The sequence below is a fragment of the Ramlibacter henchirensis genome (assembly GCF_004682015.1).
Taxonomy (GTDB): Bacteria; Pseudomonadota; Gammaproteobacteria; order Burkholderiales; family Burkholderiaceae_C; genus Ramlibacter; species Ramlibacter henchirensis.
Genome location: NZ_SMLM01000001.1, coordinates 1,000,868 through 1,109,801, shown reverse-complemented (window position 1 = coordinate 1,109,801; position 108,934 = coordinate 1,000,868). Strand labels below are relative to the sequence as shown.

The following is a 108,934-nucleotide window of genomic DNA, read 5'->3' as shown; positions in this document are numbered from 1 at the left end:
CGGTGACGTCGATCTCCTCGACGTAGCTGAAGTGCGGGATGCGGCGCTTGGCCTCCTGCATCTTCTGCGCGATCTTGCGGCGCAGCCCGATGATCGGCAGCTGTTGTTCGCCGTGCTTCTGGCGCAGGCGTGTGCCGGCCGCAGTCTGCGGTTGACCGCGCGAGGCGAGGTAGACATCGAGGTCGGAGTGCTCGATGCGGCCCGCGGGACCGCTGCCGTGGACGAACTGGAGTTCGATGCCGAGTTCCCACGCGCGGCGGCGCACGGCGGGGGAGGCGATCGGGCGTTCGCCGGGTTGCCTCCTCGGCGCAGGCGTCACCTGCGGCGGCCTTGCTCCCTCTCCCGCTTGCGGGAGAGGGTTGGGGTGAGGGTGTTCGGGATGCGACGGGAGCTTGGGCGTTTGTTCGGCGGGCGCAGCCCTCACCCCTGCCCTCTCCCGCGAGCGGGAGAGGGAGTTGTCCGACTCAGAACCCGCCGTGATGTCGTCCTTCCGATCCGGCGGGATCGCCGCCGTGGTCGCGGCGGCCGCCTTCGAAGGAGTTCCCGGCTTCACATTCCCCTCCCCCGCCACCTCGATCCGCACCAGCTCCGCCCCGACAGCCATCAGCTGCCCCGGCTGGCCCCCAAGCTCCATCACCTTCCCCGCCACGGGCGACGGGATCTCCACCGTCGCCTTGTCCGTCATCACGTCCGCGACGATCTGGTCTTCCTTCACCTCGTCGCCCGGCTTCACGCGCCACTCGACGAGTTCCACTTCCGCGATGCCTTCGCCGATGTCGGGCATCTTGATCGCATAGATCCCCATGCTTCAGCCCTCCAGCACGCGTTTGTAGGCCGCGGCGACGCGGTCGGGTCCCGGGAAGTACGCCCACTCCTGCGCATGCGGGTACGGCGTGTCCCAGCCCGCCACGCGCTCGATCGGCGCTTCCAGGTGGTAGAAGCAGTGCTCCTGCACCAGCGCCGACAGCTCGGCGCCGAAGCCGCTGGTGCGCGTGGCTTCATGCACGATCACGCAGCGGCCGGTCTTCTTGACGGACGCGACCACCGTCTCGATGTCCATCGGCCAGATCGAGCGCAGGTCGATGATCTCGGCATCGACTCCGCTCTCGCGCGCGGCGCACTCCGACACCCAGACCATCGTGCCGTAGGTGATCACCGTCAGCTGCGAGCCGGGCCGGAAGATCGCGGCCGAATCGAGCGGAACGCGGTAGTAGCCCTCGGGCACGTTGCCCAGTTCATGCTTGCTCCAGGGCACGACGGGCCGGTCGTGGTGGCCGTCGAACGGCCCGTTGTACAGGCGCTTGGGCTCCAGGAAGATCACCGGGTCGTCGTTCTCGATCGCCGAGATCAGCAGGCCCTTGGCGTCGTACGGGTTGCTCGGCATCACGGTGCGCAGGCCACACACGTGCGTGAACAGCGCCTCCGGGCTCTGGCTGTGGGTCTGGCCGCCGTAGATGCCGCCGCCGCAGGGCATGCGGATGGTGATCGGGCAGGTGAAGTCGCCCGCGGAGCGGAAGCGCAGCCGCGCCGCCTCCGAGACGATCTGGTCGCTGGCCGGATAGAAGTAGTCGGCGAACTGGATCTCCGCGACGGGGCGCAATCCATATGCGCCCATGCCGACGGCCGCACCGACGATGCCGCCTTCGTTGATCGGCGCGTCGAAGCAGCGGTGCTTGCCGTACTTCGCCTGCAGGCCTTCCGTAACTCGGAAGACGCCGCCGAAATAGCCCACGTCCTGGCCGAACACGACCACGTTGTCGTCGCGTTCCATCATCACGTCCATGGCCGAGCGCAACGCCTGGATCATGGTCATCTGCTTCATCGCGCCCGCATCGGCGGTGAGCAGCTCTTGCCGCGTCTTGGTCAGCATGCTCAGACCCCCAGTTGCTGGCGTTGCGCGCGCAGGTGGGCGGGCATCTCGGCGTAGACGTCCTCGAACATCGTGGCCGCGCTCGGGATGTGGCCGTCCAGCAGCGTGCCGTAGCTCTCGGCTTCCTTCTGCGCGGCGGCGACCTCGGCCTCGAGTTCGAGGCGGACCTGCTCGTGCTCCTGCTCGCTCCATGCCCCCAGCCCGATGAGGTGCTGCTTGAGGCGCTGGATCGGATCGCCCAGCGGGAAGCGTTCCCAGTCGTCGGCGGGGCGGTACTTGGACGGGTCGTCCGAGGTCGAGTGCGCGCCGGCCCGGTACGTGACCCACTCGATCAGCGTCGGGCCCAGGTTGAACCGCGCACGCTCGGCGGCCCACTGCGACGCCGCATACACCGCGAGGAAATCGTTGCCGTCGACGCGCAGCGACGCGATGCCGCAGCCCACGCCGCGCGCCGCGAAGGTGGTGGACTCGCCGCCCGCGATCGCCTGGAAGGTGGAGATCGCCCACTGGTTGTTGACCACGTTCAGGATCACCGGCGCGCGGTACACGTGCGCGAACGTGAGTGCCGTGTGGAAGTCGGCTTCCGCCGTGGCGCCGTCGCCGATCCACGCCGACGCGATGCGCGTGTCGCCCTTGATCGCCGACGCCATCGCCCAGCCCACCGCCTGGATGAACTGGGTGGCCAGGTTGCCCGAGATGGAGAAGAAGCCCGCACGCTTGTACGAATACATCACGGGAAGCTGGCGGCCCTTGACCGGGTCCCGCTCGTTGCTCATGAGCTGGCACATGAGCTCCACCATGGAGATGTCGTCGCGGCTGAGCAGCAGGCCCTGCTGCCGGTATGTGGGGAAGCACATGTCGCCCGGCTCGATGGCGGCAGCGTGGGCGCAGGCGATCGCCTCCTCGCCCAGGCTCTGCATGTAGAACGAGATCTTGCGCTGGCGCTGCACGATCAGCATGCGGGCATCGAAGATGCGCGTCTTCATCATCGAGCGCAGGCCCTTGCGCAACTGCGCCGTGGAGATCTCCGGCGCCCACGGTCCCACCGCGCGACCTTCGCGGTCGAGCACGCGCACCAGCTGGTAGGCGAGGTCCTGCGTGTCGTAGTGGGTGGTGTCCACCGGCGGCCTGCGGACGGCGCCGGCCTCCGAGACATGGAGGTAGGAAAAGTCGGTCGCACAGCCGGGCCGCCCCGAGGGCTCCGGCACGTGCAGCCGCAGGGGCTGACGCTCGCTCATGCAATCACTCCGCGCGCGGGTGGCGCGCCAACAGGGTTTGCAAACGGGGAACACGGCGGCGGGTCGGCCGTCGTCCTCCTCCTTCGACCCTTGCGCGGGTTGCGCGCGAGGGCGGTTCAGTTTAGGGCGGAAATGCGCGGCGGTGGGGTGGTGGCTGGTGGTTCGAACGGATGGGTCCGCCGACCCTGTGCTCTCGCGTCCTACTTGCGCAACAGGCGCACGAGCGCATCGCCCTGCACCACTTCGATCTGCCGCGACTTGGCCAGGCGAGTGGCCTGTGGCGTGAGTTCACCCAGCGCGACATAGACGCCGCGCGAAACGTCCTGCTTGCGCATGGCGTTATCCAGCGCCTGGAGCGATTCCTCGCCGTGGCGCGCGGCTTTCCAGCGACGTGCGGACACCAGCGATGCGGGCTGGCCGTTTCGCTCCAGCACGAGGTCCGCCCCGCCCTGCCCGCTGCGCACCTGCCAGCCCTGGCGCGTGAAGCCCGCGCGCAGCGCCTGTTCGAACTCGGGCCAGCCCATCCTGGAAGCGCCCTCCAGCACCGAACGGGACTCGCTCTCGCTGGGCGCGCCGAGCTGCCGCCAGAACGCGATGCCCGCGATCACCACGAACGGCAGCGCGCCGAGGCTGCCCACGTTGCGGTACTGCGCCGGCAGCAGCGCCTGCACGACCGCCACGAAAGCGGCGGCAACCAGCATGCTGATCCACCACGGCTTGCGCAGCAGCACCGCGAAGAGCGAGTTCTCCGCCATGCGGAACTTCATGCTGGTTCTCCGCGCGATCAGTGGTGGTGCCCGTGCTCACCGTGCACGTGGCGGTGCTCGATCTCCTCCGACGTGGCCGCGCGGACGCTCATCACCTTGAGCAGGAATCTGAGCGCCTTGCCCGCGAGCGGATGGTTGCCGTCGAGGTGGACCGTATCGCCCTTGATCTTCATGACGTGGAACACATGCGGCTGGCCGCTGTCCGTCATGCCTTCGAGCTGGCCGCCCACTTTCACGCCCGGCGGGAACTCCTTCTTCGGCATGGTGCGCACCAGCGCCTCGTCGCGCATGCCGAAGGCGTCTTCGGGTTGCAGCTCCAGCGTGACCTGGTAGCCCGGCTCCTTCCCGTCGAGCGCGGCTTCGATCTTCGGCAGCGTGTTGTCGTAGCCGCCGTGCAGGTAGGCCAGGGGTTCCTTGCTCTGCTCGAGCAGGCGGCCGTTCAGGTCTGCGACCTTGTAGGTGAGGGTGACGACGGTGTCTTTGGCGATTCGCATGGGGAGCGATTCTGCCAAGGCGCCAGGCCCCGCCTGCGCCCTGGACGCTGGAAGCGAACTTCAGCTCGCCTTCAACCCCGCCGCGCGCACCAGATCCCCCAGCCGCTTCTCATCCCGCGCAATCAGCTCATTGAGCTGCTGCACGCTCATGGGCATCGCATCCACGCCCACCTTCTGCAGCGCGGCCCGGCCCTCGGGCGAATCCAGCGCCTTGTTGATCTCGGCATTCAGCCGCTGGACGATCGGCATCGGCGTGGCACGCGGCGCGGCCACCGTCTGCCAGGCCTGAAGGTCGATCTGCGGGAAGGTCTCGGCCACGGTCGGCACGTTCGGCAACGCCTGCGTGCGCCGCGCGGCGGCCACCGCGATGGCGTTGATCTTTCCGGCCTGGATCTGCGGCATGGCCGCGACCGCGTCGAGGAACATGAAGTCGATGCGGCCGGTCATCAGGTCCTGCAACGCGGTCATGCTTCCCTGGTAGGGCACGTGCGTGGCCTGCACCTTTTCCTGTCCCTTGATCATCTCCACGATCAGGTGGTGCATCGTGCCCGTGCCGGGCGAGCCGAAGTTCAGCTTGCCCGGGTTGTTGCGGATCTCCTTCACGAGTTCGGGCAGGCTCGCCACCTTCAGGTCCGGGCGCGTGACGAGGTACAGGCTCACTGCGCCGATCATCGCCACGCCGATGAATTCGGAGGGGGTCGCGGGCGGGTTCGCGTACATCGCCGGCGAGATGGCCAGCGTGGTGCTGGTGGCCACCATCAGCTGGTAGCCGTCGGGCGGCGATTTGGCCACGACACTGGCGCCGAGCAACGTGCCGGCGCCCGGGCGGTTCTCCACCACGATGGGCTGCCCCAGCGCGGGACGGATGCGGTCGGCGACGAGCCGGCCGAGCGTGTCCGTGAGCGCGCCCGCCGGGAAGGGCACCAGCAGCTTGATCGGACGATCCGGATAAGTGCCCTGCGCCAGCGCCGGCAGCGCGAGCGCACCGCCCGCGGCGGCGGCGCTCGCCAGCAGCTGGCGGCGAGTGACAAGCGACGCGTTCATGCACCCTCCTTGGACAGCTTGCGCTCGAACTCGCGGATCGGCCGCTTGCCCGGGGGCGCCACCTTCACGTTGTGCCCATCCGGCAGCGGCGCCACGCCCTCCTCCGGCGTGTAGGGACCGCTGACGCCGACCACTGCATCACCTGAGATCGTCACCCGGTTCATCGTGCGCCGCTGCGGGTAGTAGTCGTGCGGCGCGTAGTGCTGGGTGGAGCGGTTGTCCCACATCACGACTGTGTGCGGCTGCCACTTCACGCGCAACTGGTACTCGGGGATCGCGGCGCGGCTGTACAGGTAGTTCAGGATCATCTGGCTCTCGTCGTCCTTGAGCCCCTTGATGCGGACAGTGAACTGCGCGTTGCAGTTGAGGATGCGCCGGCCCGTCACCGGATGGACGCGCACCAGCGGATGGGAGGGAGTGGGGAACTCCTGCTCCAGTTCGCGCAGCCGGCGCTGGTGCGCCTCCGAGCTGGTGAACAGGTGCCGGAACGGCTTGAAGTCGTGGATCGCCTCCAGGCCATGGATGTACTGCTTCATGCGCTCGGACAAACCCGTGTAGGCCGCCGTCATGCTGGCGAACAGCGTGTCGCCGCCGAACTCTGGCACCACCTTGGCCCGCAGGATGGTGGCCATGGGCGGCGCCATGCGGAAGGTCTCGTCCGAATGCCACTGGTCGGTGAGCGCCGGCGGGTTGTCGGCCGAGTAGTCCAGCACGATCACCTCGCGCTGGTCGTCCAGGTTGGGGCTGAAGGGATGGATCGACAGCTCGCCGAACATGCGGCCGAAGGCCATCTGCTGTTCCAGCGTGATGTCCTGGTCGCGAAACACGAGCACCTCGTGCTTCACGAAGGCCGCGTTCAGCGCCTCGAATTGCGTGCGCGGCATCGGCTTGCGCAGGTCCAGTCCGCGGATCTCGGCGCCGATGTTGCCGCCGAGGCGAACGACTTCGAATCCGTGTTCGTTCAAGGCCATCGCGATCTCCGTTCTCAGAGCGCGTCGCGCGAGATGCCCGCGCGGCGCAGCATGGCGTCGAACATCATCTGCGAGACGCCGTCGGCCTTGGTGCTGTCGTTCATCTTCAGCCGGCTGGCCGGCACCTTCTCCAGCACCGAGACGGGGATCTCCCGGTTCGGGCCCGCGCCCGCGTCGGCGGCCAGCTGGATCTCGCACGCCCGCTGCAGCGTCCACAGCCGCTGGAAGCACTGCGCCACGCTGCCTCCCACGGTAAGGAGTCCGTGGTTGCGCAGGATCAGGTGGTTGCGGTTGCCGAGCGACTGCACCAGCCGCGGGCGTTCGTCCACGTTGGTCGTGACGCCCTCGTACTCGTGGTAGCCGACGTCGCCGTACAGCATGGCGGAATAGAAGTTGTCGTGGCGCAGCCCGCTCTCCTTGCACGACACGGCGCAGCCGGCCGTGGTGTGGATGTGCATGACGCAGTGCGCGTCGGGCCGGGCCTGGTGGATGGCGCCGTGGATCACGAACCCCGCGCGGTTGACCTGGCGGCCGGTGCCGGTGATGTCGTTGCCCTCGATGTCGATCTTCACCAGGTTGGACGCGGAGACCTCGCAGTAGTGCAGGCCGAAGGGATTGATCAGGTAGTGCGCCGAGCCGGGCGGCGACGGCACGCGCAGCGTGATGTGGTTGAAGATCGCCTCGGTCCAGCCGAGCTGGTCGAACAGGCGGTAGCAGGCGGCGAGCTCGCGGCGGGCGGCTGCCTCCTCGGGAAGGTCGGCGAAGGAGTGGTTCATGGTGCGCAATTGTTCAACGCGTCCGCGCGCGTCCAGCCGGATCGCGCCTCGGGATTTCCCTAGCGCCCGCGCAGAGGCAGCCGGTGGCCCGATGGCCGTTCGACAGTCGAAGGCGTCCTACAGGCATGCACCGGCACGTGGCGGAAAGTGCGCCTGAGCAAGGACGTTTCCATGGCCAAAGAAGACCTCGCCTTCGAACACCTCATCCCCGCCCGCAACCTCAACGAAGACGCGCGCACGGCCGAACGGCTGAGCCTGGCGCGCCAGCTCCCCAAACGCACGGTCGCGCTGGTGCTGGCCGGCGGCCGTGGTTCGCGGCTGCGCGAACTGACCGACCGGCGCGCCAAGCCCGCCGTCTATTTCGGCGGCAAGTTCCGCATCGTCGACTTCGCGCTGTCCAACTGCATCAACTCGGGCATCCGCCGCATCGGGGTGCTGACGCAATACAAGTCGCACTCGCTGCTGCGCCACCTGCAGCGCGGCTGGAACTTCCTGCGCGGCGACGCCAACGAGTTCATCGACCTGCTGCCGGCCCAGCAACGCATCAACGAGGCCGACTGGTACCGCGGCACGGCCGACGCGATCTACCAGAACATCGACATCCTGCGCAGCTACGGCCCCGAGTACATCCTCGTCCTCGCCGGGGACCACATCTACAAGCAGGACTATTCGCTGATGCTGCTGGACCACGTCGAGTCGGGCAGCAAGTGCACCGTGGGCTGCATCGAGGTGCCGCGCATGGAGGCCACCGCGCTGGGCGTGATGCACATCGACGAGCGGCGGCGCATTACGAACTTCCTCGAGAAACCGGCCGACCCGCCCGCCATGCCGGGCAAGCCCGACCGTGCGCTGGGCAGCATGGGCATCTACGTCTTCGATGCCGAGTACCTGTACCGCCTGCTGGAGGAGGACTGCAACGACCCGAACTCGCAGCGCGACTTCGGCAAGGACGTGATCCCCAAGCTGGTGGCGCAGGGCCAGGCGCTGGCGCATCCGCTCAACCTGTCGAGCGTGCCCGCGAGCACCCGCCACGACCCTTACTGGCGTGACGTCGGAACCGTCGACGCGTTCTGGGCGGCGAACCTGGACCTCGCCTCCAACATGCCGGAGCTGAACATCTACGACCGCGACTGGCCGATCTGGACGCACCAGGAGCAGCTGCCGCCGGCCAAGTTCGTGCCCGACGAGGGCGGCCGGCACGGCGAGATAGCCAACGTCATGGTCTCGGGCGGCTGCATCGTGTCGGGCTCCGACCTGACGCACTCGGTGCTGTTCTCCAGCGTCCGCGTGCACTCGTGCTGCAAGATCCGCGAGACGGTGATCCTGCCCGGCTGCGACATCGGCCGCGGCGCGCGCCTTTCGCGCGTGGTCATCGACCGCGGCTGCCGCATCCCGGACGGGATGGTGATCGGCGAGGATGCCGAGGCGGACGCGCGGCGCTTCTACCGCACCGACACCGGCGTGGTGCTGGTGACGCCGGAGATGCTCGAACAGCTGTGAAGCGCGCGACGCGAGGCGGGGGCCGGGAGAGGCAGAATCCCTGCTTCATCGCCGCCTTCGCATGAGCACGCCGACCGACTCCTCTGCCTTCCCGCCGTTCCGCGTTTTCAGCGAGCTCGTGCGGGAGCACGCGGCCGCGCGGCCGGGCCACACAGCATTTGTCCAAGGCGAGCGGCGGCTCAGCTGGGGCGAGCTCGATGCCCTCGCGGACCGCATCGCGGCCGCGCTGCAGCGTGATGGCGTGCAGCCGCGCGAGAGCATCGCGATCAGCGGCGCCAACAGCATCGAGTACGCCACCCTGTTCGTGGGCGGGCTGCGTGCCGGCGCGGCCGTGGCGCCGCTGCCGACCGGGGCCACGCGCGAGCAGCTCGCCGGCATGGTGGCCGACAGCGGCGCGCGGCTGCTGTTCGCCGATGCCACCGTGCCCGCGCTGCAACTGCCGGTGCCGCGCATCGCGATGGACGGCAGCTCGGGCCATCGCTCGCTGCAGGACTGGCTGGCGCCCGAAGGTTCGCGGCCGAAGCCGGTCGAGCCGCAGCCGGATTGGCCCTTCAACATCATCTATTCGTCCGGCACCACGGGCACGCCCAAGGGCATCGTGCAGCCGCACGGCATGCGCTGGGCGCACATGGGGCGGGCCGAAGCGGGCGGCTACGGACCGGAGTCGGTGGCGCTGCTGGCGACGTCGCTCTGCTCCAACACCACGCTGGTCTGCATGTTCCCGGCGCTCTCGCGCGGTGGCACCGTGGTACTGACCGAGGGCCGGTTCGATCCGCTGGGCTACCTCAAGCTGGCGGAACGCGAGCGCGCCACCCACACGATGCTCGTGCCGGTGCAGTACCAGCGGCTCATGGCCCATCCGGAGTTCGACCGCTTCGACCTCTCGTCCTTCGTCATGAAGTTCTGCACCAGCGCGCCTTTCTCCGCCGCGCTGAAGGCCGACATCCTCAAGCGCTGGCCCGGCGGGCTGACCGAGTACTACGGCATGACCGAGGGCGGCGGCACCTGCATGCTGGCGGCGCACGAGTTCCCGCAGAAGCTGCACACCGTCGGCAAGCCGGCCGAGGGCCACGACATCCGCCTCATCGACGAGGACGGCCGCGAGGTGCCGCCCGGCGAACTCGGCGAAGTGGTCGGCCGGTCGGCTTCGATGATGACCGGCTACCACGGCCAGCCCGGCAAGACGCGCGAAGCCGAGTGGTACGACGCGCAAGGCAACCGCTACATCCGCACCGGCGATGTCGGCCGCTTCGACGAGGACGGCTTCCTGGTGCTGATGGACCGGCGCAAGGACATGGTGATCAGCGGCGGGTTCAACATCTACCCGAGCGATCTCGAAGCGGTGCTGCGCCAGCACGAAGGCGTGGCGGACGTCGCGGTGGTCGGCGTGCCGTCGGCCGAATGGGGCGAGTCGCCGGTGGCCTGGGTGGTGCCCGCCGCCGGCGCGCCCGCGCCGGAAGCCCTGCGCCAATGGGCCAACGAGCGCCTGGGCAAGACGCAGCGGCTGGCCGGGGTCCGCTACATCGACGAGCTGCCGCGCAGCGACATCGGCAAGGTGCTCAAGCGCCAGCTGCGGGAGAAGTGGGCGTCGCCGGATTGAGGCCGGCACGCGGCCCTCGGGGCCGCAGGCGCATCTTCAATCCCACCGGCGCCATCACGATCGCGATCCGCTCGCGCGGCTCCCCGCCGCCTTCGGGCGCGACCTCCTCGAGTTCGAAGTTGGCCAGCACCATGGCCGCGGCCAGCTTGATCTCCGCCAGCGCGAGATAGCGCCCCGGGCACATGCGCGGGCCCGCGCCGAAGGGCATCGTGTGCCGCTTCGCCGAGGCCATGGCATGCGCGGCCGCGCCTTCCGCACGCCAGCGCAGCGGGTCGAAGCGCTCCGGCTGCGGAAACTCCTGTTCCTGCAGCCCCGGCGGGCGCATCAGGCAGATCACCATCTGGCCCTTGCGCACCGACACGCCTTCGACCACGGTGTCGCCCAAGGCCTGGTTCATGATGAAAGGCGCGACGGGCTTCAGGCGCATGGTCTCGCTCGCGCAGGCCTCCACGACATCGAGTTTCGCCAGCTGCTCCAGCGAATGCACACCGTTGGCACCGCCCAGCACGCGGTCGACTTCCTCGCGGGCGGCCGCCGCAGCCTCCGGGTGGCGATGCAGGTGCCAGAGCATCCACGCCAGCGTGTTGGCCGTGGTGTCCTCGCCTGCCAGCAGCATGGTGAGCACGTTGCCGGCCACGTCCTCGTCGGTCACACCGCTGCCGGGCCGGTCGCGCGCGGCCACGAGCGCCTGGATCAGGTTTTGGGGCTGCTCGCGCAGCTCCGGCCGCGCCTGCAGCGCCGCGCGCGCCTTGGCGATGAAGTCGTGCACGGCCGTGCGCAGCGCGCGCAGGTGCGGCTCCATCTCGCGGTCGCGCATGCGGCGAAGCCACGCGGGCGGGTCCATTGGCGACAGCAGCCGCTTGAACAGGGCCGGCATCACCACGTTCAGGTGCTGCTGGATGGTGGCGTCGCCCGCGCTCTCCAGCGTGTTGAGGTCCTCCCCGAACGCCAGACCGGTGGTGACGTCCACCGTGTAGCGCATCAGGTCCGCCTGCAGGTCGATCACTGCGCCTTCGCGCGCCGCCTTCTCCCACCGGCGCCGCAGCCGGTCGGTCACCTTCACGAGCGCGGGGAAGAACTGCCGGATATGGGCCGGATCGAGCCCCGCCAGCACCATCGGCCGCTGCCGCCGCCAGGTGTCGCCGCTGGCGGTGAACAGCCCGAGGAAGCCCATCTGCGCCGAAACCTTCTCGATTCGCTCCGTGCGCCGGAACAGGTCCGGCCTGCGGCGCAGCACCTGGCCGATGCTGTCCGCCTGCGTGACCACCATGAAGCGCCGCTCGCGGATGCTGAAGGTGAACGGCGAGCCGTACTGCCGCGCCCATTCCTCCAGCTGCAGGTGGAAGCGCTCGCGCTGGATCTGCAGCGCATTGCCCACCAGCGGCCAGGGCCTGGGACCGGGCAGCGCGTCCATCGCCCGCGTGGCCACGGTGTCGGAAGTGGTTGTGCTGTCCATGCGGCGCCTCTTGAAAAGCGGCCAGCGTCGCAGCACGCCGGCGCGGCGCGTCTAGGGTTTTCCCGCGATGACCCGGAAAGTTCCCGGCGTCGCTTCGCGCCAACGGCGGGGTATTCCCGCTCATTCAAATTCGATTTGGGCAAATACACTTTGCCCGGGATCGAGAGGTCCTTTGGGAAGATGAGCAGACTCATCTGTTGCGCCCCCGCTCCGCCGGGGGCGCCTTTTTTCCGGCGTGTTCGTGCAAATATGATCGCGGCATGCCCTCCTCCCGCCGGCCGCCCAGGGCGGTCCCGCCGCCGCAGCAGCCGCCCCAGCTCACCGAGTCCGCCACCCGCGTGCTGCGCCGCTTCCGGATCGTCGTCAACAGCGTGAAATCGCACTTCCGCTCGGTGGAGAAGAAGGCCGGCATCTCGGGCGCGCAGGCTTGGGCAATGAGCGTGATCCGCGACGCGCCCGGCATCGGCGTGGGCAGCCTGGCCAAGGCCATGGACATCCATCAGTCCACCGCGAGCAACCTCCTGCGGCCGCTGCTCGAACAAGGCCTCGTCGTGGCCGACCGCGCGAATGCGGACAAGCGGGCCGTGCACCTGCAGCTCACGGCGGCCGGTGTCCGGGTGCTCAAGAAGACTCCGGGCCCGTTCACCGGCGTGCTCCCCCAGGCGCTGATGGAGCTGGACGAGCGCACCCTGGCCCGGCTCGACCGGGACCTCGGCCGCCTGATCGAGGTGCTGGGTGCCGATCGCGAAGCCGGAAGCATCCCGCTCTGGGAATCGACTCGCTGAGCAGGGCCTTGCTCGGCTCCGGCGGGCCCTGCCGTGGCCGCCGGTGCATCATGTCGGCCTTGGCATCTCAAAACATTGCAGATTCATGGAAACTCCCCACGAGCACGACGAACCCGCCGCGGCGCCTTCGACCGCGGAGCCGCGCAACGCCTTCCTCGAGGAAAAGGCCTTCAAGTCCCGGACGGTGCTGCTGTTCGGTGAGGTCAGCGACCGCTCGGCGGCCGACATCGCCCGGCGCCTGATCGCGCTGGACGCCGAATCCGACAAGCCGATCGACATGCTGGTGAGCTCGCCCGGCGGCCACCTGGAATCGGGCGACGCGATCCACGACATCATCCGATTCATCGGCGCGCCGGTGAACATGATCGGAACCGGCTGGGTCGGCAGCGCCGCGACGCACCTGTACCTGGCCGTGCCCCGCGACCGGCGCTTCTGCCTGCCCAACACGCGCTTCCTGATCCACCAGCCCAGCGGTGGCGCGGGCGGGCCCGCGAGCGACATCGCGATCCACGCGCGCGAAATCATCAAGGCGCGCGAGCGCATCGCCCAGACGATCGCCCGCGAAACCGGCAAGCCGCTGGACAGCGTGCTGGCCGACATCGAGCGCGACCGCTGGCTGTCCGCCGAGGAAGCGATCGATTACGGCCTGGTGGGCCGCATCATCCAGAACAAGTCGGAACTGCGCCGCTGACAGTGCGGGGCGCGGCCCTCAGCGGCCGCCGCCCGAACCGGACAGCTGCTGGCGCAGCTGCTCTTCCTGCTCGCGCAGCTCCGGCGTGAACTCCTGGCCGAAGTCCTCGGGTTCGAAGATCCGCCGGATCTCGATCTCCGAGTCGCCCGGCATCGGGTTCGGGCAACGCTTGACCCAGTCGATCGCCTCCTCGAGCGAAGCGCACTTCCAGATCCAGAAGCCCGCCACCAGGTCGCCTGGGTTGCCTCCGAACGGCCCCTGGATCACTTCGCGCTGCGGGCCCGAAAAGCGCACCCGCGCGCCCCTGGCGGTGGGGTGCAGGCCCTCGCCGCTTTGCATGACGCCGGCGCGGACCAGCTCCTCGTTGAACCGGCCCATGGCGGCCAGCAATTCCGTGCTCGGCATCTCGCCCGCTTCGCTCTCGCGGGTGGCCTTGACCAGGACCATGAATCGCATGTCGATCTCCTTGGTTGAGGGTTGCGTGATGTTCCACCTGTACGACGATCCTGGCGGAGCGGTCTCGACAACGGCCAAGAAAAAAGCCGGGCGCGGCCCGGCTTTTTGAAGTCGCGCCCTGTGCAGGCGCGAAGTGAAGGCCTCAGGAAGAGGACTTCTTGGTGGACTTGGAATCGGACTGCTTGCTGGCCTTGGCGTCCGCCTGCGCGCGCTTGATGTCGGCGTCGGCCTTGGACTTGGCCGCCTTGGCGTCCTTCTCGCAGGCCTTCTTCTCGTCTGCCTTCATGGGCTTGCACTTCTCGCGCGCGGCCTTGTAGTCGGCGTCGGCCTGCTTCTTCATTGCCTTGGTGTCGGTGCCTGCCGAGGCGGTGGCGCCCGACGAACCGCCGGTGGACCCCGAAGCCATGCTGCCGCTGCTGCCGGAACCGCTGCTGCCGGAGCTGCCCGAAGCGCCCGCGCTGGTGCCGCCGCTCGCACCGGTGCTGCTGCTGCCGCCGGCGCCGCTGGACTTGCTGGTGCCGCCGCTCGCGCCGGCGCCGCTGGTGGCGCTGCCGCCGGAGCCCCCGGACGCACCGGTGCTGCCGCTGCTGCCCGAAGACTGGGCGATGGCCAGGCCCATGCTCAGGGCCGCGGCCAGGGCGATGAGGGTCTTGTTCATGTGAGGTCTCTCCTGTGGTTGGATGGATGGCCGAAACGTTCGGCCTATCAGTCAACGCGTTCGACCGCGGCGAGTTTGTAGGACGACGGCGAAAGTTTGGGTCGTGGCCTGACGAGCCATCGTCCGGTGCCGCCAAAAAGCATTAGCAAACGGCGTCTTGTGCAGGCGGGCATCGCATGCGGCCGTCGGAATCGGCCTACCGACTGCCCGCCACTGCTGAGCCCCGTTCGACTACCGAAGCGCCTCCACGATCGTTACGTTCGCCATGCCCCCTCCTTCGCACATGGTCTGAAGGCCCCAGCGGCCCTTGCGCTGCTGCAGCACGTTGAGCAGCGTCGTCATCAGCTTGGCGCCCGAAGCACCTAGCGGGTGCCCGAGGGCGATGGCGCCGCCGTTGACGTTCAGGCGCTCGGGATCCGCGCCGGTCACCTGCAGCCACGCGAGAGGCACGGGCGCGAAGGCTTCGTTCACCTCGAAGGCATCGATGTCGCCGATCTTCAGCCCGGCCTTGCGCAGGGCGGCTTGGGTGGCAGGGATCGGCGCTTCCAGCATCACGACGGGGTCGTGCCCCATCACCGAGAGATGGTGGATGCGCGCGAGCGGCTTGAGGTTGAAGGTCTTCACCGCCTTCTCGCTGGCCACCATGACGCCGGCCGCGCCGTCGCAGAGCTGGCTGGCGCTGGCGGCGGTGATCACGCCGTCGGCCTGCAGCAGCTTGACGCCCGCGATGGCTTCCAGGGAAGCGTCGAAGCGGATGCCCTCGTCGACCGTGTGCATCTCCTCGCTCGCGGCTTCGCCCTGCTTCCAGGCACGCACGGGCAGGATCTCGGGCCCGAACTTGCCGGCCTCGGTGGCGGCCTTGGCGCGCCGGTGGCTCTCCAGCGCGTAGGCGTCGAGCTGGTCCTTCTTCAGCCCGTACTTGCGCGCGATCATCTCGGCACCGGTGAACTGGCTGAACTCCACGCCGGGATAGCGCTGCTGCACGCGGGGGCTCATGTAGAAGCCCAGACCGTTCTTCCGCGGCAGCTCGCTGGAGGTGAACATCGGCACACGGGTCATGCTTTCGACGCCGGCGGCGATCACCAGGTCCTGCGTGCCGGACATCACCGCTTGCGCGGCGAACTGCAGGGCCTGCTGCGAGGAGCCGCACTGCCGGTCGATCGACGTGCCCGGCACCGATTCGGGCAGTTTCGAAGCGAGCACCGCGTTGCGCGCCACGTTGGTCGATTGCTCGCCGACCTGGCTCACGCAGCCCATCAGCACGTCTTCCACCGCGGCGGGGTCGACGCTGGTGCGGTCCACGAGCGCATTGAGCACCTCCGCCGCAAGGTCGGCGGGATGCCAGCCGGACAGGCGGCCGTTGCGGCGGCCGCCGGCGGTGCGGGTAGCGGCGACGATGAAGGCTTCGGGCATGGCGCTCTCCTGTTGTTCGATGGCGCGATTTTGCCGGGGGTCGTGCGGCTATGCTCGCCGCGGAGGCCCAGCCCATGATCACCCTGCACCACTGCGTCAGCGCCCGCTCCTTCCGGCCCTTGTGGACGCTGGAGGAACTCGCTGCGCCGTACGAGCTGCGGATGCTTCCCTTCCCGCCGCGCGTGCACGCGAAGGGCTACCTGCAAGAGAACCCGCTCGGCACGATCCCGCTGATGGTCGACGGCGACACGCGCATGACCGAATCGGCCGCGATCTGCCAGTACCTGTGCGTTCGGCATGCGCCCACGCCGCTGCAGGTCGACCCCGCCGAACCGGACTTCGGGGCGTGGCTCAACTACCTGCATTTCGGCGAGGCCACGCTCACCTTTCCGCAGACGCTGGTGCTGCGCTATGCGCGCTTCGAGCCCGAGGAGCGCCGCCAGCCGCAGGTGGCGCAGGACTATGCCAAGTGGTTCCTGGCTCGTCTGCGCGGTCCGGAGGCGCGGCTGGAGGGGCGCGAGTACCTGGCGGCCGGGCGCTTCACGGTGGCGGATGTTTCGGTCGGCTATGCGTTGCTGCTGGCCGGCCTGATCGGGCTTTCCGAGCAGTTTCCTGCCAACGTGCGCGCCTACTGGGAACGGCTGCAGCAACGCGACGGCTTCCGGCGCGCGATGCGGGCGCAGGAGAAGGCCGCCGGCGAGCAGGGCGTATCGCTGCTGCCCCCCACAGGCACGCCGGCCTGACGGCAAGGATGCGGGCCGGGCGCTACTCCGGCGAACGATCGTTAGGCCGTCCTTATCCGGCGCGACGCCCGCAGGCCCTTTGTCTCGCCCTGCGCTTGTCGGGGAGGCTGCGCCGCCGCCGGCTTCGGTGCGTGTCTGCTTTCCACGCCGCCGCATCCGCTTCGATTGTGGCAAGCGCGCACCGCTGGGCTGCCTCCAGCCTCATCGAGCCGGCGGGCTGGGGGAAAATCAACCCAGATGCAGTTGGACGATTCCCTGCGGGAGACGGTGCGAACCCGTCTGCGCACTTTCGAAGCGCGGCGCGCGCCGCCGTCATCGCACCACGCGGCGGCGGTGGTGGTGGCCCTGGTCGAGGAAGGCCTGGGCGCGGTGATCGACGGCCTTTCCGCCCCGACGCGGTGGAGCCGCGAAGCCGCCCTGCTGCTCACGCGGCGCGCCGCGAACATGAACCGCCACTCGGGCCAGTGGGCGCTGCCCGGCGGTCGCATCGATGACGGCGAATCACCCGAGGACGCGGCCTTGCGCGAACTGCACGAGGAGGTCGGCCTTCGGCTGGAGCCCGCCGAGGTGCTGGGCCGGCTCGACGACTACGTCACGCGCTCGGGGTTCGTCATCACACCGGTGGTGGTGTGGGCGGGCACGGCCGCGGAACTGACGCCGAATCCGGCCGAGGTCGCGAGCATCCATCGCATCCGCGTGCGCGAGTTCATGCGCGAGGACGCGCCGCTGCTCGAACCTTCAGAGGAAGCGGGCCGGCAGATCCTGCGCATGCCGGTCGGCCGCCAGTGGATCGCCGCTCCGACGGCCGCGGTGATCTACCAGTTTCGCGAGGTGTGCATCGCGGGGCGCGCGACGCGGGTGGCGCATTTCGACCAGCCGGTGTTCGCGCGGCGCTGAGGCGGCGCGCTACTTCCAGCAGCTGTCGCGCAGGGCCACTGTGCCGGCGACCCCCGCCACCTCCACGCCCCGCACACCGCGCGCGTTGATGATGAATGCGCCGCACTTGTCGTTCGCCATCGGGCCGCCGGACACCGGCACCATGCGGACTTCATAGGTGCGTGCCGACAACGCGCCAGGTGGGATTTCGAGCGTATAGATGGGTGCGCCGTCCGGAGGCGACTGGCGCAAGGCGGCGGGTACCTGGCCGTAGACCGCGCTGCCCGCCCGGTCCTGCTGGTAAGTGTCATTGGCGGAGTGGAACCGCTGCATGAACTGCGCGACTTGCAACAGCTGGGTGCGTGCCTCGGCCCGCCGCGAGCGCGCCACGTGCTCGGTGTAGTTGGGCAGCGCGATCACGGCCAGAAGCGCGATCACCGCAAGCACGACGAGCGCTTCGATCAGGGTGAAGCCGCGACGGCGGCCCGGAAGGCGGAAGGCGACCTTGTGTGTCATGACGGTCACCGCATGTGGAGTTGCCGCCAGCTGCGCGACTTGATGCCGGTGGCCGGGGGAACCGGACACGAGGATGCGCCCAGCTGGCCGCACTGCAGCCGGATCTGCGTGCAGACGGATTGCGCGGTTTCGATGCACAACCGGGTGCCGCTCGCCGTCGCCTGCAGCGTGATCGGCGTGGGCCGGCCGTCCACCACGTCGCGGTAGCCGCCCACCACCACGTCGGCGTCGTTGATCAGGCCGTCGTTGTTCGTGTCCAGCGTGGCGATCGTCGGGCCCGAGCCGGTGACACCGTCGATGATGTAGACCCAGCCGGAACCGCTGCCGGTGGCGACACAGACGTCCGGCGGCGCCGCGCTTTCAGGCGAGATCGTGCTGGCCAGCAGGAAGGTGCCCGCCAGCGGCTCCAGTGGATGGATCACCCGTTGGCCGGCGTTGGGCAGGTCCAGGTACCAGCCGCGAAGGCCGATCCCCGCGCCGTCGCCCCACGCCACGGCGCCGGAGGAGACGGTGAAGTACTGCGCCTGCCCGATGTTCGTCGTAGCGATCGTGCGCAAGACGAGGCGGCCGGTTCCGCTGAGCGCCGCACCCGGCGGCGTGCTGGCCGCGCCGAACGGCTGGGCGTCCCAGATGCCGTACAGGCGCTGCGGGTTGTAAGGCGGCGCAGCGTCGCCGGTTTCGAAGAACTTGCCGGTCCCGAAGACAACCACGTGACCCCGATCAGGGTGCGGCACCACCGTCGGCGGGGCGGTGATCGGCTGTCCGCTGCCCGCGGTGTAGAGCGGAACGCCACCGAGCCCGACCCGCCAGTCGGCGGGATCGCCGGTCAGGTCCAGTTTCCACAGGTTGCCCAGGAGATCGCCCGCATAGCCGCCCACGACGCGGCGGTTGCCGTCGAAAACCAGCCGCACCCCACCCATGCCGTTTCCCGGGCCGGTGTGCGGAGTGAGCTCCCTCAGCAGCTGTCCGGTGTGAAGGTCGACGACGAAGAACCCTGCGTTGCCGCTTGCGCTGCCGAATCCGTTGCCGAAGACCGCGATCCAGCGTCCGTTGACGGTGACGCCCGTCTGAACGTCGCTCAGGACATGCCCGAGGTTGGAGAAGCCGGGCGTTGCATCGCTGACCTCCCACAGGACGTTGCCGGGTTGCATGTTGTTGGAGTCGGTCACGTCCAACGCATAGACCGCCCTGGCGCCGGCGCCTGTGGAGCCCAGGAGCAGGTTGCGCCAGTAGCCTCCCAGGTAAGCGTCGGTCTCGGTCTGCGGGCCATCGACGAAGTAGCGATGCCGGAACGCAGGACGGGGCTCCGCCAGCCTGTGCAGATTCGGCCACACCGCCTTCGGCACGTAGGCGAACGTCTCCACGCCATCACTGTCCCGGAAGGCGTGCAGCATCCCGTCGTTCGCGCCGACGAACAGCACGCCCGGCCGGGCCATTTTGGTGGCGATGAAATCCCGGTAGTTGCCCAGCCCCAGGGTGTCGTAGCGCAGGTCCACGTTGTCACGCACGTACACCGGGTTCGCATTGACGATGTCGCCCAGCCGCGCGGTCCTGTCGCGCATCGTTCCGCCCTTGCGGATTTCAAGGCTCGAGTCGCCGCGGATGTAGTCGACCAGACTCGCTGTCAAACCAGTGGCAGCCGCATTGAAGTAGATGCCGGAGCTGCCGCTCCAGGTGGCGATGTTGCGAGCGTCGTGTGCGGGGATGGTGCTGATCGGGTCCCCGTTGACGTCGGTGCCGCGTTCGACTTCCCAATGAACCAGGCGCGGATTCCGCTCGTTGCCGGTCGAGGCGTCCAGTTCTACCGCGGACAATCTGCCGGTCCAGAGGCCCGGAACGTACTCCGGTTTGTACTTGCGAGTTCCATTGCGCAGGAAGATCGCCGACACCGCCACGCCGGACTGCGTCTGGGGCGTGCCGGCCACGCTCGTAAGGATGCGCGTGATCGCATCAGTCAGTTCCTGGGCGTTCCTTGCGTTGATCAGCTCCCCTCGGCCGTTGATGGTCGCGTGCCAGGTGTCGTCGATGGTGGTGGGTGTATTCGAGACCGGGTTTGGCCAGCTCCGGGCGCCGGAATACAGTTCCGAGGTCACGGTCGCCGTTCTTGGCAGCGTGCCCAGCAGCCCGAGCGTCACGGCATAGAACGACGAGTTCTGCCAGGTCGAGGGATTCAGCCCGGCGGCCGTCTGCACCGTCGGCACCCGGTTCGGCAGGTCCGGCCGCAGGTCGGTTCCCCAGTAGTACATCGCGATGTCGGCGAGCGTGTTGGAGTGCGAATCCCTGTAAGGAGCAACCGGGGCCTGCGTGTACGGCGGTCCGACCTCCGCAGGGATGCTGATCGCGGTGTCGTCGAAGTTCTGGAAATTGGTCGGCCCGCCGATGTTCCAGTACCCATCGGTGACCAGCAAGGTGAAGGAGCGGCGGCAGCTGGCGTGGCTCGCCGGCGGCTCCAGCGCGCCCGGGCCGGTCGCACCGCCTGGCGGGCTTGCGACGGTGAGTGAAGCGGGATTCGGCGTCGTCGCCCAAGGGCCGTCGCTGTCCGCGCGGCGGTAGTAGTTCCCGGCTCTCGCAACCGCCCACTTGTTCGGCGTCCCGTCCGAGTAGGTTCGGCTGTACAGCCAGTTCAGAAAGCGATCCTTGCCGCCGCCCGACCCGTTGCCGAAGCTGGAGACGCCGGCGGAAAGCGTGCCGTCGTTGTAAAGCTGCCAGATCGTGGCCCAGCCCAACCGGATGGAGTCCCCCACCACCGGCTGCAAGGCAAGACCGAGCGCCGTTTCGGCCATCTTCGCGCGGTCCTGGTACCACTTCCTCCACCTCATGTAGTTGGCGCGTTCCTCGTGCGGGGTGCACGCATCCGCATGCGTGACGCAATCGGTCCGGTTCACGAATTTCGGCAGGCGCACCGTCGACGGCATGATGCGAATGTCGATGTTGGGAGGATAGGCCGCGGTGCTGCCCGGCACCACGCTGGCGGGCGCCACCAGATGCGGCTGATAGGGGTTGTAGTAGTTGGCGAGGGTGTCGCCGCCGGCGCTGTACGGCTGTCCGGGATTGATGCGGAAATAGACGTCCCACCTGTTGTGCGTCGAGCCCGTGCCCGGGATGTCCTCCGCCAATGGCGTGCCGTCGTACGCGACGCGCGGGTAGTAGCGCACCCGCGGGTCGTAGTACAGCTTGTTGACGTCCGGAGAAGTTGCGCCGTAGGTACTTCCGGGTCCTGTCGGCCCCGTGCTGCTTGGATTGCCGTATTCGTAGATCGAAGCGATATCCATCGAGCCCGAGGTGTCCAGGACGAGCATCAGGTTTGGAGCCACCGAATTGAGCCGGTTGAGCAGCGGCTCCTGCGCGATCTGGGAGACGGCCCAAGGCGTCGCGCCGGCCAGCACGCCAGCCAGGAGCACGCGCACTCTCCACTTCCAGTCCATGGTTCGTCCTCCTACTGAAGTTCGATATGCGATTGCAGCCAAACCTCGCTCCCGTCGGGCCGGCTGCGGTCGACGTCGGCGGCGGGAACGTCGGGGCCGAACCCACGGGCCGTGACGACAAATACCTTCGTCGAAGACATTGCACCGCTGGGAAGCCGCGTCGGAAGGGGCACGACCATGCATTCCGGGGGGCGCCGGTAGGTGGCGGCCAGGCCCGCCTGGTTCACGCGATCGAGCGGCACGACGAACGCGAGCGAATCCGGCTTGTCCCACTCCGTCGGCGTCTGCCAGATGGGGCTGTCGTCGGGAAGGATGCTGTCTACGGTCAAGGTGGTTGGGTAGTTCGTGGTCGACCCCGCCAACTGGGCCATGACCTCGGCCAGCGAGGCTTCGCAGTGACGCAATGCCAGGTCCGCGGCTTGGGTGGCGAGTTCGGTCAGGCGGACGTTATTGGAAACGGCTTCTGCGGAAGCGGCGTTCCTCGTGCTGTAGGCCGCGAGGATGGAGACGATCGCCAGCATGACGATGGCAACGATCAGCACCACGCCGCGCTGGGGGGCGCGATGGAGGGCTGTTCCAGCCGGGGGCCGGCGGCCTGTCGCGGGTTGGCGCTCTGCTCTGGTTTGCATGGGAATGGCTGGCGACGATCAGCGCCGGTTGCGGAGGACCACGGTGGTGGAGTAGGTGCGCCGCAGGCGGGCATCCGGCGGACTGTTCTCCACGCTGCCGTCGCACTTGAGAAAACGGGCGGAGCCCTCGCCGCCAACCACCGGCCTGTCGCTGCGGACCACGACACAGACGCGTACCGCGGCCACCCTGCCCCAGCGCGCGGCTTCGTCCAATGGGTCAAGGGCGGTGTGATTGACGACGCCCGACGCGTTGAGATAGCCCGCGATGTTGGCGGTATCCATCGGCGCCGCCGCCGGGACGGTGCCGAACGTCAGGTGAAGGTCTTCCACATTCTCGACCAGCGGACCGGGCGTGCTCGATGCGCCGTTGCCCTTGCAGTAGAGGCTTGGGGCGGCATCCGGGCCGGGAGAGTCGATGTAGAAGCGGTTTTCCGCCACGTGGAAGGTGACGGTTTGCGTCGTGGCGTTCGGCCCCGGTGGTACCACCACGGGCAGGTCCGCGTTGATCACATCCAGAGGTTTTCCCAGGCAATCCGTCGGTGCCCCGCCGGGCGGCAGCGCCACCGTGTTGAAGCGGTCGGCCTCGTAGGTCACGGCGATCGAGTCCGGCGCAGCCACGCCGCCCGCGTCGCAGACCAGGTCCTGCGCCGTGGCGGCAGTGCCGACGTTGTCGAACTTGCGGTCGCATCCCCGGACGGCGTAGGACGAGGGGCCATACACCGGGTTGCGTTTTGACGGCTGAACACGCCAGGGCCGATCCGGGTTGTTGCCGGCCATGCGCAGGTTGGCACTGATGACCGCGAGCGCGGCGCGGCCGTCTTCGTCCATCCGCGCCTGCGCCTCGGTCATTCGCGCTGCCTCCGACATGCCCAGGTAGGCGGCGATGGTGGCTGCCACGATGAGCACGCCCAGGGACAAGGCCACCAGCAGTTCCAGCAAGGTCAGCCCCAGCGAAGCACGGCGGGCGGAGGACCGCACGTGCGAGATCACGGCGTGAACCTCAGATAGATGCAGCGCGGCCTAGGGTTGGTGTAGTTCGAGATCACCGACCCCGGGCAGTTGTCGCTGGATGCCGGATCGAGGAGCGAACGCGTGTCCGGCTCCTGCCACATGATCCACAGGCTGCCCATCGAATTCCCGTTGCAGGGCATGGGATCGCAGACCGTCATCACGCCGCCCGCGGGCAAGGCCTGCCGCACCGCCCGCTTGGTCGCGGCATCGTCCATCAGCGCCAGCGAGTCCACCGTGCAATTCGGGAACTCGCACGGCACCGCGCTGATTTCGTTGAAGCTGCCGTCGTAGCTGGAAGTGGTGGCGTAGTGACCACCGGCGAAGCCCTGCCGGTTGGCGCGGATCTTCTCGACGTGGCCGGACGCCAGGATGGCGGCCGTGGCGCGGTAGCCGGACAGCTTGGGCATCTGGACGGCGAAGGCCATCAGGCTACTCAGGCTGAGCATGCCGAACGCCAGCACCAGCAGCGAGACCAGCACTTCGATCAGCGTCGCACCGGTCTGCTGGCGCTTGCTCGGGTCGCGACTGTCCATCAGTCCCCCGGTCCGCAGGACGCGCCGCCATCGCCGGCGATCCGCGCGCGTCCGCCGGGCGCCACGCACACGATCCGCCGGATGTCAGCGGGAAGGTTGGCGCTGCCGAAGCGCAGGCTGGAGAACGAACCCGGGACGAGCAGGCGCCCGGTCGCGGCGAAGCGGAAGACCGTCGGCGTGCCGTCGGCAGCGATGCTGTCGATACCGGCCGGTCGGGCCTGCACGCGCAGTACCTGTTCGTCCGCGTCGCGCGCGCCGTCTCCATCGAGGTCGTGGAACACGATCCATCCAGTGACCCAATCCGCCGGCGCGCCCCCGGCACAGGCCGTAGCGGGAGATTCGGGGTCGTCGCTGCGGCACAGGACCACGCCGCCGCCCCGGCGGATGCCTTCGCTGCGCGCGAACCGCATGTCCGCCATGAACTGGTTGACGCCGCTTGAGATCGCCGCGGCGCTGCTCAGGCGGGCGAATGATGGTGCGGCCAGGCTGATGATGATCGCCAGCAGGACCAGCACCACGAGCAGTTCCACCATCGTGAATCCGCGGGCCGGCTGGCGAAGCGGGCGCGCATACCTGCTGTCCGGCGCATTGGCAAGCGCCGAAAGGAGTCCGCCCGTTCGAGTGCTGCGCTTCCTCATCAATTGCAGTGTCTTTTGCTCCGTTCTTCGCGTAGAACGACCAAAGTCACTGCGTTCTGAGGGCCGTCTCTCAGCCCACTTCAGTGGCAGGTTGGATAGGCGCAATCAGCGGTGAGCGCCCGGGCCAGCGCGGACTCGACCCGCGCGGGCAATGGGTCAGACGACCATGCCGGTCAGCCGCTTCGTCACGATCGCCCGCGCCTCGCTCATGATCCGCTCGATCAGTTCCGCGCAGGTCGGCACGTCGCGCACCAGCCCCGCCACCATGCCGCACGACCAGACGCCGGCGTCCATGTCTCCCTGCAGCATGATCTTCGGATAGACGCCCGCCACCTCCTCGATGATGTCGTTGAAGGTGACCGCGGAGCCGAGGTTCTTCTCTTTTTCCAGCAAGCGGTCGGTGGCCGCGTTCTTCAGCACCCGCTCGGTATTTCGCAGCGGCCGCATCACCAGACGCGTATCCAGCTCCGTCGCGGCCACGATGGCGTCCTTCACGTTCTGGTGCACCGGCGCTTCCCGGGTCGCGATGAAGCGCGTGCCCATGTTCATGCCGTCGGCACCCAGGGCCAGCGCCGCGACCAGAGATCGGCCATCCGCCATTCCGCCGGAAGCGACGAAGGGAACCTTCAGCTCCTCGGCCGCGCGCGGCAGCAGGATGAAGTTGGGCACGTCGTCCTCGCCCGGGTGGCCCCCGCATTCGAAGCCATCGACGCTCACCGCGTCGCAGCCGATCGATTCGGCCTTGAGCGCGTGGCGCACCGAGGTGCACTTGTGGATGACCTTGATGCCGGCTTCCTTGAGCTGCGGCAGCCACTTCTGCGGGTTGTTGCCGGCCGTCTCCACGATCTTGACGCCGCCGTCGACGATGGCTTTGACGTAGCCGGGATAGTCCGGTGCCTTCAGCGCCGGCAGGAAGGTGAGGTTCACGCCGAAGGGCTTGTCCGTCATGGCCTTGCAACGCGCGATCTCGCGCGCCAGGTCCTCGGGCGTGCGCTGCGTCAGGCCGGTGATGATGCCCAGTCCGCCCGCGTTCGACACGGCCGCCGCCAGTTCGGCGAAGCCCACGTAATGCATGCCGCCCTGGATGATCGGGTAGCGGATGCCGAACAGCTCGGTGATCCTCGTCTTCATCTGCACTCCTTCGGCGGCGATCACAGGCGATGCCGCGGCCCAATGTAGCAAAGCGCCGCCGCGCAGGCTTGTCACCTGCGCGGCGGCGCTTTTTTTCAAGCCTTGAGGGCGCGTTACGGGGCGAAGCTGAAGTCGACCACCTGGTTCGCAGTCGACACATCCGCGTCCCGGCCGACTTCCGTCCGGTTCGGCGCCGTCGCCAGCAAGCGGTAGCGGCCGGCCACCGCGTTGTCCGCTGCGAAGCTGAGCGCACCGGTGGCGGCGTAAGCCGCCTTGACCGGCGCCGCCGCAGGCAGGCGCAGCGTGTAGGTGGCGCTCACCGCGTCCACCGGCGTGACGCCTACTTCGATGGTCGGGCCGCCCGCCAGCGCCTGTGTCGCACGGACTTCCGCGTCGATCACGAGCGTGGTCGTGCCGCTGCCCACCGAGGCGGTGCCGGTCACGTCGCGCAGGGTCGTGGCGACCGGCGGCAGGATCGCCGTGGCCGTTCCATTGACCAGCGTCGTCGTGGCCGTCACGGGCACGCTGCTGACGACGGCGGTGCTGCGGCCTTCCGAAGCGATGACCACGTCGTAGTTGCCGGCCGGCAGGAATGGCAGCACGAACTTGCCGGTGGCATCCGGCACCGTGGAGCGCAGCACGACGCCGTTCTGCTGGGCCGACACGCGCGTCCCGCTCATCGCGAGCGTGGTCGACACGTAGCCCTGGATGCCGGCGTACTTGCGCTCGGCCACGCGCAGGACGGGCTTGAGGTTGTAGTCACCGGACGTGCCGGCCTTGACGATCGATCGGCAGGCGTCGAAGTCCAGCACCAGATCGGCCAAGCCGTCGGCGGCCACTTCGAACTTGGTCTTGAGCTTCAGTCCGCTTTGCTGCGCGCTCGGCGTGCGCAGGGGCACCGCCGAGGAGGCGCCGGTGAGTTGGACGGCGTTGGCAAGCGGCGTGTTGCCGCGGTTCTCGGCGAGCACCAGGCGCACCTGGTTGTACGTGCCGGCCGGCAGCGAGGTCTGGCCCAGCTCCTCGAGCACGCCGTTCGTGAGCTCCAGCAGGTCGAGGCGCTTGGGCTGCGACAGGACGATCTCCCGCCAGCCGCCCTCGCCTTCGCCCGCGCCGTCGCTCTGGTGCACTCGCACCCGCTCGACGGTGACGTAGACATGGTCATATCCGCAGCTCGGCGCGTCCGTGAGCGCCATGCGCAGCGTACCCTGCGGCGCATCGCCACCACCACCGCCGCCGCAGGCGGCCAGCAGCAAGCTTGCCGCGACGGTCGCGGCCCTGGTGAGCGGATTCCAGTTCTTCATTCGCATCGTCCTCCTTGTTTTCAGGAGACGCGATGCTCAGCCGTGGGCGGCCTTCGAACTGTTCAGGCTCGTAACAAAAGCGGCCGAACCGGCCCGCAGCGTGCTGTCTTTCACGAAGCGGGCATGTTCGATTCGACAAGTCCCAGCGCCCTGTTGTGCGCCGGAAACACGTTCAAGCTGCCGGAACCGGAGCGGCACCCGTCCCGTAGCCAGCAGGCGGGCGCGGCTTTCCACCCGGCAGCACCTGCACCGCGCAGTACTTGAACTCCGGAATCTTGCCGAACGGGTCAAGTGCCGGATTCGTCATCAGGTTGGCCGCCGCTTCGTAGTAAGCGAAAGGAATGAACACCGCTCCCCCCGGCGTGCCGTCGTCCCGCCGCACGTGCAGCGCGACCTCGCCACGGCGCGATCGGACGGTGACGACGTCGCCGGGCGCGAGCCCCAGCGCGCGCAGATCCTCGCCGTTCATGGACGCGGTTGCCATCGGCTCGATTGCATCCAGCACCGCGGCGCGCCGCGTCATGCTGCCGGTGTGCCAGTGTTCCAGCTGGCGGCCGGTGATCAGGACGAACGGGAACTCGGCATCCGGCCGTTCGGCCGCCGGGATGATGTCGGCGGGCACCAGCTTCACGCGGCCATCTGGCGTCGGGAAGCTGTCGGTGAAGACGATCGGCTGCCCGGGATCATCCTCGCTCAGGCACGGGTAGGTGACGCTGGATTCGCGCTCGAGCCGCTCCCAGGAAATGCCGGCGATGACCGCGTGCATGGCCTGCCGCATCTCCTCGTACACCGCGGCCACGCCGCTCTCCTCGCCTTCGTAGCGCCAGTCGAGGTCCATTCGCTGCGCGATCTGCTGGATGATCCACAGGTCCGGCTTCGCGTCGCCCGGCGGGTCGAGCGCGCGGCGGCCCAGCTGCACCATGCGGTCGGTGTTGCTCACGGTGCCGGTCTTCTCGGGCCAGGCCGAGGCGGGCAGCACCACGTCGGCGAGCCAGGCAGTCTCGGTCATGAAGATGTCCTGCACGACCAGGTGCTGCAGGCTCGCGAGCGCCTCGCGAGCGTGGTGCAGGTCGGGGTCGCTCATCGCCGGGTTCTCGCCCATCACGTACATGCCGCGGATCTTGTGCGGGTCGGCCTCTTCGGCGAGGACCTTGTCCATGATCTCCACGACGGTGTAGCCGGGCTTGTCGTCCAGCGGCGTGCCCCAGAAGTCCTCGAACCAGGCCCGCACACGCGCGTCGTCCACGCGCTGGTAGTTCGGCAGCATCATCGGGATCAGGCCGGCATCGCTGGCGCCTTGCACGTTGTTCTGCCCGCGCAGCGGATGCAGGCCGCTGCCGGGCTTGCCGATCTGGCCGCTGACGCTGGCCAGCGCGATGAGGCAGCGCGCGTTGTCCGTGCCGTGCACGTGCTGGCTCACGCCCATGCCCCACAGGATCATGGCGGCCTTGGCTTTCGCGAACTCGCGGGCGACCTCGCGCAAGAGCGGCGCCGGCACGCCGCAGATGGGCGCCATCGCCTCGGGGCTGTAGCCGCGCACGTTGTCGCGCAGCGCCTCGAAGTTGCTCGCCCGCTCGCGCACGAAGGCTTCGTCCGCCAGGCCCTCTTCGATGATGGTGTGGATCAACGCATTGAGCACCGCCACGTCGGTGTCCGGCTTGAACTGCATCACGCGCCAGGCGTGGCGGCCGAGATCTGTCACGCGCGGGTCGGCCAGCACGATCTTCGTGCCGCGCTTGGCCGCGTTCTTCATCCAGGTCGCCGCGACGGGATGGTTGCCCGTGGGGTTGGAGCCGATCACCAGGATCAGTTCGGCCTGTCCTACATCGTTGACCTGGTTGCTCACCGCGCCCGAGCCCACGCCTTCCAGCAGCGCGGCGACGCTCGACGCGTGGCACAAACGCGTGCAGTGGTCGACGTTGTTGCTGCCGAAGCCGGTACGCACCAGCTTCTGGAACAGGTACGCCTCCTCGTTGCTGCCCTTGGCCGATCCGAAGCCCGCCAGCGCCTTGTTCCCGTGGGTGTCGCGCAGCCGCTTCAGGCCGCCGGCCGCCAGTTCCAGTGCTTCGTCCCAGGTCGCTTCACGGAACACTTCGCGCCAGTTCGCAGGATCGGGCGTTTGCGCCGGGTCCTTGGGCACGCCGGGCTTGCGGACGAGCGGCCGCGTGAGGCGCTGGTCGTGGTGGACGTAGTCGAAGCCGAAGCGGCCCTTGACGCACAGGCGACCGTGGTTGGCCGGGCCGTCTCGTCCGTCGACACTGACGATCTTCTCGTCGCGGACGTTGTAGGTGACGAGGCACCCCACACCACAGAACGGGCAGACCGAATCGACCTTGCGATCCACCACCTGCGAGCCCACCATGGTCTTGGGCATGAGCGCGCCGGTCGGGCACGCCTGCACGCATTCGCCGCACGCCACACAGGTGCTGTCGCCCATCGGGTCGTCGAGGTCGAACACGACCGTGCTCGCCAGGCCGCGACCGGCATAGCCGATCACGTCGTTGACCTGTTCCTCGCGGCAGGCGCGCACGCAGCGCTTGCACTGGATGCAGGCGTCGAGGTTGACGGCCATCGCCGGGTGCGACAGGTCGGGCAGCGGCTGCTCGCGGCGCAACGCCACGAGTTCGGGTCGCGCAGCGACGGCCAGGCGCTGGGCCCATGAGGTCAACTCGCCATGCTGGCCGGTGAGCCCCTTCGCGTCGTTCCACTTGTAGCCGCGCTCCGGCAGATCGGCCAGCAGCATCTCCACGACCATGCGCTGGCTCTTTCGCGCCCGTTCGCTCGCGGCCTGCACTTCCATGCCGGGTGTGACGGCGCGGCAGCAACTCGGCGCGAGGACGCGTTCGCCGCCGACCTCCACGACGCATGCGCGGCAATTGCCGTCAGGCCGCAGACCGTCCTGGTAGCAGAGGTGCGGAATGTCGACGCCGACGCGGCGGGCGGCCTGCAGGATGGTCTCGCCCTGCAGGGCCTGTACCTTCACGCCGTCGAGCGTGAACTCCACCAGGGGCAAGTCAGGAGATTTCATGCGGGAAGTACTTCTGGACGCAGCGGATCGGGTTGGGCGCGGCCTGGCCAAGACCGCAGATCGAAGCATCGGCCATCACCTGCGCAAGGTCTTCCAGCGTCTCGCCGTCCCAGGCCGGCGCTTCCATGAGCGCCGCGGCCTTGGCGGTGCCGACGCGGCAGGGCGTGCACTGGCCGCAGCTCTCGTGTTCGAAGAAGCGCATCACGTTCAGCGCCGCATCGCGCGCGCGGTCGCGGTGACCCAGCACGATGACCGCGGCCGAACCGATGAAGCAGCCGTGCGGCTGCAGCGTGTCGAAATCCAGCGGCACGTCGGCGAGCGACGCGGGCAGGATCCCGCCCGAAGCGCCGCCGGGCAGGTAGGCATAGAGTTCGTGGTCCTCCTGCATGCCGCCGCAGTACTCGTCGACCAGCTCGCGCAACGTGATGCCCGCCGGCGCCAGCTTCACGCCGGGCTCCTTCACGCGCCCGCTGACGCTGAACGAGCGCAGCCCGGTGCGGCCATGCCGCCCGAACGAGGAGAACCACTGCGGCCCGCGCTCGACGATGTCGCGCACCCAGTAGAGCGTCTCGAAGTTGTGCTCCAGCGTGGGCCGCCCGAACAGGCCGACTTGCGCGATGTAGGGCGGGCGCATGCGCGGCTCGCCGCGCTTGCCCTCTATGCTTTCGATCATCGCGGACTCTTCGCCGCAGATGTACGCGCCCGCGCCGCGGCGCAGCTCGATGCGTGGCAGCGGGCACGGCGGATCGGCCGCCAGGCGCGCCAGCTCCCGCTCGAGCAGCGCACGGGCATCGTGGTACTCGTCGCGCAGGTAGATGTAGACGGCCTCGGTGCCCACCACCTGGGCCGCGATCAGCATGCCTTCCAGGAAGCGGTGCGGATCGCGCTCGAGGTAGGTGCGGTCCTTGAAGGTGCCGGGCTCGCCTTCGTCGATGTTGACCGCGAAGAGGCGCGGCGCCGCCTGCTCGCGCACGATGCGCCACTTGCGCCCGGCTGGAAAGCCCGCCCCGCCCAGGCCGCGCAGGCCCGAATCCTCCATCGCCTTGAGCACGGCTTCCGGATCGACACGACCCGCCGCCAATCCGGCGGCCAACGAATAGCCGCCGCCGGCGCGGTAGGCGTCGTAGTCCGTGCAGGGGGGCACGGCGCGTACCTGCTCGCGCGGCGGCGACACGCTGCGCTGCGCGAAGGCTGCGGGATTGAACTCCGCGACTTCCGTGCCGGCGCGCGCGACGACTCCACTGCCGCTGCGCACCGCAGCAGCGACCTTCTCCGGCGTGGCCGCAGGCACCGCCGCCTGGTGAACGGCCACCGCCGGCGCCTGTTCGCAGCGGCCGATGCACGGGGCTGAAATGACGCGCACGTCCTTGCCGAGCAGCGCCGGCAACCGGTCCAGCAAGTCCTTTGCTCCAGCCATTTCGCAGGGCAGCCCGTCGCAGACGCGGACGGTGAGCGCCGGCACGGCCGCGTCCGGCGGCACCACCTCGAAGTGGTGATAGAAGGTCGCGACCTCGTACACCTCGGCCATCGGGATGTTCATCTCGCGCGACAGCGCCACGAGGTGCGGCTCGCGCAAGGCGCCGTAGCGGTCGTTCAGGAGGTGCAGGTGCTCGATCAGCAGGTCGCGGGGGTAGCCTTCGGGCGGACGGGCGCCGATGCAGTCACGCACCTCGCGCAACGGGTCGTCGTCGGGCTGGCGCCCCTTGAGCTTGCCGTGGCGGCGCAGCCGGTGGCGCAACTGTTCTTCGGTGGCCAGCGGGACCGCCGGCGGGTCCGGTCGGGTCGGAATGGAATTCATCGACCCGGATTGTCGCCGCAGACGAAGCCACCCCTGCCGTATTGCACATCGAAGGCCACGGGGCGCAACAGCCATTCACCCGGCGAGCGCGGCTCCCGCATCCGGCGCCGCGGCACGGCCGGGCACACGCGATACTCCGGCTCCATGTCTTCCAGCTCGCCGCTGCCGCGGTCCGGATGGGCGCCCTTGCCGCTCGACCAGACTCGCCGATCCCACGTCGACGATACGAACCTGCTGGTGCGGCGCGCCGCCGACATGGGACGGCTGGGCGCCTGGTCCTGGGACTTCGGCGCGGGCCGGATCCACTGCTCGCGCGAATCCAGCGCCATCCTTGGCCTGCGGCCGGGACGCGACCCGACACCCGCCCAGGCGCGCGCCTGCTTCGCGCCCGAGCACCGCCGCAACCTGCTGGGCGCTTTCCTCGACTGCGCCCGCGCGGGCACGCCCTTCGACGTCGAGGCGCAGGTGCGGCATCCCGCCGGCGCGCGCACCTGGGTGCGGATCATCGGCGAGCCCGAATGGAACGGCATGGGCACGGTGGTGCGCATGCAGGGCGCGCTGCAGGACATCACGCCGGCCAAGCGCGCACAGGAGCAGTTGCTGGAGAGCCGCCGCGAGCTGGCCAGCCTGATGGACAACCTGCCGGGCATGGCCTACCGATGCTCGAATGCGCCCCGCTGGCCCTTGCAGTTCGCGAGCGACCGCGCGCTGGAGCTCACCGGCTACCGCGCCGCCGACCTTGTCGCGGGCCGTCCGGCTTTCGGCGACCTCGTTCATCCCGGCGATGCGCAGCGCGTGTGGGACCAGGTGCAGCAGTCGGTGCGGCAGCACCAGCGTTTCAATGTGACCTACCGCATCCGCTGCCGCGACGGCCGCGAGAAGTGGGTGTGGGAACAGGGCTGCGGCGTGTTCGACGCCGACGGGACGCTGCGCTTCGTCGAAGGGCTGATCCTGGACGTCACGTTCGCCAAGCGCATCGAGGCGGAACTCAATGCGCTGAACCAGACGCTGGAGGACCGGGTGCGCGAACGCACGGCCCAGCTGGAATCGGCCAACGCCGAGCTCGAAGCCTTCGCCTATTCGATCGCGCACGACCTTCGCGCGCCGATGACCGCGATGGCGGGCTTCGCGCGCGTGCTGCAGGAATCGCTGCCGGCGCTGGAGGGTCGCAGCGCGCACTACCTGCGCCGCATCATCGGCAACGTGGCGCAGATGAGCGACATGACGGACGCGCTGCTCTCGCTGGCCCGCCTGACCGGTGTCGACGTCGAGCCGGCCGAGGTGGACATCGGCGAGCTCGCGGCCAATGCGCTCGCCCCCTTGCAGGAACAGGAGCCCCAGCGCGCCATCGTCGCGGCCATCCAGCCCCGCCTGCGCGTGCGCGGCGACCGGCGCCTGCTGCAGCAGCTCCTGGCCAACCTGGTCGGCAACGCGTGGAAGTTCTCGCGCACGCGCGACGTGGTGAACATCGAGGTCGGCAGCTCGGGCGTGCAGGACGGTTACCGGGCTTTCTTCGTTCGCGACCGGGGCGTCGGATTCGACATGGCCCATGCGGCCAACCTGTTCGGCGCGTTCCGCCGCCTGCACGGGGCCGGCGAGTTCGAGGGCACCGGCATCGGCCTGGCGCTGGTGCGCAAGATCGTGCAGCGGCACGGCGGACGGGTGTGGGCGGACGCGCAGCCGGGCGCCGGCGCGACGATCCATTTCACCTTGCCCGAGGCGGCAGGGCCGCCCCTCGGACGCCTCGACGTGGACCTGCAGGCTTCCTGAGGCATCGGCCCGCGCTCGCGCCGACCACGGCCGAATTGCAGGCGATGCCCGACGCGCTCCCATCGGAAGGTGCCTACACCGCGCGGGGCGCGGCCCGCTTAGGGTTGCGCGCATGGAAACCCTCGAAGTCCTCGAGCGCGTGCAGGACATCGCGGACGCGGTGCACAAGGCCCAACCGTCGCGCGCGCTCTGGAAGCTGGTCGCCCGCGAACCGGGAGGGCAGGATTCGCGCGAGCTGCCGCTGGCCAGCTACCGCGCCGGTCGCACGCTGGCGCTGGAGCTGAGCGAACTCGGCCTGGTGGTCAGCATCCGCGACCCGGAGCAGCGCGTCCGCCTTAGCATCTGGCCCCCGAGAACCGACTGACGCCCATGGCCCTCCCCCACGCGCAACTCTTCGACGTCATCAACGTCTCCCCGCTCGGCGAGGCGCTCCCGCAGGCGGTGAGCACCAGCCTGATCAAGACCGGTCGCATCCAGCTGCTGCACATGGTCCTGCGCGCCCAGCAGGACCAGCCGGAGCACCACGTCAGCGAGGAGTGCACGATCCATTGCCTGGAGGGCGATGTCGAAGTGGTCACGCCGGCCGGCACCCGCCGCTTGCGCGCCGGGCAGCTGGTCGTGCTGCCGCCCGGGCAGAAGCACTCGCTTCGCGCGCGCACCGACTGCGCCGTGCTGGTGACGCTCCTTCTGCAAAACGGAGATGCGGGCCACGGAGGCGGCGCGGGTGCGCGCACGCTCTCGGGCGAGCGCCTGGCCAAGGGCTGAACGCTTCAGCGGCCGAAGTTGCTCAGCAGCACGCGCTGGCGCAGGTAGCAGCCGCAGGCCTGCCGCTCCAGGCCCCCGCGGTCCAGAACGCGGATGTGCCCGCGCGAGTAGCGCACGTAGCCCCTTTCCTGGATCCGCATCGCGGCCTGGCTCACGGTTTCGCGGCGCACGCCGATGAGGCGGGCGATCAGGTCGTGCGTCATCGCCAGCTCGGCCCGCGGGCTGCGGTCCAGCACCAGCAGGAGCAGCGTGCAGAGCTGGCGCTCGGGCGGATGGTGGCGGTTGCAGATCGCGATCTGCCAGGCCTGCCCCAGGAGCACGCTGGCGTAGACGAGCAGCACGTCCCGCAGCGTGGCGTCGGCATTGAAGAGGTCGCGCACCAGGCGGGCGCTCAGCTTGTACGCCTGGCCGGCGGCCAGCACCAGCGCGCCCGCGCCGTGCATGCCGTTCAGGCAGGCGCCGATCCCCAGCATGCCTTCGGGGCCGACCATGCCGACTTGGATCGTGGTGCCGTCCACGTCGGTGTGGACCAGGCTCATCACGCTGTCGATGGGGAAATAAACCGTGCGCACCGGCTGCCCGGCGGTCGCCAGCAGACCGCCCGCTGGAAGAAGGACGCGTTCGGACTCCTCGCTCAGGCGGTGATGCACTTCCCGGGGAAGTTTCGCCAGCAGGCGATTGCCGGAGTAATCGCAGCTGGACGGTATCGCCGTTTGTTCTTGCATGTCGGCCTCCCGGGGGTGGGAGTCGAAGAGTAGCCTTTTGGCTGCAGGAATCAAGTGCAACACTTACAACCACATACAAATGCGGTATGACCTTGGTGTTTGTACGCACCGACGGGACTGCCAAGTCAGTCTCATCCTACGTGCCATTACCTCCGGAGAGACACATGCATTCGGACGAGACTCCGACCGAAACGCAGCGCAACCCGGCCCCGGCCCCGCTGCAACGCGGCCACCTTTCGCGGGCGGCCCGGGAAAGCCAGCGCAAGGACCAGTTCATCGCCACGGTCGCCCATGAGCTGCGGAACATGATGGCTCCGCTGGATTCCGCGCTCGAGCTGCTGGAGCAAGGCCAGCGCGACCCGGAGCTGGTCGGCCGCGCGCTCCCGGTGGCGCGCCGCCAGGTGCGGCATCTCTGCCATCTCGTCGATGACCTACTCGACATCGGTCGCATCGTCAACGACCAGCTTGTCCTGGAACGCACCGTCCTGGTGCTTCAGCAGATGGTCGAGGAAACCGCCGCAGCCTGCGGCCCGATGTTCCAGGCCCGCCACCAGCAGCTCACCTTGCGGCTGGACCCGACGCCCGCCCAGGTGCGCGGCGACGCCGTGCGCTGGGCGCAGATCGTCACGAATCTTCTGCACAACGCTTCCAAGTTCACCCCGGCCGGCGGATTCGTGGAGATCGTCCTGAAGGTCGACCCGGACGGCCGCAGCGCCGAGCTGCGCGTCGCCGACAACGGCTGCGGTATCGCGCCTTCGGAGCTGGAGAGCATCTTCGGCATCTTCCGCCGGACGCGGACGCGCCCGGGCCTGGGCATCGGCTTGGCCGTCGTGCGCCGCCTGGTGGAACTGCACGGCGGCACCATCCACGCGGAGAGCGCCGGCCCCAACCTGGGCGCCGCCTTCGTGGTGCGCGTGCCGCTGCTGCCGGAAGCGCCGCCGGTGTGCCCGGCGGCGATCCAGATCACTCGGCCTTGAAGCCGGAGGCCTTGATCGGCGCTTCCCAGCGCTTCAGGTGCGCGGCCTGCATGGATGCCAGTGCCGCGCCAGGCGCGTGGCTGGGCACCAGTCCGTACGAATAGATCTTTTCCTGGATGTCGGGCGCCCGTAGAGCGTCGGACACCGCGCGGTCGATGCGTTGCACCACGTCGCTCGACATTCCCGGCGGCCCGTACAGGCCGAAGTACGCGTCGGCCGTCATGTTGATGCCGGCTTCCTTGAGGGTGGGCACGTCGGGCAACGCGCGGGTGCGCTGCTCGCCGGTGACGGCCAGGATGCGCACCTTGCCGGCCTTGTGGTGCTCCAGCGTCTCGGAAGCCGTGTCCACCATCAGCGGCACCTGCCCGCCGATCAGGTCCTGCGCCGCCGGTGCGCCGCCCTTGTACGGCACGTGCGTCATCGGCACACCCGTGGCCTGCGACAGCAGCTGGCCGGCGAAGTGAGGAACCGTGCCGGCGCCGGACGTCGCGTAGTTGGCGCGGCTGGGGTTGGCCTTCATCCAGGCCAGCACGGTCTTCAGGTCTCCGGGTGGCGCGGCCGGGCCGGCGGTGATCGCGAAGTCGAAGACGGTGAGCCTCGAGACCGGCGTGAAGTCCTTCAGCGGGTCGTAGCCGAGGTTGTTGTAGAGCCAGGGCGCGATCACCATCGCGCCGCTGGGGGACAGCACCAGCGTCTGGCCATCGGGTGCGGCTCGCTTGATCTCGCCCAGCACCAGGCGGCCGGCGGCGCCGGGCCGGTTCTCCACGATCACGTTCTGGCTGAGCGAGGCGCGCAGCTTCTCCGCGAGCACCCGGGCGATGGTGTCGGCCGAGCCGCCCGGCGGAAAGCCGACCAGGATCTTCATCGTGCCGGCCTGCGCGCGCAGGGCGGCGGGCAGGGCCAGCGAAGCGGCCGCGAGGGCGGCGAATTGGCGGCGTTTCATGCTTGTCTCCTTCGGTGGTTGTTCAGGTGGACGCGGGTGGGAGCGCAGCGAGCGCCTCCAGCACCCGCGTGTTCTGCTCCGGCAGGCCGACGCTGATGCGCAGCCAGCGCGGCAATCCATAGGCCTCGAGCGTGGCGACCAGGATGCCCTGCCCTGCCAAGGCCGAATGCACGCCGGCCGCATCGCCCACCTCGAGCATCACGAAGTTGCCCGCGGACGGCAGGCTGCGCAGCCCCAGCTCCGCGGCGCCCCGCGCAAGCTGCTCGCGTCCCTGCAGGTTCAGGGCGAAGCTGCGCGCCTGGAAGTCCTCGTCGGCCAGCGCCGCGGCGGCGGCGGCCAGCGCAGGCGTTGTGATGTTGTAGCGGGGTCGCAGGGCGTTCAGACGCGCCATCAGCGCGGGCTGGCCCACGCCATAGCCCACGCGCAACCCCGCCAGGCCGAACGCCTTGGAGAAGGTGCGCGCCACCAGCAGGTTGGGAAAGCGCCGCGCCCAGCCCATGCTGTCGTAGCGCTGCCCGGGCGTGAGGTACTCGGTGTAGGCCTCGTCGAGCAGCACGACCGCGTGCGCCGGCACCTGCTCCAGGAAGGGCAGCAGTTCGCCGCCGCGCAGGAAGCTGCCGGTCGGGTTGTTCGGATTGGCCACGAACACGAGCCGGGTCCGTTCATCGATGGCCTTCAGCATGGCCGGCAGGTCGTGCCCGAAATCCTTCGCGGCGACGATGTCGTGCCGCCCATGGGCGAGCCGCGCCGCCTGCGCATAGACCAGGAAGCCGTACTGAGAGGACACGACGCCCTCGCCCGGCTGGACGAAGGCGAGCGCGGCCAGCGTGAGGATCTCGCTCGAGCCGCTGCCCAGCACGATCCACTCGGCGGGGACGCCGAGCTTCTGCGCCAGCGCCGCGCGCAGCTGCGTGCCGGCCGCATCCGGGTAGCGGTCCGACGTGTCGAGTGCCTCCGCGGCGGCCCGGCGCGCCGCGGGCGGCATGCCCAGCGGGTTTTCGTTCGAGGCGAGCTGGAGGGTGGAAGCGGCAATCATTTAATACATTCAATATTAGCGGCGGCCCACCCGCCGAGCCATCGGGGCCGACCCTGCCGGCCGCGAGCTTTCGTTCGCAGGGCGCGCCCCATTGCGGCTCGGCGGGCCGCTGCCTACAGTCGTCGCGGCCGACCCCAGGAGTTCTTCCCGATGCCCTCTGTCCTTAGTCCCGCCCAGCTCGCCCAAGACGAGGAGAAGGGCTTCGTGCCCGACGTCCGCAAGGCCGCATGACGCGCAAGACCTCCGACCAGCTCCGCTCGGCGCGGTGGTTCGCGCCGGACGACTTCCGCTCGTTCGGCCACCGCTCGCGCGCGATGCAGATGGGTTACGACCATGCCGACTGGCAGGGCCGGCCCGTGATCGCGATCGTCAACACCTGGAGCGACATCGGCAACTGCCACTCGCATTTCCGCCAGCGGGCCGAGGAGGTCAAGCGCGGCGTGCTGCAGGCGGGCGGCTTCCCGATCGAACTGCCGGCGCTGTCGTTGGCGGAGAGCTTCGTCAAGCCGACGACCATGCTGTACCGCAACCTGTTGGCCATCGAGACGGAGGAACTGCTGCGCAGCCACCCGGTCGACGGCGCTGTGCTCATGGGCGGCTGCGACAAGACCACGCCCGGCCTGCTGATGGGCGCCCTCTCCATGGGCCTGCCCTGCATCTACCTGCCGGCCGGGCCGATGCTGCGCGGCAACTGGAAGGGCACGACGCTGGGCTCGGGCTCCGACGCGTTCAAGTACTGGGACGAGCGCCGCGCGGGCCACATCAGCCAGGCGCAGTGGATGGAGATCGAAGGCGGCATCGCGCGCAGCGCCGGCACCTGCATGGTGATGGGCACGGCGGCCACCATGATGGGCATCACCGAGGCGCTCGGCCTCACGCTGCCCGGCGCGAGCAGCATCCCCGCCGTCGACGCCAACCACCAGCGCATGGCCACGGCCTGCGGCCGCCGCATCGTCGACATGGTGTGGGAGGACCTCACGCCCGCCGGGCTGCTGACGCGCCGCAGCTTCGAGAACGCGATCACCGTCGCCATGGCCGAGGGCTGCTCGACCAACGCCATCATCCATCTCGTGGCGATGTCGCGGCGCGCGGGCGCGCAGTGCGCCGTCTCGCTGGACGACTTCGACGCCTTCTCGCGCAAGGTGCCGGTCATCGCGAACATCCGGCCCAGCGGCGACCGGTACCTGATGGAGGACTTCTACTACGCCGGCGGCATGCGCGCCCTGATGAAGCGGCTGGCCGAAGGCGGCCTGCTGCACCTGGATGCGATGACGGTCACCGGCGCCACCCTCGGCGCCAACCTCGAAGGCGCCGAGGTGCACGACGAGGACGTGATCCGTCCGCTCTCCAACCCGATCTACCGCGAAGGCGCGCTCGCCGTGCTGCGCGGCAACCTCGCGCCGGACGGCTGCGTGATCAAGCCCAGCGCCTGCAGCCCGCACCTGCTCACGCACACCGGGCCCGCGCTGGTGTTCGACGACTATCCGTCGCTGAAGAAGGCGATCGACGATCCGGATCTCGACGTTACGAAGGATCACGTGCTCGTGCTGCGCAACGCCGGCCCTCAAGGCGGCCCCGGCATGCCGGAGTGGGGCATGGTCCCGATCCCGACCAAGCTGGTGAAGCAGGGCGTGCGCGACATGGTGCGCATCAGCGACGCGCGCATGAGCGGCACCAGCTACGGCGCCTGCGTGCTGCACGTCGCGCCCGAGGCCTATGTCGGCGGCAACCTCGCGCTGGTGAAGACCGGCGACCCGATCACCGTCGACGTGCCCAGCCGGCGCATCCACCTGCACGTCGGTGACGAGGAGCTCGCCCGCCGCCGCGCCGCCTGGACGCCACCGCCCCGACGCTTCGAGCGCGGCTACGGCTGGATGTTCAGCCGTCACATCCGGCAGGCCGACACCGGCTGCGACTTCGACTACCTGGAGACCGGCTTCGGCGCGCCCACCGGCGAGCCCGCCATCTACTGACCATGCCCCAAGATCCCGACACCAGCGCGCAGTCCGCGCGCCCGCCCGCCCTCGACAGCGCCCGCATCCAGGCCGTGCTCGAGCCGCTGTTCCCCGGCACCATGGGCGTGAAGCTGCTCGAGGCCTCGCCCGATCGCATCGTCGGCCAGATGCTGGTGCGCCCCGACCTGTGCACCAGCGGCGGCATCCTGCACGGCGGCGCCTACATGGCCTTCGCCGACACGCTCGGCGCCGTCGGCACCGTCGTCAACATGCCGCAGGGGAAGATGACCACCACGACGGACTCGAGCACCAAGTTCACGGCCGGCGCCAGGGTGGGCACGACCGTGCGCGGCGAGTGCGTGCCGCTGCATCGGGGGCGGACGACCATGGTCTGGCAGACCTCGATCACCAACGAGGCGGGGAAGCTGTGCGCGGTAGTCACGCAGACGCAGTTGCTGATGGATGCGCGGGGTTGATGCGGCGCTGAGACGCCAGGAACCAACCGCGCCGTCATTCCCGCGACCACCTGCCACGCGGCGCCCGGCTCAAGCAAACCGGCAAATCCGCACGCGGGCACGCCCATACCCGCCTGCCTAGAATCCCCGCTTCCGCCCGCCGCTCCCGCGCGGCGCGGCGCCCTCCTCCTCCATGTCCCTGTACCGCCTGATCGGCCAGTTCCTGCGCCGCCACTGGGTCGCCTATTCGATGTCCGGGGTGATGCTCACCGGCATCGCGCTGCTGATCGTGTGGATCCCGCGGCAGATCGGACACGTGGTCGACGAGCTCGTCGCCGACCGCCTGACGCAGCCGCAATTGCGCGAGCAACTGCTGTGGCTGGTCGGCGCCGGGCTGCTGGTCTACCTGCTGCGGGTGGGCTGGCGGCTGCAGCTCTACGCGGCGGCCTACCGCCTCGGCGTCGAGCTGCGCCAGCGGCTCTACTCGCGCCTCTCGCACCAGGGCCCGGCCTTCTACCAGGACCGCCGCACCGGCAACCTGATGGCGCTGGCCACCAACGACATCGATGCGGTCGAGATGGCCGCCGGCGAGGCGATCCTGGCCGGCTTCGACGGCACGCTCACGCTGGTGCTGGTGGTGGGCGTGATGGCCTTGGGAGTGGATGGCCGATTGGCCGCGATCGCCCTGCTCCCTTTTCCGCTCATGGCGCTGGCGTTCTGGTGGATCTCGCGCCACGTGCACGACGCCTCGAAGCTGGCGCTGGACCGGTTCGGCGCGCTGAATGACCATGTGCAGGAGACGCTGGCCGGCGTGCGCACCGTGCGCGCGCTCGGCTTGCAGGCGCGCAGCGAGGCGCAGTTCTCGGCGCTCGCGGCCGGTGCGGCGCAGGCCAGCTACCAATCGCAGCGCTGGGAGGCCGCGTACGAACCGGCGGTGGGTCTGTCGCTCGGCGCGGCCACGGTGCTGACGCTCGGTGCCGGCGGCTGGCTGGTGTGGCAGCAGGAGCTGAGCCTCGGCCAGCTCACCAGCTTCAGCCTGTACCTGGGCCAGCTGATCTGGCCGATGTTCGCGGCCGGCTGGGTGCTGTCGCTGCTGGAGCGCGGCAAGGCCGCCTGGGGGCGCCTGCATCCGGTGCTGGATGCGCCGCTCACGGTGGACGACCACGGCACGATCGAGCGCGTCGAACCCGGCCCGCTCGAACTGCGGGATGTGCGGTTCCGCTATCCGGGCAGCCCGCGCAATGCCCTCGACGGCGTCTCGCTTCGGCTGGACCCCGGCCGCACGCTGGGCCTCGTCGGTGCGACGGGCGCCGGCAAGACCACCCTGCTGCGGCTGCTGCTGCGTCATCACGCGCCGGACACCGGTTCGCTGCAGTGGAACGGCAATGACCTGCAGGCCTACACGCTGGGTGCGCTGCGATCGGCGATCGCGTGGGTGCCGCAGGAAGCCTTCCTGTTCTCCGCCAGCGTGGCCGAGAACATCGCGCTGGCGCGGCCGCAAGCGACCCGCGAGGAGATCGAGCATGTCGCCCGCCTGGCCGCCGTGCACGACGACATCGTCCGCCTTCCGCGCGGCTACGAAACGCCCGTTGGCGAGCGCGGCGTCACGCTCTCCGGCGGACAGCGCCAGCGCGTCGCGATCGCCCGCGCCCTGCTGGCCGACGCGCCGATGCTGCTGCTGGACGACGCCCTGTCGGCGGTGGACACCGAGACCGAGGCGCGCATCCTGGCCCACCTGCGGCAGGCGCGCGTGGGCCGCACGGTGGTGATCGCCAGCCACCGGCTGAGCGCCGTCGCGGACGCCGACCACACGATCGTGCTGCGCGACGGCCACGTGATCGAGCACGGTCCGCATGCGCAACTGCTGGACCACGACGGCTGGTATGCGCGGCAGTGGCGCTACCAGCAACTGCAGGCGAGCCTCGATGCCAGCTGACGCCCTCACCTCCACCGCGGACACGGCCGCCCCGCCTCGCCGCCGCGCCCTGGTGGGCGACGCCGCGGCGCTGCTGCTCAAGGCCGCGGCGCCCGAACGCCGCCATCTCGTCCACGCCATCGGCTGGCTGCTGCTGGCGGCCGGCCTGGAAGCGCTCGGACCGCTGGCGGGCAAGTTCCTGATCGACCACTACCTCGTGCCGCGCCAGGCGCGCTGGGTCGAGATCGGCGCCCTGCTGCTGGGCGCGCTGGTCGCCGGCTGGGGCGCCAGCCTGCTGCGCTATGGCCAGATGGTGCGACTGGCCGGGGTGGCGATGCGCTCGGTGCAACGCGTGCGCGAGCAGGTCTACGGCCACGTGCTGCGGCTGCCGATGACGTTCTTCGACCGCGCCATCACCGGCCAGCTGGTCAGCCGCGTTACCAACGACACGGAAGCCGTCAAGACGCTCTACGTGCAGGTGCTGTTCGTCGTGCTCGACAGCCTCATCGTGCTCGCGGGCGCGGCCATCGCCATGCTATGGCTCGACTGGCGGTTGATGCTGATCGTCGCGACCACCGCGCCCGCGGTGGGGATCATCGTCACGCTCTACCAGCGCCTCTCGGGCCCGGCCGTCGCGCGCACGCGCGAGCTGCGCAGCGAACTCAACGCCCAGATGGCCGAATCGATCTCGGGCATGCCGGTGCTGCAGGCGAGCAATGCCACCGAACGTTTCCGGCAGCGCTTCGCCTCGCTCAACGAGTCGCACTACGCGTCGCGCCAGGTGGAGCTCAAGGCCAACGCCTGGCTGCTGCGGCCCGTGCTCGACCTGTTGAACGTCACGCTGCTGGCCGTGCTGATCTGGGTGTTCGGCCTGCGCAGCCAGGGCGGCGCGATGGGACCGCTCGAGGTCGGCATCCTCTACGCCTTCGTCAACTACATGTCGCGTGTCGTCGAGCCGCTGATCCAGATCACCATGCAGTTCGCGCAGCTGCAGCAGGCGCTCGTCGGCGCGGCGCGCGTGCACGCGCTGCTGAAGGAAGCAGAAGCGCCGCGTCCGGCGGGTCCGGCGCACATCGGCGAAGGCGAGGTGCGCATCGAGGGCCTGGACTTCGCCTACCAGCCCGGGCATCCGGTGCTGCACGGGCTGGACCTGCGCATCCCGGCGGGAAGCTTCTACGGCATCGTCGGCCACACGGGCAGCGGCAAGACGACGCTGCTGTCGCTGCTGCTGCGCTTCTACCCGGCAGCCGCGGGGGCGATCCGCATCGACGGCACGCCGATCGAAGCCATCGGCGAGGACCATTTCCGCGACCGAATCGGCCTGGTGCCGCAGGACCCGTTCCTGCTGGCGGCCACCGCGCGCGAGAACATCGCCATGGGCCGCGAACTCGGTGAGGAACAGATCGTCGAAGCGGCGCGGGCCGCGCACCTGCACGACTTCATCGCAGGGCTGGAGCACGGCTACGACACGCCCCTGGGCGAAGGCGGCGCGCGGCTCTCGGTGGGCCAGAAACAGCTCCTGGCGATCGCGCGGGCGCTGGCCGGGCGGCCGCGGATCCTGTTCCTGGACGAGGCCACGTCGCACATCGACTCGGAGACCGAGCAGGTGGTGCAGCGCGCGCTGGCCGACCTGCGCGGGCAAGTGACGATCGTGGCGATCGCGCACCGCCTGTCCACCGTGCGCGACGCCGACTGCATCATCGTGCTGAACCACGGGCGCATCGCGGAACGCGGCACGCACGAGCATTTGATGGGGCTGCAGGGCGGCATCTACCAGCGGCTCTACCTGCTTCAGCAGCTGCAGGACGACGGGGATTCCCCGCAGGAGCCGGATCAAGCCGCGTGATACAACCCGGCTCCCGCACGGCTGGCCCGGCGGGGGAATCGATGGTCAAGCCCGCGTCATCCGAAACCCGCCTTCTTCACAACCTGGTCCGCCTGCACGGCCGCGATCCGCGCGGCTTCGAGGCGACGGTGCTTCCCAGCCGGATGGTTCGCGTGATGGCTCCGTCCGGCGCCGCTTTCTATCCGCTGGAAGGCTGGACCAGCCGGTTCGTGCGCCACCTTCACCAGGGCTTCTTCGACCAGCGCCACCCCACCACGCTGTCGCGCGAGACCGGATCCAGCGGGGCCGGGGGCACCGGCTAGGCCGCCTCGACGCCCGCGCGAGACGTGCAGTGGATTCGCATGGAGCGCAAAACGGATGGGCCTAAAATGCCCACTCCCCAGCACCGCAGTCCCAGCCGCATGAACCCCGCCGACGAACGCATCCGCAAGGCGCTTGAAGCCTGGCTGGAGGCGCGCGCCGAATTCGATCCGCACGCGAAGGTGCTGGAGGATGCGCTCGACCGCTACTTCCAGAAGCAGGGACCGTTGCCCTATCCCGAGATGGAAGCCGCCGAGAAGAGCCGCATCGGCGTGGCGCAGAGCTTCCACGCCCTGTGCGATGCGATCCGCGAGCGGGGCGGGCCGTAGCGGCGATCCGGCTGCGGCTGGCGCACTTGCCGGCCGTGTGGCGAGAACCTGTCGGCGCACGGCTACATGGGGCAACCGCGCGCCCCTACCCGCGGGTACCGCCGTAAACGGCAAAGTGCCGCCATGTTCTTTTTCTTCTCCAACAAACTCGGCTGGCTCGGCTCCATCGCCGTGTCCATCGTCCTGACCCTGCTGCTGCTCCTGCTGCTCGGCGTGTTCTGAACGCCGGCCGCTTGCCTCACCCGGCCAGCGCCGTGTGCGGGTCGCGGCACCAGGCGATGAAGCTCTTCATTTCGGTGCCCTTGTCGAACACCGCGTCGGCGCCGGCACGGCGCGCGCTCTCGCGCACCGGGTCGCGGGTGTAGTTGGTCAGCAGCACGGCGCGCTGGTGGGGCGCGCGGCCGCGGCAATGACGAAGCACGTCGAAGCCATGGCCGTCGGCCAGGAACAGGTCGATCACGGCCAAGTCCCAGCCGTCCTGGTGGCTGGAAAGCCATTCGGCCGCGGCCGCGGAAGTGGTGGCGACATGCACCACTTCGGCGCCGGGCACCAGCGAGAACCACTGCGTCAGCAGCTCGCGCGCAATGGCGTTGTCTTCGATCAGCAGGATCCTCATGCGCGCGCCGCCCTCATGCACGTTGATTGTGCGGCGCATGCGCATGCGGCGCTGTAGGAATCGCTTGATGCTTTCGCAGCTGCAGCCCTTGCCGCACGCCTCCGGAGCGCATGGCCCCGCTTAATTCGCGCGTCAGTGTCGGTCCTTATACTGGCCCGTTTTGCCCACCTCAACGGCGCCCCCATGGCATCGCAGCTGCTGATCCGCACCTCGCTCCTCTCCCTTGCGCTCCTCGCGGCCGCGTGCGGCAAGTCCGGGCAGACGCAGGCCGGGCCGCCCGGCGGCGGCATGCCCGCGCCCGAAGTCGGCGTGGTCACGGTGCAGCCGCAGGACGTCGGCCTCGTCACCGAATTGCCGGGCCGGCTCGAAGCCTCGCGGGTCGCGCAGGTGCGCGCCCGGGCCGCGGGCATCGTGCAGGAACGCCTGTTCCGCGAAGGCAGCGACGTGAAGGCCGGCCAGCCGCTGTTCCGCATCGATTCCGCGCCCTACCAGGCCGCCGCCGCCAGCGCGCAGGCCACGCTGGCCCGCGCCCAGGCCAACCTCACCCAGGCCAGGAGCCTGGCCGAGCGCTACCGGCCGCTGGTGGAAGCCAATGCGATCAGCAAGCAGGAATACGCGAACGCGGTCGCTTCGCAAAAGGCGGCCGAAGCCGAGGTGGCCGCCGGCGAGGCCGCCGTGCGCACGGCCCAGATCAACCTGAACTACGCGTCGGTGACCGCGCCCATCTCCGGCCGCATCGGACGCTCGCTCGTCACCGAAGGCGCGCTGGTCGGCCAGGGCGAGCCCACGCCGCTCGCGACCATCCAGGTGATCCATCCGCTGTACGTGAACATCACCCAGTCCGCCAGCGAGGTGCTCACGCTGCGCCGAGCGATGGAAGAGGGGCGCCTGAAGCGCTCCGGCGACGGCACGCAGGTCAAGGTGCTGCTGGAGGACAACAGCGTCTACCCGCAACCGGGCCGGCTGCTGTTCTCGGACCTGCAGGTCGATCCCACCAGCGGCCAGGTGGCGCTGCGCGCCGAGGTGCCCAACCCGAACGGCATGCTGCTGCCCGGCATGTACGTGCGCGTGCTGGTCGAGCAGGCCAAGGCGACCAACGCCATCCTGCTGCCGCAGCAGGCCGTCACGCGCACCCAGCAGGGCGACAGCGTGCTGGTGGTGGGCGGCGACGGCAAGACCGCGCCGCGGCAGATCAGGATCAACGGCAGCCAGAACGGCCACTGGGTGGTGGTCGACGGCCTCAAGGCGGGCGAGCAGGTGGTCGTCGACGGCTTCCAGAAGCTGCAGATGATGCCGCCGGGCACTGCGGTCAAGACGGTGCCGTGGAACAACGGCAAACCGGCCGCGGGCGCGCCTGCCGCCCAGGCCGCCTCCGCGCCGCGCACGTAGGGAGGGCGCCTCGATGGCCAAGTTCTTCATCGACCGGCCCATCTTCGCCTGGGTCATCGCGCTGTTCGTGATCGTGCTCGGCGCGGTCGCGATCCGCCAGCTGCCGATCTCGCAATACCCGCCCGTGGCGCCGCCCGCCATCGTGGTGTCGGCCACCTACCCCGGTGCGTCGGCGCGCACGCTGGAGGAAAGCGTCATCTCCGTCATCGAACAGGAGATGAACGGCTCGCCCGGCCTGATCTACATGGAGTCGGTGGCGCAGGCCAACGGCCTGGGGCAGATCACCATCACGTTCGAGCCCGGCACGGACGCCGACCTGGCGCAGGTGGACGTGCAGAACCGGCTCTCGCGCGCCGCGCCGCGCCTGCCTGCCGCAGTGACGCAGCAGGGCGTTCGCGTGGAGAAGTCGCGATCGAACTTCCTGCTGTTCGCCATCCTGTCCTCGGACGACCCGAACTGGACGCCGGTGGACCTGGGCGACTACGCCTCGCGCAACGTGCTGCCCGAGATCCAGCGCATCCCCGGCGTCGGCCAGGCCCAGCTGTTCGGCACCGAGGCCGCGATGCGGGTGTGGATCGACCCCGAGAAGCTGGTCGGCTACAACCTCTCGGCCACGGAGGTGAACGCGGCCATCCGCGCGCAGAACGCGCAGGTGTCCTCCGGCACCATCGGCGACCTGCCCAACGTGTCGGGCCAGGGCGTCGCGGCCACCGTGGTCGTCGGCGGGCAGCTCGGCTCGGTCGACCAGTTCAAGAACATCGTCCTTCGTGCCAACACCGACGGCTCGACGGTGCGGCTCAAGGACGTCGCGCGGGTGGAACTCAACGCGCAGACCTTCGCCACCTCGGCGCGCCTGAACGGCAAGCCCTCCACCGGCATCGGCGTGCAGCTCTCGCCCACCGGCAACGCGCTGGCGACCGCCGACGCGGTGCGCAAGCGCATGGGCGAGCTGGCGCCCTACTTCCCGGCGGGGATGAAGTGGGACATCCCGTATGACAGTTCGCGCTTCGTGCGCATCTCCATCTCGCAGGTGGTGGAGACCTTGCTGGAAGCCGTGGCCCTGGTGTTCCTGGTGATGTTCCTGTTCCTGCAGAACTGGCGCTACACCATCATCCCGACGCTGGTGGTGCCGGTCGCGCTGCTGGGCACGTTCGCGACGCTGCTGGCCCTGGGCTTCTCGATCAACGTGCTCACCATGTTCGGCATGGTGCTGGTGATCGGCATCGTGGTGGACGACGCCATCGTGGTGGTCGAGAACGTCGAGCGCATCATGAGCGAGGAAGGCCTGCCGCCGCGCGCCGCCACCCGCAAGGCGATGGGCCAGATCCAGGGCGCCATCATCGGCGTGACGGTGGTGCTGATCTCGGTGTTCGTGCCGCTGGCCTTCTTCGCGGGGTCCACCGGCAACATCTACCGCCAGTTCTCGGCGGTGATGGTGTCCTCGATCGCGTTCTCCGCGTTCATGGCGCTGTCGCTCACGCCGGCGCTGTGTGCGACGCTGCTCAAGCCCGTGGAGAAGGGCCACCACGTGGAGAAGCGCGGCTTCTTCGGCTGGTTCAACCGCAGCTTCAAGCGCACGGCCCACGGCTACGAGGGCGTGGTCGCCCGCATGCTGCGCCGCGCGCCCTGGTACCTGATCCTGTACGGCGCCATCGGCGGCGTCGCCGCCCTGCTCTACAACCGCCTGCCGACCTCGTTCCTGCCGCAGGAGGACCAGGGCTACATCATCGTGAACGTGCAGCTGCCGCCGGGCGCGACGCAGGAGCGCACGCGCAGCGTGATGGAGCAGGTGGAGGGCTTCATCCTCAAGCAGCCCGAAGTCCAGAGCATGGTGGGCGTGCTCGGCTTCTCGTTCTCCGGCCAGGGGCAGAACGCGGCCCTCGCGTTCGTCACGCTCAAGCCCTGGGACGAGCGGGGCGCCGAAGGCTCGTCGGCGCAGGCCGTGGCCGGCCGCGCGTTCGGCGCGCTGTCGTCGATCCGCGACGCCTTCATCTTCCCGCTGAGCCCGCCGCCGATCCCGGAGCTGGGCACCGCCTCGGGATTCAACTTCCGCCTGCAGGACCGCGGCGGCAACGGCCGCGAGGCGCTGATCGCCGCGCGCAACCAGCTGCTCGGGATGGCGTCGCAGAGCAAGGTGCTGACGCAGGTGCGCCCCGACGGCCTGGAGGACGCGCCGCAACTGCAACTGGACATCGATCGCGACAAGGCCCAGGCCCTCGGCGTGGGCTTCGACGCGATCAACAGCGTGCTGTCCACCGCGCTGGGCTCGGCCTACATCAACGACTTTCCCAACCGCGGCCGCCTGCAACGCGTCATCGTGCAGGCCGACGCGCCGGCGCGCATGCAGCCGGAGGACCTGCTGCGGCTCAACGCGGTCGGCAACCAGGGCCGGCCGGTGCCGCTGTCCGCCTTTGCCAGCACGCGCTGGGTGACCGGCGCGATGCAGACCGTGCGCTACAACGGCTATCCGGCGATGCGCATCTCGGGCGCGGCCGCGCCGGGATTCAGCAGCGGCGCCGCGATGGCGGAGATGGAGCAGCTCGCGGCAAAGCTGCCGCCCGGCTTCGCGTTCGAGTGGACGGGCCAGTCGCGCGAGGAGAAGCTGGCGGGCGCGCAAGCGCTCATCCTTTACGGCTTCGCGATCCTGGCGGTGTTCCTCTGTCTGGCCGCGCTGTACGAGAGCTGGTCGATCCCGCTGGCGGTGATCCTGGTGGTGCCCCTGGGCGTGATCGGCGTGCTGCTGGCGAGCTTCCTGCGCGGCTACGCGAACGACGTGTACTTCCAGGTCGGCCTGATCACCATCATCGGCCTGTCGGCCAAGAACGCCATCCTGATCATCGAGTTCGCCAAGGACCTGCAGGCCCAGGGCAAGAGCGTGATCGAGTCCGCGCTGGCGGCCGCGCACCTGCGGTTCCGGCCCATCATCATGACGTCGATGGCCTTCGGCCTGGGCGTGCTGCCGCTGGCCATCGCCACCGGCGCCGGCTCGGCCAGCCAGCGCGCCATCGGCACCGGCGTGCTGGGCGGCATGCTTACGGGCACCGGCCTGGCGGTGTTCTTCGTGCCGGTCTTCTTCGTCGTGGTGCGCGGCATCTTCCGCGGCAGCGAGCGGCAGCGGAAGCTGCACGCGCACGAGTTCGGGCCCGAGCTGCCGCGCGGCGCCACCGTGGGGGACCAGGTATGAGCGGACTGCGGATTCGCCTGCTCGCTCCGATCGCCGCCGCCGTGCTGGCGGGCTGCTCGTTCATTCCGACATACGAGCGCCCTGCCGCTCCGGTCGCCACTGCGTTCCCCTACCCGTCCGCGACCGAAGGCGCGCCGGCGCGCAGCCTGGACTGGCAGCGCTTCTTCACCGATGAAAGACTGCGCGGCCTGATCGGGACGGCGCTCTCGTCCAACCGCGACCTGCGCGTGGCGGTCCTCAACATCGAGCAGGCGCGCGCGCAGTACGACATCCGCCGCGCCGACCGGTATCCCACCGTGGGCGCCGGCGTCAACGCCAGCCGCGCGCCGAACCCGGTCACCGGCGACCAGGTCAGCAGCTTCCAGGCGGGCCTGGCGTTCACCGCATGGGAGATCGACTTCTTCGGCCGCATCGCCAGCCTGTCCCAGGCCGCGCTGGCCCAGTACCTGGCCACGGAGGAAGGGCGCAAGGCGGCGCAGATCGCGCTGGTGGGATCGGTCGCCAACGCGTGGCTCGCGCTGGTCGCCGACGAGGAACTGCTCGCGCTGACGCAGCAGACCCTCGCCACCCGGCAGGAATCGCTGCGCCTCGTGAAGCTGCGCTTCGACAACGGCGTCTCGTCCGAGCTGGACCTGCGCCTCGCGCAGTCGCTGGCCGAGACCGCGCGCGCCGCGCTCGCGCAGGGGCAGCGCCAGCGCGCGGCGGACCTGAACGCGCTGGCCCTGCTGGTCGGCCAGCCGCTGCCGCCCGACTTCCAGACCGGCACCACGATGGCAGCGATCACGCTTCCCGACGTGCCCGCGGGCGTCCCGTCCGACGTGCTGGTGTCGCGCCCCGACGTGCGCCAGGCCGAGCAGCTGCTGGTCGCAGCCAACGCCAACATCGGCGCGGCGCGCGCCGCGTTCTTCCCGCGCATCACGCTCACCGCGCAGGCGGGACGCGCGAGCAACCAGCTGTCCGGCCTCTTCGACGGCGGCGGCTCCTGGGCCTACACGATCGCGCCTTCGCTGCTGCTGCCGATCTTCGATGCGGGCCGCAACCAGGCCGGGCTGGCGTCGGCGAATGTGTCGCGCGACATCGCAGTCGCGCAGTACGAGCGCGCGATCCAGACGGCCTTCCGCGAGGTGTCGGATGCGCTGGCCGGCCGCGCGACGCTCACCGAGCAGCTGGAAGCGCAGACCAACGTGGCGCAGGCCGAGACCATCCGCGCGAAGCTGTCGCAGATGCGCTTCGACGCCGGCGTGGCCAGCACGCTGGACCTGCTCGATGCGCAGCGCTCGCTGTTCACCGCGCAGCAGGCCGAGATCCAGACGCGGCTCGCGCGGCTGCAGAACCAGGTCCTGCTGTACCGCGCGCTGGGCGGGGGCTGGACCGAGTCCGCGGCCTCACCGTAAGGCCGGCGTACGGTCTTCTTGACTAGACTTCCCCTGCAGACAAACGCAGGGGGACCCTCATGAACGATGTGCAGGCGGCCGCCACGGTCGCCCCCGCCGCTTCGCAGCCGGAAGGCCGGCTGGGCCTGGCCCGGTGGATCCGCGAAGGACTCCGCACCGGCTTCCTGGTGCAGGCCCGGGTGGCGGGCCACCAGCCCGCTCCGTGGCAACTGCTGGCCGTCGTCGCCGGCGTCGTGCTGCTGGAGCTCGCCCTCGGCCGCCTCGAGGTGCCCGGCCCCGCCGAGTTCGACCTGCGCGGCTGGCTGATCCCGTGGTGGAGCAGCGGACTCTCCGCCCTGCTGGTCTGGGCCGCACTGTGGCGCCACCGTTCCGCGGCGTCCGCGCCACGACCCGCGGGTGTGGCCACCTGGTTCCTTCTTTCGTTCGTCGGCACCGTGCCGCTGCTGCTCGCCGGCGAGGCGCTGAACATCGCCCATGCGCGGGATGCGATCCCGTCGTGGCTCGCCTCCGGCGCCGTGGCCTGGACCTTGTTCATCGGCCTGATCGTGTGGGGCTTGCTCATCCAGCTCTGGCTCGGCGTGCAGTTCGGGTTGCGCCGATGGCGGCTGGTCGCGCTCACGAGCGCGCTGTTCGGGCTGTCACTGCTGGGCGCCTGGCATTTCCGGGACAGCGCCTGGGAGGCGATCCGCGAACGCGATGACCGCCCTCGGCTGTCGCTGACCCAGGAGACCTTCGAGCGCCAGCAAGCCCTCTGGCAGGAGTCGGTGCAAGGCCTGGCCCCGCAGCGCCCCGGCGTGGTCGACGTGTACGGCCTGGTGTTCGCGCCTTACGCCTACGAGGACGTGTTCCTGCGCGAGAGCGACATGGTGGCCGGCGTCCTGGCCGACCGCTTCGAGGCCCAGGGCCGCGTGCTGCGGCTGGTGAACCATGCGCGCACCGCCGACTCGCTGCCCTGGGCCACGCCGCTCAACCTGCAGCGCGCGATCTCGGCACTGGCCCAGCGCATGGACCGCGAGCAGGACGTGCTGGTGGTCTACCTGACGTCGCACGGCGCCAGCAATTTCCAGTTGGCGGCGGAGCACTGGCCACTGCAGGTGCCGGGCCTGACTCCGCAGGACCTGCGCCAGGCCCTCGACGCGGCCGGTATTCGTCATCGCGTGATCGCCGTCTCGGCCTGCTACTCGGGCGGATGGGTGCAGCCGCTCGCGGGCGACACCACGCTGGTGATGACGGCGGCGGACCCGGAACATACGTCGTACGGCTGCGGCCGCAAGTCCGAGCTCACCTTCTTCGGCCGCGCCGTGTTCCACGAACAGCTGCGCGCCACCCATTCGTTCGAGCAAGCCTTCGCGGCGGCCGTGCCGGTGATCAAGCGGCGCGAGGACGAGGCGGGCAAGCCCGACGGGTTCTCGAATCCGCAGATCCAGGTGGGGGCGGGGATCCGGCCGGTGCTGGATCAACTTTCGCGGAGGTTGGACGGGGCTGCGAAGCCCTGAGTCTGGAGCTGGAACTCAGCGCCGCCGCTGCGGCGCCGCGAACGCGCCGTCACGCTGCGGCAGGTGCCGGAACATGATGCGCCCCTTGTTCAGGTCGTACGGCGAGAGCTCCAGCGTCACGTAGTCGCCGGCGATGATGCGGATGTGGTTCTTGCGCATCTTGCCGCCGCTGTAGGCCACCAGGTTGTGCCCGTTGTCCAGTACCACGCGGTAACGCGAATCGGGCAGCACTTCCTCGACCCTTCCGCGCATCTCGATCAGATCTTCCTTGGCCATGACGACTGTTCCTCCTGCTGCGTTGGCATGTGCGTCGTGGGCGCCCGGCCCTGCCCGCGCATGTCCCCACGCGGCGTCGTGCCGTCCATGGCGGCGGCACGCAAGCGTTCCGGGGTTGAGGGGCCGGCACGAGGCCGGGGCGCTGCGGGCCGGCGGTGCCTTCGTGGAAGGCGGGGCCCGCGTCCGGAGCACGTGACGTTGCGCGTTGCCCCGGAAAACGGCCGTTATTTTAGGCGCGCACCAGAGGCCTTGCCGCCCACGGGAAAAGCATCGAAAGGGGCGCGCGCTCTTTCGTCCGCGTCGCCCGCAAGCGCGATCAGCAGCGTCCTACAGGGTGCGCCGCAGAGCCTGCCTAGGATGCATGCCAACCAGATCCTCGAAGGAAACCGACCCATGTCCGGCAACAGCAGGAACACGACCGGGGCGAAGGTCGAACACATCGACGTCACGTACGACTGGGAGTTGTGCGTGTGGGCCCGGCACTTCAACACCAGCGAGAAGAACGTCAAGGAAGCGGTGGCCGCCGTGGGCAGCCGCGCCGACCATGTGCGCGAGCACCTGGCCATGAAGCGGCAGCAGGCCAGCGAAAGACCGAGCTCGCGCTGATCGCGCAGCGTCCCGGCGCACGCGCAAACGGCTGAGCTCGTAACACTCAGCCATATCTGCAGTAATTCCCGCGGGCTTGGCAACACACCGTACACGTCCGCGACCTGAATATGACCTCCGGCCTGGGGCCGCATGGGGCGCACATTGACCGACGTTTCGCAACCCGGTGGCAGCTTCGATCCGCGGCGTTCGCACCGCGCGGAAGAGCGCGCCCTGGTGCCGCCCGGCGTCGAGGACCCCAGCGAAGCGGCCTGGCGCGACTACCACGCATCGTGCGTCGCCCTGGACCAGCAGATCGCGAGGTGGCGCGCGAGCGCCGCGGTCGCGGCCCGGCACGTGATCGCACGGGCGGCGGCGAGCAGCCAATTGCCGCAGAAACCAGCGCGGCGGCGGCTGGAACTCCCCGCGCCCTCGGGGCGGCGCACCGCCGTCACGCTGGACCAGGTGCTGCAGCTCACGCGCACCAACGCACGCCTGTGTCCCCTGCCCGGCCCTTGGCGCTGCGTCTACCTGCTGCTGCCGGAGTTGCGCGAGCACGGGCGCGTCCTGCGCGCGCCCGAGCCGGTCCCGGCCCACGCCTGGAAGCAGACGCCCGAATTGCGCAAGCAGCTCACGCTGCGCGCGCAGATCGACTGGGCGCATCGGCACGGCGCACTCACGCGCCTCTACGACTGCCTCGCGGCGCTGCGCGAGCAGGACTGGCATCACCTGCCGTCGCTCGCCTGGCCGGAGCTGCAGCGTCCGAGGGGCTAGGCGGCCGGTCCGGGCTCAGCGCATCTGCTCGCGCGAGCTGACCGTCCATCGCCGCTGCGGGCGCGTATCGTCCGAGCCATGAGCCCCGAACCTTCGCAAGCGTTGGAGGTGAAGTTGCCGGACGGCGGGACGGTGTCGGCGCTGCTCGATGCGCCGGACACACCTCGCGCCGCATTGATCATGGCCCACGGCGCCGGCGCGGGCATGCGCCATCGTTTTCTCGCGGCCGTCGCGCAAGCCTTGTGCGCCCGCGGCGTCGCGGTGTTGCGCTACCAGTTTCCGTACATGGAACAGGGTGCTCGCCGGACCGACCCGCCCGCGGTGGCCCATGCCTGCGTGCGTGCCGCGGTGCGTGAAGCAGCGACGCGACTGTCCGGCGTGCCGCTGTTCGCCGGCGGCAAGTCTTTCGGGGGCCGCATGACGTCGCAGGCGCAGGCGCTGGAGCCACTGCCGGGCGTCCGCGGCCTGGCGTTCTTCGGCTTTCCGCTGCACCCGGCCGGGAAACCGTCCACCTCGCGCGCCGGGCACCTGGCCGAAGTCCGCGTGCCGATGCTCTTCCTGCAAGGGACGCGCGACACGCTGGCCGACCTGCAGCTGATCCGCCAGGTCACCGAAGGGCTCGGGTCGCTCGCCACTCTCCACGTGGTCGAGGGCGCCGACCACGGCTTCGACGTGCTCGTCAGTTCGGGCCGAACGGCGTCCGACGTGCTCGAGGAACTGGTCGGCGCGCTCTGCGGCTGGATGGACCAGGCGGCACGGCCGAGCAGCGCCGCCTGACAGCCGATTGCGAATCGCACGCACGCGCCCGCCGCAGGTGCGGGGCTACGTTGCCGCCATGGTCCGGTTGCTTCACCGATTTCTTCTGCCGGCCTGGCTTGCCGCGGCCCCGGCCCTGGCCCAGGCGCCCGCGCAGCCGCCGCCCGCCACGCTGCCGGGCGTGACGATCAGCTCCAAGGGCAACCCCGACCCGGTCGAGAAGTCGTACCGGCGGATGGTGCGCGGCATCGACCTGTTCGAGCGCAACCGCGCGAAGTCGCCGCAAGGCCAGCTGCGCTTCAAGCTGCTGCCCCGCAAGCCGGGCGTGAGCCTCGACAAGCTGGAGCTGCTCGTACTGGGCAAGACGATCGAAACGCCGATCCCCGTCGCGCCCGACCGCACCTTCGTGCTCGCGCGCGACCAGAAGGCGTGGGACGAGAACGCGATGGTGACGCCCGACCGCAAGGCGCTGACCATGACCTGGCGCGCCGAGGTGCGCACGCCCGGCCTGCCGCCGGACACGCGCCGGCTGGGCGACCTGCGCCTGGAGTGCCAGGTGGGCATGGAGGCGGGCCTGTACTCCAACAGCCCCTCGTTCATCACGCGCATCTTCAGCGAGATCTCCAGCTCGCCGGCGTACTGCGACAACCCGGAGAACCGTTATCTGTTCTTCGCCGAGCGGCCGGTCTTCGGCGTCACGCTGGTGTCCGGCGCGCGCCGCGAGATGGTCCCGGCGAGCCGCCTTTACGCCGCGGCGATCGACACGCCGACGCTCGCGCAAGAGCTGCAGTTCTGCGACTGCGAGGTGCTGCTGGACCGCACCTACTTCCTGCCGCTGGGCGACCGCAGCTGGCCTGACGACACGCTGGTCGTGTTCGACTACATGGAGGACGGCGATGCGCGCCGCTAGCGTGCTGCTCTGCTGCGGCCTGCTGGCCGGCTGCGCCGGGCCGCTTCCTCTGGCCACTGGAGAACAGCAGCCGCGCTTCCGCGATCCCGCCCTCTCGGTGGAACAGGCGGCGCAGTGGCTCGCGCCGGGCCGCACGACGCGTCAGGAAGTGCTGGATCGGCTCGGGCCGGGCGAGGCGGTGCGCTTCGGCACCGGGTTCGAAGTGCACGTCTGGCGCGCCCGCGCCCGCGACGACCGTACCGTGCCGGAGCTGGTGGTGCTGTTCGACCCGGCCGGCGTCGTACACAAGGTTCGCGCCCGGCCGGCGTACGGGCCGGGATCGCGCTGATCGTTGACCTGGCGCAAGCGAGCGGCGCGCTCGGGCCGCGCACGCGGTGCTACGCTCGCCCACACCTTCCTGAACCACAACACCAAGCAAGGAGCTCGACGATGCGCATCCTCTTCGCCGCCGACGGCAGCAAGTACACCAAGAAGGCGCTGGCCTTCCTCGCGACCCACGAGTCCCTCCCCGGGCCCGATGGCGAGGTGGTGGTGCTGAACGTGCAGCCGCAGATGCCGCCGCGGGTGCGCTCCATGGTCGGCGCCGAAGCGGTCGCCGGCTACTACGAGGAGGAGTCCGCCAAGGTGCTGGAGCCGATCCGCAAGTTCCTGGAGCGCAAGGGCATGAACGCCCGTTGCGAGTGGAAGAGCGGCGAAGTCTCCGCCCAGATCGTCGCCACCGCCACCCGCGTCAAGGCCCACATGATCGTGATGGGCACGCACGGCTACGGCGCGATCGGCCGCGCGGTCATGGGCAGCGTGGCCGCGCGCGTGCTGGCCGACGCCGACATCCCGGTGCTGCTGGTGAGGTGAAGGCCGCGCCGCCGATCAGTCGGCGGCCGCACTTGCGACGAACTCGCCCTCGCCCGCCTGCGCGGCCGGCCGCAGCGCCGGCAGCCGCGCCTGCTCGTAGTCCAGCATCTCCATGAGGTGGTGCATCACCTCGTCGCCGATCTGGTTGTCGCGCCACAGGCGGATCAGCTCGCCGCGCTCCGCGGCGATGGCGGCGTGGCGCAGGCGGCTGACCAGCTCCATGCGCGGCGTGAGGTCCTGGCGCTCGGACGCGGCCAGCTCGATGCGCTCAGTAATCTCGGCTTTCAAGCCTTGCGCCCACTGCGACGGCACGCCTTCGGCCGCGAGCTCGCGGTCGATCGCGGCCAGGGCCGCGGTGCTCATGGCCGCGCGCACGCGCCGCTGCTCGTCGTGCAGGCTCCACTTGGAGCCCACCTTCAACAACCGGATCAGCGGCGTCAGCGTCAGGCCCTGCCCGACCAGCGTGGCCACGATCACCACGAAGGTGAGGAACACGATCAGGTCGCGGTGCGGGAACGGCGAGAAGTCGGGCAGCACGAGCGGCAAGGCGAGCGCCGCGGCCAGCGACACGATGCCGCGCATGCCGCACCAGCCGATGATCACCAGCTCCTTGTCGTTCGGCCGCGGCTGCTGCTCGCGCAGGCCTCCGGTCAATCTTTCCGGCAGGTAGCCGACCGCGAACACCCAGGCGAAGCGCACGCCGATGGCGACCGCGGTGACCACCGCGCTGATCGCCGCGAGCTGCGCCGGCGGATACCGCCCCAGGTTGGCGGCTAGCACGTCCGACATCTGCAGCCCGATCAGGATGAACACCAGGCTGTTGAGCAGGAACACCAGCAGGTTCCACACCGAGCGGGCCATGATGCGCATCTCGGCCGAGACGATCTCGGGCGCATAGCGGCCGCGGACCAGGCCCGCGACCACGACGGCGAGCACGCCCGACAGGTTCATCGCCTCCGCAACCAGGTAAGCCGCGTAGGGGATTGTCAGGACCGTGAGCACCTCGATGAACGGATCGCCCAGGCGCTTGTGCACGGCGATGTAGATGAAGGCCAGCACCACGCCGACAGCGATGCCGCCCACCGACACCAGCGCGAACTGCACCGTCGCGTCGACGAGCGAGAAGGCGCCCGTGAGCACCGCGGCGACGGCGAACTTGTAGAGCACCAGTCCCGACGCGTCGTTGACCAGGCTCTCGCCTTCCAGGATGGTGACGATGCGCCGGGGCATGTTCAGGCGCGAGAGGATGGCGGTGGCCGCCACCGCATCCGGCGGCGACACGATCGCGCCCAGCACGAAGGCCGCGGCCCAGGGCACGCTGGGCACCATCAGCTTGAGGGCCGCGCCCACCGCGAGCGTCGTCACGGCGACGAGGCCGATGGCCAGCAGGCCGATCGGCCGCAGGTTGGCCTTGAAGTCGGTCCAGGAAGTGAGCAGCGCCGCCTGGTACAGGATGGGCGGCAGCACCGCGACCAGGATCAGCTGCGGATCGAACGAATGCTGCGGGAGGTTCGGCACCAGCCCCAGCAGCGCCCCGCCGGCGACGAGCGCGATGGGGTACGGGAACTTGAAGTGGCGCGCCACCCAGCCGAGGGCGACCGCGCTCAGGAGCAGCACCAGCAGGAGTTCGAACAGCGCCATGGAGCCTCCGCCAAGGATGGGCTGAGGCCATTATGGCTGGGCTGGTGCTTTCGTCACTCCTTGTAGAACGCCTCGACCTTCCCCTTGAGCTTGATCATCAACGGCTGCCCGCGGCGGTCGACCGTCTTGCCCGCGGGCACCCGGATCCAGCCCTCGCTGATGCAGTACTCCTCGACGTCTTCGCGTTCCTTGCCGTTGAAGCGGATGCCGACGTCGTGCTCGAACACGGCCGCGACGTGGTGCGGGCTGCGGGGGTCGATGGAAAGGCGGTCGGGCAGGTCGGGACGGGGCTTGGCTTGTTCCATGGGGCGCTATTCTGCGGTGCCCCGCCACCCTCTTGCCGCACCATGGACGCACCCACCCCGCCCGCCGAAGGCTGCATCGTCACCGAACGCCGCGGCGAACTGTTGCTGATCGGCATCAACCGGCCCGCCAAGCGCAACGGCTTCACCCCGCCGATGTTCCGGCAGCTGGCCGACGCGTACACCTTGCTCGACGACGACCCGCAGCTGCGCGTGGGCGTGCTGCATGCGTTCGGCGCGCACTTCACCGCGGGCCTGGACCTGCCCTCCATCGCCGAGTTGATGCGCAAGGGCGAGAAGGCCTTCCCCTACGGCGTCGTCGAACCCACCGACCTGGGCACGCCCGGCTACCGGCGCCGCACCAAGCCGCTGGTGGCCGCGGTCAAGGGGATCACCTTCACACTCGGCATCGAGCTGATGCTGGCCGCCGACATCGTCGTCGCGGCCGACGATTGCCGCTTCTCGCAGCTGGAAGTGCAGCGCGGGATCATGGCCACGGGCGGCGCGACGCTGCGCATGTCGCAGCGCGCGGGCCTGGGCAACGCGATGCTGCACCTGCTCACCGCCGACGAATTCGACAGCGCCGAGGCGCTGCGCCTGAACTTCGTCCAGAAGGTGGTGCCCGCGGGGCAGGAGCTGGACGAAGCGCTGCGCATCGCGGAGGCGATCGCCCGCCAGGCGCCGCTCGCCGTGGTCGCGACGCGGCTCAACGCCATCAAGGCCGTCGAGCAAGGGCCGCACGCGGCGGTGCAGGAGTTCATCGCCACGCAGCAGCGCCTGTCCAGCAGCGAGGACGCGGCCGAAGGCGTGCGTTCCTTCATCGAGAAGCGGCCGGCCCGCTTCCAGGGACGTTGACCGCGCAACAGGAGACGACATGAACGACAGGCAGGTCGCCCTCATCACCGGCTCGGCCACCGGCGTCGGCGCGGCCACCGCGCTGCAACTCGCGCAACGCGGCTGGAACGTGGTGGTGAACTACTCGCGCAGCGAACAGGAAGCGCAGGCGACGGCGGCGGAATGCCGCGCCGCGGGCGCCGACGTGCTGCTCCTGCAGGCCGACGTGGCGCACGACGCGGATTGCCGCCGGCTGGTCGCGCAGACCCACGGGCGCTGGGGCCGCATCGATGCGCTGGTGAACAACGCGGGCATCTCGGTGTTCGGCGAAGACGCGAAGTGGGACGCGCTCGACGCCGAGGTGTTCCACCGCATCATCGGCGTCAACACCATCGGCAGCTTCCAGATGGTGCGCGCCGCGGTGCCGCACCTGAAGGCCGCGGGCGGCTCGATCGTGAACGTCTCCTCGGTCGCCGGCGCGCTGGGCATCGGCTCGTCGATCCCGTACATCGCATCCAAGGGCGCGGTCAATTCCATGACGCTGCACCTGGCGCGCACGCTCGCGCCGGAGATCCGCGTCAATGCCGTCTGCCCCGGCTACATCACCTCGCGCTGGTTCGCCCGCGGCATCGGGCAGGAAGGCGCCGACAAGGCGCTGAAGGCCTACGAGGGCGCCGTGCCGCTCGGCCGGGCGAGCACGCCCGAGGACGTGGCCGAGGCCATCGTCTGGCTGGTGGCCGGCGCACGGACCGTCACAGGCGAACTGCTGATGCTGGACGGCGGCACGCACCTGGGCGGCGCACCGAAGCGTCGCTGAGCCGGGTCAACGCTGCTGCCTGCGCTCCTTGCGCTCGTTGCGCTTGCGGCGCCAATCGAGCCACTTGTGTTCGAGCCACAAGGTCGCATCCGCCACCGGCTTGCGCAGCGGCGGCACGTCCTGCGCGATCAGCAGCAGGCCCAGCGGCACGAATTCGATGCCCAGCACCGGCACCACGGGGCCGAACAGGTTGACCACGATGATCAACAGGCCCAGCGGCAGGCGCACCCACTTCCCCTTGGGATCGCGTAGCCAGCGGATCGCGCGCGCCACCTTGTCCGGTGCGTGCTGTTCGAGTTCGTCATAGGCCTGGTCGAGCCGGGCCTGGCCGGATTGCGCGGACGTCTGCTGCTCCATGGCGAGGGACCTCAGTGTTCCGGGGCGTGGGCCGCCAAAGATTCGTGCTGCTCGTGTTCCGCCAGCAGCCGGCGCACCTCGTCGTCGTCGGTCTGCGGGAAATCGCGATACCAGAGGCTCACCGCCCGGAAGGACTCGGGCTGCGCCGGGCACGCCACGCGATCGGCCAGTCCGGCCAGCGCCTGGCAGCTGTCGGGCGCGCCGACGGGCACTGCGACGCAGACATGGAGCGGCGCCTGCCGGCGCAAGGCCTGCACCGCCGCTTCCATCGTCGCGCCGGTCGCCAGGCCATCGTCCACCACGATCACGGTGCGGCCGCGAACCACGAGCGGCGGCCGCCCGCCGCGGTACAGCACTTCGCGCCGCTTCAGCTCCTCCTGCTCGCCGGCGGCGATCTGCTCGATGGCGTGCTGCGAAGGCTCCAGTCCCGGCAGCACCTTCATGACGCGCACGCCGCCGGAGGCGATGGCGCCCATCGCGAATTCGGGATGGCCGGGGTAGCCAAGCTTGCGCACGATGAACACGTCCAGCGGCGCGGACAGTGCGCGCGCCACCTCGTGCGCGACGGGCACACCGCCGCGCGGCAGGCCCAGCACCAGCAGGCCGGGCGAGCCGCGGTAGTCGGCCAGGTGACCGGCCAGGACGCGGCCGGCTTCGAGCCGGTCCGCATACGGCAGGCGCGGCCCGTTCATACGTGCTGCTCCGCCCACGCCAGGTGCCGGCTGAACCAGGCGGCGGCATGGTCGGCCGCGACGTCCAGCGTGCCCGGTTCCTCGAACAGGTGGGTGGCATGCGGCACCAGCGCGAGGCTGCGGTGACAACGCATCCGGTCCATCGACGCCTGGTTCAATGCGAGCACCTCGTGGTCCGCCTCGCCCACGATCAGCAGCGTCGGCGCGGTCACCGCCTCCAGCGCCGCCGGGCCGGCGAGGTCGGGCCGTCCGCCGCGCGACACGACCGCGCCGATGCGGTCGCCCAGGCGCGCCGCCGCGACGAGCGCAGCGGCGCTCCCGGTGCTGGCGCCGAAGTAGCCGATCACGGGGGGCGGCGCCTGCAGCTCGTGCAGCGCCCAATCGGTTGCTTCCTGCAGGCGGCGCGTGAGCAGCGCGATGTCGAACCGGTGCTGGCGCGTGTGCAGGTCGGTCTCCTGCTCGGTCGCCGTGAGCAGGTCGAACAGCAGCGTGCCCAGGCCGCTGTCGTGCAGGCGGGCGGCCACGCGGCGGTTGCGGGCGCTGTGGCGGCCGCTGCCGCTGCCGTGCGCGAACAGCACCAGCGCGTTGCTGCCCGCCGGACGCACGAGGTCGCCCAGCAGGTGGTCTTCACCCGTAGGAATGCGCACCTCTCGCTCGGGATGGGTGGGGATGGACACGACTGCCTCCTCTCGCCTCCTGGGCCGCGCCGCCGGGAGGAACCCGCCGCGCAGCCATGGCAAGGGCCAGTCTGGTCAACGGCCGCCGGGCGCGCCGTCGGCTGCGCCCCGCAGAACTCGTAGGAAGGTCTCGATCAGGTGGGCGCCGCGATCGGCGGCTCCGTCACGAGCCTGCGGCTCCCGCGCTGCCGGCCAGGCCCGCGCCCAACGGCACCGTCCAGCTCGGCGTGGGATGCAAGGGCGCACCGTTCGAGATCGGCGCCGTCGCGACCGCCTCCGGCACCGGTGCGCAGGCGGCGCCCGCGGCCGCTAGCTCGTCCAGCACTCGCAGGCGCACCGGCGCCTGCGGATCGTCCGGGAACTTGCGCGCAAAGAACGCCGGACATTCGCGCAGCTCGGGCAGGTCCTCTTCAGTCAGCTTGTTCGGATGCGCCTGGTCGAAGCGGCTGATGTAGTGGTTGAGCGGACCGCGCCGGGGCGCCAGCCGCATCAGCAGCGAAGGCATCAGGAACTCCTCGGCGATGCGCACCCGGCTGAACCACTGGTGGAGATGCGGCTGCCGGAAGCTCTCCAGCATGCCGCGCACCACATGCCGGCGCGCGCCGAACCAGACCGAGCCGTAGAACGGACGCAGCGCCGGCCCGAACGGATGCGGGCCCAGCGTCTGACGGGCCGCCGCGCCGAGCGCCCAGCGCGCCACGCGGGCCTTCCAGCCGAGGCCGCCGCCGCTGTGGATCCACACGCCCGATTCGTCGCGGCGCCCGCGGTCGTGCTCGAAGTACTCGCTCGTCAGCCGGCGCAGCACGCGGTGGCGGAAGCTGTCGGCCGGCGTGAACGCGCGATACCCCACGCTCATCAGGCACTCCTCGTCGGCCAGCAGGTCGATGGCGCCGAAGTGCGCATCCACCGGCTGCGCCACGTGCGCCTCGAACTGCGCCATCGGCTTGATCGGCAGGCAGGTCGGGCTGAGCAGCTGCAGGTAGTCGAAGTCGAAATGCCGCACCGCGTGGTCCATCGCGCGGAAGATGCCCTCGACGAAGCCGAAAGTGGCCCAGCCGGTGCGAGCCGGTTCCGGTACGAAGGCCACGTTGTCCGCCTGGATCGGGAAGTCCGGCTGCTGCGAGAAATCGTGGTGCAGCAGCACGGTGTGCGGGGCCAGCGAGCGCGCCAGCTGCTCCACCGTGCCTGGTGCCGCCACCGCGGACATCACGACGAAGAGGATCCGCGGTTTCATCCCTCGATCAGCAGGTCCAGAACAGCTGGGGATCGAGCTGCCCCGTGCTGGTCAGGTATTTCAGTTGTTTGAGCCGCGTGAACGGCCGCGACTGGAACAGTTCCGCATCCAGGCCGATGCGGTCGAACACCCGGCGCAGCTGGGCCGCACCCTTGCGCGCATCCCAGGTGCAGCGGAAGCCCGGCAGCTGGCCATGGATCTTGGCGAAGCTCACGCGGTAGCTGCGGTTGTCGCCGCCGGCCGGGCCGAAGGAGACCTCGCAGCCCGGGTACGCGCCGGCCACGATCTGGGCGATCTCGCGCACCTGGTAGTTGTCCTCGTCGTGGCCGACGTTGAACACCTCGTTGTGCACGGCGTCGCGCGGCGCCTCCAGCGCGCAGGCGATCGCCTCGCAGATGTCCAGCACGTGCACCAGCGGGCGCCACGGCGTGCCGTCGCTCGTCATGACGATCCTGCCGGTGGTGGCCGCGATGCCGCACAGGTTGTTCAGCACGATGTCGAACCGCATCCGCGGCGACGCACCGTACGCGGTGGCGTTGCGCAGGAAGGTGGGCGAGAAGTTGGCGGCCGCCAGTTGCGACACGTCGCGCTCGACCAGCGTCTTGCACACCGCGTACGCCGTCTGCGGATTGGTCGGCGAACGCTCGGTCATCGGCTCCGCGCCGTCGGCCACGCCGTACACGCTGCACGAGGAGGTGTAGACGAAGCGCTTGACGCCCGCATCGCGCGCCAGCTGCGCCAGCCGCACCGACGCGCGGTGGTTGATCTGGTGCGTGAGGTCGGGATCGTTCTCGCCCAGCGGGTCGTTCGACAGCTCGGCGAGGTGGACCACGGCGTCGACGCCCTGCAGGTCCTCGGCCTCGATGTGCCGGATGTCGCGGTTGACCGTGCGCGGGAAGCCCGGCACCAGCGAGCGGTCGCTGAACAGCCAGCCATCCCGGTAGTAACCGGTGTCCAGGCCGACCAGTTCATGGCCCCGCGCCTGCAGGAATGGGGCCAGCAGGCACCCGATGTAACCCTCGACGCCCGTGACGAGCAGCTTCATGCGATCTCCCTTTGCGATTGAGTTTGGTGTTGGGGTTCATTGCCCCGCGGCGCGGCGCCGCCGAAATGCTCCAGCTGCTCGCGCCAAAGCCGGTCGCACAGCCGCCCCGGCGGCAGTTCCACGTCGGCGAACGTGAGTACTGCGTCCTTTGCCACGTCGCGCCGCAGCCGGCAGCCTTCGGCCAGGCCGATGGGCAGCAGGTCCTCGGCACGTGCCGTGCTGGAGTTCTCGGCCAGCCCGTACGTCATGTAGCCACCCAGGCCGTCGATCGTCTCGCCGGCGCGCAGGTCCTTCTTGGCGGCGGCGACCACCTCCACGAGCGGTCCCGCCAGCGGGGAGAGCGCGGCATCGCCGAACAGCACCGCACGCGCGACCGTGTTCGGCACCTCGAAGTGGCACAGGTGGTAGGGCGTGTAGAAGCAGTACAGCGGGCCGGCGCCCAGCTTGTAGAGGTTGAGGTAGTGGCGCTGCTGCGGATGGTCGTGCGTGCCCAGCACGTAGACGCCCGGCCCGGGCATCGCGCCCACCACGTAGTCGACGATGCCGGGGCCTTCCAGCAGCGCTTGCAGCGGGTACAGCTCGCCGACCTGCTGGATGGGCGTGCCGGCCGGGACCGTGGGCCCGAACATGCCGCGCTTGCCGACGCCCATGCCGGTGCCGTTGGCGACGATGGCGTTCTCGAACGAGATCTTGGTGCCGTCCGCGAACGAGGTCACCATGGCCGGGTTCTGCCCCCACTGCTTCGCGAACCCTTCCTGCGTGGTCGGGTTGCGGTACGGGTCGTGCAGTCCCTTGATGTTTCCGCACAGCACGGGCTTGACGCCGATGCCGCGCACGAAGCGGTACAGGTTCATCATCACGCCGGGCTGGTCGCCGTCGGCGCTGGTGAGCACCACACCGGCGCGGTCGGCGTAGGTCTTGAGGATGGGGCCGACGGTGCCGTCGACCTCGGCGTTCATCAGCACCACGTGCTTGCGGTGCTCGATCGCCTCGAGCGCGACCCGGGCCGCCTGCTCGATGGTGCCGGTCACCTCCACGATGGCGTCGATGCCGCCGGCGCGGCACAGCAGCAGCGGGTCGTCGGTGACGGCCGGCACGCCGGCCTCGATGGCCTGCTCGAGCTGGGCCACCGTCTCGACCGTGCGCATCTCGGTCAGGCCCGCCTCGCGGTAGGCGCGGCGCGCGGTTTCCAGCGTGCGGTTGGCGATCGCGGCCACCTTCATGCCGGGCACCGACAGCGTGATCTGGAGCGCCACGCCGCGCGCCATGAAGCCGGCGCCCACCAGGCCGATGCGCACCGGGCGCCCTTCGGCGGCACGCCGCTGCAATGCGGTGTCGACCAGGATCATTGGGCCTCCTTCGCGTGCGCGGGCCAGTTGCGGTCCTTGTCGGACATGTCGAGCACGGGCACCGGCCATTGGATGCCGAACGCGGGATCGTCCCAGCGCGCGCCGCCCTCGGTGGCCGGCGTGTAGTACTCGGACACCTGGTAGGTCACGGCCGCGTCATCCGTAAGCGTCACGAAGCCGTGCGCGAACCCCTTGGGCACCAGCAGCATGCGGCCGTTGTCCTGCGACAGCTCGACGCCGATCCAGCGGCAGTAGGTCGGAGACTGCGGACGCAGGTCGACGATGGCGTCCCAGATGGCGCCGCGCACGCAACGCACGAGCTTGTCCTCGGCATGCGGCGCCTTCTGGTAGTGCATGCCGCGCAGCGTGCCCTTCTTGCGCGTGAGCGACGTGTTGGTCTGCACCATGTGGGTGGGCAGGCCGTGCGCCTCGAACTCGCGGGCGCAGTAGGTGCGGGTGAACCAGCCCCGCGCGTCCTCGCGCAGCTCGGGGTCGATGATGAAGGCCCCCGGCAGCTCGGTGGGTGTGAAGATCATCCGCCTGCTCCTACCAGACTTTCCACGGCGCCTTGCCGGAGGACCACAGCGCCTCCAGCGTCTGCTTGTCGCGCAGCGTGTCCATCGGCTGCCAGAAGCCCTGGTGGCGGAACGCCGCCAGCTGGCCCTCGGTCGCCAGCCGCTCCATCGGCTCGCGCTCCCAGACCGTCTGGTCGTCCGCGATGAGGTCGATCACCTTGCGGTCCAGCACGAAGAAGCCGCCGTTGATCCAGGCGCCGTCGCCGCCCGGCTTCTCGTGGAAGCTGGGCACGCGGTGGTCGCCGGTGTGCAGCGTGAAGGCGCCGAATCGGCCGGGCGGCTGGACGGCGGTCACGGTCGCCAGCGTGCCCTGGGCCTTGTGGAATTCGATCGAGGCGGTGATGTCCACGTTGCCGACGCCGTCGCCGTACGTGCAGCAGAACGGGCCCTCGTTGAGATAGCGCGCCGCCTGGCGCAGCCGTCCGCCGGTCATCGTCTCGAGGCCCGTGTCCACCAGCGTCACGCGCCAGGGCTCCGTCGCTGTGCGCAGGAGCGTCGTGGTGTTCTCGCGCATGTCGAACCGCACGTCCGCGGAGTCGAGCGCGTAGTCCCGGAAGAACTGCTTGATCACGTGGCCCTTGTAGCCGCAGCAGATCACGAAGTCGTTCAGCCCGTGGGCCAGGTAGATCTTCATGATGTGCCACAGGATCGGCCGGCCGCCGATCTCGACCATCGGCTTGGGCCGTACGGCGCTCTCCTCGCTGATGCGGGTGCCGTACCCGCCGGCCAGTATCACGACCTGCATGCGGTCCTCCCAGGTTTCGCTCGCATCAAATTCCTCCCTTGCGGCGCTGTCGGCGCAATACGCACCATTACGCTGTCTGAGCGGCTGAGGCGTTGTCGGACAATTGCCATCGGTCATGTCGGCACCCTGACTCGTCCGGGCTATGGACAGAAGCACCACAATCGAGTCCCGTTCATGCAGTCGCGCCACTTCGCCCAGCTCATCTTCCTTTCCGCCGTCTGGGGCGCATCCTTCCCCCTCATCCGCATCGCGAGTCCGGCCCTCGGCCCGCTGCCGATGGCCTGCCTGCGCTGCGCCCTCGCTGCCGCCGTGCTCGCGCTGCTGATGCGCGTGATGCGGATGACGTGGCCCGCACGCGCGCACTGGCGCGCGATGACCGTGCTGGGGCTGCTCACCGTCGTTTCGCCTTTTCTTCTGTTCAATTGGGTGGCCCTCGTGATCCCGGCGGGCTACTCCGCGGTGCTGAATGCCACCGCACCGCTGTTCGGCGTGCTCGCCGGCGCGGTGTTCGGGGAGGAGCGCCTCACCGTGCGCAAGCTCGCCGGCTGCGCTGCAGGGTTGCTGGGCGTGGCGCTGCTGGTGCGGCTCGGGCCGGTGGAAGTGGATGCGCGGGTGGTGATGGCCGTGCTGGCGTGCGTGGCCGCGTCGGCCAGCTATGGCTTCGGCGCGATCCTGATGAAGCGCGCGACATTGGCGCACCAGCCGCTGCCCGCTTCGGCGGCAGTGCATGTCGCGGCCGCGCTGGTGCTGCTGCTGCCGGCCGCGGCTGCCGCGCCGCAGGTCGAGCTGGTGCCGCGGGCGCTGGTCGCGCTGGCGGTGCTGGGGATGTTCACCTCCGGCTTCATGTACTGGATTAGCATGCGGCTGATGCGCGAGATTCCGGCCAGCGCGGCCACATCGTCTGCGTTCATGATCCCGATGTTCGGCGTCACCTGGGGCGGCCTGTTCCTGGGTGAACCGTTCACTGCGGGCATGGCACCCGGCGTGCTGCTGGTGCTGGTGGCGTGCGCGCTGGTGACCGGGTTCAACCCGTTGGCCTTGTTGCGGCGGCCGCCGAGATAAGCCCGCTGCGCGCTGAAGAGGCGTGCAGCGCCTGCGCAACCCCATCGCATTCCCGGAATCCTGCCCCATGACCAAGCCGCCTTTCGAACTCGAGCGCATGGACGCCGCCGTGCGCACTTCCGGGGTAGGCGTCTGGCTCAACCCGCTGCCGCTGGGCGACCTGGTCTGGAACGACAACACCAAGGCTCACTTCCACCTGCCGCCGGATGCGCGGCCGACGCTGGAGCTGTTCTACGAGCGGCTGCATGAGGAGGACCGCGAGCGCGTGCGGGTCTCGATCGATCGCGCGGTCCAGCAGCGGCATCAGTTCGACGAGGTCTACCGCACGATCGGCCCCGACGGCAGCCACAAGTGGATCCACGCCGTCGGCCGGGTGAGCACGGACGAGAGCGGCGAACCGACCCGTTTCGACGGCATCACGCTGGACATCACGGCCCAGGTCACGGCCCAGCAGCGGCTGCGCGAGTTCGCCGATGCCGCGCCCGCCATGCTGTGGGTCACCGAGCCGGACGGCGTCTGCAGCTTCCTGTCGCTGGCCTGGACGCAGTTCACCGGACAGCCCGAGACGGCGGGGCTCGGATTCGGCTGGCTGGAGATGGTGCACCCGGACGACCGTCCGATGACCGGGGCGGCGTTCCGCTCGGCCAATGCCGCGCAGACCGATTTCAGGTGCGAACACCGCATCCGCCACCGCGACGGTCGTGGCGCTGGGTGATCGACTCCGGGCACCCCCGGTTCGGCCCCCGGCGCGAGTTCCTCGGCATGGCCGGGTCGGTGACGGACATCCACGACCGGCGCATGGCCGAAGACGAGCTGCGCCGCGCTGGCGAGCGCTACCGGCGGCTGCTCGAATCGATCGACCAGGGCTTCTGCGTGGCCGAGATCCTGCTGGACGAACAGGGGCGCCCGGCCGACTACCGATTCATCGAAACCAACGCCGTCTTCGAGCGCCAGACCGGCCTGCGCGATCCGTTGGGGCGCACCGCACGCGAGCTGCTGCCGAACCTGGAGCCGTTCTGGATTGAAACCTACGGGCAGGTGGCGCTGACCGCGCAGCCGCAGCGCTTCAGCATGGGGTCGCAGGCGATGGGCCGCTGGTTCGACGTGTTCGCCTCGCCCATCGGCGAACCGCACGAGCGCCACGTCGCCATCCTTTTCCAGGACGTCAGCGACCGCGTGCAGCGCGAGCGGCGGCTGCACGAGAGCGAGGAGCGCTACCGCGCCTTCGTGGCCAACAGCACCGAGGGCATCTGGCGCATGGAATTCCAGCCGCCGGTCGACACATCGCTTCCCGTCGAAGACCAAGTGCGCGCCGTGATGCGCACCGGCCGCTTCGCGGAATGCAACGAGGTCTTCGCCCGGATGTACGGCCTCTCCTCGCCCGCCGACGTGGTCGGCCACGGGCTGGAGTTGTTCATGGACGAGGCCGATCCGAATGTGCAGGCCTACCTGCGTGCCCTGGTCGAGGGCGGCTACCGCGCCGACGACGTCGAGTCGGCCGAGCACGACAGCGAGGGCCGGCCGCTCTGGTTCGCCAACAGCCTGTCGGGGGTGGTGGAGGACGGGCGCCTGGTGCGCGCCTGGGGCACGCAACGTGACATCACCGACCGCAAGCAGGCCGAGGCCGCGCTCATGGAAGCGGATCGCCGCAAGGATGAATTCCTAGCCACGCTCGCGCACGAGCTGCGCAACCCGCTCGCGCCGATCCGCAGCTCCGCCGAGCTGCTGCGGCTCACGGCACCGCTCGACCCGATGCAGCAGCGGCACACGGACATCATCGGCCGCCAGGTCTCGCACCTTGCGCGGATGATCGACGACTTGATGGACGTCAGCCGCATCAGCCGCGGCAAGCTCGAGCTGCGGCGCGCGCCGGTGACGCTGCAGGACGTGGTGCATGCCGCCGTCGAGAACGCGCAGGCCGCGCTGCAGATGGGCCGGCATCCGCTGGAGCTGCAACTGCCCGACGAGCCCGTGCACCTGGTGGGCGACGACGTGCGGCTGGTGCAGGTGGTGCTCAACCTGCTGACCAACGCGGCGCGGTATTCGGCGGAGCGGCGGCCGATCCGGTTGTCCGTTGAGCGCGAAGGCGGGCAGGCGGTGATCCGCGTCCGCGACCACGGCGTGGGCATTACGGCGGACCAGCTGCAGCGCGTGTTCGAGATGTTCTACCAAGGCGGCGCCGAGTCCGAACGCGCCGGCGGCGGACTGGGCATCGGCCTGTCGCTCGTGCAGCGGCTGGCCGAGCTGCACGGCGGTTCGGTCGAGGCGCACAGCGCCGGGCTCGGGCAAGGCAGCGAGTTCGTGGTGCGGCTCCCGCTGGAAACCCAGCCGGCGCAGCCGCCAGCGAGCAACGCGAAGCGGGCACTGGAGCAGCCGCCGCGCCGCCGGGTGCTGGTCGTCGACGACAACCGCGACGCGGCCGACACGCTGGCCGAGGTGCTGGGATTGCTGGGCTACGACGTCGCCACGGCTTACGACGGCGTCGAAGGACTGGCCCAGGCCGAAGCGTTGCGGCCCGACGTGGCGGTGCTCGACCTCGGCATGCCTCGGCTGGACGGCTTTGGCACCTGCCGCGCCTTGCGTGCAAGCGAATGGGGCCGCGGCATGGCCCTGCTGGCGCTGTCCGGCTGGGGCCAGACGGCGGACGTGGCGCGCGCGACGCAGGCCGGCTTCGACGGGCACCTGGTCAAGCCGGTGGTGCCCGACGTGCTGGTCACCACGATAGAGGAAGTGATGGCGAAGCGGGCCGCGGCCTAGCGCAACGCGACCGCCTCGCGCGCCAGCTTCGTGATCCGGCCCCAGTCGCCCGCCTTCACCGCATCCGCGGGCGTCAGCCACGATCCGCCGACGCACACCACGTTGGGCAATCCGAGGAACTCGCGCGCGTTCGCCGCCGTGACACCGCCCGTCGGGCAGAAGCGCACGTCGGGGAAAGGACCGGCGAAAGCCTTGAGCATCGCCGTGCCGCCGGCGGGCACGGCCGGGAAGAACTTCAATTCGTTCCATCCGTCCTGCTGCGCGAGCAGGATCTCGCTGCCGGTCGACACGCCCGGCAGCAGCGGCAGCCCGGCCTGGCGGCAGGCCGCGCCGATCAGCGGGGTGTAGCCGGGACTCACCGCGAAGCGGGCGCCTGCCGCGGCGGCCGCGCGTGCATCCTCTTCCGATCGCACCGTGCCCGCGCCCGCCACGGCGCCGGGCACCTGCTCGGCGATCGCTTCGATGCAGCGCAGGGCGGCCGGCGTGCGCAGCGTCACCTCCAGCATGCGGATGCCGCCCTCGACCAGCGCGCGTGCCAGCGGCACGGCCTGCGCCACGTCGTCCAGCACGATCACCGGGATCACCGCCGCGTCGTCCATCACTTCCAGGGGCGTGAGCGCGCCGCCCTTCTTCACAGCCATGTGCAGGCCCCCTCTTCTGCTTCCGTTGCGTTGCGCCGCATCGCCCCGAACAGTTCGCGCCCCAGCTTGACGCCGTTCTCCTCGCGCTGCGATGCCTGCAATCGAGCGGGCTCGCGGCGCATCCATTCCTCGTGCGGCACCAGCGCCTGCAGCCTGCCTTCGACCGCGTCGAGCCGCACCCGGTCGCCGTCGCGCAGCAGCGCCAGCGGCCCGCCCGCGGCGGCTTCGGGCGACACGTGGATGGCCGCGGGCACCTTGCCCGAAGCGCCGCTCATGCGGCCATCGGTGACCAGCGCGACTCGCAGCCCCTTGCCCTGCAGCACCGCCAGCGGCGGCGTGAGCTTGTGCAGCTCGGGCATGCCGTTGGCCTGCGGCCCCTGCCAGCGCACGACGCAGACCAGCCCGTTGGCGTCGCTGGCGCGGCAGGCCTGCTCCAGCTCCCCGGACTGGAAGGCCTTCTGCAGCGCCTCCTGCGTGTCGAAGATCCGCGCGGGCGCCTCGATCACATGGCGGTCCTGCGGCACGGACGACACCTTGATCACGCTGCGGCCCAGGTTGCCGGTGAGCAGCTTGAGACCGCCCGTGGGGCTGAACGGCTCGCCGGCGGGGCGCACCACCGAGGTGTCGCGCGAGGGGCCGATGTCCTGCCAGGAGAGGCGGCCGCCCGCGCCACCCGGCCAACGGGTGTACTCGCGCAGGCCGCCCTCCCGCACGGTGAGCACGTCTTCATGCATCAGCCCGGCGTCGAGCAGCTCGCGGATCACGAAACCCGGTCCGCCCGCGGCCTGGAACGCGTTCACGTCGGCCTGGCCGTTGGGATAGACCCGCGCCAGCAGCGGCACCACCGAGGACAGCTCGGAGAAATCGTTCCAGTCGATGCGGATGCCGGCCGAGCGCGCCACGGCCACCCAATGGATCAGGTGATTGGTGGAGCCGCCGGTGGCCAGCAGCGCCGCCATCGCGTTGACGATGCAGCGCTCGTCGACCTGGTGGCCGATCGGCGTGAAGCGCCGGGCCTTGACGATGCCCACCACCGTGCGCACCGCCTCGCGCGTGAGCTCCTCGCGCAGCTCGTTGCCCGGGTTCACGAACGCGGCGCCGGGCACGTGCAGGCCCATCGCCTCCATCAGCATCTGGTTGCTGTTGGCCGTGCCGTAGAAGGTGCAGGTGCCGGGCGAGTGGTAGGCCTTCTGCTCGGCTTCGAGCAGCTCCTCGCGGCCGACCTGGCCCTGCGCCGCGAGCTCGCGCACCTTGGCCTTCTCGGAATTGGAGAGCCCGCTGGTCATCGGCCCGCCGGGCACGAACACGGTGGGCAGGTGGCCGAAATGCAGCGCGCCGATCAACAGGCCGGGCACGATCTTGTCGCAGATGCCCAGCATCAGCGCGGCGTCGAACACGTCATGGCTCAGCGAAACCGCCGTGGCCATCGCGATCACGTCGCGCGAGAACAGCGACAGGTCCATCGCCGGCGTACCCTGTGTCACGCCGTCGCACATGGCCGGCACCCCACCGGCGACCTGGGCCGTCACGCCCAGCCGCCGCGCCTCGTCCTTGAGGATGTCGGGGAAGCGTGCGTAGGGCGCATGCGCCGACAGCATGTCGTTGTAGGCCGTGACGATGCCGATGTTGGGCGCCCGCTCGACCACCACCTTGAGCTTCTCGTTGGACGGCAGCGCGGCGAAGGCATGGGCGACGTTGGCGCAGCCGAGCCGGTCGCTGCCGCGGTCGCGCGCCGCCATCTCGTCGACACGGCGCAGGTAGGCGGTGCGGGTTTCCGCACTGCGCTCGCGGATTCGTTCGGTGACCCGGGCCACCACGGAGTTGAGTTGCATGGGGAATCGGGAAGCAGGCAAAAAGGCAACGGGCATCCTACCTGCAAGGCGTCTGCCGACTCACCGCTGGTGACGGACAGGTTACGAGCCCGTACAGTTGCAGCCCATGAGCCGCATGGCCCCGCTTCCCGCGAATTCGCCGACATGGCACGGCCTGACGCCGGTGCGCGATCCGCTGCCGATGCTGCACAAGGTGCTGGCCGAATGGGGCGGGCACGAGGACTTCTGGATCTTCGGCTACGGTTCGCTCATCTGGAAACCCGACTTCGACTACGCCGAGCGCCGCCCCGCGCGCGTGCAGGGCTGGCACCGCGCGCTGAAGATGTGGAGCCGCGTCAACCGCGGCACGCCCGAATGTCCCGGGCTGGTGTTCGGCCTGCTCAGCGGCGGCAGTTGCCAAGGCGTGGTGTTCCGAATCCAGAAGGCGGTCGGCCAGGAAGTCTTGATGCAGCTGTGGGGGCGCGAGATGCCCACCGGCGTCTACGACCCGCGCTGGCTGACGTGCCACACGCCGCAAGGCGGAGTGAAGGCGCTGGCCTTCACCCTCTCACGCAAGAGCCCCAACCACACCGGCGTGCTCACCGAGGACCAGTACCGGCGCATCTTCACCGAGGCCTGCGGGCGGTACGGGACGACGCTGGAGTATTGCGAGAAGACGCTGGAGGAACTGCGGCGGCACAACATCCACGATCGCCACCTGGAGCGGCTGCTGAAGCTGGCGCGAGAGCAGTGACCAGACGTCGGCAGGCGGGACCGCCCGCCGGCCTTCGTCAGGACTTCGTCTGGTCCGGGACGTAGACGAAACCCATGAACCCGACCGACAGCAGCCGGTCGCCCACCTTGGTGTACGACGCCACGCCGAGCGAGTGGTAGTTCGAGGCCAGCGCCGCCAGCGAACCGAGGGACAGCACGCGTGCCAGCGCGCTGCGGTCGGCCAGCGACTCCTTGATCTTGATGCGGTGGCGGTCGGGCGACGGATTGAACGCCACGGACAGGGCGAGGAGCGCGGCGATTGAGAGGATCGGGACGAGACGGGACTTGGACATTGTTGTAGTGACCTCAATCAGGGGTTGCTTGTTTCCGCGATCAGAACGAACCGGGGCTGCCTTCTTCCATCGACCTCCACGTCGCCGAAGAACATGGCATGCGGACGGACCCAGAGCCCCGAATCGTTGTAGAGCGGCCGGTACACCACCAGCGGCTCCTCCGTCTCGCTGTGGCGCGCCACGCCGAGGACCTCGTACTCGCCGCCCTTGTAGTGGCGATAGCGGCCGATGGGAGTGGGCGGAAGAGGGAGCATCACGCTTCACCCCACAGTTCATGGCACCGCAGGAATTCGTCCGCCGCAGCGTAGTCTTCGATCAGCGCGGTGCGGGTCTGGATCAAGTGGCCGAGCAAGCGAGCCACGGCCGCTCTTCGGTCCGCGTCGCAATGAAGATAGTAGGTGTTCTCTTTGAACCCGGAAGACAGGTGAAAAAGCAATTGATCCGCGTACCAGCCGTGCTCCCGTGAGGGCTCCGCCAGCGCGAGCCGGGCCAATGCCGGAAAGTAGTACGCGAAACCTTCGGCCGAAGTGAAACAGATCGGATCCCAGCCGGGATTGCCGACGTCCGCGTGCTGCAGTGTCTCGCGCGTCCTGGATCGCAGCACGTCGTCGTGCTCCGCGCACTCGCAGCAGTGCGTGTGGTTCGTGAAATGCTCGGGCCGCGGCGCCGCGCCAAAGGCGGCATCGATCGCGGCGAGGATTTCGGCGTCCGTGCTCATGGCTGGCTGGTTTGGCATGGCTGCGCTTGCGAGTCTGCCATCCTCATCGGCAAGGAACAACGAGGTTCGAGCCGAACGTCCGGCCCGCACAACAAAGCCTCCCCGGCGCCTAGGCCCTCACATGCGCGCGACTCGCCCGATGCGCGAAGGCCATGACGATGGGGACCAGCAGTTCGGGCGTCAGGTATCCGAGCCAGAGCGCCGCGGGCTCCGGCAGGCCGACCTGGCTGATGGACACCAGGCGCCCCAGCCCCGCCAGGAAGATGCCGAGCGCCAGCAGGTAGACCAGCGTGCCCTGGTTGCGCACGGTGATCGCTGCCCAGAGGCAGATGATCCCGGTGCCGAGGTACACGCCCGCCATGAAGCGATGGACGTTGTCCAGCCTCGGCGAGGTTTCGGGCTGGCCCAGGTACATCTGCAGGGAGCCGCCGACGATGCCGATCAAAGCGATGACGAACAGGCAGACCTGGACGACGCGCTGGCTGGCGGGCATTGGAAGCGAGGTCGACATGCGCGTCTCCCGATGGCCACTACGCCGACTGCACGCAGCCACCCGGCTTGTAGACACGTTCCGTGGAAGCGGGATGCTTCGCGAGCCTCGCCAGCGAACGAGTAGGCCGCGCAACGAGCTCGCCACCGCAGTTCGGACATTTGCCACCCAGGACGCTCGTGGCGCATGTCTCGCAGAAGGTGCATTTGTAGGAACAGATGCGGGCACCGGCCTCGTGGGCCGGCAGGTCCTTGTCGCAACATTCGCAGCCCGGTCTCATCTGCAGCATGGCTCGTCTCCTTTCCTGATGGTGTCCAGCCGTTTCACCGAGCCTGGCAGAGGAAATACAGCCAGTCGCCGTCGGTGCTCTCGAGATCCTCGCGCGCGAGTTCCTGGCCGTCGACCGAGAACACGCGGGTGCCGCCGAACGCCGGCTCGAGCTGGGCGAGCTGGGCCGCGGGGCGGACGTAGTAGGTCTCCAGCCGGCACTCGTGGGCGCCGTCGTTGACGATGGCCCACTCTCGCCGTTGCGCGGCCACTCGCGCGACGTGCCGCGCATGCCGAAGCCGCCATCGAAACCAGTTGCCGAGGTTGCGCCACAGCCACTCGGGATCGCGGGTGTACTGGGCCCGCAAGCGCATCAGGTGTGGAAGGGCCTCGATGTTGTGCGTCGAGAAGCAGAAGTAGCCGCCCGGCCGGCACGCCTCGTGGATCTGCTCCAGGGCGCGCAGGCGGTCTTCATGGGTCAGGTAGTCGAGGCCGTTGTAGCTGAACAGGACGAGGTCGAATCGGCGCTTGCCGAGCGCGGACAGCTCGCGCACGTCGGTGACCTCGAAGCGGCAATGTCCCGAGCCGAACTCGCGCCGGCAGTGCTCCACCATCGAGGGCGAGATGTCCACGCCAACGTAGTCCGCCACGGCCGGCGCGAAGTGCCGCGTCGTGCGGCCGCCTCCGACACCGACGTCGAGCATGGACCAGGCGCCCATGCGTGGCCGCAGCTCCGACAGAATCCGCGCCTCCGCGCCCTGCAGTCCGGTATCGCCCGCATAGCAGGCCACCATCCCCGGATCGAGCCACGTCGCCGCGTTCAGCTGCTTCATCACGAACGATCATCAGCGTTATCGTGCTGGAGCGCAAAGCTCGGTGGCGGCCCCAATGAGCGCCGGCGCACTCTGCCCCAGAATGGCGGGTGAAGGCCCACGAACTCAGCCGCAACTTGCCCGCCATGTTCACTGTCGGCATCACCCACGGTACTGCTCATCTGCTCGTCGTCGCGACGGGCACCGCGCGGCTGTGCGACGTGTGCGGCCTCGTGGACCTCGTGTCGACGGTGGCCCGCATGTGCGGTGACCGCAAGGTGGTCCTCGACCTGCTGGCCGTGCGGCCGGAGCTGAGTTTCACCGAGCACCTTCGCCTGGGCGAGCACACCGCCCACGCGCTCAGCGACATCGAAAAAGTGGCGGCCGTGGTCGACCCGCGTGAATACCGGGCCATCAGCGAGCGCTCGGCCCAGAAGCATGGACTCAACCTGAAGGCCTTCACGAGCCTGGTGGAAGCCGAGGCCTGGCTCGCGAGCTAGACCACGAGCCGGCGGCCTGTCAACCCCGGATCAGCACGCCCGGCAGCCAGAGCGCCAGCCCGGGCAGGAAGGTCACCAGCAGCAGCACGCCGATGAGCGCGAGCGTGAACGGAAGCGCCTCGCGAAACACCTGGTGCAAGGGCGCCCCCGCGATCTGCGCCGTGAGGAACGTGATCACCCCCGATGGCGGCGTCAGCTGGCCGATCATCAGGTTGAGAACCACGATCACGCCGAGGTGGACCAGGTCGATCTGGTAGGCATTGGCCAGCGGTACCAGCACCGGCACGAGCGTGACGAGCGCGACGGCCGGCTCCAGCGCCAGACCCCACAGCAGCAGCGCGATGTTGATCAGCACCAGCATGATCCAGCGGCTGTCGGTCAGGGCCAGCAGCGTCTTGGCCAGCGTGTCGCCGATGGCAAGGTTGGCGACCAGCCACGAGAAGATGCCCGAAGCCGCGATCGTCAGCAGGATCATCCCGGAGCTGATCATCGACTCGCGCGTGATCTTCAGGATGCCGCGCCAGTCGAGTTCGCGATAGAGGAACAGGCCGACCAGGATCGCGTACAGCACGGCGGCCACGCCGGCCTCGGTGGGGGTGGTGACGCCGCCGACGATGCCGCCCAGGATGATGAAGGGCATGGCCAGCGCCGGCAGCGCGTCGCGCCCGGCGGCCAGCAGGCGCCGCATCGAGGCGCGCTCGGTGTACGGGAAGTCGCGGCGGCGCGCCAGCCACGCAGCCGTGGCGAGGAGATACACCGCCATCAGCAGCCCTGGGACGGCGCCCGCCAGGAACAGCTTGCCGATGGAGACCTCGCTGACCAGCGCGTAGACCACGAACGCGATCGATGGCGGAATGATCGGCCCCATCGTCGATGCGGCGGCGACGACCGCCGCCGCGTACGCCGGCGGATAGCCCTGCTCCTTCATGGCCGGGATCACGGACGATCCGATCGCCGAAGCGTCGGCCACGGCCGAGCCCGAGACGCCGGAGAACACCATGCTGGCGAGGATGGCGACATGCGACAGCCCGCCGCGGATGTGCCCCACCAGCGCACTCGCGAACGCCAGCAGGCGCCGCGTGATGCCGCCGGTGTTCATCAGCTCACCCGCGAGGAAGAAGAACGGGATCGCGAGGAAGGCGAACGAGTCCATGCCCTGCACCATGGACGAGGCCAGCACGTTGACCGGCACCGCGCCGCCCGTGAACAGGATGAACACGAGCGAGGCGAGCCCCATCGCGAAGAACACCGGCAGGCCGGCCAGCGCCAGCGCCAGGAAGACGGCCATGAGCAGGCCGAACATCAGGATCTGCTGCACCTACGCTCCCCTGCCCTGCCGCAGGTGTCGCACCACGCGCTCGGCGAGCGCAAGCGCCATCAGCAGCGCGCCGGCGGGCAGCGACCAATAGAGCGCCGGCTGCCCGATCGGCAAGGCGGTGAAGGGAATGCCTTCCATCGCATCGATCACGGTGAAGCTGCTCACGCCGTAGACGACAACGAACACGATGCACAGCAGCAGGCTCGCGAGGTCCAGCCACCAGCGCACGCGGGGGCGGGCCTGGAAGCCCGCGAAGTCGGCGGACAGGTGGACGTTGCGGCGGACGCCGACGTAGCCGGCCAGCATGGTGGCCCACACCATCAACAGCACGCTCGCCTCGATCACCCACGAGAGAGGATCGCCCAGCACGAAGCGCCAGACGATCTGCGCGCCGCCGACCAGCACCAGCACGATCAGCAGCGCGGTGAGCAGCGCCTCCACCGCCGCGTCGAGCACGCGAAGCATGCGCGCCGGCTTCAGCGCACCGCCTGGATCTTCTGCAGCGTGCCCTTCGACCACATCTCCCCGTCGAGGCGGCGCAGCACCTCCTCGGCGCTCTTGCGGAAGGGCGCAAGGTCGGGCTCGACGATCTCCATGCCATTGGCCTTGAGCACGCTGATGGACTTGTCGGCCGTTTCCCAGGTCATCTTGCTGGCCCACTTCTCGGTTTCCGCGGCCGCCTCGGTCATCGCCTTCTGCTGGGCGGGCGTCAGGCGATTCCACTTGTCAGCGGCCATCAGCACCATCAGCCCGGACTGCACGTAGTCCAGGCGCATGGCGAACTTCTGCACCTCGTAGTACTTGGCGCCGGCGATCGCATCGAAGCCGTTGTCCTGCCCGTCCACCAGGCCCTGCTTCATCGCGAGGTAGAGCTCGGCGGCGGGGATCGGCGTGGGCGAAGCGCCCCAGGCCTTCATCACCTCGAGGATGGTGGGCGTCTCCGGCACGCGGACCTTCAGGCCCTTCATGTCCTCGGGCTTGAGCACCTTGCGGTTGGCCGTCGTCAGCTGCCGCGGCGCGCGATCGGACACATAGCCCACGTACTTGAAGCCCGCGTCCTTCTCGACCGGCGCGAGCATCTCGCGGAAGGCGGGCGAGTTCATGAAGGCCTTGAAGTGCGCGTTGTCGCGGAAGACGTAAGGCGCGAACAGCGCGTTGAAATCCTTGCCGCCCTTGGCGAGCGCCAGCGTGCCGGTGTCGGCCAGCATCATGTCGACCTGGCCGGTGCGCAGGCCCGCGTAGTTCTGGGGCAGGCTGCCGAGCTGGCCGCCGCCGAACGACTGCACCTTGAGCTCACCCTTGGTCCGGTCGGCCACTTCCTTGGCGAACTGGTCGGCGATGGGTCCCCACACCGGCGGCGGCGCCACGAAGGCCATGCGCAGCGTCTGCTGCGCATTGACCGGGGCGAAGGCCGTCAGCAGGACGGAGGGCACGAGGATTCGGAGCAGCTTGATCATCTTCGGTCTCCTGGAGGGACAGTCTCTATTGGCGCTGGCGGAAATAGTCGGCGTGGGAAGCGCCATTGGATATCAGGACCCCGCCGTCCACATCCAGTGAAGTCCCTGTACACATCGCCGCGCCGTCACCCAACAGGAACACGATGGCGTGCCCGACGTCCTCGGGCTTGACCCACTGGCCCAGCGGCACGACGGCGGCCACGGCCTCGATGCTCTCCGCGCTCAGGTTGCGCGTGATCATGGGAGTGAGCGTCGGCCCCGGGCAGACGGCGTTGACGCGGATGCGGTCGGCCGCGAGCTCGAACGCCGCGTGGCGCGTGAAGCCCAGCACCGCAGCCTTCGACGCGGTGTAGGCGGCATCGCCCGAGTACGACATGCGCTTGCCGGCGATGGAGGCCACGTTGACGACCGCGCCGCCTTCGCCGCCTTCTCGCATCAGCGCCGCCGCCTCTCGCGTGCAGAGCATGGTGCCGGTGACGTTGACGCCCATCACCCGCTGCCAGGCGGCGGCATCCATGCCGCGCACCAGGCGGCGCGACTCGATGCCCGCGCTGTTCACCAGGCCGTCCAGCCGTCCGTGCTGCTGGCGGATCTGCGCGAACGCGCCCACCACGGCGTCTTCGTCGGACACGTCCACTTCGATGAACGTGGCGCCCGCGACGGGCTGCGCCGGTTCGGCGCGGTCGAGCACGACCACCGTGTGCCCGGCCTGGGCCAGCAGTGCCACGGTCGCCGCTCCGATGCCGCTGCCGCCGCCGGTGACGGCGTGGACCTTCGATCGGGGATGGATCTGCACCGGGCGCCTCCTTGTTCGTGCGCATCCGGCACCGCCCGGATGTCGCGTTCATTACTATCGGGCCATAGCAAGGGTCGTCGCGACCCGGGCGTCCCGGGGAAACCCGTACTGCATCGAGGTTCCACATGAGCTCCAGCGCCGCCACCGCCTTGCCGTCGAGCCACGCCCTGGCCCCGGGCGTCTATGCGTACGACATGGAGGCCCTGCCCTGGCGCGAGACGCCGCGCGGCACCGCGCGCGAAAAGGCGGTGCGCCGCGACGACGAGGCCGGGCTGTTCCTCGGCCTGCTCGCCTTCGATCCGCTCAGCCGCTCGGGCGTGCACCAGCACCTGGCGACCGCGACGAGCTACTTCCTCGCGGGCTCGCTCACGGATTTCCAGGGCACGACCGGCGAAGGCGCGGTCGGCATCAACCTCGCGGGGGCGGCGCACGATGCGGTGTCGTATCCCGGCGCGTTGCTGGTCTCCCGCCTCGAGGGGCCGGTGATCATTCCGGACGGCGGGCTGGCCATCCACCCGCACGCGAAGGCGGATGCCCTGCGGCGCGCCAACCCTGAAACGCCGCCGGACCTGTGCGTCGTGCTCGACCAGACGCTCTCCGTTCCCACCCGCTTCGGCGGCGTCGCGCGCAAGGCGCTTTTCGATTACGCGGGCACCGGCGACGACCGCCGCCTGTGCAACCTGAACCTCTGGCCGCAGTGCCCGCCGCTTCGGGTGAAGCACACGGCCATCACCGATTTCTTCATCCTTGCGGGCGACCTGCTCGTCGACGACAAGCCGGTATCGGGACCGGCGTTCGTGCTGATCGAACCGGGCGCGGAGGTCACGCTGGCCAGCCGCTTCGGCTGCTCGCTGCTCGCCTGGGCGGAGGGGCCGGCGCACTGCGTGGAGAGCGGCGCCGAGTTGTACGGATTCGCGAGGCGCTAGGCGGGCGGCGCGCCCCCCGGACCTGCTGCACCGCGCACGCGCAACCGACGCTGCGCGTCCCGCAACGCCTCCACCGTGTCGATGTCCACCACCACGCCGTCGTCCTCGACCGGCAGTTCGCGCAGGCGACGGGCCTTCACGACCGATGCGGCGCCTTGAGGCCCGGACAACGCGGCAAGCGCTTCACCGCAGCTGCGCGCAAACGCAACCGGATGCCCGCGCTGCCCCTGGTACACGGGCACGACGACCTCGGCACCCTCTTCGCGCAAAGCCCGCGCGACCGCACGCAGCGTCCCGGCCCGCACCAGCGGCAGGTCGCCCGGCAGCACCAGCCACCCCGCCGCTTCCCGCGTCGCACGCACCGCGGCGGCGATCGAATCCCCCATGCCCGGATGCCCGGCGGCTTCCACATGGAACGGCAGTCCGCTCGCCCGCACCGCGTCCAGCGTCCACTCCAGCACCGGCCTGCCGGCGAGCATCGCCTGCAGCTTCGACCCCGCCCCGCCCGACGCAACGAAGCGTTCGCCGCGGCCCGAGGCCAGCACGATGACGGTGGGGAGTTCGCCGGGATCCATGCCGGCCACTGTAGCGGCGCGCGCCGGGGCCGCGTCACAATGGGCGCATGTCCAGCACGTCCGAACGCATCGCCGACCTGCGCAAAAGCTACGAGCGCGCCGAGCTGAGCGAAGAGGCCAGCCATGCCGATCCGCTGCGGCAGTTCGACCAGTGGCTGACCGAGGCGATCAGCGCGCAGATCCCCGAGCCCAACGCGATGACGCTTGCCACGGTGGCCGGCGACCTGCGCCCCAGCACGCGCATCGTGCTGATCAAGGGCTACGACGAGCGCGGCATCGTCTGGTACACGAACTACGACAGCCGCAAGGGCCGCGAGCTGGCCGGCAATCCGTATGCGGCGCTGCAGTTCCACTGGGTGGAGCTCGAGCGCGTGGTGCGCATCGAAGGCCGTGTCGAGAAGACCAGCGACGCCGAGAGCGACGCCTATTTCCATTCGCGCCCGCTCGACTCACGCATCGGCGCCTGGGCCAGCCCGCAGAGCGAGGTGATCGCCGGCCGTTCGGTGCTGGTGGCCAACGCCGCGAAATACGGGGCGCAGTTCATGCTGAAACCGCCGCGGCCGCCGCACTGGGGCGGGTACCGGCTCACGCCGGACCAGTGGCAGTTCTGGCAGGGCCGCAAGAGCCGGCTGCACGACCGGCTGAGGTACACGCGCGAAGGTGACGGCTGGATCCGCGAGCGGCTCGCGCCTTGACACGACGTCGCGGCCGACGGAGACGAACCGAAAAGGAGCACCGGATGAAGATCGCATCGACCCTCGCCCTGGCGTCGCTCGTCGCGTCGGCGTCCCTGGCGCAAGTCGGCCCCTATGCCGGCCAGCAGGATCGCGCCATCAAGGCCTTGTCCGAACGTGACATCGCCGAGCTGCGGCAAGGCCAGGGCATGGGGCTGGCCAAGGCGGCGGAACTGAACGGCTATCCCGGCCCTGCTCATGTGCTGGAGCATGCGGCGGCCCTTTCGCTCACGCCCGCGCAACGCTCGGCCAGCGAAGCGCTGATGCACGGCCACAAGGCCCGGGCACGCGAGCTGGGAGAGTCGGTGATCGAAGCGGAGCGCGCGCTCGACAACGCCTTCGCCTCGCGCCGGGTCGACAGTGCCCTGCTGCAGCGGCTGACGAGCGAGATCGGCCTTCGCCAGGCGCGCTTGCGCGAGGAGCACCTGCGCGCGCACCTGGAGCAGGCCGCGCTGCTGGAGCCGCAGCAGGTCGAGCGCTACCGGCAGCTGCGCGGCTACGCCTCGCCCGAACAGACTTCGCCGAAGTCCAGTGGCCCTCACCGCGGGCACCATTGACCTGAATCAGGAACCAACCGGCAAGATCAGGGTCGCGCGTGCGCGACAGGAGCAAGAAGAGATGAGCATGGAATCGAACCTGGATCGCCGCAGCATCCTGGCCGCCGGGCTGGCCCTGCTGGGCACGTCGGTCGGTGTTCAGGCCCAGCAGGCCAGGCCGGGCACGCTGGTCGAGGTCTGGAAAGACCCGACGTGCGGCTGCTGCCAGGATTGGGTCGCCCACCTGGAGGCCAACGGCTTCAAGGTGAAGGTGAACGATACCGGCAACAACGCCGTGCGCAGCCGGCTGGGCATCGACCGCAAGTACGGCTCCTGCCACACGGCCGTCGTGGGCGGCTATGCGCTGGAAGGCCACGTCCCCGCGCGCGAGATCCAGCGGCTGCTGCGCGAGAAGCCGCAGGCGATCGGCCTGGCGGTGCCGGGCATGCCGGTCGGCTCGCCCGGCATGGACGGCGAGGTGTATGGCGGGCGCAAGGACGCGTTCGACGTGCTGCTGCTGGCGCGCGACGGCAGTTCCAGGGTCTACCAGCACTACGACGGCAACAAGGCGAAGGCGGCGGCCAAGGATGCCGAGCTCACCGAAGGCGAGGTCCGCAACGTCGACTGGCAGAACCGCAAGGTCACGCTGCGCCATGGGGCCATCCGCAACCTGGACATGGCGCCGATGACGATGGTGTTCCAGGTCAGCGACCCGGCGATGCTGGACCCGCTCAAGGTCGGCGACAAGGTCCGCTTCGCCGCGTCCGCTGAAGGCGGCACGTACACGGTCACGCAGATCCAGCAGGTCAAGTGAAAGGCCGTATGGACATCGCAGGGGCTTCCATGCCGCGCGATGCGAACGGCGCAAGCGGGCCGCTGCTCACCCGGCGGCAGTGCTTGGCATTGCCGTTCGCCACGATGGCCACGACGGCCTGCACGGCGCCGCCCGGCAGGTCGCAGCGAGTCGTCGAGGTGGACCTCGTCGCCGCGCCCGGCACGGCCATGCTGCGCGGCAGCGGTCAGCCGGCAGTCGACGTCTGGTCCTATGGCGGCGCCGTGCCGGGCCCGCAGATCCGCGCCGTGCAGGGCAGCCGACTGCGCGTCAATTTCGAGAACCGCCTTCCGGCGGAGACCACCGTGCACTGGCACGGGATGCGCGTGCCGCACGCAATGGACGGCGTGCCGCACCTGACCCAGGCGCCGGTGCCGCCGGGCGGGCGCTTCCGCTACGAGTTCGACCTGCCCGATGCCGGCACCTACTGGTACCACTCGCATTCGCGCAGCAGCGAGCAGGTGGAGCGCGGCCTGTATGGGTCGATCGTGGTCGAGGAGCAGCGCCCATTGCCGGTGGACCGTGAGCTGACCTGGGTTCTGGACGACTGGCGCCTCGCGCGCGACGGGCGCATCAGCGGCGACTTCGCGCAGCCGCATGACGTGGCGCATGCGGGGCGCATCGGCAACGTGGTGACGGTCAATGGACAAGTGCCGGGCGACGTGCGAGTGCGCCGTGGCGAAAGGCTGCGGCTGCGCCTCGTCAACGCAGCGAACGCGCGCATCTTCGGGCTGCAGTTCGACGGGCACCGGTCGCTGGTCGTCGCCATCGACGGCCAGCCGGTCGCGCCGCACGAGCCGGATCGCAACACCGTGGTGCTGGCCCCGGGCATGCGCGTGGACCTGGTGCTCGATGCGATGGGGCGGCCGGGCGAGCGGCACGCGGTCGGGGACGTCTTCTATCCGCGCGCCGCGTACGACCTGCTGCGCCTGGCCTACGACGAAGGCGCCGTCCGCGAGAAGGCGCTGCCGCGGCCGGAGGCGATCGCACCCAACCCGCTGCCCGATCCGGACCTCGCCGCCGCGCAGCTGCACGAACTGCGCTTCGAAGGCGGCATGCATGGCGGCCTGCACCAGGCGATGCTCGATGGCCGGTCCGTGCCCTTCATGTCGCTGCTGCGTTCGGGCAAGGCCTGGGCCGTGAACGGCACGGTGGCCGATTCACACGTGCATGAGCCGGTGCTGACGCTGCGGCGCGGGCGTTCGTACCGCCTGGGCTTCGTCAACGACACGCGCTGGCACCACCCGATGCACCTGCACGGCCACAGCTTGCGCGTGCTTTCGCGCAACGGCGTGCCCACCCGGCATCGCGAGTGGCAGGACACGGTGCTGCTCGCGCCGGACGAACGCGCCGAGGTCGCATTCGTCGCCGACAACCCGGGCGACTGGATGCTGCACTGCCATGTGCTGGAGCACCAGGACGGCGGGATGATGGCCGTGGTGCGGGTGGCCTGAAGTCTTCAGGTGGCCGGCGTGTAGCCCGCCTCCTTCAGCGCGTCGACGAACCGCTCGCGCGGCTGCGGCGACTCGACGCGCGCCTGCTTGCTCGCCAGGTCCACTTCGACCCGCGCCTGCGGATCGACTTCGTGGGCGGCTTCCGTCACGGCCTGGACGCAGTGGCCGCAGCTCATCGCCGGGAGGCTGAATTCATGCATGGCTGACTCCTGTGTTGAAGCCTCGATGCTGGAGCTTGCCACGGGGGCAAGGTCAACGAGGCTGCCGCAGCGCCCCTTCATTCCCGAGGGCCATGCGCGCGCCATCGCTTGACCTTACCATGATGGAAAGGTTCAGACTGCCTGCATGAACACTGCCGCCCTTGCCTCCCCTCCTTCGTCGCTCGCCCCGGTCCGCCTGCAGATCGAGGGCATGACCTGCGCGTCCTGCGTCAACCGCGTCGAGCGTGCGCTCAGGAAGGTGCCGGGCGTGGAAACCGCGACGGTGAACCTCGCGACCGAAACGGCCGAGGTCTGCCTGCTCGATCCCGCGACCGACCCGGCCGCGCTCTCCGCCGCCGTCGAGAAGGCCGGCTACCGCGCGCAGCTGGTGGTGGAGGAGACGCCCGGCAAGCGCGAGGACTCCGCATTGCAAAGCGCGTGGCCCGTCATCATCGCGGCCCTGCTTTCGCTTCCGCTGGTGCTGCAGATGATCGGCATGGCGGCCGGCCGCGACGACTGGATGCTGCCGCCCTGGGTACAGCTTGCGCTGGCCACGCCGGTGCAGTTCTGGCTGGGCGCGCGCTTCTACCGCGCGGGCTGGGCCGCGCTGCGCGATCGCAGCGGCAACATGGACCTGCTGGTCGCGATCGGCACGTCGGCCGGCTGGGGCCTGAGCGTATGGCTGATGCTGCGCCATGCCGGCCACGGCATGCCGCACCTGTACTTCGAGGCTTCGGCCGTGGTCATCACGCTGGTGCTGCTGGGCAAGTGGCTGGAAGGGCGCGCCAAGCGGCAGACCACGGCGGCGATCCGCGCGCTCAACGCGCTGCGGCCCGACACGGCCCACGTGCAGCGCGATGGCCGCGAGGTGGATGTTGCGCTCGCGCAGCTCGTGGTGGGCGACCGCATCGTCGTGCGCCCCGGCGAGCGCATGCCCGCGGACGGCGTGGTGCTCGAAGGCAGCAGCCACCTCGACGAATCGATGATCACCGGCGAGAGCCTGCCGGTGGCCAAGCACGCCGGCGATGCGGTCACCGGCGGCTCGGTCAATGCCGAGGGCCTGCTGGTCGTGCGGGCCACGGCGCTCGGCGCCGAGAGCACGCTGGCGCGCATCGTGCGCCTGGTCGAATCCGCTCAGGCGAAGAAGGCGCCGATCCAGCGCCTGGTGGACCAGGTGAGCGCGGTGTTCGTGCCGGTCGTGCTCGTGCTGGCGCTGCTCACGCTGCTGGGCTGGGGCCTGTCGACCGGGCAGTGGGAAGGTGCGATCCTGAACGCCGTCGCGGTGCTGGTGATCGCCTGCCCCTGTGCGCTGGGGCTGGCGACGCCCGCGGCCATCATGGCCGGCACCGGCGTGGCGGCACGGCGCGGTATCCTGATCAAGGACGCCGAAGCGCTGGAGGTGGCGCACCGGCTCGACGTGGTCGCGTTCGACAAGACCGGCACGCTGACCGAAGGCAAACCGCGGCTCGTCGCTTGCGAGCCGGCCGGCATTGCGCGCGAGGAGCTGCTGGCGCTGGCCGCGTCGCTGCAGGCCGGCAGCGAGCATCCGCTGGCGCGTGCGGTGACTGGGGCGGCGCGCGACAGCGGCATCGCCGTGCGAGCGGCCGAAGGCGTGCAGGCGGTGGCGGGGCGGGGCATCTCCGGCCGCGTCGACGGGCGCGAGCTGCGCCTGGGCAGCACGCGCTGGATGACGGAGCTCGGCGTCGCTTCGGCCCCCCTCGCCGATGCCGCGGCGGCGGCGCAGGCCTCTGGCCAGACGGTCTCCTGGCTGGCCGACGTGACGGGCGCGCCGCGCCTGCTCGGGCTGCTGGCGTTCGGGGACACGCTCAAGCCCACGGCCGCCAGCGGCCTCGCGCAGTTGAAGGCCCAGGGCGTGCGCACGGTGCTGGTCTCCGGCGACAACGCGGGCGCTGCGAGGGCCGTTGCTTCTCAGCTCGGCATCGACGACGTGCGGGCCGAAGTGCTGCCGCAGGACAAGGCGCGCATCGTGTTGGAGCTCCGGGCGGGCGGCGACACGGTGGGCATGGTGGGTGACGGCATCAACGACGCGCCCGCGCTCGCCGCGGCGGACGTCGGCATCGCGATGTCCAGCGGCACCGACGTGGCCATGCATGCGGCCGGCATCACGCTGATGCGCGGCGACCCGGCCCTGGTGGCCGATGCTCTCGACATCTCGCGCCGCACCTACGCCAAGATCCGGCAGAACCTGTTCTGGGCGTTCATCTACAACGTGGTCGGCATCCCTCTCGCGGCGCTCGGTTGGCTCAGCCCCGTCGTGGCCGGGGCCGCGATGGCGTTCAGCAGCGTGAGTGTCGTGACCAACGCGCTGCTGCTGCGCCGCTGGAAAGGAGCCCGTCATGGCTGAAGGCGCCCTGCTCAACATCGGCGAGGCTGCGCGCCGCTCGGGCGTGTCGGCCAAGATGGTGCGGCACTACGAATCGCTCGGACTGCTGCCCGCCGTGAACCGCACCGAGTCGGGCTACCGCCAGTACGGCGACAGCGAGGTGCACACGCTGCGCTTCATCCGCCGCGCCCGCGACCTGGGCTTCTCGATGGCGGAGATCGCTGAACTGCTCAAGCTCTGGCAGGACCGCCGCCGCTCCAGCCACCAGGTGCACCGCATCGCGCAGCGGCACGTCGACGAACTCACGCGCAAGCTGCAGGAGATGGAGGCCATGCGCCGCACGTTGCAGCACCTGATCGACTGCTGCCATGGGGACGAGCGGCCGGAGTGTCCGATCCTGGAGGAACTCGGTGGCCAGAAGCTGAGCCGGTCCCCCCTTTGACAATGTCAAAACCTGGATTATTATAACAACCGTTATTACAGGGCTCCGGCATGTACACGCTCAAACTGACCCAGATCGGCAACTCGGTCGGCGCAGTCTTTCCAAAGGAAATGCTGGCGCGTCTCAACCTCGAGAAAGGCGACGAGCTGTACCTCACCGACTCGCCTGAGGGTCTGCGGCTCACGGTGCACAACCCCGAGTTCGAGGCCCAGATGAAGGCTGCGCGCGGAATCATGAAGAAGCGCCGGGCCGTGCTTCGCGAGCTGGCCAAGTGAGGGAGTGGATCTGGCTTCAGCACGATGTCGTGCTGGCGATCCACGAGGAACAGCTCGCCGAGCATGGTGGAGGCGCAGGGATCCGCGATGCCGGCTTGCTCGATTCCGCACTCGCCCGCCCGCAGAACACCGCAGCTTATAAGTCCCCCGATGCCGCCGACCTCGCGGCCGCGTACGCCTATGGACTTTCTCGCAATCACCCGTTCATGGATGGGAACAAGCGAACCGGTTTCGTGGCGCTCGAACTGTTCCTGCAACTGAACGGACATGAGTTGCAGGCAACGGACACGGACTGCGTGCTGGCGATGCTGACCGTTGCCGCTGGCGACATCACGGAAGCGCAACTCGCCGACTGGGTCCGCCGGCACATGAAGGCGGCTTGAGATTCCTCACGCGTGCGTGAGCTTCAACCCCACGATCCCTCCCAGGATCATCGCCACGCACAGCAACCGCGCCGCCGTGGCCGGCTCATGGAACAGCACGATGCCCAGGACCACGGTGCCTACCGCGCCGATCCCGGTCCAGACGGCGTAGGCGGTGCCCACGGGCAGGCTGCGCATCGCCCAGCCGAGCAGCACGACGCTGACGACCATCGCCACCACCGTGGCCACCGAGGGCCAGAAGCGGCTGAATCCTTCCGTGTACTTCAGGCCGATCGCCCAGCCCACTTCGAACAGGCCCGCCACGACGAGCACGATCCAAGGCATGTTGTTGCTCTTTCGAAAAACGAAGCGCGCAGCCTAGCAGCGCGACCGCCGCGCTGCCGGGGAGGAACGCGAAGACCTGCGACCGTGCGGTCTATGCCGCCGGCGGCGCCTTCGCGGCCGCGGCCGCGGTCTCTTCCACCGTGCGCCGCAACGTCTCGGCTTCCACCGGCTTGGTCAGGTGCAGGTCGAAGCCCGCCTTCGCAGTGCGCTCGCGGTCGAGGTCCGTTCCCCAGCCGGTGAGCGCCACCACGCGTGTCGCACCAAGCTGCGGATCGCTGCGAATACGGCGGCACGCCTCGAGGCCATCCATCACCGGCAGTCCCAGGTCCAGCAGCACGAGGTCGGGCCGGAAACTGCGCACCAGTTCCACGCCCGCGGCGCCGTCGCAGGCCGAGCGCACCTCGTGTCCCAGCAGCTCGAGCAGCTCCACCAGGGACGCGCGACCGTCGTCGTTGTCTTCGACGACGGCGATGCGCAAGGCGTCGCCGCTCTCGCCTGCCGCTGCCTGCCGCGGGAATTGCGGCGCGAGCGCCGGCGCCCCGCCCATCCGCGGCAGCCGAACGCTGAAGGTGGCGCCGCGGCCCAGGCCTTCGCTGCGCACGGAAACAGCGCCGCCGTGCATCTGCACCAGCGTCTTGACCAGCGACAGCCCGATGCCCAGACCGCCGCGCGCGCGCGAAGCGGTGTGCTCCAGCTGCGTGAACATCTGGAAGACGCGGTCCTGGTCCGCCGGCGGGATGCCGACACCGTTGTCGGCCACTTCGAGCAGCACGTCGCCGCCTTCGACCGAGCCGCTCACGACGATGCGTCCGCCCTCGGGCGTGTACTTGGCCGCGTTGCCCAGCAGGTTGCCCAGCACCTGCACCAGTCTCGTGGCATCCGCATGCACGAACACGTTTTCCGCGAGCGCGCGCACCTGCAGCTGATGCCGCCCTTCTTCGATGGCCGGACGCGCGACGTCCACCGCTTCACGCACAAGGTCCGCCACACGGTGCGGCTCCAGCTGCAGCCGGATCAGCCCACGATTGATGCGGGAAAGATCCAGCAGGTCGTCGATCAGCCGGGCCATCTGGGAGACCTGCCGGTCCACCACGTCGCGCGCGCGGGCCAGCCGTTCGGGATCGTCCGAGCGCCGCAGCATGGCCATGGCGTACTTGATCGGCGCCAGCGGGTTGCGCAGCTCGTGCGCCAGCGTAGCCAGGAATTCGTCCTTGCGCCGGTCCTGCTCGCGCAGCATGGCGCTGTCGCGCACGCGTTCGATGTGGGCCCAGCAGCGGTCCACCACCTCGCCGACAAGCGCGATCTCGTGTTCGGTCCAGTCGCGCGGCCGCGACTGGTGCACGGCCATCATGGCCACCAGCCGCCCCTGCTTGATCAGCCCGGCGCAGATGATGGCCTTGATGCCGATGGCATTGAACATGCGGCCGCCGCCCTCCTCGCCCAGCTCGCGGTCGACGTCGCGCACCACCAGGTGCTGGCCGCGGCGCAGGTTCGTGGTGGCCTGCGGCCCGAACAGCTCAAGCGAGTAGACGCCGGCGCTGGTGGGCACGCCCGGGACGCTCCAGTCGTTGCGGATGGTAAAGCGGTCGCCATCCGGCTCCACGTCGGCGTAGGCGCAGCGGGTGGCGCCGAGGTACTCGCCGAGCATCCGCGCCGTCACGCCCATCAGCTCGCCGGCTTCGGTGAGTTCGCGCGTGGCCTGCCCCAGCCGGTCGAGGAAGCGGAACCGCAGTTCGCTTTCCTGCAGCGCCACCTGAGCGCGCCGGCTCGCCGTGTCGTCCACGCACACGCCCACCCACTCGCGCAGCACGGCGCCCTCCATCACGGGCGTGCCCTGCGCCTGCACGTGCCGGTACTCGCCGTCGTGGCGGCGCAGGCGGTAGGCATGGTCGAACGGGACCTTGGCCTGCGTGGCCGCGCGCCAGGCGTCTTCGAGGCCGGGCCGGTCGTCGGGATGCACCGCCTGGATCCAGCCCCAGCCGCGGTAGGCCTCGAAAGCCTGACCGGTGAAGGCAGCCCAGGAGGGGTTCACCTGGGAGACGGAACCGTCCGGTGCGGTGTACCAGACGATGGTGGAAGTGTTGGTGGCGAGCGCCTGAAGCCGCTGGTGGGCGCCGTGCGGCTCTTCGTTCTCGCGTTTCGACATGGACGGGCATGCTAGCGGGTTGGGCGCGGGCCCCGGGTCGGCCTGCGCCCCGCGTGTTGCCGGACAGTCCCGCGCGTGGGGGCCCGGCCATGAGGGCAACTCGCGCTCAGAAGTCCATCCGCACGCCCGCTCGCACGCTGCGCCCCGGCAGCGGCACGCGCCCCGGAGCGGACTGCGTCAGGATCGAGGTCGCGCTGTACGCAAGCCGATCGCCCAGGTTGTCCAGGCGCAGGAACCACAGCAGGTCCGCCGAACCGGCCGAAGCCTTGTACGTGAGCGCAGCGTTCCACAGCGTGTAGCCGGCCACGGGTGCATCGCCGGCCGGCACGCGGGCCTGGCGCGCCCAGTGGTCGAAGCCGAGCCGCGCACCCCAGGGTCCGGAGCCCCAGACCGCGGTGGCGCCCAGGCGCACAGGCGCGATGCGCGGCAGCGGCTGGCCAAGCGTCAGGTTGTCGGCGCGCACGAGGTCGCCGCGCAATTCCAGGTCCACCGTGTTTGCGCCCTCGAGCAGCCGCACCGAGCCCTCCGCTTCCAGGCCGCGCAGCCGCGCCGACACCTGCTGGTAAGCGAACTCCGGCAGCAGGGGCTCGGTGCAGCCCGACTCGGCCGACGTGCCATCGCCGCAATCGGTTGCGCCCGTGCCGGCGCCGTTGCCTGCGGCGTCCCGCGACAGGCCGGTCGCGAGCAGCGCGATGTAGTTGCGGAAACGGTTCTGGAACGCGCTGAGCTTCAGACGGTGGGCGCCCGCCTTCCACTGCACGCCCAGGTCGATGCTGGTCGATCGCTCGATGCCCAGCGCTGCATTGCCCAGCTCGTATGCCGCCGTGGCCACGTGCGGTCCGTCGGAGAAGAGCTCGTAGTCCTTGGGCGCGCGTTGCGTGCGGCTCAGGGTGCCGGTCGCCTGCCAGGACGGGTTCAGGTTCCAGACACTGCCGAGCGAAGCACTCGCGGGACGGAAGGTCCGGCGCCCCGGCGTGAAGCGGGCGAGTTCCGGATCGCCGAACGACTCGACGGAGACGCGCTCGGTGCGCGCTCCGAATGTCAGCTTGCCCCAGCCGGTGCCGAGTTCCTCGTAGACGAACAGCGCGCGCTGGCGCGTCTCACCCGGAGGCACGAACGCCTCGGCGCCTTGCGCGGACAGCGTGGCTTCGTCGACGTGCAGTCCCACCAGTCCTTCCAGCGGACCGAGCGGCGCGTGGCGCGCCTCCAGCCGCACGTCGTGGCCTTCCGTGCGGAACACGGTGCCCGGCACGCCCGCTTCCGACTCGGTGTGGCGGTAGTCCGTCTGCAAAGCCTGCAGCTTCAGGCCTTGCAGCGCGCCGCGCAGGTTGCGCACTTCGCCCTGCACCGCGACGCGGCGCGAGCGCACGTCCAGCCGCACTTCGTCTTCCGCGACGGAGCCGTAGCCGCTGCGGAAGTCGCTCACGGAAGCGCCGAGATAGCCCTTGTCGAAGAAGGCCGAGGCACCCACCGCGCCGCCGTGCGCGTCGCCGTCGGAATTGCAGATGCGCCGTGAGAGCCGCGTGACGCCGTCCTGCGTGCAAGGCAGCGTAACCGGCACCCGCGTCTCGTCGAAGCGGCGGCCGAATGCGTCCACGTGCAGGCCGATGCGCTTGGTGCCGCCTTCGACCATCACGGCGCCCTGGCGCTCGCGGTTGGCGCTGGCAGCGCTGGCGTCGGCGCGGCCGGTCACGCCATCCAGCGGCCGGGTCGGGATGCGGTTGTCGACCAGGTTCACCACGCCGCCGACCGCGTTGCCGCCGTATAGCAGCGCGCCCGGGCCGCGCAGCACCTCGATGCGCTCGACGGCGATCGGGTCCATCGACACCGCGTGGTCGTAGCTCAGGCCAGAGACGTCGCGCAGAGCGCCGCCGTTCTCCAGGATGCGGATGCGGTCGCCGTCGAGGCCGCGGATCACGGGGCGGCTGGCCGCCGGGCCGAAGTACGTGCTCGAGACGCCGGGCACGCCGTTGAGCGTCTCGCCCAGCGAGCCCTGCTGCCGCAGCAGCAGGCCGGTGCCGGAAAGCTCGGACACGGGCGCGGCGGTCTGCGGGGCGCCGAGCGGGTTGGCCGTCACGGTGACCGGCGCGAGGGACGTGCCCTGCGCCGCCGCGGCGCCGCACAGGAACCAGGAAGCCGCGGCACACGCGCCGCGGCGGAAAGGGATCTTCATGGAACGACTCCGGTGATCGGGACAGGACGCGCGGGCGCGCCGGGCAACGCCGGAGCACCTGCGAGCGAGCGGATCAGCGGAGTGCGGGCGGGCCGCGGGCGTCGAACAGCGCCGCCCAGCGCGCGACGGCGTCGCGTTCCAGGCGGGGCAGGAGGAAAAGGACCGGCAGCAGCGGCAGCGCGAGGGCCGGCAGGGCGGGCAGCAGGTCCGAGTGGGTCAGCTGGTCGAACAGCCGGCAGCTGGTGTCGTCGTCATGCGCGGCGAACAGCGTGGCGGTGCCGTGCAGGTGGACCGACGGGTCCACGGCCCGCTCCTCTGCTTGCGCCTGCTTGTGCGCGTGGGCCTGCGGCCCGTGCACGATGCGGTGCATGTGACCGAGCGCCGGCGCGGCCAGCAAGGCCGCGACCAGCCACCACAGGGCCCAGCGCCGCACGACGCTACTTGACCGGCACCGCGTCCGTCACGCGGTAGTACAGGCCGTACGGGTCGTCGTTGAGCGTGGCGAACTTGCCCTCCACGACCACCGGCTCCATGGTGTAGCGCACCGGGGTTTTCGTCTTGACCTCGACCATGCTCTCCGGCCCGCCCGGCTGGCAGAAGCCGCAGGACAGCGGCACCGAGGACAGCAGGAAGTGGCTCTGCTTTTCGCCCGGCTCCAGCGGCATCATGAAGCCCTGGATGCGCTGCGGCTTCTGGTCGAGCGCCAGCTGTTCGGGCTGGAACAGCGGCAGCACCTTGTTCTTCTCGGTTCTGGTCTTCACCGACGTGAGCGTCGACCAGGGCACGACATCGCTGCGCTGGGGCAGCGGCGCGAACGGGCTGTTGGGGCTGTGCACGCCCGGGCCGCTGCCCTGCGGGACGGGCGAGGCGAGTTGAGCCTGCGCGGCGGTGGCCAGGATGGCGGCGATCAGCGTGAGGGCGGCTTTCATGGTGTTGGGCTCAGTGCTCGTGCTTCATTCCGCAGTATCGCCCGATCGCCAGGCCCTTGCAGGACGCCTGCAGGTCCTTCATGCACACGTCGGGCTTCTTGCCCGATTCAAGGCACTTCGCGGCCGCCTCGTGCGCCGCGGCCATGGCGCGGTGGCGCTGGATGTCCTTCTTGACCTCTTCGGCGGAGTGGGCCTGGGCCCACGCCACGCAGGGCGCGGCCAGCAGGAGCAGAAGCAGCTTTCGCATGTCACCTCGTGTTGAGCAGTTCACCCGCGTCCGCGCGGTAGGCGCCGATGGCCGGGACCAGGGCCGAGACCACCGCGACGGCAACGGCGAGCGCCGGGATCCAGATTTCCTGCGGCAACAGCACCGCCGCGGACAGGGGCAGCGATTGTCGCTCGGCGAGCAGGCCGCCCGCGAGCGCCATCAGCGCATGGCCGGCGAGCAGGCCCAGCACCGAAGCGGCCAGCGCCAGCCACAGCGCTTCGCAGACCAGCAGCGCGGCCAATCGTCCCGGCGGTGCGCCCAGCATCCGCAGCATCGCCAGGTCGGCCCGGCGCTCCCGCACCGCGTTCCACAGTGCGATGAAGACGGAGAGCCCGGCCGTGAGCAGCAGCACGAAGCCCACGGCCCGCAGCACGTCGCCGCCTATGCCCAGCATGCGCAGCAGGCGCGACACCTCGACCGCCGGTGACGCGGCCTGCATCCCGGTCGTGCTGTTGATGTAGCGCGGGAAGGTCACCGCGGCCAGCGGCGTGCGGTAGCGCACCAGCGCGACCGTCACCTCGCGCTCGGCTTCCATCGCCTTGCGGTCCTCTTCGTCGGCGCCGTGGTGCTCGTGCACCTGCCACACCGATTCCAGCGAGGTCAGCACCAGCCGGTCCGCCACGCAGCCGCAAGGCGCCAGCACGCCGCTGACCTGGTAGGGCGTGCTGCCGTGGCCCTCGCCGCTGCCCGCGATGCCGTGGTTGCCGACGAATCGACCGCCCGGAGACAGGCCGGTCGCGGCGGCGGCCTGCGCGCCGAGCACGGCCTCCATCGGCTGCTGCCAGATGCGGCCCTGTTCCGCGCGCAACTGGTAATGCGCCATGTAGTCCGGCGTGGTGCCCGCGATGCGGAAGCCCTCGAAGCTGTCGCCCAGGCTGAGCGGGATGACCTGCGCGACCTGCGGGTGCTGCGACAGCGCCTTCACCTCCGCGAGCGGCACGTTGCCGGTGGGCACGTCGAGGTGGAACACGCCCGACAGGATCAGCTGCATCGGGCTGCCCTTGGCCCCGACCACCGCATCGATGCCGGCGAGGTCCCGTTCGAAGGCCCGCTGCACCTGCGTTCCGGCCAGCAGCACGAAGGTGATCGAGCCGAGGCCGAGCGTGAGCAGCAGCAGGTTGAGCGCCGCCTGCAACGGTCGCGAGAGCAGGTAGCGCAGCGAAAGGCCGGCCAGTTTCATGCGACGGCCCGCGCTTCGTCCAGGCGCAGTTGCTGCGCCTGGGGCAACGCATCGCGCACGCGCCGGTCGTGCGTGGCGATCACCAGCGTGGCGCCGCAGCGCTCTGCCGCTTCTCGCAGCAAGGCGATGGCCGCGGCGGCAGCCTCGTCGTCCAGGCTGGCCGTGGGCTCGTCGGCGAGGATGACTCGCGGGGACAGCAGCACGGCGCGCGCCAATGCAGCGCGCTGCGCCTCGCCGCCGGACAGCTGCGAGGGCCTGCGACGCGCCAATGCCGCAATGCCCAGGGCTTCGAGCGCCTGCGCGGTGCGCTGCGGCTGCCGCGGAAGTCCTGCGGCGAAGAAGACGAGGTCCAGGTTGCCCGCGACCGTGAGCGCCTCGCTCAGGTGCAGCTTCTGCGGAAGGAAGCCGACATGGCGGCCTCGCCACTGGTCGCGGCGAAGCGCGGGCAGCGCCCGCAGGTCCTGGCCCGCGACGACCAGGTCCCCTTGCGACGGGACCCGCAGCGCGGCCACCAGCGAGAGCCACGTCGACTTGCCCGTGCCGGAGCGTCCCTGCAGCAGCAAGGTGCCGCCCTGCGGCACGTCGACATCCTCGAACCGCAGCGGCGCAGCACCGGGATAGGCGAAGGCGAGAAAACGGGTGCGGATCACGCGCGAAGGTCCGCCTTCAGGCCCGCACCAGTTCGGCGAAGGTCTTGCGGAACTTGGCCACCTTGGGCCCGGCCACTGCGACGCAGTAGCCCTGGTACGGGTTTTTCTCGAAAAAGTCCTGGTGGTATTCCTCGGCCGGCCAGTAGTTGGACAGCGGCAGCACCTCGGTGACGATGGGCTTGCCGAACAGCTTCTCCTGGCTCATCAGCCGGATCATGTCGTCGGCGTCCTGCTTCTGTTCGTCCGTCGTGTAGTAGATGCCGCTGCGGTACTGCGTGCCGACGTCGTTGCCTTGCCGGTTGAGCTGCGTCGGGTCGTGCACGACGAAGAAGATCTCCAGGATCTGCCGCGTGCTGATCTGCTTCGGGTCGTACGTGAGCTTGACCACCTCGTTGTGGCCGGTGGTGCCGGTGCACACCTGCTCGTAGCTCGGCTGCTCGGCCGTGCCGTTGCTGTACCCCGACTCGACGTCGACCACGCCCTTGACCTTGACATACACCGCCTCGGTGCACCAGAAGCAGCCGCCGCCCAGCACGATGGTTTGCAGATCGTCTTTCATTGCAGGCTCCGTTGAAGGCAGCCACTTTAGCCGCCCGCGCGGCGCGGTCTCGCGGCCGTGGGCTTTAGCATCGCAGCCCATGCTTGCAGGTGAACTCAAGCCGATCCTGGCCGCGCTCGCCCTGCCGCCCGCGGGACCGTTGCTGCTCGCCGCGCTGGGACTCGTCCTCGCGGCGAGGCGATGGCCGCGCAGCGGTCTGGCGCTGGCTGCGATCGCGCTGGCCGGCCTGTGGCTGCTTGGCTGCCACGCCGTTGGGATGCTGCTGTCCGCGTCGGCATTGCCGCAGGTCGAGCCGGTGCGGCCCGAACGGCTGCACCAGGTCCAGGCCATCGTCGTGCTCGGCGGCGGCGTGCTGCCGAACGCACCGGAGTACGGCGTTGCGCAACCGTCGGCCTTCACCCTGGGCCGGCTGCGGTATGCCGCGATGCTCGCGCGGCGCACCGGCAAACCGCTCGCTTTCACGGGCGGCATCGGCTGGTCTTCGGCCGGCGGCGATTTCCCGCCGGAATCGGAATCGGCCGCGCGCACGCTGCAGGAGTTCGGCGTCGTCCCGCGCTGGAACGATTCGCGCTCGCGCGACACGGCCGAGAACGCGCGCGAACTGGAGACGCTGCTGGGCGTACAGGGCGTGCGCCGCATCGCGCTCGTCACCGATGCCTGGCACATGCCGCGGGCGGAGCTGGAGTTCCGCCGCGCCGGCTTCGACGTGGTGGCAGCGCCCACCGGATTTGCGGCCCCGCAGACCCGGCCGCTGCTCGAATGGCTGCCGTCCGCCGAGGGCCTCGCCCTGTCGCGGCGGGTGCTGCGCGAAGCGTTCGCGCTGTGGCTCGCGCGCGCCTGAAGCGACAACTTTGCTTTCGGCCTTGCGTTCGCCTTGACGCGCTGGCGCGCCTGCGGCTACATTACTAACCAGTCAGTCAGTAAGACGCATGCCCCTCAGCAAACTCATCGGACCCGGCAGCCCGGAAGAGCCGCCCAGCGGCAAACGCGAGCGGCGCAAGGAAGCGCGGCCGGGCGAACTGCTGGACGCCGCCCTCGACCTGTTCGTGGAGAAGGGCTTCGCCGCCACCCGGGCCGAAGAAGTCGCGGCGCGCGCCGGCGTTTCCAAGGGCACGCTGTTCCTCTACTTCCCCAGCAAGGAAGAACTGTTCAAGGCGGTGGTGCGGGAAAACATCTCCGGCCGCTTCAAGGAATGGAACGAGGAGTTCGAGACCTTCGAGGGGTCGGCCGCGGACATGGTGCGCTACTGCATGAAGGTCTGGTGGGAGCGCATCGGCGCCACCCGCGCTTCCGGCATCACCAAGCTCATGATCAGCGAGGCGCGCAATTTCCCCGAGCTCGCGGCCTTCTACCAGCAGGAGGCGATCCGGCCCGGCACGCAGCTGATCCGGCGCATCCTGCAGCGCGGCATGGACAGCGGCGAGTTCCGCCAGCTGGACCTGGACTACGCGGTGTTCTCGATCGTCGCGCCCATGATCTTCCTGATCATGATGAAGCACTCGCTGGGCCCCTGCGCGCCCCAGGACTACCCGCTCGACCCCGAGCGCTACGTCCAGTCCCAGTGCGAGACGCTGCTCATCGGGTTGTGCGTGCGGCCCGATGGCGGCTCCTAGAATCGAAGGTTTGTCCCGGCCTTCGAGCCGCACCGAAAAAGACCATGAGCCCGCTGCCTTCCCTCGAACAACTCCGCTTCAACATGATCGAGCAGCAGATCCGTCCCTGGGACGTGCTCGATTCGCAGGTGCTGGACCTGCTGACGGTGGTCCGGCGCGAGGAGTTCGTGCCGCCCGCGCACAAGGCCCTCGCCTTCTTCGACATGGAGATCCCGCTGCGCGGCGCGACGGAAGAGGCGTTCCGCCTCGGCCAGATCATGCTGGCGCCCAAGGTGGAAGCCCGCCTGCTGCAGGAGGTGAGCCCGCGGCCGCATGAGAAGGTGCTGGAAGTCGGCGCCGGCTCCGGCTACATGGCCGCCCTGCTGGCCGGCCGCGCCCAGCGCGTGATCTCGCTGGAGATCGAACCGGAGCTGGTGCGCATGGCGCGCGGGAACCTGCAGCGCGCCGGCGTGAGCAACGCCGAGGTCCGCGAAGCCGACGGCGCGCAGGGCCTGGCGGCGGAAGGCCCGTTCGACGTCATCGTGCTGAGCGGCTCGGTGGCCGAGGTGCCCCCTGCCCTGCTGCAGCAGCTCAAGGTGGGCGGCCGCCTGGCCACGATCCTGGGACAGGAGCCCGTCATGCGCGCCACGCTCATCACCCGCACCGGCGACACCACCTACACCACGGCGCAGCGCTGGGACACCGTCGCGCCCCGCCTGCTGCATTTCCCGCAGCCCTCGCGGTTCCAGTTCTGAACATGGTCGACCAGGTCCGCCCCAACGACCTCGACGCATGGATCGCCGCCCAGGGCGGCAACGGGGTCGTCCTCGATGTGCGGGAGCCGCAGGAGCTGCGTGCCGCCAGCGTGCCGCCGCAGGGCTTCGAGCTGCTCACGATCCCGATGAACGAGGTGCCCGCGCGGCTGGCCGAACTCGACCCGGACCAGCCGATCGCCTGCCTTTGCCACCACGGCGGCCGCAGCCAGCGCGTCGCCATGTTCCTCGCGAGCAACGGTTTTTCCAAGCTGGCCAACGTCGCGGGGGGCATCGACGCCTGGTCGCGTGAGCGCGACCCGTCGGTTCCGCGATACTGACGAGCCAGCACGAATAAAACGGGCAAAGGACGGACGATGACACCCTCGCGGCTACTCCCCCTGGCGACGGCGCTCGCCGCGGCCCTGGCGGCGGCTCCGGCCGGCGCCCAGAGCCTGCTGGCGCTGTACGAGTCGGCGCGGGCGCATGACGCGGTGTGGCAGGCGGCCCGCGCCCAGTACGACGCGAACCTGGCGCGCGCCGAGCAGGCCCGCGCCGGCATCCTGCCCACCGCCAACCTCGCCTCCACCATCAGCCGCTCCGATTTCGAGGTGAACAACCCGCCTGGCGAGCGCAACTTCGGCACGCAGACCGCCACCCTGTCCGCCGCGCAGCCGATCTACCGCCCGGCCAACTGGGCCACCTGGCAGCAGGGCAAGCTGCAGGTCGACCTGGCGCAGGCCCAGCTCACGGCCGCCAGCCAGGACCTGATCATCCGCGTGAGCCAGGCCTACTTCGACGTGCTGGCCGCGCAGGACACGCTGGCCTTCGTGCGGGCGCAGAAGACCGCGGTGAACGAACAGCTGGCCTCCGCCAAGCGCAACTTCGAGGTCGGCACCGCCACCATCACCGACACGCGCGAGGCGCAGGCGCGGTTCGACCTCGTCACGGCCCAGGAGATCCAGGCCGAGAACGACCTGCGCGTGCGCAAGCTGGCGCTGGACACGCTGACCGGCCGCCCCGATTCGCAGCCGGTGCCGCTCGCCGCGCCGCTGAACGTGCCGCCCCCGGAGCCCGCGAGCGTGGACGCCTGGGTGTCGCAGGCCGAGGCGGTCAGCCCCACCATCCAGCAGGCGCGCACCGGCGTCGACATCGCCGAGTGGGAAACCGAGAAGGCCAAGGCCGGCCACAAGCCCACGCTGGACCTCACGGCCAGCTACGGCATCCAGCGCAACGTGAACGGCAGCGCGACGTCCACCCTGGACAACCGCAACAACGTCGGCCAGCTCGGCGTGACGTTCAACCTGCCGCTGTTCGCAGGCTTCTCCACTCAGAACCGCATCCGCGAGACGCTCTCGCTGGAAGAGCGGGCGAAGGCCGACCTGGAGGCCGCGCGCCGCAACGTCGCGCAGGCCACGCGCACGGCCTACTTCGGCGTCATCTCCGGCCAGGGCCAGGTCCGTGCGCTCGAAGCGGCCGAGTCTTCGAGCCAGCTCGCGCTCGACGCCAACCGCCTGGGCTACCAGGTGGGCGTTCGCATCAACATCGACGTGCTCAACGCGCAAAGCCAGCTCTTTCAGACCAAGCGCGACCTTGCGCAGGCGCGCTACAACGTTCTGATTGGCCATTTGCGCCTGCGCCAGGCCAACGGCACGCTGCAGCCGGAAGACCTGGCGCGGCTGAACGCGCTGGTGGTGCGCTAGTCCCTAGAGGTGCGAGAAGAACTCCGGCGCGCGGTCGGGCCGGTCGTTCAGGCCGTCGACGTACGTGATCGGCAGCCTTGAGAGTTCCTCGTCCGAGACGCCTTCAAGGCAACCCACGTTCACGCCGTACATCTTGCCGATCGGCGTCTCGTTTCCGATACCGAACGGCCGCACGCCGCAGTGTCGGCAGAACCAGTGCTCGTTCTTTCGGGTGTTGAACACATAGCGGGTCAGCTCCGCTTCGCCGCTCAGGACGCGCAGTCCGCCATCCCTCGCCACTGCCACCCAGAAGCGCGTGCGCCGGCAGATCGAGCAGTTGCAGCGGTACGTGGGCTGCTCCAGGTCGAGGTCGGCCTCGAAGCGGACCGCTCCGCAGTGGCAGCTGCCCTGGTAGGTCTTGAGCATCAGGTCCTCCCGGCAAGATCCACGTACGCGCCTTCGATGAGCGCGGATTCCCCGATCCCGAGTCGCTGCATGAGCTCTTGCGCTTCGCGAACGCCGGCTTCGGACGCTTCGTTCTCCTCGAGCACGACTTCGAGTTCGAGGAAATCCCCCAACCCCTCGACGCGATCGAGATGCACACGCGTGCGGCCCACGAGGAACAGCGTGCGGAGCTTGCGCACGCGCCCTGCGAGCCCGTACGCCAGGCCCAGCGACTCCCGCAGCATGTCCGGTGCCGACGTGGGCGAGCGCAGGTAGAACGATTCCTTCGGCCCTTGCTGGTCGGCGCGGCGGTAGAAGATGAGCTCGCCCGAATCCGCGGAGAACGCCCGCAGCTTCAGCCTGCCGTTCGCGCACGGGAAGAAGGTGTCGTCCTGGAGGATGTGCACCGGCCCTTCCGTCGCGATGGCGGCGGCCCTGGGCACCAGCGCCTCGACGCTTTCGATACGAGCCTTGATCTCGATGTTGCGCGCCACAGGATCAGCTCGCATTGGCGGTGTCGCCCCGCACGATGGCGTGCGGCATGGCAATCAGCTCGAAGCTGAAGCCGGCATTCGCGGTCACGGCGGGATCGCCGGCGCAGATGGTTCGCGCCTGCGCCTCGTCGCCCACCGTCAGGACCGCGATGCCCCACGTGCCCTTGGGATCGGGCACCGGCCCGTACACGATGACCGAGCCGCGGTTCATCTGCCCGGTCCAGTAGGCGAAGTGGCTTTGCATCGCAGCACCTTCGGCGGGTGTCATGCCGGCGGGAAAGTCCGGCCGGGGCGGGATCAACCGGTACAGGTAGACGGACATCGCAGGCCTCCGTGTGCGGGTTGGGCGCGGCGCACCGCACGCCCCGCAAGGCACCAAGCCTACATGTTCGCGGCGTTGCGCTCCTCTTCCGGCGCACCGTGCCGCTGCACCCGCTCGGAGATGCGCTCGCGCAGGCGCCAGCGCGCCGCGTCCGTCAGCATCTTGCCCGCCCAGCGGTAGACGTTGAACTCGCGCACCGTGCTGCGCAGGTTGGCCATGCGCTCGCGCTGTTCGGCCGGCGGCATGGTCAGCGACCGATGGATCGCGTCCGCCACTTCCTCGACGTGGTAAGGATTGACGATCAGCGCCTCGGGCATGTCGCGCGCCGCGCCGGCGAAGCGGCTGAGGACCAGCACGCCCTGCTCGTCGTCGCGCGCGGCGACGAACTCCTTGCACACCAGGTTCATGCCGTCGTGCAGGCTGGTGACCAGGCACACGTCGGCCGCGCGGTAGAGGCGGTTGACCTGCTCGTGCTCATGGTGCTGCGCGAGCAGCCGCACCACCTCGCGGCCGCCCGCGGAGAAACGTTCGTTGATGCGGCGCGTGACCTGCTCGATGCGCTGCTGGAACGCCTGGTATTCCTCCAGCGCCGCCCGCGTGGGCGCGGCCACCTGCACGAACGTGAACTTGCCCCGCCACTCGGGGTGCTTCTCCAGCAGCCGCTCCACCGCGTGCAGCCGCTCCAGGATGCCCTTGGTGTAGTCGAACCGGTCGACGCCCACCGCGATACGGTGGTGGCCGGGGATGTCGTGCAACTCGCAGACCTGGCGGCGGCACTCGGCGGGCGAAGCCCATTCCGACACCGAATCGCGGGTGGGCCACTCGATCGAGATCGGATAGCTCTCGATGAAGGTCTGCTCGCCCTTGTACGAGATGGTCGAATGCTCGTGCTCGATGCGCGCTTCGAGGTAACGGTCCACCGCCTCGATGAAGTTCTTGCAGTGAAAGCGCGTGTGGAAGCCCATGATGGTGCTGCCCAGCAGGCCTTCCAGGATCTCCTGGCGCCAGGGGCAGATGCCGAACGATTCCGGGTTCGGCCAGGGGATGTGCCAGAAGGTGAGGATGGTGGCGCGCGGCAGCCGCCGACGCACCATGGCCGGCAGCAGCGCGAAGTGGTAGTCCTGCACCAGCACCACCGGGTCTTCGCTGCGCGCCTCGGCCACCACCGCGTCGGCGAAGCGCTGGTTGACCGTCTTGTAGTACAGCCAGTCGGACTCGCGGAACACCGGGCGCACGTGGGCCACGTGGCACAGCGGCCACATGCCTTCGTTGGCGAAGCCGTAGTAGTAGCCCTGCTCCTCCTCGGGCGAGAGCCACACGCGGCGCAGCTGGTACTCCTCGTGGCCCGGCGGCAGCGCCACGCGGTCGTGCCGGTCGACCGCCTTGCGGTCGGCGGTGCCGCTGCCGTGCGCGATCCAGGTGCCGGAGCAGGCGCGCATGACAGGCTCCACCGCCGTCACGAGGCCGCTGGCCGGACGGCGCACGAAGACGCGCCCGTCCTTGCCCTTCTCGTGGATGTAGGGTTCGCGGTTGGAGACGACGATGACCTGGTCGCCGCGCAGCTGCGACCGCAACAGCGATTGCAGCCGCGGCGCGTCCCACTCCGCTTCATGGCCCTGGTAGCGGCGGTACTCGTCCTCCAGGTCACGCAGCCGGGCGCGCAGCTCCGCGGCCACGGGCGCCAGCTCCGGCGCGCCGCCGCCCAGCGGGCGCACCAGGCCTTCGCCGCGCAGCAGCGCGCGCGTGCCGGACACCCAGCCGCGCCAACTGAGTTGCGCGACGGCCATCGTGACCAGCGCGATGACGATGCCCACCCCGGCGAGCAGCGCGATCAGGTAGCGGCGCGTATCGAGGCTTCGGCGTTCGATGAAGCTCAGGTCGTGCAGCAGCACCAGCTGGCCGACCGGCCCCGATTCGGCCGTGACGGGATGCGCGCTCACGTGCACCGGACCGCCGGGCAGGCGCAGGCGCGGCTCCGTCTCCGACGCGAGGCGATCGGCATCGTCGCAGGACAGCTCGCGCGGATAGCTGGCGGTGCGCGTGAGCAGCTCGCCCGTCGGCGAGCACCAGCCCATGGCGACCATGCGCTCGTCCTCGACCGCACGATTGAAAAGTTGCTGGAGCTTGCGGCCCTTCGGGTCCTCGAGTGCCGCGGCGATGGACTCCGACAGCGTGTTGGCCATCAGGTTGCCGCGCATGTTCATGTCGCGCGCGAACCAGCGCAGCGTGAGGCTGTCCATCAGCGGCAGCGCGAAGTAGGCCGCCGCGGTGAGCACGACGACGAGGGGAACCAGGAACCGCAGCTGAAGGTTGAAGGCTTTCATCGATGAGCGTCGATGGCGCGCCGGAAAGCCGCGCGCCGGAAAAAGGCCTGCCCATGCAAGGTCCGCGATCCGCAATTGGACTGCGGGGGAACAGCAGAGTTCTGCCGGACGGGCTAATTTACCTGCACGGCGATTGCATTTGGGCCAATGCAACCCATCCGTGAGGGCAATCCCTCAGAGCACGCGCCGCAGCGCTTCGAAGAAGAGCTCGGACTGCAGCCGCTCCTGCTGGATCTGTCCGGCGACGCGGCGCACCAGCTCCTCCGCAGCCGCAACCAGCGGCTGGCCGGTGGATTGCGCCAGAACCTGGTGCAGGCACGCGCGCTCCAGGTAGTAGAGGTCGTCGTACGCGTAGTCGACGCGGTCGCCGCAGACGATCACGCCATGGTTGGCCAGGAAGGCGACGTCGCGCCCTTCCATCGCGCGTGCGATGCGCTCGCCTTCGCGCTCGTCCAGGGCGAGGCCGTTGTACGTGCGGTCGATCGCGAGGCGCCCGTGGAAGCGCATCGCGTTCTGCGAGAGCGTCGTGTCCAGCCCGCGGTCGGCGGTGAGCGTCAGCGCCGTCGCGTACGGCATGTGGGTGTGCAGCACGCAGGCCTTGCGCGCAATGCGGTGCACGGCGGCGTGGATGAACATCGCCGTCGGCTCCACCTCGTGGCGCCCCGCGAGCTTGCGGCCGTGCGCATCGACCATCACGATGTCGTCGCCGCGCACCTCCTGCCACAGCAGCCCGCGCGGATTGAGCAGGAATCGGCCCGAGCCGTCGGGCAGCTCCAGGCTGAAGTGGTTGCAGACGCCTTCGGCCAGGCCGTGGTGCGCGGCGGCCCGCAGCGCCAGCGCGAGGTCTTCGCGATGGCCGCGGAGGGCGGGGGACTCGAAATCCTGCTGGTGCATGGCATTGCGCTCGGTCATGAGCGCCCGAGTGTGCGGGCAGCCCAGGCCGGGCGCAACGGGTCAGCAGGCGACCGGAGCACGGTCAGTTGCAGGTGGACTTGCCCCAGTACGTCGGCGTCCACTCGGGCGGCGAGTTGACGTTCCACACAGACGCGCTCAACTGGGTCGCCGCGTAGACCTGGCCGAGGCGGGTCACCTTGTTGCCGGGCAGGTAGCGGGTCGTCGCGTTCCATGCCGGGCAGCTCGCGACCGGCGCCGGCGCGGGCGCGGGCGCTGGAGTCGGTGCCGGAGCCGGAGCCGGAGCCGGCGCGGGCACGGGAGCTGGCGCGGGCGCGGGCGCAGTCGTCGTGGTGCAAGCGGTCTTGCTCCAGTAGCTCGGCGTCCACTCGGGCGGCGAGTTGACGTTCCACACGGTCGCACTCAGCTGCGTCGCCGCGTAGGCCTGGCCAAGGCGCATGACCTTCACGCCCGGCATGTAGCGGGTCGTGGCGTTCCAGGCCGGGCAGCTCGTGGAAGGTGCGGGGGCGGGAGCGGGCGAAGTGACGGGCGCCGGCGCGGGGGCCGGGCCTGGTGAGGGTGCAGGAGCCGGGTACGACGGCGCCGGGGCCGGGGCCGGGGCCGGGGCCGGGGCCGGGGCCGGGGCCGGAGCCGGGCTGGGTGCAGGCGCAGGCGCCGGTGCGGTGCTCGTGCCGGTCCACACCTTGTAGTCGTGGACCACGATGTCGCCGCTGCCGACGACGGGCTCCACGCCCAGTTCGACGCTGGCCACGTATTCGTTGCCGACGGCCCAGGGCGTGCCCTTCGCATCGCGGCGCGTCGTCACGTAGTTGATGATCGCGGCGAGGTCGATCTCGCCGGGCGCCACCGGCATCACCTCCGGCACGAAGGCGATCATCTTCCAGCCGGTGCGGCCGTAGGCGCCGTTGAGCGTGCCGAAGTTGAAGAGCAGCGCGCCGTCGGCGCCCTTGGTGGCGTACACGTGGTAGCGCTTGCCGCCGATCACCGCGTCATGGTCGTACCACATCGGGTTGCGGCCGCCCGGCGCGTTGTGCGAGCCGTAGTTCCCCCAGTTGGCCAGCGGGATCATGATCTCGTGCGTGATCGACGAGTTCAGGAAGCCCGAGTCCTGCTTCGGGCCGGACTGCAGCCAGATGTCGAACGTCAGCTGGCCCTGGCCCGTCGGCGCCGACAGGTGGGACATGTTGAACTTGGCCTTCAGCGACTTCACCGGCAGCTGCATGGGGAAGACGGTCCCCGGCGTGCGGCCCGTGGGCGCCTGCTGCAGGGTCGAGCCGTTCGGGAGGCGCACGGGGTCGCCGTCGACGGTCGTTCCGGAGCTGTAGTAGCCCGGCCGTCCGCCATTGATCATGGAGGGAAAGCCCTTCACCTCGGCGGAGCCGGCCGGGTTGGGCCAGCGCCACTTCATGCGGAATGCGACCTCCCCGGCCGGTCCGACGTTCGGGCTCACGCCGACCTGCTGCTGGAACTGGTAGCTGTTCGGGCCTTCCGTGATGCTGCCCTGGCCCCACCGGTTGTCCTCGACCCAGTACGCGTCGTTCGGGTTGCCGGCCTGCAGCCAGGCGTTGGGGCTGGGAGCCACCGGGATGTTCGGCACCTGGGCCCAGCTCAGGCCGGTGCCGAGCGTGAGGGCGGCCGCCAGCACGCAGGCTTTCGCATTGAAGCGGCGCGCGGCGGCGTTGCATTGCGAACGGGTTCGGGGGGTCTTCTTCAACTGCAGGACCATCGGCGTCTCTTCGGGTGTCTTCGGGCAGAGCTCCGCCCGGCGCGGGCGCAGGCTTCTTGCCGGCGGGACCGCGATCGAGTCGGGAGCGGGGACGCCGGGCTGGTTGCGCCTTTAGGAAGCGGGCCCTGAAACGGCGCGCCAAGCTCAGCGTTGGCGCGGATGCTAGTAGGACAAGTCCGACGCGTCTGTAGGAGACGCCGGCTCAGCTGTAAGTGAACGGTTCAGCTCTTACAAACACTGCTGAGTTGGATGGCACGGTTTACGTGCGGACACGGCTCATGCTCATCCATACGAATGGACTCCACAAGTGAAAAGCGGCCGGGAGACCGGCCGCCTTGCGGGACGCGTCAGTGGCACTAGTTGGTTGAGCGGAAGACCAGGACGCGGCTGTTGTCGCTGTCGACCACGATCAGATTGCGACCGTCGAAGCGCACTCCCGTGGGCGACGAAAGGGTGTTGGCAGCCGGAGAGCCCCCGGCGTTCAATCCCGACCCGGTGAAGTCGTCTTGGCCGATCACCTGATCGGCGGCTTGGCCATCTGTTGCCGGGAACGTGTCCCAGATCAACACGCGGTTGTTTTCCGTGTCCGCTACGGCCATTTGCCCACTGTCGCGAACATCGATCGACCGGGGCGAAGACAGCCCGACGTTCGTGGCGATTCCGAGGCCGGCATCGGGCAGGGAATCGTTGAAATTGGACTGTCCGATCACGCGCTTGGCGGCCGGAAAGTCTGCCGTCGGGAAATCGAAGATCAGGACGCGCTGATTTCCTCGGTCGACGACGACCAGTTGGACACCGTCCGACCACACGGACGTCGGCCCGCTCAGGGTGAATTCATCCGGAGCTGTCCTGCCCGCGTTCCGCGTGCAGGCCCCCTTGCTCGCCTGACCCACGACGAAGGTCGCGTCGGTCGTGCTCCCCGGCTCCGGAACCTGATCCCAGATCAGCACCCGGTTGTTTTCCGTGTCGGCGACGACGAGCTGTCCGCGCGGCGTGATGATCGCGTCTTCGGGCTCTTTCAGGAGGTTCGCTTTGCAATCGGGCGCGCCGCCGACGGTCACGTCGGCCGATCATCGATCGGAGGCTGGTTGTAGACCTCGACCCGGCTGTCCGTGATCGACACCAGCTTCCCGCCATGGACGCCAACGCTGCGGAAATTTGCCGGCATGCTGAATCGGGCACTCGGCCCTTTCACG

At 69.7% G+C, this 108,934-nt stretch carries 115 protein-coding genes (2 of these 115 cut by a window edge); 47 read left to right on the top strand and 68 right to left on the bottom strand.

What is annotated here, in order from left to right; all coding sequences use genetic code 11:
- From EZ313_RS05475 to EZ313_RS05440, 8 genes are all read right to left on the bottom strand, one after another.
- On the bottom strand, positions 1-805 hold the 5' portion of the coding sequence (locus EZ313_RS05475) for a dihydrolipoamide acetyltransferase family protein (protein ID WP_135262183.1). The gene continues 584 nt to the left of window position 1, outside the view; only the first 805 of its 1,389 coding nucleotides appear in the window; the start codon lies at positions 803-805; its stop codon lies off the left edge, out of view.
- Between the two features lie 3 nt (positions 806-808).
- Complete coding sequence (locus tag EZ313_RS05470; protein WP_205960373.1) at positions 809-1,822, bottom strand: alpha-ketoacid dehydrogenase subunit beta; 1,014 nt, start codon at positions 1,820-1,822, stop codon at positions 809-811.
- Positions 1,823-1,872: 50 nt separating this feature from the next.
- The gene (locus EZ313_RS05465) at positions 1,873-3,108 is read right to left on the bottom strand and encodes a 3-methyl-2-oxobutanoate dehydrogenase (2-methylpropanoyl-transferring) subunit alpha (RefSeq protein ID WP_135262182.1); all 1,236 of its coding nucleotides are present in this window, start codon (positions 3,106-3,108) and stop codon (positions 1,873-1,875) included.
- 200 nt (positions 3,109-3,308) lie between these two features.
- A complete protein-coding gene (locus EZ313_RS05460) occupies positions 3,309-3,875 on the bottom strand; it encodes a restriction endonuclease (protein ID WP_135262181.1) in 567 nt (188 codons plus the stop codon).
- 17 nt (positions 3,876-3,892) lie between these two features.
- A complete protein-coding gene (locus EZ313_RS05455; protein ID WP_135262180.1) occupies positions 3,893-4,369 on the bottom strand; it encodes an FKBP-type peptidyl-prolyl cis-trans isomerase in 477 nt (158 codons plus the stop codon).
- A 60-nt stretch (positions 4,370-4,429) separates the two neighbouring features.
- Positions 4,430-5,413 carry a Bug family tripartite tricarboxylate transporter substrate binding protein gene (locus EZ313_RS05450; RefSeq protein ID WP_135262179.1) on the bottom strand — a complete coding sequence of 328 codons (984 nt, stop codon included), beginning with the start codon at positions 5,411-5,413 and terminating at the stop codon, positions 4,430-4,432.
- A complete protein-coding gene (locus EZ313_RS05445; RefSeq protein WP_135262178.1) occupies positions 5,410-6,384 on the bottom strand; it encodes a TauD/TfdA dioxygenase family protein in 975 nt (324 codons plus the stop codon). Before EZ313_RS05445 ends, EZ313_RS05450 begins: the two co-directional genes overlap by 4 nt.
- 14 nt (positions 6,385-6,398) lie before the next feature.
- On the bottom strand, positions 6,399-7,160 hold the full coding sequence (locus tag EZ313_RS05440; protein WP_135262177.1) for a class II aldolase/adducin family protein: 762 nt from the start codon (positions 7,158-7,160) through the stop codon (positions 6,399-6,401).
- A 171-nt stretch (positions 7,161-7,331) separates the two neighbouring features.
- Between EZ313_RS05440 and glgC the strand changes: the two genes are divergently transcribed.
- Both glgC and EZ313_RS05430 read left to right on the top strand, forming a co-directional pair.
- Positions 7,332-8,660, top strand: coding sequence for a glucose-1-phosphate adenylyltransferase (gene glgC / locus EZ313_RS05435; RefSeq protein WP_135262176.1), 1,329 nt, complete (start codon positions 7,332-7,334; stop codon positions 8,658-8,660).
- A 61-nt stretch (positions 8,661-8,721) separates the two neighbouring features.
- On the top strand, positions 8,722-10,260 hold the full coding sequence (locus tag EZ313_RS05430) for a class I adenylate-forming enzyme family protein (RefSeq protein WP_135262175.1): 1,539 nt from the start codon (positions 8,722-8,724) through the stop codon (positions 10,258-10,260).
- Here the strand turns inward: EZ313_RS05430 and EZ313_RS05425 are convergent.
- A complete protein-coding gene (locus EZ313_RS05425; protein WP_135262174.1) occupies positions 10,220-11,716 on the bottom strand; it encodes a cytochrome P450 in 1,497 nt (498 codons plus the stop codon). The two genes, EZ313_RS05430 and EZ313_RS05425, sit on opposite strands and share 41 nt — an antisense overlap.
- Before the next feature lie 260 nt (positions 11,717-11,976).
- Here EZ313_RS05425 and EZ313_RS05420 point away from each other — a divergent pair, with 260 nt between their 5' ends.
- Both EZ313_RS05420 and EZ313_RS05415 read left to right on the top strand, forming a co-directional pair.
- Positions 11,977-12,501, top strand: a complete 525-nt coding sequence (locus EZ313_RS05420; RefSeq protein WP_135262173.1) for a MarR family winged helix-turn-helix transcriptional regulator — start codon at positions 11,977-11,979, stop codon at positions 12,499-12,501.
- 85 nt (positions 12,502-12,586) lie between these two features.
- Entirely contained in the window at positions 12,587-13,192 is a 606-nt protein-coding gene (locus tag EZ313_RS05415; RefSeq protein WP_135262172.1) for an ATP-dependent Clp protease proteolytic subunit, read from the top strand.
- 18 nt (positions 13,193-13,210) lie between these two features.
- Here the strand turns inward: EZ313_RS05415 and EZ313_RS05410 are convergent, their stop codons facing one another.
- From EZ313_RS05410 to EZ313_RS05400, 3 genes are all read right to left on the bottom strand, one after another.
- Positions 13,211-13,648, bottom strand: coding sequence for a YciI family protein (locus EZ313_RS05410; RefSeq protein ID WP_135262171.1), 438 nt, complete (start codon positions 13,646-13,648; stop codon positions 13,211-13,213).
- A 142-nt stretch (positions 13,649-13,790) separates the two neighbouring features.
- A complete protein-coding gene (locus tag EZ313_RS05405; RefSeq protein WP_135262170.1) occupies positions 13,791-14,306 on the bottom strand; it encodes a hypothetical protein in 516 nt (171 codons plus the stop codon).
- Positions 14,307-14,537: 231 nt separating this feature from the next.
- On the bottom strand, positions 14,538-15,719 hold the full coding sequence (locus EZ313_RS05400) for an acetyl-CoA C-acetyltransferase (RefSeq protein ID WP_135262169.1): 1,182 nt from the start codon (positions 15,717-15,719) through the stop codon (positions 14,538-14,540).
- A gap of 74 nt (positions 15,720-15,793) precedes the next feature.
- Here EZ313_RS05400 and EZ313_RS05395 point away from each other — a divergent pair, with 74 nt between their 5' ends.
- Together EZ313_RS05395 and EZ313_RS05390 are read left to right on the top strand one after the other, a co-directional pair.
- Positions 15,794-16,462, top strand: coding sequence for a glutathione S-transferase family protein (locus EZ313_RS05395; RefSeq protein ID WP_135262168.1), 669 nt, complete (start codon positions 15,794-15,796; stop codon positions 16,460-16,462).
- Between the two features lie 237 nt (positions 16,463-16,699).
- Positions 16,700-17,359, top strand: a complete 660-nt coding sequence (locus EZ313_RS05390; protein ID WP_135262167.1) for an NUDIX hydrolase — start codon at positions 16,700-16,702, stop codon at positions 17,357-17,359.
- 9 nt (positions 17,360-17,368) lie between these two features.
- On the opposite strand, the gene EZ313_RS05385 is transcribed toward EZ313_RS05390, so the two are convergent.
- The 10 genes from EZ313_RS05385 to EZ313_RS05345 all read right to left on the bottom strand — a co-directional run bounded on the left by EZ313_RS05385 (position 17,369) and on the right by EZ313_RS05345 (position 31,348).
- Positions 17,369-17,854, bottom strand: coding sequence for a type IV pilin protein (locus EZ313_RS05385; protein WP_135262166.1), 486 nt, complete (start codon positions 17,852-17,854; stop codon positions 17,369-17,371).
- Positions 17,855-17,859: 5 nt separating this feature from the next.
- Entirely contained in the window at positions 17,860-21,279 is a 3,420-nt protein-coding gene (locus tag EZ313_RS05380) for a pilus assembly protein (RefSeq protein ID WP_167772516.1), read from the bottom strand.
- Between the two features lie 11 nt (positions 21,280-21,290).
- Complete coding sequence (locus EZ313_RS23210; RefSeq protein ID WP_205960337.1) at positions 21,291-21,824, bottom strand: pilus assembly PilX family protein; 534 nt, start codon at positions 21,822-21,824, stop codon at positions 21,291-21,293.
- Positions 21,825-21,926: 102 nt separating this feature from the next.
- Complete coding sequence (locus tag EZ313_RS05375; protein ID WP_205960336.1) at positions 21,927-22,898, bottom strand: PilW family protein; 972 nt, start codon at positions 22,896-22,898, stop codon at positions 21,927-21,929.
- On the bottom strand, positions 22,895-23,452 hold the full coding sequence (gene pilV, locus EZ313_RS05370) for a type IV pilus modification protein PilV (protein WP_135262164.1): 558 nt from the start codon (positions 23,450-23,452) through the stop codon (positions 22,895-22,897). Before pilV ends, EZ313_RS05375 begins: the two co-directional genes overlap by 4 nt.
- On the bottom strand, positions 23,452-24,090 hold the full coding sequence (locus EZ313_RS05365; protein WP_276606943.1) for a GspH/FimT family pseudopilin: 639 nt from the start codon (positions 24,088-24,090) through the stop codon (positions 23,452-23,454). The genes pilV and EZ313_RS05365 overlap by 1 nt, the downstream gene beginning before the upstream one ends.
- Positions 24,091-24,246: 156 nt before the next feature.
- Positions 24,247-25,221, bottom strand: a complete 975-nt coding sequence (locus EZ313_RS05360; protein WP_135262162.1) for an NAD(P)H-dependent flavin oxidoreductase — start codon at positions 25,219-25,221, stop codon at positions 24,247-24,249.
- 113 nt (positions 25,222-25,334) lie between these two features.
- Positions 25,335-26,522, bottom strand: a complete 1,188-nt coding sequence (locus EZ313_RS05355) for a DUF4382 domain-containing protein (RefSeq protein ID WP_167772514.1) — start codon at positions 26,520-26,522, stop codon at positions 25,335-25,337.
- A gap of 172 nt (positions 26,523-26,694) precedes the next feature.
- Positions 26,695-29,550: a formate dehydrogenase subunit alpha gene (gene fdhF / locus EZ313_RS05350; protein WP_167772513.1), complete on the bottom strand. Its 2,856-nt coding sequence runs from the start codon at positions 29,548-29,550 to the stop codon at positions 26,695-26,697.
- Positions 29,537-31,348, bottom strand: a complete 1,812-nt coding sequence (locus EZ313_RS05345) for an NADH-ubiquinone oxidoreductase-F iron-sulfur binding region domain-containing protein (protein WP_205960334.1) — start codon at positions 31,346-31,348, stop codon at positions 29,537-29,539. The genes fdhF and EZ313_RS05345 overlap by 14 nt, the downstream gene beginning before the upstream one ends.
- 186 nt (positions 31,349-31,534) lie before the next feature.
- On the opposite strand from EZ313_RS05345, the gene EZ313_RS05340 reads away from it, so the two are divergent.
- The 3 genes from EZ313_RS05340 to EZ313_RS05330 all read left to right on the top strand — a co-directional run bounded on the left by EZ313_RS05340 (position 31,535) and on the right by EZ313_RS05330 (position 33,883).
- Positions 31,535-33,118: a sensor histidine kinase gene (locus tag EZ313_RS05340; protein WP_205960333.1), complete on the top strand. Its 1,584-nt coding sequence runs from the start codon at positions 31,535-31,537 to the stop codon at positions 33,116-33,118.
- A gap of 112 nt (positions 33,119-33,230) precedes the next feature.
- Complete coding sequence (locus tag EZ313_RS05335) at positions 33,231-33,482, top strand: hypothetical protein (RefSeq protein ID WP_135262159.1); 252 nt, start codon at positions 33,231-33,233, stop codon at positions 33,480-33,482.
- 5 nt (positions 33,483-33,487) lie between these two features.
- Complete coding sequence (locus EZ313_RS05330; RefSeq protein ID WP_135262158.1) at positions 33,488-33,883, top strand: cupin domain-containing protein; 396 nt, start codon at positions 33,488-33,490, stop codon at positions 33,881-33,883.
- 5 nt (positions 33,884-33,888) lie between these two features.
- On the opposite strand, the gene EZ313_RS05325 is transcribed toward EZ313_RS05330, so the two are convergent.
- Positions 33,889-34,608, bottom strand: coding sequence for a Crp/Fnr family transcriptional regulator (locus EZ313_RS05325; protein WP_135262157.1), 720 nt, complete (start codon positions 34,606-34,608; stop codon positions 33,889-33,891).
- Between the two features lie 164 nt (positions 34,609-34,772).
- Here EZ313_RS05325 and EZ313_RS05320 point away from each other — a divergent pair, with 164 nt between their 5' ends.
- The gene (locus EZ313_RS05320) at positions 34,773-35,585 is read left to right on the top strand and encodes a sensor histidine kinase (RefSeq protein WP_167772512.1); all 813 of its coding nucleotides are present in this window, start codon (positions 34,773-34,775) and stop codon (positions 35,583-35,585) included.
- Here EZ313_RS05320 and EZ313_RS05315 read toward each other — a convergent pair.
- On the bottom strand, positions 35,572-36,528 hold the full coding sequence (locus EZ313_RS05315; RefSeq protein ID WP_135262155.1) for a Bug family tripartite tricarboxylate transporter substrate binding protein: 957 nt from the start codon (positions 36,526-36,528) through the stop codon (positions 35,572-35,574). The genes EZ313_RS05320 and EZ313_RS05315 overlap by 14 nt on opposite strands.
- A 22-nt stretch (positions 36,529-36,550) precedes the next feature.
- Complete coding sequence (gene hisC, locus EZ313_RS05310; RefSeq protein ID WP_135262154.1) at positions 36,551-37,564, bottom strand: histidinol-phosphate transaminase; 1,014 nt, start codon at positions 37,562-37,564, stop codon at positions 36,551-36,553.
- A 227-nt stretch (positions 37,565-37,791) separates the two neighbouring features.
- Between hisC and araD the strand changes: the two genes are divergently transcribed.
- From araD to EZ313_RS05280, 6 genes are all read left to right on the top strand, one after another.
- Positions 37,792-39,537 (top strand): L-arabinonate dehydratase, encoded by a 1,746-nt coding sequence (gene araD / locus EZ313_RS05305; RefSeq protein WP_135262153.1) that lies wholly within the window; start codon positions 37,792-37,794, stop codon positions 39,535-39,537.
- 2 nt (positions 39,538-39,539) lie between these two features.
- The gene (locus EZ313_RS05300) at positions 39,540-39,995 is read left to right on the top strand and encodes a PaaI family thioesterase (RefSeq protein ID WP_135262152.1); all 456 of its coding nucleotides are present in this window, start codon (positions 39,540-39,542) and stop codon (positions 39,993-39,995) included.
- A 172-nt stretch (positions 39,996-40,167) separates the two neighbouring features.
- Positions 40,168-41,910, top strand: coding sequence for an ABC transporter ATP-binding protein (locus EZ313_RS05295; protein WP_135262151.1), 1,743 nt, complete (start codon positions 40,168-40,170; stop codon positions 41,908-41,910).
- Positions 41,900-43,735: an ABC transporter ATP-binding protein gene (locus EZ313_RS05290; RefSeq protein ID WP_135262150.1), complete on the top strand. Its 1,836-nt coding sequence runs from the start codon at positions 41,900-41,902 to the stop codon at positions 43,733-43,735. The genes EZ313_RS05295 and EZ313_RS05290 overlap by 11 nt, the downstream gene beginning before the upstream one ends.
- A gap of 41 nt (positions 43,736-43,776) precedes the next feature.
- The gene (locus EZ313_RS05285; protein WP_135262149.1) at positions 43,777-44,037 is read left to right on the top strand and encodes a hypothetical protein; all 261 of its coding nucleotides are present in this window, start codon (positions 43,777-43,779) and stop codon (positions 44,035-44,037) included.
- A 66-nt stretch (positions 44,038-44,103) separates the two neighbouring features.
- Complete coding sequence (locus tag EZ313_RS05280) at positions 44,104-44,364, top strand: hypothetical protein (RefSeq protein ID WP_135262148.1); 261 nt, start codon at positions 44,104-44,106, stop codon at positions 44,362-44,364.
- Between the two features lie 238 nt (positions 44,365-44,602).
- Here EZ313_RS05280 and EZ313_RS05275 read toward each other — a convergent pair whose 3' ends face one another.
- A complete protein-coding gene (locus EZ313_RS05275; RefSeq protein WP_167772511.1) occupies positions 44,603-45,019 on the bottom strand; it encodes a response regulator in 417 nt (138 codons plus the stop codon).
- A gap of 144 nt (positions 45,020-45,163) precedes the next feature.
- Between EZ313_RS05275 and EZ313_RS05270 the strand changes: the two genes are divergently transcribed.
- Genes EZ313_RS05270 through EZ313_RS05255 form a run of 4 tightly spaced genes read left to right on the top strand, consistent with a single transcriptional unit; the run spans position 45,164 to position 52,443 of the window.
- Entirely contained in the window at positions 45,164-46,369 is a 1,206-nt protein-coding gene (locus tag EZ313_RS05270; RefSeq protein WP_135262146.1) for an efflux RND transporter periplasmic adaptor subunit, read from the top strand.
- A gap of 13 nt (positions 46,370-46,382) precedes the next feature.
- Positions 46,383-49,553 (top strand): efflux RND transporter permease subunit, encoded by a 3,171-nt coding sequence (locus tag EZ313_RS05265; protein WP_135262145.1) that lies wholly within the window; start codon positions 46,383-46,385, stop codon positions 49,551-49,553.
- Positions 49,550-50,947 carry an efflux transporter outer membrane subunit gene (locus tag EZ313_RS05260; RefSeq protein ID WP_135262144.1) on the top strand — a complete coding sequence of 466 codons (1,398 nt, stop codon included), beginning with the start codon at positions 49,550-49,552 and terminating at the stop codon, positions 50,945-50,947. Before EZ313_RS05265 ends, EZ313_RS05260 begins: the two co-directional genes overlap by 4 nt.
- Before the next feature lie 59 nt (positions 50,948-51,006).
- Positions 51,007-52,443: a C13 family peptidase gene (locus tag EZ313_RS05255; RefSeq protein WP_135262143.1), complete on the top strand. Its 1,437-nt coding sequence runs from the start codon at positions 51,007-51,009 to the stop codon at positions 52,441-52,443.
- Between the two features lie 15 nt (positions 52,444-52,458).
- On the opposite strand, the gene infA is transcribed toward EZ313_RS05255, so the two are convergent.
- Positions 52,459-52,719 (bottom strand): translation initiation factor IF-1, encoded by a 261-nt coding sequence (gene infA / locus EZ313_RS05250; protein ID WP_135262142.1) that lies wholly within the window; start codon positions 52,717-52,719, stop codon positions 52,459-52,461.
- Between the two features lie 393 nt (positions 52,720-53,112).
- Here infA and EZ313_RS05245 point away from each other — a divergent pair, with 393 nt between their 5' ends.
- The 6 genes from EZ313_RS05245 (at position 53,113) to EZ313_RS05220 (ending at position 56,596) form a co-directional block, all read left to right on the top strand.
- The gene (locus EZ313_RS05245; RefSeq protein ID WP_135262141.1) at positions 53,113-53,325 is read left to right on the top strand and encodes a DUF3606 domain-containing protein; all 213 of its coding nucleotides are present in this window, start codon (positions 53,113-53,115) and stop codon (positions 53,323-53,325) included.
- A 144-nt stretch (positions 53,326-53,469) separates the two neighbouring features.
- A complete protein-coding gene (locus tag EZ313_RS05240) occupies positions 53,470-54,078 on the top strand; it encodes a hypothetical protein (RefSeq protein WP_135262140.1) in 609 nt (202 codons plus the stop codon).
- A 78-nt stretch (positions 54,079-54,156) separates the two neighbouring features.
- Complete coding sequence (locus EZ313_RS05235; protein WP_135262139.1) at positions 54,157-54,855, top strand: alpha/beta hydrolase family protein; 699 nt, start codon at positions 54,157-54,159, stop codon at positions 54,853-54,855.
- A gap of 58 nt (positions 54,856-54,913) precedes the next feature.
- Positions 54,914-55,744, top strand: coding sequence for a hypothetical protein (locus tag EZ313_RS05230; protein WP_240788533.1), 831 nt, complete (start codon positions 54,914-54,916; stop codon positions 55,742-55,744).
- Positions 55,731-56,072, top strand: coding sequence for a hypothetical protein (locus tag EZ313_RS05225; RefSeq protein ID WP_135262138.1), 342 nt, complete (start codon positions 55,731-55,733; stop codon positions 56,070-56,072). Before EZ313_RS05230 ends, EZ313_RS05225 begins: the two co-directional genes overlap by 14 nt.
- A gap of 101 nt (positions 56,073-56,173) precedes the next feature.
- Positions 56,174-56,596, top strand: a complete 423-nt coding sequence (locus EZ313_RS05220; RefSeq protein ID WP_135262137.1) for a universal stress protein — start codon at positions 56,174-56,176, stop codon at positions 56,594-56,596.
- Positions 56,597-56,611: 15 nt separating this feature from the next.
- On the opposite strand, the gene EZ313_RS05215 is transcribed toward EZ313_RS05220, so the two are convergent.
- Together EZ313_RS05215 and EZ313_RS05210 are read right to left on the bottom strand one after the other, a co-directional pair.
- A complete protein-coding gene (locus EZ313_RS05215; protein ID WP_135262136.1) occupies positions 56,612-58,237 on the bottom strand; it encodes a Na+/H+ antiporter in 1,626 nt (541 codons plus the stop codon).
- Positions 58,238-58,290: 53 nt separating this feature from the next.
- Positions 58,291-58,542: a DUF3297 family protein gene (locus EZ313_RS05210; protein ID WP_135262135.1), complete on the bottom strand. Its 252-nt coding sequence runs from the start codon at positions 58,540-58,542 to the stop codon at positions 58,291-58,293.
- 42 nt (positions 58,543-58,584) lie between these two features.
- Between EZ313_RS05210 and EZ313_RS05205 the strand changes: the two genes are divergently transcribed.
- Both EZ313_RS05205 and EZ313_RS05200 read left to right on the top strand, forming a co-directional pair.
- Complete coding sequence (locus EZ313_RS05205; RefSeq protein ID WP_135262134.1) at positions 58,585-59,394, top strand: crotonase/enoyl-CoA hydratase family protein; 810 nt, start codon at positions 58,585-58,587, stop codon at positions 59,392-59,394.
- A gap of 19 nt (positions 59,395-59,413) precedes the next feature.
- Positions 59,414-60,190, top strand: a complete 777-nt coding sequence (locus EZ313_RS05200; RefSeq protein WP_135262133.1) for an SDR family NAD(P)-dependent oxidoreductase — start codon at positions 59,414-59,416, stop codon at positions 60,188-60,190.
- 6 nt (positions 60,191-60,196) lie between these two features.
- Here the strand turns inward: EZ313_RS05200 and EZ313_RS05195 are convergent, their stop codons facing one another.
- The 8 genes from EZ313_RS05195 to rfbF form a co-directional block, all read right to left on the bottom strand.
- Positions 60,197-60,547, bottom strand: a complete 351-nt coding sequence (locus EZ313_RS05195; protein WP_135262132.1) for a hypothetical protein — start codon at positions 60,545-60,547, stop codon at positions 60,197-60,199.
- A gap of 11 nt (positions 60,548-60,558) precedes the next feature.
- Positions 60,559-61,239: a phosphoribosyltransferase gene (locus EZ313_RS05190; RefSeq protein WP_135262131.1), complete on the bottom strand. Its 681-nt coding sequence runs from the start codon at positions 61,237-61,239 to the stop codon at positions 60,559-60,561.
- Complete coding sequence (locus EZ313_RS05185; RefSeq protein ID WP_135263573.1) at positions 61,236-61,910, bottom strand: dienelactone hydrolase family protein; 675 nt, start codon at positions 61,908-61,910, stop codon at positions 61,236-61,238. Before EZ313_RS05185 ends, EZ313_RS05190 begins: the two co-directional genes overlap by 4 nt.
- A 169-nt stretch (positions 61,911-62,079) precedes the next feature.
- Positions 62,080-63,150, bottom strand: coding sequence for a hypothetical protein (locus EZ313_RS05180; RefSeq protein ID WP_135262130.1), 1,071 nt, complete (start codon positions 63,148-63,150; stop codon positions 62,080-62,082).
- Positions 63,151-63,157: 7 nt separating this feature from the next.
- A complete protein-coding gene (locus EZ313_RS05175) occupies positions 63,158-64,195 on the bottom strand; it encodes an NAD-dependent epimerase/dehydratase family protein (protein ID WP_135262129.1) in 1,038 nt (345 codons plus the stop codon).
- A complete protein-coding gene (locus EZ313_RS05170; RefSeq protein WP_135262128.1) occupies positions 64,192-65,544 on the bottom strand; it encodes an NAD(P)H-dependent oxidoreductase in 1,353 nt (450 codons plus the stop codon). Before EZ313_RS05170 ends, EZ313_RS05175 begins: the two co-directional genes overlap by 4 nt.
- Positions 65,541-66,080 (bottom strand): dTDP-4-dehydrorhamnose 3,5-epimerase, encoded by a 540-nt coding sequence (gene rfbC, locus EZ313_RS05165; protein WP_135262127.1) that lies wholly within the window; start codon positions 66,078-66,080, stop codon positions 65,541-65,543. The genes EZ313_RS05170 and rfbC overlap by 4 nt, the downstream gene beginning before the upstream one ends.
- Positions 66,081-66,090: 10 nt before the next feature.
- Entirely contained in the window at positions 66,091-66,864 is a 774-nt protein-coding gene (gene rfbF / locus EZ313_RS05160) for a glucose-1-phosphate cytidylyltransferase (protein WP_135262126.1), read from the bottom strand.
- Between the two features lie 174 nt (positions 66,865-67,038).
- Between rfbF and EZ313_RS05155 the strand changes: the two genes are divergently transcribed.
- The 3 genes from EZ313_RS05155 (at position 67,039) to EZ313_RS05145 (ending at position 70,683) form a co-directional block, all read left to right on the top strand.
- A complete protein-coding gene (locus EZ313_RS05155) occupies positions 67,039-67,926 on the top strand; it encodes a DMT family transporter (protein WP_135262125.1) in 888 nt (295 codons plus the stop codon).
- A 67-nt stretch (positions 67,927-67,993) separates the two neighbouring features.
- Positions 67,994-68,641, top strand: coding sequence for a PAS domain-containing protein (locus EZ313_RS05150; RefSeq protein WP_135262124.1), 648 nt, complete (start codon positions 67,994-67,996; stop codon positions 68,639-68,641).
- On the top strand, positions 68,638-70,683 hold the full coding sequence (locus tag EZ313_RS05145; RefSeq protein WP_135262123.1) for a PAS domain-containing hybrid sensor histidine kinase/response regulator: 2,046 nt from the start codon (positions 68,638-68,640) through the stop codon (positions 70,681-70,683). The genes EZ313_RS05150 and EZ313_RS05145 overlap by 4 nt, the downstream gene beginning before the upstream one ends.
- Here EZ313_RS05145 and eda read toward each other — a convergent pair.
- Together eda and edd are read right to left on the bottom strand one after the other, a co-directional pair.
- Positions 70,680-71,324 (bottom strand): bifunctional 4-hydroxy-2-oxoglutarate aldolase/2-dehydro-3-deoxy-phosphogluconate aldolase, encoded by a 645-nt coding sequence (gene eda / locus EZ313_RS05140; protein WP_135262122.1) that lies wholly within the window; start codon positions 71,322-71,324, stop codon positions 70,680-70,682. The two genes, EZ313_RS05145 and eda, sit on opposite strands and share 4 nt — an antisense overlap.
- Positions 71,315-73,156 carry a phosphogluconate dehydratase gene (gene edd / locus EZ313_RS05135; protein WP_135262121.1) on the bottom strand — a complete coding sequence of 614 codons (1,842 nt, stop codon included), beginning with the start codon at positions 73,154-73,156 and terminating at the stop codon, positions 71,315-71,317. Before edd ends, eda begins: the two co-directional genes overlap by 10 nt.
- A 181-nt stretch (positions 73,157-73,337) precedes the next feature.
- Between edd and EZ313_RS05130 the strand changes: the two genes are divergently transcribed.
- Complete coding sequence (locus EZ313_RS05130; RefSeq protein WP_135263572.1) at positions 73,338-73,889, top strand: gamma-glutamylcyclotransferase; 552 nt, start codon at positions 73,338-73,340, stop codon at positions 73,887-73,889.
- A 37-nt stretch (positions 73,890-73,926) separates the two neighbouring features.
- Here EZ313_RS05130 and EZ313_RS05125 read toward each other — a convergent pair whose 3' ends face one another.
- From EZ313_RS05125 to EZ313_RS05100, 6 genes are all read right to left on the bottom strand, one after another.
- A complete protein-coding gene (locus EZ313_RS05125; protein ID WP_135262120.1) occupies positions 73,927-74,202 on the bottom strand; it encodes a hypothetical protein in 276 nt (91 codons plus the stop codon).
- Between the two features lie 17 nt (positions 74,203-74,219).
- Complete coding sequence (locus tag EZ313_RS05120) at positions 74,220-74,456, bottom strand: DUF1653 domain-containing protein (protein ID WP_135262119.1); 237 nt, start codon at positions 74,454-74,456, stop codon at positions 74,220-74,222.
- The gene (locus EZ313_RS05115; RefSeq protein WP_135262118.1) at positions 74,456-74,920 is read right to left on the bottom strand and encodes a hypothetical protein; all 465 of its coding nucleotides are present in this window, start codon (positions 74,918-74,920) and stop codon (positions 74,456-74,458) included. The genes EZ313_RS05120 and EZ313_RS05115 overlap by 1 nt, the downstream gene beginning before the upstream one ends.
- Before the next feature lie 109 nt (positions 74,921-75,029).
- A complete protein-coding gene (locus tag EZ313_RS05110; protein ID WP_135262117.1) occupies positions 75,030-75,431 on the bottom strand; it encodes a DUF4345 domain-containing protein in 402 nt (133 codons plus the stop codon).
- A 19-nt stretch (positions 75,432-75,450) separates the two neighbouring features.
- On the bottom strand, positions 75,451-75,699 hold the full coding sequence (locus EZ313_RS05105; protein ID WP_135262116.1) for a DUF1272 domain-containing protein: 249 nt from the start codon (positions 75,697-75,699) through the stop codon (positions 75,451-75,453).
- 34 nt (positions 75,700-75,733) lie between these two features.
- Positions 75,734-76,510, bottom strand: a complete 777-nt coding sequence (locus EZ313_RS05100) for a class I SAM-dependent methyltransferase (RefSeq protein ID WP_135262115.1) — start codon at positions 76,508-76,510, stop codon at positions 75,734-75,736.
- 89 nt (positions 76,511-76,599) lie between these two features.
- Here EZ313_RS05100 and EZ313_RS05095 point away from each other — a divergent pair, with 89 nt between their 5' ends.
- A complete protein-coding gene (locus EZ313_RS05095) occupies positions 76,600-76,989 on the top strand; it encodes a hypothetical protein (protein ID WP_135262114.1) in 390 nt (129 codons plus the stop codon).
- Between the two features lie 19 nt (positions 76,990-77,008).
- Here EZ313_RS05095 and EZ313_RS05090 read toward each other — a convergent pair whose 3' ends face one another.
- The 4 genes from EZ313_RS05090 to EZ313_RS05075 are packed head-to-tail and all read right to left on the bottom strand — an operon-like array spanning position 77,009 to position 80,560.
- Positions 77,009-78,307 (bottom strand): TRAP transporter large permease, encoded by a 1,299-nt coding sequence (locus tag EZ313_RS05090; RefSeq protein ID WP_135262113.1) that lies wholly within the window; start codon positions 78,305-78,307, stop codon positions 77,009-77,011.
- Positions 78,308-78,772, bottom strand: a complete 465-nt coding sequence (locus EZ313_RS05085) for a TRAP transporter small permease (protein WP_135262112.1) — start codon at positions 78,770-78,772, stop codon at positions 78,308-78,310.
- A gap of 11 nt (positions 78,773-78,783) precedes the next feature.
- A complete protein-coding gene (locus tag EZ313_RS05080; RefSeq protein WP_167772509.1) occupies positions 78,784-79,764 on the bottom strand; it encodes a TRAP transporter substrate-binding protein in 981 nt (326 codons plus the stop codon).
- Positions 79,765-79,789: 25 nt separating this feature from the next.
- Positions 79,790-80,560, bottom strand: a complete 771-nt coding sequence (locus tag EZ313_RS05075) for an SDR family NAD(P)-dependent oxidoreductase (RefSeq protein ID WP_135262110.1) — start codon at positions 80,558-80,560, stop codon at positions 79,790-79,792.
- A gap of 125 nt (positions 80,561-80,685) precedes the next feature.
- Between EZ313_RS05075 and EZ313_RS05070 the strand changes: the two genes are divergently transcribed.
- The gene (locus EZ313_RS05070) at positions 80,686-81,486 is read left to right on the top strand and encodes a cupin domain-containing protein (RefSeq protein ID WP_135262109.1); all 801 of its coding nucleotides are present in this window, start codon (positions 80,686-80,688) and stop codon (positions 81,484-81,486) included.
- Here EZ313_RS05070 and EZ313_RS05065 read toward each other — a convergent pair.
- Complete coding sequence (locus tag EZ313_RS05065) at positions 81,483-82,061, bottom strand: nucleotidyltransferase family protein (RefSeq protein WP_135262108.1); 579 nt, start codon at positions 82,059-82,061, stop codon at positions 81,483-81,485. The two genes, EZ313_RS05070 and EZ313_RS05065, sit on opposite strands and share 4 nt — an antisense overlap.
- Positions 82,062-82,108: 47 nt before the next feature.
- Between EZ313_RS05065 and pdxH the strand changes: the two genes are divergently transcribed.
- The 4 genes from pdxH to EZ313_RS05045 all read left to right on the top strand — a co-directional run bounded on the left by pdxH (position 82,109) and on the right by EZ313_RS05045 (position 85,617).
- Complete coding sequence (gene pdxH, locus EZ313_RS05060) at positions 82,109-82,756, top strand: pyridoxamine 5'-phosphate oxidase (protein WP_135262107.1); 648 nt, start codon at positions 82,109-82,111, stop codon at positions 82,754-82,756.
- 44 nt (positions 82,757-82,800) lie between these two features.
- Positions 82,801-83,352 (top strand): Spy/CpxP family protein refolding chaperone, encoded by a 552-nt coding sequence (locus tag EZ313_RS05055; protein ID WP_135262106.1) that lies wholly within the window; start codon positions 82,801-82,803, stop codon positions 83,350-83,352.
- 61 nt (positions 83,353-83,413) lie between these two features.
- Complete coding sequence (locus EZ313_RS23855) at positions 83,414-84,145, top strand: DUF411 domain-containing protein (protein ID WP_135262105.1); 732 nt, start codon at positions 83,414-83,416, stop codon at positions 84,143-84,145.
- On the top strand, positions 84,142-85,617 hold the full coding sequence (locus EZ313_RS05045; RefSeq protein ID WP_240788532.1) for a multicopper oxidase family protein: 1,476 nt from the start codon (positions 84,142-84,144) through the stop codon (positions 85,615-85,617). The genes EZ313_RS23855 and EZ313_RS05045 overlap by 4 nt, the downstream gene beginning before the upstream one ends.
- A 5-nt stretch (positions 85,618-85,622) precedes the next feature.
- Here EZ313_RS05045 and EZ313_RS05040 read toward each other — a convergent pair whose 3' ends face one another.
- Positions 85,623-85,817 carry a heavy-metal-associated domain-containing protein gene (locus tag EZ313_RS05040; RefSeq protein ID WP_135262104.1) on the bottom strand — a complete coding sequence of 65 codons (195 nt, stop codon included), beginning with the start codon at positions 85,815-85,817 and terminating at the stop codon, positions 85,623-85,625.
- Positions 85,818-85,962: 145 nt separating this feature from the next.
- On the opposite strand from EZ313_RS05040, the gene EZ313_RS05035 reads away from it, so the two are divergent.
- The 4 genes from EZ313_RS05035 to EZ313_RS05020 are packed head-to-tail and all read left to right on the top strand — an operon-like array spanning position 85,963 to position 89,261.
- Positions 85,963-88,182 carry a heavy metal translocating P-type ATPase gene (locus EZ313_RS05035; RefSeq protein ID WP_135262103.1) on the top strand — a complete coding sequence of 740 codons (2,220 nt, stop codon included), beginning with the start codon at positions 85,963-85,965 and terminating at the stop codon, positions 88,180-88,182.
- On the top strand, positions 88,175-88,603 hold the full coding sequence (cueR, locus tag EZ313_RS05030; protein WP_135262102.1) for a Cu(I)-responsive transcriptional regulator: 429 nt from the start codon (positions 88,175-88,177) through the stop codon (positions 88,601-88,603). The genes EZ313_RS05035 and cueR overlap by 8 nt, the downstream gene beginning before the upstream one ends.
- Before the next feature lie 50 nt (positions 88,604-88,653).
- Positions 88,654-88,878: an AbrB/MazE/SpoVT family DNA-binding domain-containing protein gene (locus tag EZ313_RS05025; RefSeq protein ID WP_135262101.1), complete on the top strand. Its 225-nt coding sequence runs from the start codon at positions 88,654-88,656 to the stop codon at positions 88,876-88,878.
- A complete protein-coding gene (locus tag EZ313_RS05020; protein ID WP_135262100.1) occupies positions 88,875-89,261 on the top strand; it encodes a type II toxin-antitoxin system death-on-curing family toxin in 387 nt (128 codons plus the stop codon). The genes EZ313_RS05025 and EZ313_RS05020 overlap by 4 nt, the downstream gene beginning before the upstream one ends.
- A gap of 6 nt (positions 89,262-89,267) precedes the next feature.
- Here EZ313_RS05020 and sugE read toward each other — a convergent pair whose 3' ends face one another.
- From sugE to msrA, 9 genes are all read right to left on the bottom strand, one after another.
- Entirely contained in the window at positions 89,268-89,585 is a 318-nt protein-coding gene (sugE, locus tag EZ313_RS05015; protein WP_135262099.1) for a quaternary ammonium compound efflux SMR transporter SugE, read from the bottom strand.
- Between the two features lie 91 nt (positions 89,586-89,676).
- Positions 89,677-91,731: a hybrid sensor histidine kinase/response regulator gene (locus EZ313_RS05010; protein ID WP_135262098.1), complete on the bottom strand. Its 2,055-nt coding sequence runs from the start codon at positions 91,729-91,731 to the stop codon at positions 89,677-89,679.
- A 106-nt stretch (positions 91,732-91,837) separates the two neighbouring features.
- Positions 91,838-93,904, bottom strand: a complete 2,067-nt coding sequence (locus EZ313_RS05005) for a TonB-dependent receptor (protein ID WP_135262097.1) — start codon at positions 93,902-93,904, stop codon at positions 91,838-91,840.
- A gap of 73 nt (positions 93,905-93,977) precedes the next feature.
- On the bottom strand, positions 93,978-94,337 hold the full coding sequence (locus tag EZ313_RS05000) for a hypothetical protein (protein ID WP_135262096.1): 360 nt from the start codon (positions 94,335-94,337) through the stop codon (positions 93,978-93,980).
- A 4-nt stretch (positions 94,338-94,341) separates the two neighbouring features.
- Positions 94,342-94,833, bottom strand: a complete 492-nt coding sequence (locus tag EZ313_RS04995; protein WP_135262095.1) for a DUF3299 domain-containing protein — start codon at positions 94,831-94,833, stop codon at positions 94,342-94,344.
- Positions 94,834-94,843: 10 nt separating this feature from the next.
- Positions 94,844-95,080, bottom strand: coding sequence for a hypothetical protein (locus tag EZ313_RS04990; protein ID WP_135262094.1), 237 nt, complete (start codon positions 95,078-95,080; stop codon positions 94,844-94,846).
- 1 nt (position 95,081) lies between these two features.
- Positions 95,082-96,281: an ABC transporter permease gene (locus EZ313_RS04985; RefSeq protein ID WP_135262093.1), complete on the bottom strand. Its 1,200-nt coding sequence runs from the start codon at positions 96,279-96,281 to the stop codon at positions 95,082-95,084.
- On the bottom strand, positions 96,278-96,931 hold the full coding sequence (locus EZ313_RS04980; RefSeq protein WP_135262092.1) for an ATP-binding cassette domain-containing protein: 654 nt from the start codon (positions 96,929-96,931) through the stop codon (positions 96,278-96,280). Before EZ313_RS04980 ends, EZ313_RS04985 begins: the two co-directional genes overlap by 4 nt.
- Before the next feature lie 16 nt (positions 96,932-96,947).
- Complete coding sequence (gene msrA, locus EZ313_RS04975; protein ID WP_135262091.1) at positions 96,948-97,490, bottom strand: peptide-methionine (S)-S-oxide reductase MsrA; 543 nt, start codon at positions 97,488-97,490, stop codon at positions 96,948-96,950.
- Between the two features lie 79 nt (positions 97,491-97,569).
- Between msrA and EZ313_RS04970 the strand changes: the two genes are divergently transcribed.
- The 5 genes from EZ313_RS04970 (at position 97,570) to EZ313_RS04950 (ending at position 101,537) form a co-directional block, all read left to right on the top strand.
- Positions 97,570-98,331, top strand: a complete 762-nt coding sequence (locus EZ313_RS04970; protein WP_135262090.1) for a YdcF family protein — start codon at positions 97,570-97,572, stop codon at positions 98,329-98,331.
- A gap of 88 nt (positions 98,332-98,419) precedes the next feature.
- A complete protein-coding gene (locus EZ313_RS04965) occupies positions 98,420-99,103 on the top strand; it encodes a TetR/AcrR family transcriptional regulator (protein WP_135262089.1) in 684 nt (227 codons plus the stop codon).
- Positions 99,104-99,147: 44 nt separating this feature from the next.
- Positions 99,148-99,837: a protein-L-isoaspartate O-methyltransferase family protein gene (locus EZ313_RS04960; protein ID WP_135262088.1), complete on the top strand. Its 690-nt coding sequence runs from the start codon at positions 99,148-99,150 to the stop codon at positions 99,835-99,837.
- Positions 99,838-99,839: 2 nt separating this feature from the next.
- Entirely contained in the window at positions 99,840-100,175 is a 336-nt protein-coding gene (locus EZ313_RS04955; RefSeq protein WP_135262087.1) for a rhodanese-like domain-containing protein, read from the top strand.
- 36 nt (positions 100,176-100,211) lie between these two features.
- On the top strand, positions 100,212-101,537 hold the full coding sequence (locus EZ313_RS04950) for a TolC family outer membrane protein (RefSeq protein ID WP_135262086.1): 1,326 nt from the start codon (positions 100,212-100,214) through the stop codon (positions 101,535-101,537).
- A 3-nt stretch (positions 101,538-101,540) separates the two neighbouring features.
- On the opposite strand, the gene EZ313_RS04945 is transcribed toward EZ313_RS04950, so the two are convergent.
- The 8 genes from EZ313_RS04945 to EZ313_RS04910 form a co-directional block, all read right to left on the bottom strand.
- The gene (locus tag EZ313_RS04945; RefSeq protein ID WP_135262085.1) at positions 101,541-101,942 is read right to left on the bottom strand and encodes a GFA family protein; all 402 of its coding nucleotides are present in this window, start codon (positions 101,940-101,942) and stop codon (positions 101,541-101,543) included.
- Positions 101,942-102,454 carry a class IV adenylate cyclase gene (locus EZ313_RS04940; RefSeq protein ID WP_135263570.1) on the bottom strand — a complete coding sequence of 171 codons (513 nt, stop codon included), beginning with the start codon at positions 102,452-102,454 and terminating at the stop codon, positions 101,942-101,944. Before EZ313_RS04940 ends, EZ313_RS04945 begins: the two co-directional genes overlap by 1 nt.
- 4 nt (positions 102,455-102,458) lie before the next feature.
- Positions 102,459-102,776: a YciI family protein gene (locus tag EZ313_RS04935; protein ID WP_135262084.1), complete on the bottom strand. Its 318-nt coding sequence runs from the start codon at positions 102,774-102,776 to the stop codon at positions 102,459-102,461.
- A gap of 59 nt (positions 102,777-102,835) precedes the next feature.
- Positions 102,836-105,100: an alpha,alpha-trehalose-phosphate synthase (UDP-forming) gene (locus EZ313_RS04930; RefSeq protein WP_135262083.1), complete on the bottom strand. Its 2,265-nt coding sequence runs from the start codon at positions 105,098-105,100 to the stop codon at positions 102,836-102,838.
- Between the two features lie 174 nt (positions 105,101-105,274).
- Complete coding sequence (locus EZ313_RS04925) at positions 105,275-106,012, bottom strand: aldolase (protein WP_135262082.1); 738 nt, start codon at positions 106,010-106,012, stop codon at positions 105,275-105,277.
- Between the two features lie 64 nt (positions 106,013-106,076).
- A complete protein-coding gene (locus EZ313_RS23430) occupies positions 106,077-107,738 on the bottom strand; it encodes a hypothetical protein (RefSeq protein ID WP_205960332.1) in 1,662 nt (553 codons plus the stop codon).
- Positions 107,739-108,094: 356 nt separating this feature from the next.
- Complete coding sequence (locus EZ313_RS04915; protein WP_135262081.1) at positions 108,095-108,799, bottom strand: NHL repeat-containing protein; 705 nt, start codon at positions 108,797-108,799, stop codon at positions 108,095-108,097.
- A protein-coding gene (locus EZ313_RS04910; RefSeq protein WP_167772508.1) for a hypothetical protein crosses the window boundary here: on the bottom strand, positions 108,796-108,934 show its final stretch. The gene runs 194 nt beyond the window's last position; 139 of the gene's 333 nt are visible here — the last part of the coding sequence; the start codon falls outside the window, past its right edge; the stop codon is at positions 108,796-108,798. Before EZ313_RS04910 ends, EZ313_RS04915 begins: the two co-directional genes overlap by 4 nt.

Bases quoted from the DNA above. Each gene is read 5' to 3' on its own strand.
- EZ313_RS05470 (WP_205960373.1), bottom strand. From the start codon at position 1,822: ATGAAGCAGATGACCATGATCCAGGCGTTGCGCTCGGCCATGGACGTG.
- EZ313_RS05465 (WP_135262182.1), bottom strand. From the start codon at position 3,108: ATGAGCGAGCGTCAGCCCCTGCGGCTGCACGTGCCGGAGCCCTCGGGG.
- EZ313_RS05460 (WP_135262181.1), bottom strand. From the start codon at position 3,875: ATGAAGTTCCGCATGGCGGAGAACTCGCTCTTCGCGGTGCTGCTGCGC.
- EZ313_RS05455 (WP_135262180.1), bottom strand. From the start codon at position 4,369: ATGCGAATCGCCAAAGACACCGTCGTCACCCTCACCTACAAGGTCGCA.
- EZ313_RS05450 (WP_135262179.1), bottom strand. From the start codon at position 5,413: ATGAACGCGTCGCTTGTCACTCGCCGCCAGCTGCTGGCGAGCGCCGCC.
- EZ313_RS05445 (WP_135262178.1), bottom strand. From the start codon at position 6,384: ATGGCCTTGAACGAACACGGATTCGAAGTCGTTCGCCTCGGCGGCAAC.
- EZ313_RS05440 (WP_135262177.1), bottom strand. From the start codon at position 7,160: ATGAACCACTCCTTCGCCGACCTTCCCGAGGAGGCAGCCGCCCGCCGC.
- glgC (WP_135262176.1), top strand. From the start codon at position 7,332: ATGGCCAAAGAAGACCTCGCCTTCGAACACCTCATCCCCGCCCGCAAC.
- EZ313_RS05430 (WP_135262175.1), top strand. From the start codon at position 8,722: ATGAGCACGCCGACCGACTCCTCTGCCTTCCCGCCGTTCCGCGTTTTC.
- EZ313_RS05425 (WP_135262174.1), bottom strand. From the start codon at position 11,716: ATGGACAGCACAACCACTTCCGACACCGTGGCCACGCGGGCGATGGAC.
- EZ313_RS05420 (WP_135262173.1), top strand. From the start codon at position 11,977: ATGCCCTCCTCCCGCCGGCCGCCCAGGGCGGTCCCGCCGCCGCAGCAG.
- EZ313_RS05415 (WP_135262172.1), top strand. From the start codon at position 12,587: ATGGAAACTCCCCACGAGCACGACGAACCCGCCGCGGCGCCTTCGACC.
- EZ313_RS05410 (WP_135262171.1), bottom strand. From the start codon at position 13,648: ATGCGATTCATGGTCCTGGTCAAGGCCACCCGCGAGAGCGAAGCGGGC.
- EZ313_RS05405 (WP_135262170.1), bottom strand. From the start codon at position 14,306: ATGAACAAGACCCTCATCGCCCTGGCCGCGGCCCTGAGCATGGGCCTG.
- EZ313_RS05400 (WP_135262169.1), bottom strand. From the start codon at position 15,719: ATGCCCGAAGCCTTCATCGTCGCCGCTACCCGCACCGCCGGCGGCCGC.
- EZ313_RS05395 (WP_135262168.1), top strand. From the start codon at position 15,794: ATGATCACCCTGCACCACTGCGTCAGCGCCCGCTCCTTCCGGCCCTTG.
- EZ313_RS05390 (WP_135262167.1), top strand. From the start codon at position 16,700: ATGCAGTTGGACGATTCCCTGCGGGAGACGGTGCGAACCCGTCTGCGC.
- EZ313_RS05385 (WP_135262166.1), bottom strand. From the start codon at position 17,854: ATGACACACAAGGTCGCCTTCCGCCTTCCGGGCCGCCGTCGCGGCTTC.
- EZ313_RS05380 (WP_167772516.1), bottom strand. From the start codon at position 21,279: ATGGACTGGAAGTGGAGAGTGCGCGTGCTCCTGGCTGGCGTGCTGGCC.
- pilV (WP_135262164.1), bottom strand. From the start codon at position 23,452: ATGGACAGTCGCGACCCGAGCAAGCGCCAGCAGACCGGTGCGACGCTG.
- EZ313_RS05365 (WP_276606943.1), bottom strand. From the start codon at position 24,090: ATGAGGAAGCGCAGCACTCGAACGGGCGGACTCCTTTCGGCGCTTGCC.
- EZ313_RS05360 (WP_135262162.1), bottom strand. From the start codon at position 25,221: ATGAAGACGAGGATCACCGAGCTGTTCGGCATCCGCTACCCGATCATC.
- EZ313_RS05355 (WP_167772514.1), bottom strand. From the start codon at position 26,522: ATGAAGAACTGGAATCCGCTCACCAGGGCCGCGACCGTCGCGGCAAGC.
- fdhF (WP_167772513.1), bottom strand. From the start codon at position 29,550: ATGAAATCTCCTGACTTGCCCCTGGTGGAGTTCACGCTCGACGGCGTG.
- EZ313_RS05345 (WP_205960334.1), bottom strand. From the start codon at position 31,348: ATGAATTCCATTCCGACCCGACCGGACCCGCCGGCGGTCCCGCTGGCC.
- EZ313_RS05335 (WP_135262159.1), top strand. From the start codon at position 33,231: ATGGAAACCCTCGAAGTCCTCGAGCGCGTGCAGGACATCGCGGACGCG.
- EZ313_RS05330 (WP_135262158.1), top strand. From the start codon at position 33,488: ATGGCCCTCCCCCACGCGCAACTCTTCGACGTCATCAACGTCTCCCCG.
- EZ313_RS05325 (WP_135262157.1), bottom strand. From the start codon at position 34,608: ATGCAAGAACAAACGGCGATACCGTCCAGCTGCGATTACTCCGGCAAT.
- EZ313_RS05320 (WP_167772512.1), top strand. From the start codon at position 34,773: ATGCATTCGGACGAGACTCCGACCGAAACGCAGCGCAACCCGGCCCCG.
- EZ313_RS05315 (WP_135262155.1), bottom strand. From the start codon at position 36,528: ATGAAACGCCGCCAATTCGCCGCCCTCGCGGCCGCTTCGCTGGCCCTG.
- hisC (WP_135262154.1), bottom strand. From the start codon at position 37,564: ATGATTGCCGCTTCCACCCTCCAGCTCGCCTCGAACGAAAACCCGCTG.
- araD (WP_135262153.1), top strand. From the start codon at position 37,792: ATGACGCGCAAGACCTCCGACCAGCTCCGCTCGGCGCGGTGGTTCGCG.
- EZ313_RS05300 (WP_135262152.1), top strand. From the start codon at position 39,540: ATGCCCCAAGATCCCGACACCAGCGCGCAGTCCGCGCGCCCGCCCGCC.
- EZ313_RS05295 (WP_135262151.1), top strand. From the start codon at position 40,168: ATGTCCCTGTACCGCCTGATCGGCCAGTTCCTGCGCCGCCACTGGGTC.
- EZ313_RS05290 (WP_135262150.1), top strand. From the start codon at position 41,900: ATGCCAGCTGACGCCCTCACCTCCACCGCGGACACGGCCGCCCCGCCT.
- EZ313_RS05285 (WP_135262149.1), top strand. From the start codon at position 43,777: ATGGTCAAGCCCGCGTCATCCGAAACCCGCCTTCTTCACAACCTGGTC.
- EZ313_RS05280 (WP_135262148.1), top strand. From the start codon at position 44,104: ATGCCCACTCCCCAGCACCGCAGTCCCAGCCGCATGAACCCCGCCGAC.
- EZ313_RS05275 (WP_167772511.1), bottom strand. From the start codon at position 45,019: ATGCGCCGCACAATCAACGTGCATGAGGGCGGCGCGCGCATGAGGATC.
- EZ313_RS05270 (WP_135262146.1), top strand. From the start codon at position 45,164: ATGGCATCGCAGCTGCTGATCCGCACCTCGCTCCTCTCCCTTGCGCTC.
- EZ313_RS05265 (WP_135262145.1), top strand. From the start codon at position 46,383: ATGGCCAAGTTCTTCATCGACCGGCCCATCTTCGCCTGGGTCATCGCG.
- EZ313_RS05260 (WP_135262144.1), top strand. From the start codon at position 49,550: ATGAGCGGACTGCGGATTCGCCTGCTCGCTCCGATCGCCGCCGCCGTG.
- EZ313_RS05255 (WP_135262143.1), top strand. From the start codon at position 51,007: ATGAACGATGTGCAGGCGGCCGCCACGGTCGCCCCCGCCGCTTCGCAG.
- infA (WP_135262142.1), bottom strand. From the start codon at position 52,719: ATGGCCAAGGAAGATCTGATCGAGATGCGCGGAAGGGTCGAGGAAGTG.
- EZ313_RS05245 (WP_135262141.1), top strand. From the start codon at position 53,113: ATGTCCGGCAACAGCAGGAACACGACCGGGGCGAAGGTCGAACACATC.
- EZ313_RS05235 (WP_135262139.1), top strand. From the start codon at position 54,157: ATGAGCCCCGAACCTTCGCAAGCGTTGGAGGTGAAGTTGCCGGACGGC.
- EZ313_RS05230 (WP_240788533.1), top strand. From the start codon at position 54,914: ATGGTCCGGTTGCTTCACCGATTTCTTCTGCCGGCCTGGCTTGCCGCG.
- EZ313_RS05225 (WP_135262138.1), top strand. From the start codon at position 55,731: ATGCGCGCCGCTAGCGTGCTGCTCTGCTGCGGCCTGCTGGCCGGCTGC.
- EZ313_RS05220 (WP_135262137.1), top strand. From the start codon at position 56,174: ATGCGCATCCTCTTCGCCGCCGACGGCAGCAAGTACACCAAGAAGGCG.
- EZ313_RS05215 (WP_135262136.1), bottom strand. From the start codon at position 58,237: ATGGCGCTGTTCGAACTCCTGCTGGTGCTGCTCCTGAGCGCGGTCGCC.
- EZ313_RS05210 (WP_135262135.1), bottom strand. From the start codon at position 58,542: ATGGAACAAGCCAAGCCCCGTCCCGACCTGCCCGACCGCCTTTCCATC.
- EZ313_RS05205 (WP_135262134.1), top strand. From the start codon at position 58,585: ATGGACGCACCCACCCCGCCCGCCGAAGGCTGCATCGTCACCGAACGC.
- EZ313_RS05200 (WP_135262133.1), top strand. From the start codon at position 59,414: ATGAACGACAGGCAGGTCGCCCTCATCACCGGCTCGGCCACCGGCGTC.
- EZ313_RS05195 (WP_135262132.1), bottom strand. From the start codon at position 60,547: ATGGAGCAGCAGACGTCCGCGCAATCCGGCCAGGCCCGGCTCGACCAG.
- EZ313_RS05190 (WP_135262131.1), bottom strand. From the start codon at position 61,239: ATGAACGGGCCGCGCCTGCCGTATGCGGACCGGCTCGAAGCCGGCCGC.
- EZ313_RS05180 (WP_135262130.1), bottom strand. From the start codon at position 63,150: ATGAAACCGCGGATCCTCTTCGTCGTGATGTCCGCGGTGGCGGCACCA.
- EZ313_RS05175 (WP_135262129.1), bottom strand. From the start codon at position 64,195: ATGAAGCTGCTCGTCACGGGCGTCGAGGGTTACATCGGGTGCCTGCTG.
- EZ313_RS05170 (WP_135262128.1), bottom strand. From the start codon at position 65,544: ATGATCCTGGTCGACACCGCATTGCAGCGGCGTGCCGCCGAAGGGCGC.
- rfbC (WP_135262127.1), bottom strand. From the start codon at position 66,080: ATGATCTTCACACCCACCGAGCTGCCGGGGGCCTTCATCATCGACCCC.
- rfbF (WP_135262126.1), bottom strand. From the start codon at position 66,864: ATGCAGGTCGTGATACTGGCCGGCGGGTACGGCACCCGCATCAGCGAG.
- EZ313_RS05155 (WP_135262125.1), top strand. From the start codon at position 67,039: ATGCAGTCGCGCCACTTCGCCCAGCTCATCTTCCTTTCCGCCGTCTGG.
- EZ313_RS05150 (WP_135262124.1), top strand. From the start codon at position 67,994: ATGACCAAGCCGCCTTTCGAACTCGAGCGCATGGACGCCGCCGTGCGC.
- eda (WP_135262122.1), bottom strand. From the start codon at position 71,324: ATGGCTGTGAAGAAGGGCGGCGCGCTCACGCCCCTGGAAGTGATGGAC.
- edd (WP_135262121.1), bottom strand. From the start codon at position 73,156: ATGCAACTCAACTCCGTGGTGGCCCGGGTCACCGAACGAATCCGCGAG.
- EZ313_RS05130 (WP_135263572.1), top strand. From the start codon at position 73,338: ATGCTGCACAAGGTGCTGGCCGAATGGGGCGGGCACGAGGACTTCTGG.
- EZ313_RS05125 (WP_135262120.1), bottom strand. From the start codon at position 74,202: ATGTCCAAGTCCCGTCTCGTCCCGATCCTCTCAATCGCCGCGCTCCTC.
- EZ313_RS05120 (WP_135262119.1), bottom strand. From the start codon at position 74,456: ATGCTCCCTCTTCCGCCCACTCCCATCGGCCGCTATCGCCACTACAAG.
- EZ313_RS05115 (WP_135262118.1), bottom strand. From the start codon at position 74,920: ATGAGCACGGACGCCGAAATCCTCGCCGCGATCGATGCCGCCTTTGGC.
- EZ313_RS05110 (WP_135262117.1), bottom strand. From the start codon at position 75,431: ATGTCGACCTCGCTTCCAATGCCCGCCAGCCAGCGCGTCGTCCAGGTC.
- EZ313_RS05105 (WP_135262116.1), bottom strand. From the start codon at position 75,699: ATGCTGCAGATGAGACCGGGCTGCGAATGTTGCGACAAGGACCTGCCG.
- EZ313_RS05100 (WP_135262115.1), bottom strand. From the start codon at position 76,510: ATGAAGCAGCTGAACGCGGCGACGTGGCTCGATCCGGGGATGGTGGCC.
- EZ313_RS05085 (WP_135262112.1), bottom strand. From the start codon at position 78,772: ATGCTTCGCGTGCTCGACGCGGCGGTGGAGGCGCTGCTCACCGCGCTG.
- EZ313_RS05080 (WP_167772509.1), bottom strand. From the start codon at position 79,764: ATGATCAAGCTGCTCCGAATCCTCGTGCCCTCCGTCCTGCTGACGGCC.
- EZ313_RS05070 (WP_135262109.1), top strand. From the start codon at position 80,686: ATGAGCTCCAGCGCCGCCACCGCCTTGCCGTCGAGCCACGCCCTGGCC.
- EZ313_RS05065 (WP_135262108.1), bottom strand. From the start codon at position 82,061: ATGGATCCCGGCGAACTCCCCACCGTCATCGTGCTGGCCTCGGGCCGC.
- pdxH (WP_135262107.1), top strand. From the start codon at position 82,109: ATGTCCAGCACGTCCGAACGCATCGCCGACCTGCGCAAAAGCTACGAG.
- EZ313_RS05055 (WP_135262106.1), top strand. From the start codon at position 82,801: ATGAAGATCGCATCGACCCTCGCCCTGGCGTCGCTCGTCGCGTCGGCG.
- EZ313_RS23855 (WP_135262105.1), top strand. From the start codon at position 83,414: ATGAGCATGGAATCGAACCTGGATCGCCGCAGCATCCTGGCCGCCGGG.
- EZ313_RS05040 (WP_135262104.1), bottom strand. From the start codon at position 85,817: ATGCATGAATTCAGCCTCCCGGCGATGAGCTGCGGCCACTGCGTCCAG.
- EZ313_RS05035 (WP_135262103.1), top strand. From the start codon at position 85,963: ATGAACACTGCCGCCCTTGCCTCCCCTCCTTCGTCGCTCGCCCCGGTC.
- cueR (WP_135262102.1), top strand. From the start codon at position 88,175: ATGGCTGAAGGCGCCCTGCTCAACATCGGCGAGGCTGCGCGCCGCTCG.
- EZ313_RS05025 (WP_135262101.1), top strand. From the start codon at position 88,654: ATGTACACGCTCAAACTGACCCAGATCGGCAACTCGGTCGGCGCAGTC.
- sugE (WP_135262099.1), bottom strand. From the start codon at position 89,585: ATGCCTTGGATCGTGCTCGTCGTGGCGGGCCTGTTCGAAGTGGGCTGG.
- EZ313_RS05010 (WP_135262098.1), bottom strand. From the start codon at position 91,731: ATGTCGAAACGCGAGAACGAAGAGCCGCACGGCGCCCACCAGCGGCTT.
- EZ313_RS05005 (WP_135262097.1), bottom strand. From the start codon at position 93,904: ATGAAGATCCCTTTCCGCCGCGGCGCGTGTGCCGCGGCTTCCTGGTTC.
- EZ313_RS04995 (WP_135262095.1), bottom strand. From the start codon at position 94,833: ATGAAAGCCGCCCTCACGCTGATCGCCGCCATCCTGGCCACCGCCGCG.
- EZ313_RS04990 (WP_135262094.1), bottom strand. From the start codon at position 95,080: ATGCGAAAGCTGCTTCTGCTCCTGCTGGCCGCGCCCTGCGTGGCGTGG.
- EZ313_RS04985 (WP_135262093.1), bottom strand. From the start codon at position 96,281: ATGAAACTGGCCGGCCTTTCGCTGCGCTACCTGCTCTCGCGACCGTTG.
- msrA (WP_135262091.1), bottom strand. From the start codon at position 97,490: ATGAAAGACGATCTGCAAACCATCGTGCTGGGCGGCGGCTGCTTCTGG.
- EZ313_RS04970 (WP_135262090.1), top strand. From the start codon at position 97,570: ATGCTTGCAGGTGAACTCAAGCCGATCCTGGCCGCGCTCGCCCTGCCG.
- EZ313_RS04965 (WP_135262089.1), top strand. From the start codon at position 98,420: ATGCCCCTCAGCAAACTCATCGGACCCGGCAGCCCGGAAGAGCCGCCC.
- EZ313_RS04960 (WP_135262088.1), top strand. From the start codon at position 99,148: ATGAGCCCGCTGCCTTCCCTCGAACAACTCCGCTTCAACATGATCGAG.
- EZ313_RS04955 (WP_135262087.1), top strand. From the start codon at position 99,840: ATGGTCGACCAGGTCCGCCCCAACGACCTCGACGCATGGATCGCCGCC.
- EZ313_RS04950 (WP_135262086.1), top strand. From the start codon at position 100,212: ATGACACCCTCGCGGCTACTCCCCCTGGCGACGGCGCTCGCCGCGGCC.
- EZ313_RS04945 (WP_135262085.1), bottom strand. From the start codon at position 101,942: ATGCTCAAGACCTACCAGGGCAGCTGCCACTGCGGAGCGGTCCGCTTC.
- EZ313_RS04935 (WP_135262084.1), bottom strand. From the start codon at position 102,776: ATGTCCGTCTACCTGTACCGGTTGATCCCGCCCCGGCCGGACTTTCCC.
- EZ313_RS04930 (WP_135262083.1), bottom strand. From the start codon at position 105,100: ATGAAAGCCTTCAACCTTCAGCTGCGGTTCCTGGTTCCCCTCGTCGTC.
- EZ313_RS04925 (WP_135262082.1), bottom strand. From the start codon at position 106,012: ATGACCGAGCGCAATGCCATGCACCAGCAGGATTTCGAGTCCCCCGCC.
- EZ313_RS23430 (WP_205960332.1), bottom strand. From the start codon at position 107,738: ATGGTCCTGCAGTTGAAGAAGACCCCCCGAACCCGTTCGCAATGCAAC.